Annotated in this window: 81 protein-coding genes; 21 read left to right on the top strand and 60 right to left on the bottom strand. The window is 34.8% G+C overall.

Annotated elements, in window-relative coordinates:
* Window positions 1–294 precede the first annotated feature (294 nt).
* Window positions 295–1059, top strand: coding sequence for a bis(5'-nucleosyl)-tetraphosphatase PrpE (gene prpE / locus ACWNMZ_RS22985; RefSeq protein WP_251628606.1), 765 nt, complete (start codon window positions 295–297; stop codon window positions 1057–1059).
* A 37-nt stretch (window positions 1060–1096) separates the two neighbouring features.
* Here prpE and ACWNMZ_RS22980 read toward each other — a convergent pair whose 3' ends face one another.
* From ACWNMZ_RS22980 to istA, 6 genes are all read right to left on the bottom strand, one after another.
* Entirely contained in the window at window positions 1097–1993 is an 897-nt protein-coding gene (locus ACWNMZ_RS22980) for an RluA family pseudouridine synthase (RefSeq protein WP_031540161.1), read from the bottom strand.
* Window positions 1994–2014: 21 nt separating this feature from the next.
* Window positions 2015–2809 (bottom strand): NAD kinase, encoded by a 795-nt coding sequence (locus ACWNMZ_RS22975; RefSeq protein WP_031540163.1) that lies wholly within the window; start codon window positions 2807–2809, stop codon window positions 2015–2017.
* A gap of 66 nt (window positions 2810–2875) precedes the next feature.
* Window positions 2876–3508, bottom strand: a complete 633-nt coding sequence (locus tag ACWNMZ_RS22970; protein ID WP_031540164.1) for a GTP pyrophosphokinase — start codon at window positions 3506–3508, stop codon at window positions 2876–2878.
* Window positions 3509–3662: 154 nt separating this feature from the next.
* Entirely contained in the window at window positions 3663–4031 is a 369-nt protein-coding gene (locus ACWNMZ_RS22965) for a UPF0738 family protein (RefSeq protein ID WP_031540165.1), read from the bottom strand.
* Between the two features lie 163 nt (window positions 4032–4194).
* Entirely contained in the window at window positions 4195–4959 is a 765-nt protein-coding gene (gene istB / locus ACWNMZ_RS22960) for an IS21-like element helper ATPase IstB (protein ID WP_251628605.1), read from the bottom strand.
* The gene (gene istA, locus ACWNMZ_RS22955) at window positions 4959–6242 is read right to left on the bottom strand and encodes an IS21 family transposase (RefSeq protein WP_048717507.1); all 1284 of its coding nucleotides are present in this window, start codon (window positions 6240–6242) and stop codon (window positions 4959–4961) included. Before istA ends, istB begins: the two co-directional genes overlap by 1 nt.
* Before the next feature lie 960 nt (window positions 6243–7202).
* Between istA and ACWNMZ_RS22950 the strand changes: the two genes are divergently transcribed.
* The 4 genes from ACWNMZ_RS22950 (at window position 7203) to ACWNMZ_RS22935 (ending at window position 10153) form a co-directional block, all read left to right on the top strand.
* Window positions 7203–7790 carry a CYTH domain-containing protein gene (locus ACWNMZ_RS22950; protein ID WP_031539987.1) on the top strand — a complete coding sequence of 196 codons (588 nt, stop codon included), beginning with the start codon at window positions 7203–7205 and terminating at the stop codon, window positions 7788–7790.
* Between the two features lie 348 nt (window positions 7791–8138).
* Entirely contained in the window at window positions 8139–8768 is a 630-nt protein-coding gene (locus tag ACWNMZ_RS22945) for a lytic transglycosylase domain-containing protein (RefSeq protein ID WP_031539986.1), read from the top strand.
* Window positions 8769–8873: 105 nt separating this feature from the next.
* Window positions 8874–9281: a globin domain-containing protein gene (locus ACWNMZ_RS22940; protein WP_031539984.1), complete on the top strand. Its 408-nt coding sequence runs from the start codon at window positions 8874–8876 to the stop codon at window positions 9279–9281.
* A complete protein-coding gene (locus tag ACWNMZ_RS22935; protein ID WP_031539983.1) occupies window positions 9281–10153 on the top strand; it encodes a ClpXP adapter SpxH family protein in 873 nt (290 codons plus the stop codon). The genes ACWNMZ_RS22940 and ACWNMZ_RS22935 overlap by 1 nt, the downstream gene beginning before the upstream one ends.
* A 480-nt stretch (window positions 10154–10633) precedes the next feature.
* Here the strand turns inward: ACWNMZ_RS22935 and ACWNMZ_RS22930 are convergent, their stop codons facing one another.
* The 13 genes from ACWNMZ_RS22930 to ACWNMZ_RS22870 form a co-directional block, all read right to left on the bottom strand.
* The gene (locus ACWNMZ_RS22930; protein ID WP_031539979.1) at window positions 10634–11083 is read right to left on the bottom strand and encodes a DUF305 domain-containing protein; all 450 of its coding nucleotides are present in this window, start codon (window positions 11081–11083) and stop codon (window positions 10634–10636) included.
* A gap of 429 nt (window positions 11084–11512) precedes the next feature.
* Window positions 11513–13336, bottom strand: coding sequence for an oligoendopeptidase F (gene pepF / locus ACWNMZ_RS22925; protein WP_031539978.1), 1824 nt, complete (start codon window positions 13334–13336; stop codon window positions 11513–11515).
* A 169-nt stretch (window positions 13337–13505) separates the two neighbouring features.
* Window positions 13506–14687, bottom strand: coding sequence for a competence protein CoiA (locus tag ACWNMZ_RS22920; protein WP_048716676.1), 1182 nt, complete (start codon window positions 14685–14687; stop codon window positions 13506–13508).
* A 145-nt stretch (window positions 14688–14832) separates the two neighbouring features.
* Window positions 14833–16350 (bottom strand): cardiolipin synthase, encoded by a 1518-nt coding sequence (gene cls, locus ACWNMZ_RS22915; protein WP_031539975.1) that lies wholly within the window; start codon window positions 16348–16350, stop codon window positions 14833–14835.
* A gap of 338 nt (window positions 16351–16688) precedes the next feature.
* Window positions 16689–17351: an adaptor protein MecA gene (gene mecA / locus ACWNMZ_RS22910; RefSeq protein WP_031539974.1), complete on the bottom strand. Its 663-nt coding sequence runs from the start codon at window positions 17349–17351 to the stop codon at window positions 16689–16691.
* A gap of 578 nt (window positions 17352–17929) precedes the next feature.
* Complete coding sequence (spxA, locus tag ACWNMZ_RS22905; RefSeq protein WP_031538220.1) at window positions 17930–18325, bottom strand: transcriptional regulator SpxA; 396 nt, start codon at window positions 18323–18325, stop codon at window positions 17930–17932.
* 517 nt (window positions 18326–18842) lie between these two features.
* Window positions 18843–19418, bottom strand: a complete 576-nt coding sequence (locus tag ACWNMZ_RS22900) for a GNAT family N-acetyltransferase (RefSeq protein WP_031538219.1) — start codon at window positions 19416–19418, stop codon at window positions 18843–18845.
* Window positions 19419–19421: 3 nt separating this feature from the next.
* Window positions 19422–20645 carry a putative glycoside hydrolase gene (locus ACWNMZ_RS22895; RefSeq protein WP_035416518.1) on the bottom strand — a complete coding sequence of 408 codons (1224 nt, stop codon included), beginning with the start codon at window positions 20643–20645 and terminating at the stop codon, window positions 19422–19424.
* Between the two features lie 167 nt (window positions 20646–20812).
* Entirely contained in the window at window positions 20813–21748 is a 936-nt protein-coding gene (locus ACWNMZ_RS22890; RefSeq protein ID WP_031538217.1) for an ABC transporter ATP-binding protein, read from the bottom strand.
* Window positions 21749–22816, bottom strand: coding sequence for an ABC transporter ATP-binding protein (locus ACWNMZ_RS22885; RefSeq protein ID WP_031538216.1), 1068 nt, complete (start codon window positions 22814–22816; stop codon window positions 21749–21751).
* A 12-nt stretch (window positions 22817–22828) separates the two neighbouring features.
* Window positions 22829–23746 (bottom strand): ABC transporter permease, encoded by a 918-nt coding sequence (locus ACWNMZ_RS22880; RefSeq protein WP_031538215.1) that lies wholly within the window; start codon window positions 23744–23746, stop codon window positions 22829–22831.
* A 2-nt stretch (window positions 23747–23748) separates the two neighbouring features.
* Window positions 23749–24684 carry an ABC transporter permease gene (locus ACWNMZ_RS22875; RefSeq protein ID WP_235251667.1) on the bottom strand — a complete coding sequence of 312 codons (936 nt, stop codon included), beginning with the start codon at window positions 24682–24684 and terminating at the stop codon, window positions 23749–23751.
* A gap of 248 nt (window positions 24685–24932) precedes the next feature.
* Entirely contained in the window at window positions 24933–26546 is a 1614-nt protein-coding gene (locus ACWNMZ_RS22870; RefSeq protein WP_031538213.1) for a peptide ABC transporter substrate-binding protein, read from the bottom strand.
* Between the two features lie 883 nt (window positions 26547–27429).
* Here ACWNMZ_RS22870 and trpS point away from each other — a divergent pair.
* The gene (gene trpS / locus ACWNMZ_RS22865) at window positions 27430–28419 is read left to right on the top strand and encodes a tryptophan--tRNA ligase (RefSeq protein ID WP_031538212.1); all 990 of its coding nucleotides are present in this window, start codon (window positions 27430–27432) and stop codon (window positions 28417–28419) included.
* 350 nt (window positions 28420–28769) lie between these two features.
* Here trpS and ACWNMZ_RS22860 read toward each other — a convergent pair whose 3' ends face one another.
* The 5 genes from ACWNMZ_RS22860 to ACWNMZ_RS22840 all read right to left on the bottom strand — a co-directional run bounded on the left by ACWNMZ_RS22860 (window position 28770) and on the right by ACWNMZ_RS22840 (window position 34242).
* On the bottom strand, window positions 28770–29516 hold the full coding sequence (locus tag ACWNMZ_RS22860; RefSeq protein WP_031538211.1) for a YjbA family protein: 747 nt from the start codon (window positions 29514–29516) through the stop codon (window positions 28770–28772).
* 404 nt (window positions 29517–29920) lie between these two features.
* A complete protein-coding gene (locus ACWNMZ_RS22855) occupies window positions 29921–30676 on the bottom strand; it encodes a DUF2268 domain-containing protein (protein ID WP_031538210.1) in 756 nt (251 codons plus the stop codon).
* Window positions 30677–31247: 571 nt separating this feature from the next.
* Window positions 31248–31670, bottom strand: coding sequence for a Fur family transcriptional regulator (locus ACWNMZ_RS22850; protein ID WP_031538209.1), 423 nt, complete (start codon window positions 31668–31670; stop codon window positions 31248–31250).
* A gap of 319 nt (window positions 31671–31989) precedes the next feature.
* A complete protein-coding gene (gene fabF / locus ACWNMZ_RS22845) occupies window positions 31990–33231 on the bottom strand; it encodes a beta-ketoacyl-ACP synthase II (RefSeq protein ID WP_349204103.1) in 1242 nt (413 codons plus the stop codon).
* Between the two features lie 72 nt (window positions 33232–33303).
* Window positions 33304–34242, bottom strand: a complete 939-nt coding sequence (locus ACWNMZ_RS22840) for a beta-ketoacyl-ACP synthase III (protein ID WP_235251671.1) — start codon at window positions 34240–34242, stop codon at window positions 33304–33306.
* A gap of 367 nt (window positions 34243–34609) precedes the next feature.
* On the opposite strand from ACWNMZ_RS22840, the gene ACWNMZ_RS22835 reads away from it, so the two are divergent.
* Entirely contained in the window at window positions 34610–35011 is a 402-nt protein-coding gene (locus ACWNMZ_RS22835) for a hypothetical protein (RefSeq protein ID WP_349204105.1), read from the top strand.
* Window positions 35012–35198: 187 nt separating this feature from the next.
* Here the strand turns inward: ACWNMZ_RS22835 and ACWNMZ_RS22830 are convergent, their stop codons facing one another.
* The 3 genes from ACWNMZ_RS22830 to ACWNMZ_RS22820 all read right to left on the bottom strand — a co-directional run bounded on the left by ACWNMZ_RS22830 (window position 35199) and on the right by ACWNMZ_RS22820 (window position 37941).
* Complete coding sequence (locus ACWNMZ_RS22830) at window positions 35199–36209, bottom strand: BMP family ABC transporter substrate-binding protein (RefSeq protein ID WP_235251673.1); 1011 nt, start codon at window positions 36207–36209, stop codon at window positions 35199–35201.
* Between the two features lie 22 nt (window positions 36210–36231).
* Window positions 36232–37023 (bottom strand): Rossmann-fold NAD(P)-binding domain-containing protein, encoded by a 792-nt coding sequence (locus ACWNMZ_RS22825; protein ID WP_031538204.1) that lies wholly within the window; start codon window positions 37021–37023, stop codon window positions 36232–36234.
* 180 nt (window positions 37024–37203) lie between these two features.
* A complete protein-coding gene (locus tag ACWNMZ_RS22820; protein ID WP_349204106.1) occupies window positions 37204–37941 on the bottom strand; it encodes a hydrolase in 738 nt (245 codons plus the stop codon).
* Window positions 37942–38226: 285 nt separating this feature from the next.
* Between ACWNMZ_RS22820 and ACWNMZ_RS22815 the strand changes: the two genes are divergently transcribed.
* A complete protein-coding gene (locus ACWNMZ_RS22815; protein WP_031538202.1) occupies window positions 38227–38418 on the top strand; it encodes a YjzD family protein in 192 nt (63 codons plus the stop codon).
* Window positions 38419–38636: 218 nt separating this feature from the next.
* On the opposite strand, the gene clpB is transcribed toward ACWNMZ_RS22815, so the two are convergent.
* The 17 genes from clpB to ACWNMZ_RS22730 all read right to left on the bottom strand — a co-directional run bounded on the left by clpB (window position 38637) and on the right by ACWNMZ_RS22730 (window position 59300).
* Window positions 38637–41237 (bottom strand): ATP-dependent chaperone ClpB, encoded by a 2601-nt coding sequence (gene clpB / locus ACWNMZ_RS22810; RefSeq protein ID WP_031538201.1) that lies wholly within the window; start codon window positions 41235–41237, stop codon window positions 38637–38639.
* Window positions 41238–41462: 225 nt separating this feature from the next.
* Window positions 41463–41642: a YjzC family protein gene (locus ACWNMZ_RS22805; RefSeq protein WP_251628601.1), complete on the bottom strand. Its 180-nt coding sequence runs from the start codon at window positions 41640–41642 to the stop codon at window positions 41463–41465.
* A 254-nt stretch (window positions 41643–41896) separates the two neighbouring features.
* Entirely contained in the window at window positions 41897–42844 is a 948-nt protein-coding gene (gene argF / locus ACWNMZ_RS22800; RefSeq protein ID WP_435406648.1) for an ornithine carbamoyltransferase, read from the bottom strand.
* A complete protein-coding gene (locus ACWNMZ_RS22795) occupies window positions 42841–45963 on the bottom strand; it encodes a carbamoyl phosphate synthase large subunit (RefSeq protein ID WP_349204107.1) in 3123 nt (1040 codons plus the stop codon). The genes argF and ACWNMZ_RS22795 overlap by 4 nt, the downstream gene beginning before the upstream one ends.
* A complete protein-coding gene (locus ACWNMZ_RS22790; RefSeq protein WP_031538197.1) occupies window positions 45956–47038 on the bottom strand; it encodes a carbamoyl phosphate synthase small subunit in 1083 nt (360 codons plus the stop codon). Before ACWNMZ_RS22790 ends, ACWNMZ_RS22795 begins: the two co-directional genes overlap by 8 nt.
* Window positions 47039–47117: 79 nt before the next feature.
* Entirely contained in the window at window positions 47118–48275 is a 1158-nt protein-coding gene (locus tag ACWNMZ_RS22785) for an acetylornithine transaminase (RefSeq protein ID WP_251628597.1), read from the bottom strand.
* On the bottom strand, window positions 48272–49045 hold the full coding sequence (gene argB, locus ACWNMZ_RS22780) for an acetylglutamate kinase (RefSeq protein ID WP_031538194.1): 774 nt from the start codon (window positions 49043–49045) through the stop codon (window positions 48272–48274). Before argB ends, ACWNMZ_RS22785 begins: the two co-directional genes overlap by 4 nt.
* Window positions 49046–49055: 10 nt before the next feature.
* Window positions 49056–50300: a bifunctional ornithine acetyltransferase/N-acetylglutamate synthase gene (argJ, locus tag ACWNMZ_RS22775; RefSeq protein WP_031538193.1), complete on the bottom strand. Its 1245-nt coding sequence runs from the start codon at window positions 50298–50300 to the stop codon at window positions 49056–49058.
* 12 nt (window positions 50301–50312) lie between these two features.
* On the bottom strand, window positions 50313–51347 hold the full coding sequence (argC, locus tag ACWNMZ_RS22770) for an N-acetyl-gamma-glutamyl-phosphate reductase (protein ID WP_449598908.1): 1035 nt from the start codon (window positions 51345–51347) through the stop codon (window positions 50313–50315).
* Between the two features lie 477 nt (window positions 51348–51824).
* Window positions 51825–52541 (bottom strand): LutC/YkgG family protein, encoded by a 717-nt coding sequence (locus tag ACWNMZ_RS22765; protein WP_031538188.1) that lies wholly within the window; start codon window positions 52539–52541, stop codon window positions 51825–51827.
* Complete coding sequence (locus ACWNMZ_RS22760) at window positions 52538–53968, bottom strand: LutB/LldF family L-lactate oxidation iron-sulfur protein (protein WP_251628595.1); 1431 nt, start codon at window positions 53966–53968, stop codon at window positions 52538–52540. Before ACWNMZ_RS22760 ends, ACWNMZ_RS22765 begins: the two co-directional genes overlap by 4 nt.
* Window positions 53969–53988: 20 nt before the next feature.
* Entirely contained in the window at window positions 53989–54708 is a 720-nt protein-coding gene (locus tag ACWNMZ_RS22755; protein WP_031538186.1) for a (Fe-S)-binding protein, read from the bottom strand.
* Window positions 54709–54862: 154 nt separating this feature from the next.
* Window positions 54863–55585 carry a FadR/GntR family transcriptional regulator gene (locus tag ACWNMZ_RS22750; protein ID WP_251628593.1) on the bottom strand — a complete coding sequence of 241 codons (723 nt, stop codon included), beginning with the start codon at window positions 55583–55585 and terminating at the stop codon, window positions 54863–54865.
* A 57-nt stretch (window positions 55586–55642) separates the two neighbouring features.
* Window positions 55643–56911 (bottom strand): molybdopterin molybdotransferase MoeA, encoded by a 1269-nt coding sequence (locus tag ACWNMZ_RS22745; protein WP_251628592.1) that lies wholly within the window; start codon window positions 56909–56911, stop codon window positions 55643–55645.
* A 39-nt stretch (window positions 56912–56950) separates the two neighbouring features.
* Window positions 56951–57964: a GTP 3',8-cyclase MoaA gene (moaA, locus tag ACWNMZ_RS22740; protein WP_311297990.1), complete on the bottom strand. Its 1014-nt coding sequence runs from the start codon at window positions 57962–57964 to the stop codon at window positions 56951–56953.
* A gap of 120 nt (window positions 57965–58084) precedes the next feature.
* Window positions 58085–58393 carry a metal-sulfur cluster assembly factor gene (locus tag ACWNMZ_RS22735; RefSeq protein ID WP_031538181.1) on the bottom strand — a complete coding sequence of 103 codons (309 nt, stop codon included), beginning with the start codon at window positions 58391–58393 and terminating at the stop codon, window positions 58085–58087.
* 127 nt (window positions 58394–58520) lie between these two features.
* Window positions 58521–59300 carry an alpha/beta fold hydrolase gene (locus tag ACWNMZ_RS22730; protein WP_251628590.1) on the bottom strand — a complete coding sequence of 260 codons (780 nt, stop codon included), beginning with the start codon at window positions 59298–59300 and terminating at the stop codon, window positions 58521–58523.
* Between the two features lie 688 nt (window positions 59301–59988).
* Here ACWNMZ_RS22730 and ACWNMZ_RS22725 point away from each other — a divergent pair.
* From ACWNMZ_RS22725 to ACWNMZ_RS22715, 3 genes are all read left to right on the top strand, one after another.
* On the top strand, window positions 59989–60807 hold the full coding sequence (locus ACWNMZ_RS22725) for a Cof-type HAD-IIB family hydrolase (protein ID WP_449598907.1): 819 nt from the start codon (window positions 59989–59991) through the stop codon (window positions 60805–60807).
* 137 nt (window positions 60808–60944) lie between these two features.
* On the top strand, window positions 60945–61097 hold the full coding sequence (locus tag ACWNMZ_RS22720; protein ID WP_251628588.1) for a hypothetical protein: 153 nt from the start codon (window positions 60945–60947) through the stop codon (window positions 61095–61097).
* The gene (locus ACWNMZ_RS22715) at window positions 61098–61289 is read left to right on the top strand and encodes a DUF3813 domain-containing protein (RefSeq protein WP_251628587.1); all 192 of its coding nucleotides are present in this window, start codon (window positions 61098–61100) and stop codon (window positions 61287–61289) included.
* A 128-nt stretch (window positions 61290–61417) separates the two neighbouring features.
* Here the strand turns inward: ACWNMZ_RS22715 and ACWNMZ_RS22710 are convergent, their stop codons facing one another.
* On the bottom strand, window positions 61418–61780 hold the full coding sequence (locus tag ACWNMZ_RS22710; protein WP_251628586.1) for a hypothetical protein: 363 nt from the start codon (window positions 61778–61780) through the stop codon (window positions 61418–61420).
* Between the two features lie 14 nt (window positions 61781–61794).
* Window positions 61795–62619, bottom strand: coding sequence for a YitT family protein (locus tag ACWNMZ_RS22705; protein WP_251628585.1), 825 nt, complete (start codon window positions 62617–62619; stop codon window positions 61795–61797).
* A gap of 205 nt (window positions 62620–62824) precedes the next feature.
* On the opposite strand from ACWNMZ_RS22705, the gene ACWNMZ_RS22700 reads away from it, so the two are divergent.
* Together ACWNMZ_RS22700 and ACWNMZ_RS22695 are read left to right on the top strand one after the other, a co-directional pair.
* Window positions 62825–63685, top strand: a complete 861-nt coding sequence (locus ACWNMZ_RS22700) for a DegV family protein (RefSeq protein ID WP_251628583.1) — start codon at window positions 62825–62827, stop codon at window positions 63683–63685.
* A gap of 87 nt (window positions 63686–63772) precedes the next feature.
* A complete protein-coding gene (locus ACWNMZ_RS22695; protein ID WP_081836758.1) occupies window positions 63773–63904 on the top strand; it encodes a DUF3941 domain-containing protein in 132 nt (43 codons plus the stop codon).
* A 268-nt stretch (window positions 63905–64172) separates the two neighbouring features.
* Here the strand turns inward: ACWNMZ_RS22695 and ACWNMZ_RS22690 are convergent, their stop codons facing one another.
* The gene (locus ACWNMZ_RS22690) at window positions 64173–65051 is read right to left on the bottom strand and encodes a CvfB family protein (protein ID WP_251628582.1); all 879 of its coding nucleotides are present in this window, start codon (window positions 65049–65051) and stop codon (window positions 64173–64175) included.
* 199 nt (window positions 65052–65250) lie between these two features.
* Between ACWNMZ_RS22690 and ACWNMZ_RS22685 the strand changes: the two genes are divergently transcribed.
* The 5 genes from ACWNMZ_RS22685 (at window position 65251) to ACWNMZ_RS22665 (ending at window position 71110) form a co-directional block, all read left to right on the top strand.
* Window positions 65251–65745 (top strand): YajQ family cyclic di-GMP-binding protein, encoded by a 495-nt coding sequence (locus tag ACWNMZ_RS22685; protein WP_251628580.1) that lies wholly within the window; start codon window positions 65251–65253, stop codon window positions 65743–65745.
* 143 nt (window positions 65746–65888) lie between these two features.
* Entirely contained in the window at window positions 65889–66764 is an 876-nt protein-coding gene (locus ACWNMZ_RS22680; protein WP_251628578.1) for an SDR family oxidoreductase, read from the top strand.
* Window positions 66765–66920: 156 nt separating this feature from the next.
* A complete protein-coding gene (locus tag ACWNMZ_RS22675) occupies window positions 66921–68702 on the top strand; it encodes a glycoside hydrolase family 13 protein (protein WP_251628576.1) in 1782 nt (593 codons plus the stop codon).
* 171 nt (window positions 68703–68873) lie between these two features.
* A complete protein-coding gene (locus ACWNMZ_RS22670) occupies window positions 68874–69779 on the top strand; it encodes a DMT family transporter (protein WP_251628574.1) in 906 nt (301 codons plus the stop codon).
* A 212-nt stretch (window positions 69780–69991) separates the two neighbouring features.
* Window positions 69992–71110, top strand: a complete 1119-nt coding sequence (locus ACWNMZ_RS22665) for a GerAB/ArcD/ProY family transporter (protein WP_251628572.1) — start codon at window positions 69992–69994, stop codon at window positions 71108–71110.
* 54 nt (window positions 71111–71164) lie between these two features.
* Here ACWNMZ_RS22665 and asnB read toward each other — a convergent pair whose 3' ends face one another.
* Window positions 71165–73012 carry an asparagine synthase (glutamine-hydrolyzing) gene (gene asnB / locus ACWNMZ_RS22660; RefSeq protein ID WP_251628611.1) on the bottom strand — a complete coding sequence of 616 codons (1848 nt, stop codon included), beginning with the start codon at window positions 73010–73012 and terminating at the stop codon, window positions 71165–71167.
* A gap of 64 nt (window positions 73013–73076) precedes the next feature.
* On the opposite strand from asnB, the gene ACWNMZ_RS22655 reads away from it, so the two are divergent.
* Both ACWNMZ_RS22655 and ACWNMZ_RS22650 read left to right on the top strand, forming a co-directional pair.
* Window positions 73077–73214: a hypothetical protein gene (locus ACWNMZ_RS22655; RefSeq protein WP_449598906.1), complete on the top strand. Its 138-nt coding sequence runs from the start codon at window positions 73077–73079 to the stop codon at window positions 73212–73214.
* A 38-nt stretch (window positions 73215–73252) separates the two neighbouring features.
* On the top strand, window positions 73253–73816 hold the full coding sequence (locus ACWNMZ_RS22650; protein ID WP_251628570.1) for a DUF2777 domain-containing protein: 564 nt from the start codon (window positions 73253–73255) through the stop codon (window positions 73814–73816).
* Between the two features lie 242 nt (window positions 73817–74058).
* On the opposite strand, the gene ACWNMZ_RS22645 is transcribed toward ACWNMZ_RS22650, so the two are convergent.
* Genes ACWNMZ_RS22645 through ACWNMZ_RS22635 form a run of 3 tightly spaced genes read right to left on the bottom strand, consistent with a single transcriptional unit; the run spans window position 74059 to window position 75629 of the window.
* Window positions 74059–74556 (bottom strand): GNAT family N-acetyltransferase, encoded by a 498-nt coding sequence (locus ACWNMZ_RS22645; RefSeq protein WP_251628568.1) that lies wholly within the window; start codon window positions 74554–74556, stop codon window positions 74059–74061.
* Window positions 74557–74574: 18 nt separating this feature from the next.
* On the bottom strand, window positions 74575–75075 hold the full coding sequence (locus tag ACWNMZ_RS22640) for an NUDIX hydrolase (RefSeq protein WP_396953882.1): 501 nt from the start codon (window positions 75073–75075) through the stop codon (window positions 74575–74577).
* Window positions 75072–75629 (bottom strand): histidine phosphatase family protein, encoded by a 558-nt coding sequence (locus ACWNMZ_RS22635; protein WP_251628567.1) that lies wholly within the window; start codon window positions 75627–75629, stop codon window positions 75072–75074. The genes ACWNMZ_RS22640 and ACWNMZ_RS22635 overlap by 4 nt, the downstream gene beginning before the upstream one ends.
* Window positions 75630–75970: 341 nt before the next feature.
* Here ACWNMZ_RS22635 and ACWNMZ_RS22630 point away from each other — a divergent pair, with 341 nt between their 5' ends.
* Window positions 75971–76873, top strand: a complete 903-nt coding sequence (locus tag ACWNMZ_RS22630; protein WP_031540726.1) for an ArsR/SmtB family transcription factor — start codon at window positions 75971–75973, stop codon at window positions 76871–76873.
* A 144-nt stretch (window positions 76874–77017) separates the two neighbouring features.
* On the opposite strand, the gene ACWNMZ_RS22625 is transcribed toward ACWNMZ_RS22630, so the two are convergent.
* The 9 genes from ACWNMZ_RS22625 to ACWNMZ_RS22585 form a co-directional block, all read right to left on the bottom strand.
* On the bottom strand, window positions 77018–77638 hold the full coding sequence (locus ACWNMZ_RS22625; RefSeq protein WP_251628566.1) for an NUDIX hydrolase: 621 nt from the start codon (window positions 77636–77638) through the stop codon (window positions 77018–77020).
* 85 nt (window positions 77639–77723) lie between these two features.
* Window positions 77724–79355 carry a hypothetical protein gene (locus tag ACWNMZ_RS22620; RefSeq protein WP_251628565.1) on the bottom strand — a complete coding sequence of 544 codons (1632 nt, stop codon included), beginning with the start codon at window positions 79353–79355 and terminating at the stop codon, window positions 77724–77726.
* Window positions 79352–80140, bottom strand: a complete 789-nt coding sequence (locus tag ACWNMZ_RS22615) for an ABC transporter ATP-binding protein (RefSeq protein ID WP_251628564.1) — start codon at window positions 80138–80140, stop codon at window positions 79352–79354. Before ACWNMZ_RS22615 ends, ACWNMZ_RS22620 begins: the two co-directional genes overlap by 4 nt.
* Window positions 80141–80331: 191 nt before the next feature.
* A complete protein-coding gene (locus ACWNMZ_RS22610; protein ID WP_251628563.1) occupies window positions 80332–81093 on the bottom strand; it encodes a class I SAM-dependent methyltransferase in 762 nt (253 codons plus the stop codon).
* A gap of 122 nt (window positions 81094–81215) precedes the next feature.
* Window positions 81216–81536 carry a hypothetical protein gene (locus ACWNMZ_RS22605; protein ID WP_251628562.1) on the bottom strand — a complete coding sequence of 107 codons (321 nt, stop codon included), beginning with the start codon at window positions 81534–81536 and terminating at the stop codon, window positions 81216–81218.
* Window positions 81537–81909: 373 nt separating this feature from the next.
* Window positions 81910–83796, bottom strand: coding sequence for a RiPP maturation radical SAM C-methyltransferase (locus ACWNMZ_RS22600; protein ID WP_031540732.1), 1887 nt, complete (start codon window positions 83794–83796; stop codon window positions 81910–81912).
* Window positions 83793–85484, bottom strand: a complete 1692-nt coding sequence (locus ACWNMZ_RS22595; protein ID WP_449598905.1) for a B12-binding domain-containing radical SAM protein — start codon at window positions 85482–85484, stop codon at window positions 83793–83795. The genes ACWNMZ_RS22600 and ACWNMZ_RS22595 overlap by 4 nt, the downstream gene beginning before the upstream one ends.
* Window positions 85481–86458 carry an aminotransferase class I/II-fold pyridoxal phosphate-dependent enzyme gene (locus tag ACWNMZ_RS22590; RefSeq protein WP_031540734.1) on the bottom strand — a complete coding sequence of 326 codons (978 nt, stop codon included), beginning with the start codon at window positions 86456–86458 and terminating at the stop codon, window positions 85481–85483. The genes ACWNMZ_RS22595 and ACWNMZ_RS22590 overlap by 4 nt, the downstream gene beginning before the upstream one ends.
* A gap of 62 nt (window positions 86459–86520) precedes the next feature.
* Window positions 86521–86770: SPASM domain-containing protein (locus ACWNMZ_RS22585; protein WP_449598904.1), on the bottom strand; the 250-nt coding region annotated here is incomplete at its 5' end.

The raw sequence follows: 86770 nt of genomic DNA, 5'->3' as shown, positions 1-86770 counted from the left end.
AGGGTCTCGGACTTTCTCGCATCTCCCGTAGGAGTCGAGCGGACACCTCTCCAAACCAACTTATTATTTGCTTTCAAATAAATAAAACCTCATTTAATTTGGAGAACTAGACTTTTTCAGTGCCCTCAAAATTTCAATATGATTTTTATAGTAACAAAAGATTAACGATTTGTCTTTTATTTAGACATGACACTTTTATTCTTTTATCTTTCCCCAAAAGCAGAAACAATTAACAAAATGCTCTCTAAAGCAATTGGGTATAGTAAAAAAGAGAATAAAGGAGAGAGGGATTTTATGAAGCTTGATATCATTGGAGATATTCATGGGTGCTATGAGGAGTTTAAACTTTTAACAGAGAAATTAGGTTATAGATGGGATCAGAATTATCCACAGCATCCAGCAGGGAGAAAACTAGCGTTTGTTGGAGATTTAACAGATCGCGGCCCTGCTTCCTTAGCTGTAATAGAAACTGTTTATTTATTACTCAAAAAGGATTTGGCTTATTACGTACCTGGAAACCATTGCGATAAATTGTATCGTTTTTTCTTAGGACGAAATGTGAAAATTGCCCATGGTCTAGAAACAACCGTAGAAGAATGGAAGCAATTAAATAAAAGAGAACAGGAAAGAATAAGAAAAATGTTTAATGAATTATATGAGAATGCACCATTATATCATGTGCTTGACAATCAAAAGCTTGTTATTGCTCATGCTGGCATTCGGGAGGATTACATTGGCCAATATCATAATAAAGTAAAAACATTCGTACTGTATGGGGATATCACAGGCGAGGTACATGGAGACGGTTCACCTGTAAGAAGAGATTGGGCTAAATATTATAAAGGAAAATCCATCATTGTTTATGGTCATACACCAGTAAGCAATGTAAGAGAAATCCATCGTACCTATAACATTGATACAGGCGCAGTATTTGGAGGAAAATTAACAGCACTAAAATATCCAGAACTAACTAGCGAATCTGTCCCATCGAGTATGCCTTTTTTTGCAGAGAAATTCCGTACTTTTGATGAAGAGGTAGTAGGAAACAAGGATAGGTGAGTGAATTAATAAAGAGTTAGAGATCTGTCTTCGATCCTTAACTCTTTGTCATTTTTTGCTTCAACCTTTTCATATCGTCCGGGAGATCAATTGTAAAAGTCATTGTTTGTTTTGAAACTGGATGTGTAAATTTAATAAAAAAACAATGTAATGCTTGCCGATCAATATCGATTCTTTTCCCACCATATAAGTCATCCCCATGAAGTGGGTGTCCTTTATAAGAAAGATGTACTCGTATTTGATGAGTTCTTCCTGTCTCAAGTGTTAATTCTACTATAGAATAATCTACATCCTGTGATAAGACTTGATAATGGGTAATGGCTGTTTGCCCATCTTCTCGAACTTCTCTTTTAATTATACTGTCTTGGCACCTGCCAATTGGCTCATTAATTATATCACGTAAGGGAGAAATTTCCCCTTCTGCAATAGCGATATATTTTCTTTTTACATCTCCAGTTTTTTGTTGCTCACTCAGTAAATGATGAATATGGCGATGCTTCGCAATAAGTACTAATCCTGATGTATCTCGATCTAAGCGTGTAACAATATGAGTTGTTGCTTCAATGCCCTGCTTTTTATAGTAATCAACTAAGGCATTTGCCAAACTGCCTGTAGGATGCTCTCTTGAAGGGATCGTATTCATCCTAGCATTTTTTTGCACGATAAGAATATACTCATCCTCAAAGATTATGTTTAAAGGAATGGATTCTGGTGTTAATCCACTACTAGGCAACTCAGGCGGAAAGAGAACAACTAAATGATCATCCCTTTTTAAAAAATAGCGAACGTTTTCTTCTTGATCGTTTACCAGGATTTTTCCACCTTTAAACTTTATATCTGTTAAAGCTGCCTTTGAGATACATTGTGTTTTCAAAAATTCTTTAATGGTAATGCCTGCTTCATGCTGTATAACCCACTCTAACAAAAAGCTCAAACTATCGCTCCTGTCTATTTCTTATTCAGAAATGAAAGAATCATGTACTCGTTTCCAAAATGGGAACGAACGAAATCTTGCAAACCGTACTTTTTCTTCTGCTACACGATATTGAATCGAATGTACTTTTTTATGTAATAGATTCAAATGATCAATCGAAATTTGAAAATTCGGTTCATTAACTGGCTTTAAAACACATGTATGATGTTTTGGTAAAATCAATGGGGAGCCAACCGTTCTAAAAACACGATTATTAATGGACGCCATTTCTGCCAGCTGAATGGCTTCAATGGAAGGATGTACAATTGCCCCACCTAATGCTTTGTTATAGGCAGTACTTCCAGAAGGTGTTGAGACACAAAGACCATCTCCTCTAAACCGCTCGAAATGCTTACCGCTCATTTCCACATCCATGACAAAGGTTCCTTCTATACTTTTCACCGTTGATTCATTTAATGCTAAGTATCTCGTTTCCTTCTCTTCGTTCTGATATCGTACAACCACTTCCAATATTGGATATTCAATGATGTTATAAGGCGTTTTCGCTATCGCAATCACTAGTTTTTCCAATTCAGCTGGAGTCCAATCTGCATAGAATCCTAAATGACCTGTATGCATACCAACAAATGCTGTTTTGTCTAAACGATTGCTGTAGCGATGAAATGCATATAGAAGTGTTCCATCTCCCCCTACAGAGATAACAATATCTGGCTCTTCTTCATCATATTGAAGTTCAAAATCAAGTAAGTATTGTTTGATTATTTGCACTAAGTTTTCGGATTTTGAATCACCCTTTGAGGTTACGGCAAATTTCATTGTTTAGTAGCTCCTCTTCTCAGTTTAGGAATGCAGAATATATATTTTTAACTTAGGAAAAAAATACTAACTATTCTTGTCATTTTCTTTTTTTCGATTAAAGAAAGCTTGTGCTTCTTGAATTTCTCCACGGATTAAGGACATTTCTTTATCTAAACGAAAGGCTGCTTCAGCAGCTCCCTGCAACCTCATTTTAATATCTTCGGGAAATTGGCCCTTATACTTATAATTCAGTGAATGTTCAATCGTCGCCCAAAAGTTCATCGCAAGGGTACGAATTTGGATCTCAACTAGGAGCTTCTTTTCCCCAGTAATGGTTTGTACTGGATAGACAATTACCACATGATAGGAACGATAGCCGCTTTCTTTACTATGTAATATGTAATCTCTTTCTTCTACAATTTCAAAATCATTTCTTTGTCTTAATAGTTCAACTACTCTTATAATATCGTCAACAAATGGACACATCATACGAAGTCCTGCAATATCTTGCATTTCCGTTTCTAATTTGTCTAAAGGAATTCCTTTTTCATTCGCCTTATCTAATATACTTGCAATCGGCTTTACGCGCCCTGTTACAAATTCGATTGGAGAATGCTCCTCTTCATGATCAAATTGTCGTCGCATTCCTTTTAGTTTAACCTTTAATTCATCCACTGCCTGTTTGTAGGGAGCCAAAAATTGATCCCACTGTTTCATATATAACACCTCATTTCCAAGGTTTCTTTTTGAGACGAGGTATTTCACTTATAGAAAATCTGTTAATTTATTCTTGTTCTCTATACAGGAAGACTAGCACCTAATTTATCCCATTCACTGTGCCGTTGTACCTGCCAAAACTAATCAACAAATTTTATAGAAAAACGGATGAAACCGCTTTTTCCATATCCTCTCCATAATTTCCATTTCCTCGAATATTTTCAATTAAATATTCCAATTCCTCTTTAAAATTCTCAAGCAATAATTCCCCATTTAAAGCCTTAATAAAGAATGCATTATTTGCTTCTAATGCCACTTTACAATCCTTCCACACCATTTCTGGAATTTCTAGATAAACATATTCATTTTCTTTTTCAAGTAAATATATAAACGCAAGAGAATCAGAGTCAACCAGCATTTGACCACTTGCCTTTGTGTTCTCTAAATTCGCATCCTCCTGCAATTGAAATACCAGTTCATTTTCTCTTACAATACTCTCTGTAATCTTCCATTTTTGTTTCATCATTCACCCTCCAACTATGCATTATTTTACCACAACCAAAAGAATTATCATAGAAAAGCGCAAGGTACCCGTTTAGGGGCGTGTGGGATGGAGCGACCTTTCCTGAGATATATAAATGTCAACACAAATATGTACAATTTTGCTTGCGTAAGGATGTACAAAATCACTCGTTTTCTTGCGTTAAATGAGCCTTTAATCGATAAGAATCACCTACAATGGTTACGACAGTTGCGTGATGTAAAATACGATCTAAAATCGCATTCGCTAGTTTAGTCTCTTGAAAAATTGTATCCCACTCTTTGAAATTTACATTTGTAGTGAGAATCGTACTTTTCTTTTCGTATCTCATGTCAATGAGCTGAAAAAAGAGCTTCGCATCTTCCGCATCTATTGGCAAGTAACCAATTTCATCTACGATTAAAAGCTTGTACTTGGCATAATGCTTTAAACGACTTTCTAAACGGTTTTCCAACCGTGCTTTCTTCAAATTCTGGATTAAATCATGGCACTTAATAAAATAAGTACTAGTTCGTTTCTTCGCTGCGGCAATTCCGATTGAAGTGGCCAAATGGGTCTTTCCAACACCACTTGTACCCAAGAAAACGATATTTTCATTCTCCTCTATAAAACGGAGCGTTAAAAAATCTAAGATTTGTTGTCGGTTAATGGAGGGTTGAAAATCAAAATCGAAATCAGTTATTTCTTTACGATGTGGGAATGCACCTACTTTCACCATTGCCTGTGTCATATTTTGCTCTCGGACATCAATTTCATAGTTCGTTAATTTAATCAAAGTATCATTAAAGGACAATTGATTATTTACACTAAAGTCTATGACTTCATTTAAATGTAACGCCATTTGCTTAAGCCCCAGATACTCTAGATTCTTTAATAATTGCTGATGATTTGTTGTTGTTACTTGATTCATTATTTATACACTTCTCCAATCGCTGCTAAGTTCTTTTTCGCTAACTCATCAATATTAGGATAGTTAGGCATAGAAACCCCTAGTGATTCCTGATAGTGGGTTTCTTGATAATTTAATTTCTTCCCACTTAAGGGATGTTGTGCGATGAGCTCCGTGTTATAATAAACCCATATTTGATCATCATACACTTGTAGTCCAACTCTCTTTCCTTGGTATTTTGCTGGTACCGAGTATTGATTCGATTTGTAAGAAATCATGTTGGAGGCATTCACCTTTACAAGCTTATGATTGATTCGATAGAAATCTCTTACTTGGACAGTTGGTAGCTGGTGTAAGAGGTTCTTTTCTTTTTTAAATTCTAATACTGGTATCTTGCCAGTCCCCTGATGTACCTCATGATTGACTCGATTACATAAATCCTGTACAAATCGGTGTAATTCTTCTAAGGTCAGTTGACCTTGATAAGCATGAATTTCATCTAATAGTTTCATCGTTGTTTCTACTTTTCCTTTTGTACGTGGTCTGCCTGCTACACAAGGTTTTACTTTAAAACCAAAGTCGTTAGCGAATTGTGCAAACTTATTATTCACTTTTCCGCTAGAAAATTCTGTTCTAGCTTCATCCATAACTGTTTTCATATTGTCCGTAATTATCTCTGAAGGAACACCACCAAGTGCTTCAAATGTTTCCGTTAAAAACGAAAACAATGTACTTTGTGATTTAGAGATACTTAGATGGAACGTGCGGAACCTTGAATAAGAAAGAACAAGAACGGCCACATTCACTTCTACCTGTTGACCATCCTTAGTATCAAATAGAATACTTTCTTTCCAATCTAGTTGTGCTTGTTTACCTGGTGCTGTTTCAAAACGAGCTGCCCCTTTGGGGGAGGCAATCTTTTTGTCCTCATCAAAATAAGCTTTAAATTCTGGTATTCTAGCTATATACGCCCTAAATGTAGAAGCCGAACAATCAAGACCATGATTATCTTTTAAATATTGCCAAAGCACCCTCCGATAATAAAACTTCTGTTTCGAATCCTCCGATAAAAGTGCGGCTATAATTTCATAATATTCATCAAGCATAGATGCCTTTTTCCTTGTACGTTTTGGAATAAACCCATTGAGATATTTATCGATTGTTCTACGATCTACCCCTAATTCCCTAGCTAATTCACTTTTATTAATTTTCATCTTTAACTGCTCCATTACTTGTTTGAATTTTCCTAAATCTGAAAGACTCTTAATCTCAAAATCTGTTTCAATATTTAACTTTATGTACATACTAATCACCCAATATTAGTATGTAATTCATAATCAATTTTGTACATCTTTATTCAAGCACGTTTGTACATATTTAAATTATCATTTCTACTGAGATAAAGGAAACACGGTGAGCGACAGTGAGCCGATGTTGACTTATCGTAGGGAACGGGCGCGAAGCCCATCTGCCCCTGGGTGCCTGGAGCTAGACAAATAGAAAAGCGCAAGGTTCCCGTTTAGGGGCGTGTGGGATGGAGCGACCTTTCCTGAGATAAAGGAAACACGGTGAGCGACAGTGAGCCGATGTTGACTTATCGTAGGGAACGGACGCGAAGCCCATCTGCCCCTGGGTGCCTGGAGCTAGACAAATAGAAAAGCGCAAGGTACCCGTTTAGGGGCGTGTGGGATGGAGCGACCTTTCCTGAGATAAAGGAAACACGGTGAGCGACAGTGAGCCGATGTTGACTTATCGTAGGGAACGGGCGCGAAGCCCATCTGCCCCTGGGTGCCTGGAGCTAGACAAATAGAAAAGCGCAAGGTACCCGTTTAGGGGCGTGTGGGATGGAGCGACCTTTCCTGAGATAAAGGAAACACGGTGAGCGACAGTGAGCCGATGTTGACTTATCGTAGGGAACGGGCGCGAAGCCCATCTGCCCCTGGGTGCCTGGAGCTAGACAAATAGAAAAGCGCAAGGTTCCCGTTTAGGGGCGTGTGGGATGGAGCGACCTTTCCTGAGATAAAGGAAACACGGTGAGCGACAGTGAGCCGATGTTGACTTATCGTAGGGAACGGACGCGAAGCCCATCTGCCCCTGGGTGCCTGGAGCTAGACAAATAGAAAAGCGCAGCTGCCTAGGTAGCTGTTTATTTAACACAAAAGGAATAAAAAAATGTAACGGAAACAAAATGGAAGTTGACAATAGCTTGTTTTCTAATCTCACTTTATAATAATAGACAAGATTACAATAGAAAGGATTTATTTATGTCGCAAACTCAAAACATTGAAATTGAATTTAAAAACATGTTAACAAAGAAAGAGTATGAATTGCTTCTTACTCACTTTCACATTCAAGAAGGCGATTTATTTGAGCAAGAAAATCATTATTTTGATACAAGCGATTTTGCTTTAAAGGCTAACCATTCTGCATTAAGAATTCGCAAAAAGAATGACGGGTATGAATTAACATTAAAACAGCCTCATCCAGATGGACTTCTTGAAACAAATAAAGTTCTTTCCAAAGAAGAAAGCGAAGCAATTTTTGCAACTGGGAAAATAAACGATGAGAAAATTTCTCGTCTATTGGTAGAAATGAACATCGAGCCTGCTTCCATTTTATATTTTGGAAGCCTCCGAACTATTAGAGCAGAAAAAACAATTGGAAATGGTTTACTAGTTTTAGATCATAGTTTTTATTTAAAAAAAGAAGATTATGAGTTAGAATATGAAGTAAGTAATCGGGAAGAAGGAGAACTATATTTCACAGAACTATTATCCAGCTTAAACATTCCCGTTAGAAAAACGAAAAATAAAGTACGCAGATTTTATGAAGAAAAATACAAACAAAAATAAATTTTAGTTTATTAATACACCATTTAATGGACCTTCATATATGGTTCCATTGCGTTTTTTAAGATTGTATCTTGAAAATTTTGCTTATAATTAGTTGGCAAAATGGAACAGCCTGAATACACGTAGACTCCTATGGAAGTGGCTCGGCGCCTTCCCCATGGAGAGCGAAGTGTATTCAGGCTGCGTGTAATAACAGCAGACTTCAAGAAAACATTTTTTTAGACTAAAACAAGAAAATGGTCGTGCTTATCGTTAACGGCAATACTTATGTCCCAACCATCTTCATTTTGTTAAACGAAATTTTGCATGACTGTATAAAAGTCCTTATTTTAACAACGGAGGAAAGCAATGAAAATTGATCAATTTAAAGTAATGCTTGAACTCCAAGCTTTACAAGGTTTAAATTCTATGAACACTACAAATAGTAGTGCATCCACCCTTTTCCAAGACTTTCTGAGTAGTATGTTGTCATCCGAATCAACTTTAACAAATTCTATTGAAAACAATACTCTAGGAACTTCTTCCCTTCCTGTAGGAGTGACTAGTAATGTATCCCTTCTACCAATGAACTTAACAAAGCTTTCTTCTTCATCGTCATCTGCCACCGATTACGATGAAATGATTAAAGTAGCTGCGGATAAATATAATCTACCTGAAAAATTAATAAGCTCCGTTATTAAAGTGGAATCTAACTTCAATCCAAACGCTACGAGCTATGCAGGAGCATCTGGATTAATGCAACTAATGCCTAGTACTGCAAAATCATTAGGTGTACAAAATGTATTTAACCCAATAGATAATATCATGGGCGGAAGTAAGTATTTAAAGCAAATGTTAGACAAATATAACGGAGATGTTGAACTTGCTTTAGCTGCATATAATGCAGGGCCTGCTAATGTTGATAAGTATGGTGGTATTCCACCGTTCAAAGAAACCCAGAATTACGTAAACAAAGTCACACAGCAATATATGGCATAATTTCTATCTCGATCTATTTACAAGCTATTTATTTGTACAATGAAATGTGGATTGTTACAATATAATAAAGTAATGTTATAAAAGAACGAAAAAGGAGTTTTAAATATGGTCGAGAAAATGTCGACACCTTATGATCAAATCGGTGAAGCCACATTAAATAAACTTGTAGATATATTCTACAATCATGTTGGTCAACATCCTGACCTAGCTCCTATCTTCCCAAAGGATTTAACAGAAACAGCTCGTAAACAAAAACAATTTCTTACACAATTTTTAGGTGGTCCTTCCCTTTATTCAAATGAACATGGTCATCCTATGCTTAGAGCGAGACATCTACCTTTTCCCATAACAGAAAAGAGAGCACAAGCATGGTTAGCTTGCATGGATCAGGCCATGGAAGAAGTAGAACTAGATAGCGAACTGCGTGATGGGATTTTTTCAAGACTCGTGCTGACAGCAAAACATATGATCAATTCGGAGGAAATCGAAACTAAAAAAGGTGATAACACGTGATGGAAAAAGACTTCTCTATATCCAAGCCGAAAACAGCTGATGATAATTGCCAAGAAAGTAAACCACTTGAAATCTATATGTTTATCGATCCACTCTGTCCTGAATGCTGGGCACTTGAACCTATTATGAAAAAACTACAAATTGAGTATGGACGATATTTCTCCCTTAAACATGTATTAAGTGGTAGATTATCTTCTTTAAATTGTAGTAAGAAAAGCAAGCATGCAAACATTGCTGAATTTTGGGAAAAAACAGCTAGTCGTTCTGGAATGTCATGTGATGGTTCCTTATGGTTTGATAATCCTATTATTTCGCCACATTTACCTTCCATTGCGCTAAAGGCGGCAGAATTGCAAGGCCGGAAATCGGGAATGAAATTCTTACGAAAATTACAAGAGCTTTTATTTTTGGAGAAAAAAAATATTGCCACATTTGATGTACTTAAATCTTGTGCCAAGAGCGTGGGAATAGATGTAATTGAGTTTGTAGCTGATATCCATTCACATAGTGCAGCGAAGGCATTTCAATGTGATTTAAAAATCACAAGAGAAATGGAAGTAAATGAAATTCCGACATTAGTCTTCTTTAATGAAAATATTGAAGAAGAAGGAATTAAAGTCACAGGTTATTATCCTTATGAGATATATGTTCAAATCATCGAAGAAATGCTGCAAATTCAACCAGAAAAAGCAGCGCCACCACCACTCGAAAACTTTTTAGAGTGTTTTAAACTTGTTGCGTCCAAGGAATTATCTGTTGTTTATAATAAATCGATACAAGAAGTGGAAAAAGAAATGAAGAAATTGCAATTACAACAACTAGTAGAACAAATACCTGCTAAATACGGGGTGTTTTGGAAATATATCGGTTAGTAAATAAGGGATATGGCATATCTACAACAGATGCCATGTCTATTTTTTTATTTTGCTTCAAAATAGGAAAGATAAAAAGGAATCCTAAAAAAATAAAAAAGGACTTGCTGTCTCAAGGCAAGGCCTTTTTTATTTTTTTACGAACAAAGGGGATGGGAGAAATTTTTCACGGTCAAACAAAGGGGTATAAGTTTGTATGTGATTAACTTCACAACTATATACTATCATAGGTCAATCAATTTTCGCAATACACTCGATACTTTGTTCACAAAAGCGTCAAAATTAAAGACGTTTTTGTAAAGATTATCGTCATTTCCCGTCCGCTCTTTCTGAGAATACAACTCCTCCAAATTTACTGAAAAAGTATAGAAATGCAAAATCCATTAGACAAATAGGGGCTAGATTATTTTATGCGCCAGCATCTCCTACAATATCTTAGCTTAATAACTCTATTTACAGGAATCTATACTTCTTAATTTATTATTCATCTTTTAAATCTTTTATTAATTTTTTCATTTCATTAATTTCTTCTATTTGCGTACTTATAATTTCATCAGCGAGACTTCGGACTCTTGGATCAGTTATTTGAGCACGCTCACTCGTTAAAATGGCAATGGAATGATGGGGAATCATTGCTTCCATATAATCCACATCGTCAACAAGTGTTTGGCTCCTCAACAAGTATAGGGAAAGAAAAAAGACAACTACACTTCCAATCGCAATCATTATATTTACTTTCCGATTTTTTAACATTTTAACCATAAATACTAGCATAATCAGCGCCATTGTCGCTCCCATCAACAAAGCCATATACGCTCTTGTTTCACTAAAAAAAATATGGTCCATTTTATAAGTACTCAAGTATTTAAATAGAAACATGACAATTGTTGAGGTTAAAACCATTCCAAAAAACTTTACATATGGCTTCATAAAAAAACTCCCTTTCTATTAATTTTTAGAATTAACCCCCTCCGATTCTCAAACATCCCTTCTTAGAGATTTCTCTTCCCTAACTACAATTAAACAAAACCTCATCCAAATAATATGGAGTATTTCATATCATAGAATCCCTTATAACCTAAAATCCATTTATTACCAATAGAAGTATAATCAGATTTTGCTTTAGTCAACTATTCCTTAGCTTTTTGATGACTTTATCGAATATCACGGTCTGCCAATTTTATTATATTAAACTAAACCTTTTGAAACATAGATAGTCCTAAAATTCACATGCCCTATCCCTTTGTTCGAAGTAATTTTTTATCTATTAATCAATGATTTTCTAGAAAACAAAATAAATGAACAAAAAAAACGAGTAAGAGAGCTGTCTCTCCTACCCGTTTTTCATCCTACAGACTATTATAGTTCATTCAATAAGCTTTCCATTTCATTTAATTTTTCTTCAAATACCTTACAAGCCTCTTCAATTGGTGTTTTGCTTGTCATATCTACCCCAGCTTTTTTAAGAACCTCAATTGGATAATCGGAGCTTCCAGCCTTGAGAAAATCGATATATCGCTCAACAGCAGGCTTTCCTTCCTCCAAAATTTGTTTACTTAAGGCCGTTGCAGCACTATAGCCAGTCGCATATTGATACACATAGAAATTATAATAGAAATGCGGTATTCTTGACCATTCTAATCCAATTTCCTCATCAATTACGATGTCTTCTTCACCAAAATACTTCTGATTTAATGCGTAGTACTCTTTTGTCAATAAATCAGCAGTTAATGGCTCATTATTACTTGCCTTTTCATGAATTAGTTGTTCAAATTCAGCAAACATCGTTTGACGGAATACTGTACCTCTGAATCCTTCTAGGAAATAATTAAGCAAGTATAAACGTTTTTGCTTATCCGTAATCGTTTTAAGCAAATAATCATTTAACAAGGATTCATTACAAGTAGAAGCAACTTCAGCGACAAAGATGGAATAATTCCCATATGGATATGGTTGTGATTTTCTTGTATAGTAGCTATGCACAGAATGGCCAAATTCATGAGCTAATGTAAATAAATTATTCACATTATCCTGCCAGTTCATTAAAATATATGGATTTGTTCCGTATGCGCCTGAAGAATAGGCACCACTTCTCTTCCCTTTATTCTCATGGACATCCACCCAGCGATTTTCAAAGCCTTCTTTTAAGATTGAAGCATATTCTTCTCCTAGAGGTGCCAAACCTTTCACTACTAATTCCTTCGCTTCATCATAAGGTATTTCCATCTTTACATCCTTTACTAACGGTGTATAAAGATCATACATATGAAGCTTTTCTACTCCAAGAACCTTTTTGCGAAGCTTCACATAGCGATGCAATAATGGTAAATTTTTATTTATCGTTTCCACTAAATTTTCATACACTTGTTCAGGAATATTATTCGCAGCCAGTGCAGCATGCCTTGGTGAGCTATAATTTCTTATCTTTGCATTGAATGTATGATTTTTTACTTCTCCACTTAAAGTGGAGGCAAACGTATTTTTAAATTTTCCATAGGTGTCATAAACGGCCATAAATGCATCATGACGTACTCGCTCATCTGCGCTCTCTAAAAAACGTGAATAACGGCCATGAGTAACCTCTACTTCTTCTCCATTCTCATCTTTAATGGTTGGGAATTCTAAATCAGCGTTATTAAGCATTCCAAATGTATTGCTTGAAGAATCCAATACTTCTGATGCTTGTGCTAACAATGCTTCCTGTTCTGCACTTAATACATGTGGACGTTGCAAGTTAACTTCTTCTAACGCCTTTTTATATAGCTGTAATTCTGCTTTTTCTTCTAAAAAAGCATTGATTACTTTTTCATCAATAGACAATAATTCTGGAACCATATATGCAAGAGCACTTGCAGCTTGGGCATATAAGCTTTTAATACGGCCATCTACCCCTTGATAGTAACTGTTCGTTGTATCTTGGTCATACCGCATATGTGCATATGTATATAATTTTCCGAGCCTTGATAAAAGCTCGTCTTGATACTGCAAAGCTTCATAAAGAACATCTGCGCTATCTGCCAGCTTGCCTTGATATTCTGTTGCCTTTTGTGATAAATTCTTTACTTCTTCAAATTCTTTATCCCATTCTTCATCAGTCGCAAAAATATCCTCTAATTTCCAAGTGTCCTCAACTGGAATTTCATTGCGTAATGGTAATTTCTTAACACTTGTTTCTGTTGACATACTAAATCCTCCACTCTTATCCTTCGTAATTCGAAAATAAACCATAATACATAGTTCTCTTTTTATAAACTAATTCCTTCTTTATTGTAACAAAATTCCGGTTTAATTCCGATTATAAGCATTTGACCAATACTATTATCATATGTAATTTCTCCTTTTTCATTATCATTTATTGCTTATCCATCATATTTTTTAATCGCTGATAAAACAGTACTTCTTCTTGTGTTTGTCTCTCATAATTATTTATTTTTTTCTGATGAAGAAGTCGAAAGAAATTGGGTTTTACTTCTTCCAAAACTTGGATACTCACAAGCATTTGTAAATAATGCTTAACGACGGTTTTCCATTCTATGTTTTCTAGAAAAGGAAACTCTCTTATTTTAATATGTCCTGCCTTTATTCTTTTTTGAAAAAAATCATAAACTTTTTGAAGTGGATAAATTTTCTTTTCATCATTAAGACAAAAGCTATCGAGAAAAATATATGCTTGCCAGAATAGTGGTGGTGTTTCAAAGAGGAAACCTTCTTTCACAGGGATTCCGATAAAGGGTGGTAAAAAATGAGGATGTAATTCACCGGCATAGAGTTCTTTTAAAAAATGATCATTCGTCTTAGTAGGATAATGTAAATCTTTTGTTTTTTGGCGGTTTAGTAGCTCACGCCAATAGGAATAATGGATATTCATGCTTGGAATTTTCGGGAGACTTTTCTCTAATTTCACTAAGGGATAGGAAGAAGTAGAGATAAAAGTTTGAAAGACGGAGATTGGAATGGGATTGTGAAGCAAATAAAAGACCTTATTAAATGGGCAATATATTGGTAGAAGATACTGGCTCTGATAGAAAGTGAGAAATTGAAAAATAAAAGCAGTAAGTTTCAATTTGATTGGATTCCATTTTTTTATTTGATTAAAGCCAATAATCCATATGGGCTGAATATTTATTTTTCGATAGCCATCTGTACGCTTTTTTACTAATTGAGGAGAAATGACAGCACACTGAAATTCAATTACATACTTTTTATGATGCAAGATAAAGCTGATATCTCCCCGTTGCTTTATTTCTGGATAATATGGTTCCAATTCTGGCTGAAGATTTACTTGAAGTAATTTTTGATATAATTGAAGCTTCCCTTGCAAATGGTAGGAAGACTCAGCCTCTCCGTTACCTGAACAGCAGTCTTTCCTTTCATGGGCAAAATGAGTAATCTTTTTTGTCCCCATCTTCAAAATGACACGTCCTTTACATTCTGGACAATATGTCGGAATATTTTTCCATGCTTTTAGTTCTTCCTTGTCTCTCATAGTAAATAAATTAATAATGCTTCCTTTTTCGGTCATGGCAGTAAACAAATACAAATCCCTCCCTTTGATTTCTTTCCTATACTTATTCTTTTTTGTCCTTCCGAATCCTTCAAGAATATTAATTTTCATGTAAAAAATGCAAAAAAACTATCTTTGTCCAAGAAAGATAGTTTTCCCTGTTGCAAGGCTTGCTTTATAACAATGGTGACAATAATCTAGAAGTGGATTCAAGCATCCTATACCCATAATGCCTTTTATTAAAGCTCGCCACTTCTAATTCAAGTGAGTGTTTGATGTCTTCCTTATAATCTTTTACTAGTTTTTCTATACTCCTTGTTTTATATAAAAAAGCACTTACTTCAAAATTTAAATGAAAGCTCCTCATATCCATATTACAAGTCCCAATGGAGGCTATTTCTCCATCCACAATAATAATTTTGCTATGCATAAATCCTCGATTGTATTCAAAAATCCTTACACCTGACTCTAATAATTCTGGAAAATAGGAACGAGAAGCATGGAAAACGATTCGTTTATCTGGTTTACTAGGTACAAGTATGCGAACATCCACTCCACTTAGAGATGCTATTTTAATTGCAGAAAAAATGTCCTCATCTGGAATAAAATATGGAGTGGCAATCCAAATCGATACTTTCGCAGTCGTAATCATACTGAAAAATATACTTTTAATAACACTCCATTCATTGTCAGGACCACCGGCTATTAATTGTACTCCACCATGTGAATTTTCCTCAGAAACAGGTGTTAAGTATTCCTCTGTTAAAAAACTATGACTAGTCATGTAGAACCAATCTTGGAGAAAAATTAATTGCAAAGATCTTACTGCATTACCTTTCACAAGTAAATGAGTGTCTCTCCAATATCCAATTGAAGGATTTCTCCCTAAATACTCATCCCCAATATTCAGCCCACCAACAAAGCCCACATTTCCATCCACAATAATAATTTTACGATGATTTCTAAAATTAAATTTGCTATTAAAAAAAGGCATTTTAACAGGCCCAAATGCAATTACTTCAATGCCAGCCTCTTTCATTTCTAGGCAAAACCTTTTAGAAAGCTTCCAAGATCCAACTGCATCATATAAAAATCTAACTTGTACCCCAGCCATTGCTTTTTCAACTAATATGTCCTTAATCTGAGAACCGATTGCATCATCTCTTACTATATAATATTCCATGTGAATATGGTGTTTCGCTCGCTTCAGTTCATCTAAAATAGTAGAAAATGTTTCCTCACCATCTGTTAACACCTGTGTTGAGGTACCAAAGGAGATTGGACTATTTCCAAGCTTCTCAGCTAGGTGAAATAAATTGCGTTGATGTCCGTCTAGAATCTTTCTTTTCTCTTCTGATTTAGAACCAATATCTTGCTCAATCTTAAGAAATGCTTCTTTATCCAAAAAGTATTTTTTTCGATAAACTCTTTCCTTCTGATAGTTCCTGCCAAAGAATAAATAAAAGACAAAACCAATAATCGGAAAACTTCCTAAAACAATTAACCATGTTAGTGTTTGTGTTGGGTGTCTATTTTCAAAAAATATAACAAATCCAATAAAAATCACTGATAAACTTATTACTAAACTTAACTGCCCGTAAATTCCTCCCCGAATAGAAAAAAATAAATTAAACACATAAACAAAAAGAGCTGCAACAACAAAAAATAATCCTAACCTAGCAGTATGATTCATAGCAAACACCGCCATTCTCCCATTTACTTACATTAAGCTTAGCTCTATTCATTATTATTCCCTTATATTTACCCACAATGTCAATTTAATACTCGCTTTAAAAGCTGCTAAATTGCTCTTTTGAAAAGAACATTTATGAACGCAAGACTACTTGAAAAATGAAGCTTACTTTCTAGTTTTTAAAGGTGTCTATATCTATTCAAAAGGAATGACAATTATACATGCCTTCGCCGAGTTTCTTTAGCCTAAATACAAAAAAACTCCACAATGCAAGGCACTAACCGAACATTGTGGAGTTTCTTCTTCACTTCGAAATATTATTGTTGTATCCCTATTATTTAATGAAAGTATTTTCTTAACTCCATAAATACTTCGTTCTCAATAATTATTTTTCCGTATTCTTGGAGAACATGAATTGTCATTTTGGAATCTTCTTGAGCATATTCTAATAAAATGCTTAATGCATTTTCTACTTCCTCTTCTGGTATTTCTTCGTCAAGGAACTGTACAAATAAGTAGTATTTATCATTATAGGTATAAAGTTTGGTATCAATTCCTTCTAGTCCCTGTAGTTTGGATAAGGAGATGATGTCCTCAAAATCTTTAAATGTTAGTATAAATTCAAGACTGTCATCGTATTCTTCTTCCCCATCTTTAATGGTAAAGTGTTGATCCATCAAGTCTTCAAATCTTTCATCTACTGGTAAATCCTTCAACTTATCCTCAGGGATAGAAATTTCAAACTTCTGTCCATCTTTTGAAAGCTGTGCTTTTGTAACGAGAATTTCCAACCCTTTTTCTAATGCCTGAACCTGAATCCATAATGGTCCATCAAACATGAAGTCTTCTTCTTGATGCACTTCATCCATCATTTCCCAAAATAGTTCTTCACTACGTTCCCGATTATACCAAATCTCCTCACGCTTAAAACCACGTTCTTCTATATCAATATACGAAATATAAAACTTTACTGTATGATCATTAATTCTTTCAATTTCCATACGCTAACACTCCCTTCAGACTATGATGGAAGGGACAAGAGACCCCCATACAGATTTGTTTTATTCCTTACAATAAATCGTTCTGAAATAAAAATTTATATTTTCCTTGTATTGTACCTTGTACCTTGTACCTTGTACCTTGTACCTTGTACCTTGTACCTTATATTTTATGACAAAAGCTGTATAAATGGAATTAAAATATCTTGGGATCGAAAAAAACCATTAAATACCCATTCAAAAAACATTCACAATTCTCAATTTTCTAAAATAAGCACAGCTTCATTCAGCCTCAGGTTTTATTTCTTTTTAATACCTTATTCCTGTTTCGTTATATTTAGTAGTATTACCTCATAGAAATTATTTCAAACTAAAAAGAAAAAGCAAATAACTATCCGTTTTATCCAAACATATTGATTTTCAGTTTAAGCTAATCATTTAAACTTTTACAAAGCATTCGTTCGTCGCTTCTCTTCCTATTAATAGGATTGAGCCTATTTCCCAAATAAAAAATAAAAATCTGACCAAAGGATGATAAAATCACATCCTATAAAGTCAGATCTTTTTATACTTGCTTATAATTAGTTAACTAATCGTTGAGCTTCTCTTAATTGGAAAGTACGAACTTTTCTTGGTAAGAATCGACGAATTTCATCTTCGTTATACCCAACCTGCAGCCTTTTTTCATCAATTATAATTGGGCGTCTTAATAGCCCTGGATTATTTTGAATAATGCCAAATAAATCTTGTAGCGGCATTGTTTCTAAATTCACATTTAGTTTTTGAAAAGTTTTGCTTCTTGTTGAAATAATCTCATCGGTTCCATCTTCTGTCATGCGAAGAATTTCTTTTATCTCGTCAATTGAAAGAGGCTCTGAGAAAATATTTCTTTCTTTATAAGCAATTTCATGTTCCTCTAACCATGCTTTTGCTTTTCTGCAGGATGTACAACTTGGTGAAGTGTATAATGTTACCATTTTACAAATTCACGCTCCCTTTATTTAGACATGTAATTAACTACATTCATTATAATTATAAATAACTTGAATTTTTTTTTCGAAAATTCTTAAATTATAATTAATTCAATCAAGTAATTTATATTAATTATTATACACTAATTATTTGCTTTATGGTATATGTTTTGAAAAAATTATCCACAAGTATGATTTTTTTCTGTTTATAAGCTTCTATTCTTTGCAATGTTTGTTGGTGTTCTCCTCCTTTATGTAAGAAAAACTCGTTATACTTGTACGAATTCCTCTCTTATTTTGTTGCTTATCATTATAGACGTTTGAAAACAAAAAAAGTTTCAAAAATTTACGGTATCTGTTAGGATATTTGTTTTAAAAATGACCTTATTTTTTAATACCCCTTATTTCTTTTCATTAAACCTATTTCTATTCTCAATTAAAATGTTTTAATGAAAATACGACCTTTACAGATCGTTCATCCTCAACCTATCTTCCTCAAGGGGATTTTATCTTTGCAAGCTAATTAAATTTCGTCAAAAATGTTTTTTTGTTCTTCCTCATCGTTCAATTGCACTACTTTTTCAACTGGTTCATAAGCTTCCCCGTAAAAATGGACATCCTTATATGTATGAATTTTATTATATGTCTTTACCAATGCCTGATAAACGACATCTTCTCCTTCATTATTTGGAGCCCAATAGAGAATTTCCATCGCATTTACTTCTCTAGTTGCTAATGACAACCGTCTATAACCAATCGTTTTTGCATGTTTAAATCCTTCACGCTGATAAAATTTCAATCTCTTTTTTGTATCACTATCCTTATAATTTATAGGTTCCACTTCTAATATAATTGGTTTCCCCTTCTTTTTTAGCTTCTCAACTAATTGATGTCCAAGACCTTGCCCTCTGGCTTCATTAGAAACAAATAAATAATCTATAAAAATAAAGTCCTCCGCTTCCACATACATCAACACATGATATTTGTCTTCATCCTTATGATAATACTCTGGAAAATCCTTAAGCAAAGCTTCCATATGTTCTTGCGATTTCATTTCTTCAACAGGAAAATATTCATTAAGTTTATCGTACCAATGCATTTATTAATCTCCTTTTTCTTCTTTGTTATTCGGTATATAGTTAACATTTTTTGTATAATTATTTCCAGCATTCCATAATAAAAACTCAGAAACCCCTTGATCATTTAAGGCTTGTATCTGCTTTTGAATCTCCTCTTGTCCATATACTTGATAATTATCTTTACCAAGCCATGTCGCTGTGAAGTCTTGGAGCCATGGTCTTGAAATTGGCGGTTTGTCAAGTTGATTTAACTTTTGCTTTTCGACTTTTATATACTCGCTCACAAGTTCATAAGGATGGAGGTCTGGTTTTTCAATGCCAAAATAGGAAGACCAATGGCTTGGATAAATCATCGATGAAATAACATCAACATGTTTACTTATTTTTGAAAAGTTTTGCCCAATACCTGGTGCTTGATCTAAGGTTGCTGTGTATCCAAATATATCAACAGAAACCTTTACATCATATGGTTCGAGTTTTCCTTTCGCATATTCAACAAAATCTGTAACAGCTTCTACTCTTTTTTCCCCTTCTGTTACATTTAATTTCTCATAATCACCCTTCGTATAGGTTAATTTATCTGCCTTATTTTCAAATCCTTCTGGAAAACGAACATAATCAAACTGTATCTCTTGGAAGCCCATTTTCGCCGCTTCCAATGCTAGATTGACATTATATTCCCAGACCTTTTTTTCAAAGGGGTTCACAAAAGCTTCTCCCCTTCCATTTGTCCAAACCTTTTCCCCTTGAACAAAAGACCATTCTGGTTTTTCCTTTGCCAGCACTGAATCTTTAAAAACAACAATGCGTGCAATCGGATAAATTTTCTCTTTTTCAAGCTGTTCCAATAATGCTTTCATGTTCTTTATAGAATCACTCCCAATTTTCTGATAAGGAGAGCTTTCTTCCGGCATAAAGGTCAAATTTCCATGGTCTTCTTTATAATCAATTACCATTGCATTTAAATCCGTATTTTTTACTAAATTGATTAATTGGTTCCACTTGCTCCCACCAATTGAGTGGGCATTTACATATATACCTCTTACCGCATCTGGGTATGAAAAAGTAAAGGAATTGGTTTTCAATCTTGGTAAAGTAGCTGGCAATTGTTTTATCATAACTTCCATTTGTTTTACTGGTTGTTTAGGAATGACCTTCTCCCCTTTAGCCAAAGCGACATTAGGGAATAATAAAGATATAGTTAACCCGAAGGATATTAGTTTTTTATTCACGGCGATAACTCCCATCTATGTACAGTATCCATTATCCACTATCTTGGTATAAATTATGTATTCCTTTTATTGTAACAACTCAAACAAACTTAGGCTATTACTGTTTTTTCTCTTTTGCCACCGTGCTAGTATAAAAAGGCGACACCTCATTATCTCTGAGATTGTCGCCTTTTTTAAAATCATTATTTAGCTACTTGCGTTTTATATTTCTTATATTCACTTTCAGAGCAATAAACAAAATGACCTGGCTTTACTTCTCGCATTTTAAGTTCTTCCCCATCTTGATATTGATGAATCGCAGGATCATAAACAGTTCTTTTTCTTGTGCGCTCTGTTTCTGGATCTGGAAGAGGAATTGCTGATAGTAAGGACTGTGTATATGGATGAATCGGATTATTATATAGCTCATCTGCTGAAGCAATCTCCACTAATTTTCCAAAATACATTACTCCAATACGGTCACTTATATACTTAACCATCGATAAATCATGGGCAATAAATAAATACGTTAATCCCTTTTCCTTTTGAAGTTTCTTCATCAAATTAACAACTTGGGCTTGAATGGAAACATCTAATGCAGAAATCGGTTCATCAGCTATGATAAAATCAGGATCTACAGCTAAAGCACGAGCAATTCCGATTCTTTGTCGCTGCCCACCTGAGAATTCATGGGGATAACGATTAGCATGCTCCTTATTTAATCCAACTGTATGAAGCAAATCGTATACCTTTTCCATTCTTTCACTTCTGTTCTTCGCTAATCCGTGAATATCAATGCCTTCTGCAATAATATCTGCAACAGTCATTCGTGGATTTAATGAAGCATATGGATCTTGGAAGATCATTTGCATTTTACGATTAAATTTCTTTAAATCTGCTCTTGATTTTCTTCCATGCACGTCTTCTCCATTAAATAGAACTTGACCACCGGTTGCATCGTATAGACGAATGATTGTTCTCCCAGTCGTAGATTTCCCGCAGCCTGATTCTCCTACTAGTCCAAGCGTTTCTCCTTTGAAAATATCAAAGGTTATATCATCCACTGCTTTTACTAAGTTAGGAGTGCCCACATTAAAATATTGCTTAAGATTTTTAATTTCTAATAACTTCTCAGCCACTTATTTCTCCCCCTTTACTAATACTGGTGTTTCAAAGTTAGAGGGTAGCTTTCTCATTCTCTCTTTAACAGAAGCAGGTGGTTCTACTGCTGGTGCATTTGGATGTAAGAGCCATGACTTTACAAAATGTGTTTCTGAAACTTGATATAATGGTGGTTCCTGTTCGAAATCAATAGCTAATGCATATGGATTTCTAGCTGCAAACGCATCTCCAACTGGCGGGTTTGTTAAATCCGGCGGTGTCCCTGGTATTGCTGCAAGCTCATCTTCGTTATCATTATCTAAGCTTGGCATAGACGCAAGAAGTCCCCAAGTATAGGGATGTCTTGGATCATAAAAAATTTCATCTACAGTACCCATCTCTACAATTTGACCTGCATACATAACAGCTACACGATCTGCCACATTTGCAACAACCCCTAAGTCATGGGTAATGAAAATAATGCTTGTATCCATTTTGTCTTGCAAATCGTTCATTAAGTCTAAAATTTGCGCTTGAATGGTAACATCTAATGCTGTTGTTGGTTCATCTGCAATTAGCAAATGTGGATTGGCAGCTAAAGCAATGGCAATCATCGCACGCTGTCTCATTCCGCCTGAAAATTCATGTGGATATTGATCCACTCTTTTTTCGGGTTTTGCTATTCCAACTAAGCTTAAAAGTTCTATTGCTTTTTTTTTCGCCTTTTCTTTATTCATTTGCTGATGTTTAATCAGCACTTCCATAATTTGCGTTCCAATTCTCATTGTCGGATTCAAGGATGTCATTGGATCTTGGAAAATCATACTCATTTCTTTTCCACGGATGCTTTCCATCTCTTTATCCGTTTTTTGAACAATATCTTCTCCGTTAAATAAAATTTGTCCGCCTTTAATATGACCTGGAGGCATAGGAATTAATTTCATTAATGTTTGAGAAGTAACACTCTTACCTGATCCGGATTCACCAACAATTGCCAATGTTTCTCCTTTATATAAGTCAAAGGATACTCCACGAACTGCCTGCACTTCTCCTCCATACGTATGGAATGAGACTTGTAAATCCTTTACTTCTAATAATTTTTCCATTTATCTCACTCCTTACTTACGTAGTCTTGGATCAAGAGCATCTCGGATTCCGTCACCTATAACATTAAATGCAAAGATTGTTAAACAAATAAACATTGCCGGGAAGAATAATCGCCATGGGTAATATTGCATCGCTCCGATTCCATCATTAGCCATTGTTCCCCAGCTAGCTAATGGAGGCGTTAACCCTAATCCAAGATAGCTTAAAAACGCTTCTGTAAAAATAGCGTTTGGCACAGTTAGTGTTAAAGTTACAAGAATAGGTCCCATTGCATTAGGAATTAAATGCTTGCCCATTATTCTTGATACTCCTGCTCCTAATGTTCTAGAGGCAAGTATATATTCTTGACTCTTTAAAGATAATACTTGTCCTCGGACCATACGAGCCATATTAATCCAACCTGTAATACTCATCGCTAAAATCATCGTCCAAATTCCTTGTCCAAGCACAACCATTAGAAGGATTACAAGTAATAGGTAAGGAATTCCATATAATACGTCTGCTATACGCATCATCACTTCATCAACCTTACCACCTTTATAACCTGCAATTCCGCCCCAGATTACCCCAATCACTAAGTCGATTAATGCAGCAGCAATCCCAATGAAGAGGGATATCTTTGCCCCATACCAAATACGTTCGAACATATCTCGACCCAATTCATCTGTTCCAAAATAATGCTCTGCACTTGGTGGTTGATTTGTTTTTGTTAGATCATTTTCATAGTAATTGTATGGCGTAAGGAATGGTCCAACAAATGCCATGACGATTAAAAGAATTAATAGTACAAGTCCAAATACTGCAAGTTTATTTTTCTTAAAACGAGTAAATACATCTTTCCAAAAAGACAGACTTGCTTTTGAAATCTTCTCTGATTCAACGCTGCTATTTCCTACTATTTCAAATTTATCTTTCGAAATTTCTTGCATCTTTACTCTCCTTTCTTCCCGCCCGATAATTTAATTCGAGGATCTATTAATCCGTACAATATATCGACAAGAAGAACAGATACTAACAGGATAATACTATAGAAAACAGTAACTCCCATAATAGCTGTATAATCACGATTGTTTATACTTTTTACAAACTGTGATCCTAGTCCCGGGATACCAAAGATTTTTTCAATAACAAAACTTCCTGTAACGATCCCAGCTGATAATGGTCCCATGTAGGAAACAACTGGTAGAATCGCATTACGGATTGCATGCTTTACGGTAATATTAAAGCCGCTAATTCCTTTAGCTTTTGCTGTTTTAATATAATCATTGCTTAATACTTCTAGCATGGAAGATCTAGTTAAACGGGCAATAAATGCTGTTGGACCAGCTGCTAACGCTATTGCCGGCAGGACACTTTGCATAAATGTTCCCCATCTTGCTACAGGGAAAATACCTAGCTTCATCGCAAAAATATATTGTAAAAAAGCAGCCATTATAAAGGAAGGTACGGAGATTCCTAATACAGCAACGATCATTGCCAAATAATCTTGCCATTTATTATGTCTTAATGCAGCAATTACACCCAATGTTACTCCAATTGCTAAAGCAATGAAAATGGCTTCGACTCCCAATACTAAGGAAACGGGGAAGCCCTCATTGATTAATTGATTAACAGTCTGACTCTTATATTTAAAAGATGGACCAAAATCCCATTGAACAACTCTTAGCAAATAATCTCCATATTGAGCATACCAAGGTTGATCAAGACCATAATGGGCATTTAAATTTGCTTCGATTGCAGGTGGCATTTTCTTTTCCGATGTAAATGGGTTACCCGGTGCCATCCTCATGAAGAAAAACGTTGCTGTAATGATTAACCATAAGGACAGCGCCATAAACAGCAAACGTTTTGTCAAGTACTTTATCATGGTTTTACCTCCATTTTTTTCTAAAACAACGCCAATTAGAAAGGAAGAGGATGTCTTAGGGAACGAGCTTCCTAGTGTATCACTCGTTAAATAAGACAGCCTCTTTTATCTCTTTGATCTTGTAGTTCATGAATGGTTTTCTTGTCCTAATTACACAAACAATTTAATAATATTTTTTAACAATTTCTATATGCAATTAGAATTTGAAATCCTTCTAACATGATTGCGGAACAAAGTAATTCCTTTTATTATTCAAAATGCGCCCATTTCAACTGAGCTTCCCCTAAACCTGAAATTACTACATCCTTCAGATTCTCTTTTTGTACCCAAGTGTTTGTATAAAAATATACAGGTGCAATTGGAAGTTCATTCATTAAAATAGCTTCTGCATCTTGTAATAATTGTTTACGCTTCGCTTCATCTGTTTCCTTTTGTGAAGCAATAAGAAGTTTTTTGTATTCTGGATTTTCCCAACCAGTATCATTGTTTCCGCCGTCTGCATCACGATACAATTCTAGGAAGTTAAATGCATCATTGTAGTCACCAGACCATGACATACGCCCAATCTGATAGTCACCAGAATCAATTTTTTCTAAGTAAACTTGCCATTCTTCGTTGTCTAATTCGACATTAATACCAAGGTTTTGTTTCCACATATCTTGAACTGCTTGCGCAATTTTAGCATGTGCTTCACTTGTATTATAAGATAATGTAATTTTTGGTAAGTCTTCTACACTATCATAGCCTTCCTCTTTCAAACCTTTTTCAAGAGCCGCTTTTGCTGCTTCGATATCATTATCTTTAAAGTAGCCTTTTTCGTTTTCAGAAAACATTGTTGGAGGAACAACTGCCATAGCTGGGATTTGTCCACCTTGTGTAATTTGCTCAACAATCGCTTGACGATCAATTGCATATGTTAATGCTTTACGAATATTTTCGTTATTAAATGGTTTTTCTTCCGTATTGAATTTATACCAATACGTTCCTGCTATTGCTTTAATATTTAGGTCCCCATTGTCTTTTAATGCCTTAATAGCATCTGTAGGTAATGAACCAAATGGTAAACCAGCCCAATCTAACTCATCGTTATCAAACATGCTTAATTCCGTTGTTGGATCTTCTACCATTGACATTTCCACGGTCTCTAATTTAACCGAGTCAGCATCCCAATAATCTTCATTTTTTTCTAAAAGAATAGACTCACTATGATTCCACTCTGTCATTTTGAAAGGACCGTTTGTAACATAATCATCGCCAGCATCTTTATACCAATCTGGATTTGCTTCTGCTACATTTTTATTCACTGGGAAATAAGTATAGAAAGCTAGTAATTGTAAGAAGTATGGTGTTGGATTTACTAAAGTTACTTCTAAAGTTTTTTCATCCACTGCTTTAATAGCAACATCATCAAGTTTACCTTCTCCATTATTAGCTGCTTCAGCACCTTTTATGGCATATAATTGATAGGCATATTGTGATTGGTTTTGAGGATCAATAGCCCATTTCCAAGCATATTCAAAATCTGCTGCTGTTACTGGATCACCGTTTGTCCATGTTGCATCTTCACGAATTTTGAATGTATAGTTTAATTGATCGTCTGAAACTTGAATATCTTCGGCCATTGCAGGCTGAGGCACTCCATCTTTATCAATACGAGTTAAACCTTCAAACGTTTGAATTAACACTCCACCAGACGTTGAATCTGTTGCTAGTGCTGGATGTAATGTTGGTGGCTCTGAAACGATGTTCAAGCGCAAGTTCTGTGATGATTTATCACTTCCACCATTGTCATTACCACATGCAGCAAGAAATGCACTTAGCACAAGCACTAAGCTCATTAGTACAAGCATTCTTTTTCTCATGTAATTACCCCCTAAATAATTTTCCTCAAATGGAACTTCGAAAATAGCTTTCCCATTCTAAACCTTAGAATACACAAGCAATCATTTCCTAAATAGTCTGTTAATTATAATAAACGACTATTGATGTATTAAAAACGATTAAATGCAAACCCCCATACATAGCGTTCAATATTATTATTTCGAAATAACTATTTCGCTAGTTCAACCTTTTATGTATTCTTATGTGTTTTAAAAAGTCTGAAAATACAACTACCTAATCCATTCGTAATCACAATTATATAATTGGAATATTTTTTACGCAAGAACTATGTAGAATTTTGTAGAATAAAAACAAATCAGAAATATACAAATCTACAGAATAATTATATTAATATAAATTTATCTAAATTTTTTTAATTCATAGAATTCATTTAACCGTTCTCATCTTCCTCATTTACCTTTAGACGAATCATTTATCTTTCTTTTATCTGGCTCACTCTTTCTGTTTCTTCCACATATAGACTAAGCTGTTTTAAATCTGCATCTACCATCTACTACACTAAATCCAATTTACATGCCGTATACCTTCAACACTCCTTTAGAAACAACATTACTAATAGAAATCCACCATTTTTTCTATGAAAAACGACAAACTTTGAGAAAACAGCCTTTGAATATCAACTAATCATGCTAAAATGGTTATAATAATGAATATAATGTAGTTTCTGGGTTCTCTCTTTTTTGCTCTTTTTAACGAAAAAGTTGCTTTCTGATGCGAAGTGTACTTCACTAACGAGCGCTATACCAACGAATAGAAACCTAGTAAATAATATGAACAGTTTGTTTAGAGGATGCTGTCAACTAAACATTCGTGTCTAGAATACATAATGGAGGAAGTATTATAATGAAAACTATCTTTTCTGGGATTCAACCAAGCGGCACTATAACTTTAGGAAATTATATTGGTGCTTTAAGTCAATTTGTCGAGCTACAAGATGAATATAATTGTTTCTTCTGTATCGTCGATCAACATGCGATTACAGTACCTCAAGATCGAATGGTATTAAGAAAAAATATCCGCAGTTTAGCTGCACTTTACTTAGCAGTAGGTATTGATCCTAATAAAGCAACTCTATTCATTCAATCAGAAGTACCTGCCCATGCCCAAGGAGCATGGTTAATGCAATGTATCTCTTATATTGGAGAATTAGAGCGAATGACACAATTTAAGGACAAATCGACTGGTAAAGATGCTGTTTCTGCTGCATTATTAACATACCCACCATTAATGGCGGCAGATATTCTTCTATATAGTACAGATATCGTTCCAGTTGGAGAAGACCAAAAGCAACATCTTGAATTAACGCGTGATCTCGCAGAGAGATTTAATAAAAAATACAATGATATTTTGACAATACCTGAAGTTAGAATTCCAAAAGTAGGGGCAAGAATTATGTCTCTTCAGGATCCTACGAAAAAAATGAGTAAATCGGATACTAACAACAAAGCTACTATTACGTTATTAGACGAGCCAGCACAGATTATTAAAAAAATCAAAAGTGCCGTTACAGATTCAGAAGGTGTTGTTAAATTCGATCGAGAAAATAAGCCGGGAGTTTCTAACTTGCTTTCCATTTATTCTATCCTCTCTGGAGAAAGCGTGGAGAGTCTGGAAGCCAAATATGAAGGAAAAGGATACGGGGATTTCAAGTCAGATTTAGCAAATGTTGTGGTTGATGCATTAAAACCAATCCAAGAGAAATACAATGAGCTTATGAACTCTACTGAATTAGATGATATATTAGATGATGGAGCAGCAAAAGCTAATAAAGTAGCTGGTAAAATGATTAAGAAAATGGAAAATGCGATGGGATTAGGACGTAAGCGTCGTTAATTTAAATCTCTTATGGAAACGATGGAAAAGAGGATGTTCCTTTATTCCTACTGATTGATTATTTCTTGGAAAAACAAAATTTTCGAGTAATAAATCTTTAAAATCGAAGAGGAATGAAGCGGAAGACACTCGAGGCGCCGGGGAGGAATCTTAAGACTAGCCCATGGAAAGCGACGTGTATTCAGACTGCGAGCTTCTTCCCAAAATAAAAAAAACGAACAATTATGCATATCGTGATTGTTCGTTTTTTTTTATTAGTTGAAATACTTATGTCCCAGCCTTTATACTTATGCAAACTGGAGATTTTCATAAATCCCTATTTTATATAGTAATTTCTCCACTGAAAACGCTTAGTTTACCTTCGGACCATGCTCCATTTCCCATAGCTTTTCAAAAAACGGCTGACCTTTTATAATATTCTCACAAAAATGCTCATGCTTTTTAGACCAACCATACTTTGTACATTCATATAGTTCCTTCCATGCATTCTCAAAATCTAAGTGCTGAATCTCAAAATAACGTTCTGGACTCCATTCTGTGTACCAATAACGAACCTCTGCAACATTTTCAGAAGAATACAGTTGATCTAACGCCATAAACAATAATTGCTTTAATTGTCTTTCTTTTCTTGTTAATCCATTCATCACATGAGGTTCAGGTGATAAAATATGGAATTCTTTCTTTTCTTCATTGTTTTGAAAGTTATAATGAATCGTTTCTTGATTTTCAAGCAATTCATAGGCCAATTGTTCTTGTCTAGGTATCATTCGACTTTTCCTAATCGGAACAGAATATCCAATTGTATCTACTACTAAAAGTCCAATTCCATCAGAAACTACAAAACAATAATCTAATTGAATTCGTTCATGATTTTTTCGTAGATATGCTTTTTGATAAATTTCTTCTAATAATTGTCGTGGTAGTTCCGCCAAATCGTTTTCTATGTAATTGAATAAACAAGAGTCTACTTTTACTAGCGGAACTTGATCTAATAATTCAACACCATCATCTTTTCTCCATTCATGAAAGTGACAAACATTATATCCGTTTTCTTCTCCTTCAAACCAATTTACCCAAACATCATGAAGATACTGCATATTTTATCCCTCACTTCAACAACTGTTTGTCCATAAGTATTGGCAGAGCGTAGTAAATTTATTCCTATTTTCAAAGGATTATTTTATAATCCTCTATCTGATATGAAAAATATCTATCTTTCATGTATTCAGTTTGCTACGTATTTCTCTTTTTCTATAATTACTAAGAAGAAAGATAAGCAGAAGATATTTTCTTATTGAACCTATTATCATAATATGTACAAACTTTCCTTTCATGTCTTTTTTATTTCGTTTTCAGCCCCTTTTGCTAATTATTTATCCAGTTAAATTATTCTAATAGAAAGGAAATAAGTCTAAGACATAAGTACTTAAACCTAAGAAAAAGCCAACCAATCATACGGAATTTTGATTGGTTGGCTTTTAGTTTTTCAATAGACATTTATTTATAAAAAGGCTTCACTTTTTATCGTAAACTGCATCTTTGCTGTTTGTTTTTTCTTTTGAAAATAGGAATTGACAAGATAAAATCCTGTATTGTACCCAATCATGCGTGGATAGCGTCCATGTCCATACAAGAGTTGATCATGTTTCGTCTCTGTTTTTTTTACATCTAAATGTTCCTTTAGCTCCTTCTCCCAAAATTGCTTAACCTCTTCTTCCTCATACAGGTGGCACCAGCTTGCATTATATGCCTTCCCACAGTTTTCTTTAACAGCAAACTCTGCTAATCCTTCCATGATGATAGAATCTAATAAGGTATAATCCTCTATTGGTTTTTTCAGACAATGCATGCGACATACATGATGATATTCGTGAATAAAAAGAGCCTCTAATTCTTTATCGTCCGTTACTTCCCCAACAAATAAAAATAGCTGATTAGGAAATGATACACCTGATTTGTTTTCATCCCCTCTCCATGTCATCTGAAAAGGAAAAAGATAAATAGGTACATCGGGTCCATCCCATTTTTTCTTATACTTTTTATAAAACCTCTCTACTTTATTCCAGGTTTCTAATTCTTTCATCTTCTCAAAAGTTTGTTTGGAACGCCTTGATGGTTTATACATTCCAAATCCATTTAAATAACGATAAATATTATGAGAGTCGTCTCCATCAAAGGAAGCTTTCATGTTTTCACATATAGAAGTCGGCTCATAAAAATGTTCCTCGAGCCATTTCTTTGTATTGATTATCCCCACCAATATTTCCCCTCTATTTCATTTTATTCTGTTCATTTAATCAGTATATGAATGGTGAATTGATGGCGTTCCAATGCAACTAATCTCTATTATTGAAAATAGGGGCGTGGACAAAATTAAATAACTAATCTTTAAAGACGAACACTCTCTAATTTAGCTCTTAAATAAAGCTACTTTCTCATGATGGTTATCTATGTTTTTTAAATATAGTCAAGTATAAAAACTAAGTCGTTCCATTGCGCTACAGACGCTCGCTTTCCGCGGGGAGGAAGCTCCTCGCTGCGCTGCGGGGTCTCAGCCTTTCCTCCACTTCCCGCAGGAGTCGAACGTCCTCCGCTCCATTACACTTCGTTTTTTAAACCTTTTTCTAAAAAAATAAAAGCGAACATTTACGCGAATTAATCACATTATAGTTCGTGTTTATTGTTAGTTGAGATGCTTATGTCCCATCCTCTATATAAATTATCTATGTGTTTCTTTCATGATTCTACTTCCGCATCCACAAATAATGGAGTGTTTTAATTTTTTGATTGGCTGTTTACACTCTAAACAAATGAACTCGCTTTTTCGCTTAGCCTTTTGAACATTGTTCACAGGTTCCGTAAAATTGGAGACTATGGGAGCTGATATTGAATTTAGATATGGATTTCGCAAATGATTCTACCTCCCTTAATGTAGGATACCAAATATCCACTATTTCACCGCAATCGCTACAGACAATATGATAATGTTCTTCTTTTTTCCATTCATATTTACTTAATCCTTCGCCAAATTGTATCGCTTTCAATAGCTCTAATTCTATAAATAAATGGATGTTATTATAAACAGTAGTAATACTTACCGAAGGCATATTCTCATTTAGGACATGATAAATTTCATCTACTGTCCAATGCTTATTGTCTTTAGATAGAATATTAATTAATTCAAGTCTCTGTGGTGTAAGACGAATATTTTTTTCTTTCAACAGGTTTTTAGCCTTTTCTATACTAAGCATAGAATTCTTCCTTTCTACGTAATATCTTCTTAAATAGTAAGTTCACCCTCGAAGAAAGCGTTTTCTTTTAAACATTAAAAATTTCCGAATTTATACCTTAAATAATAGAATTATAGTTTTAATTATATACACTTTATAATAATAGTCAATATTAATTTAAAATAATTATAAATAAAGATTGGATTGGTTTCATTTTTGCAATAAAAAAACTGCTAAGATTCAAGTTGTTAATGAATCCTAGCAGTTTTAATACATGACTATTTTATTAGTAGGAGCTTTTCAACAATCCTTGAATTAATTACATAAATAAGCGAAGTATTTATTGATATTTTTTAAATACAATAGTAGCGTTATGGCCGCCGAAGCCTAGGGAATTACTCATTGCTACATTTACTTCTTGCTTTCTATGGGCATTAATTACATAATCTAAATCACAATCTGGATCTGCTGTTTCAAAATTAATTGTTGGTGGAAGAATGCTGTCTCTAATTGCCAAGACGCTAAAAATAGCTTCGACTCCACCTGCTGCTCCAAGCAAATGACCAGTCATGGATTTTGTTGAGCTCATTGGGACTTTATAAGCATACTCTCCAAAGACTTCTTTAACAGCCATCGTTTCAAATTTATCATTATATGCTGTGCTTGTTCCATGTGCGTTAATATAAGAAACATCTTCTGGTGCAAGTCCGGCATCATTAATTGCCATTTTCATGGCTCTTGCTCCACCTTCTCCTCCGGGTGCAGGGGAAGTAATATGATAAGCATCTCCTGTGGAACCATATCCTACTATTTCTGCATAAATGTTAGCACCTCTTGCTAAAGCATGCTCCAATTCTTCTAGCACCACAATTCCTGCACCTTCACCAATTACAAATCCATCACGATTCGCATCGAATGGTCTACTTGCTGTTTTAGGATCTGGATTAAAGGATAAAGCGGTATTTGCGCAGAAACCAGCTACGGACATCTTTGTAATCGGCGCCTCTGCTCCACCAGTAATCATCGCATCAGCATCTCCACGCTGAATAACTTTAAATGCGTCTCCAATAGAGTTTGTTCCCGTTGCACATGCAGTAACAGTACAAGAATTCACTCCTCTTGCACCTAATGTTATCGAAACTTGTCCAGATGCCATATCTGGAATTAACATCGGTACAAAGAAAGGGCTTACTCGTTTATAGCCTCTTTTTTGGAACATTTCATATTGATTTTCGAACGTTTCCATTCCGCCAATCCCGGAACCAATCCACACGCCAATACGAGGAGCATTATCATCTGTTATTTGTAAATTAGCATCTTTTACAGCCATTAAGGATGCTGCAACCGCATATTGTGTAAAACGATCCATTTTTCTAGCATCTTTTTTTTCCATAAAATCTTCCGGATTGAAATCCTTCACTTCTGCTGCTACCTTTGCGGGATATTCATCAGCATTAATTCTTGTGAGTGGTCCAATTCCCGAAACTCCAGCTATAATATTATCCCATGTAGTTACTGCATCATTACCAAGTGGCGTTACAGCTCCAATACCAGTAACAACTACTCTTCTATTCGTACTCATGTCCTATTCTCCTTTTTGCTATATTTATCAACATAAATCTGCTAGTTTTCTTTTTACAAATCAAGGAATCTTTTATCTTCCCCAACGCATAGCAATTGCACCCCAAGTCAAGCCTCCACCGAAACCGACCATTACAAGGACATCATCCTCTTTAATTTTACCTGCTTCTAATTCTTCCACTAAGGAAATGGGAATAGATGCCGCACTTGTATTTCCATATTTATGAACTGTTTTGGATAACTTCTCTTCTGGTAAATCCAATCTTTGTCTTGACGCTTCCATGATGCGAATGTTCGCTTGATGTGGAATAAGGAAATCTACATCTTCCTTGGACAATCCTGCTTTTACCAACACATTTTCACTGCTTTCGCCCATTTGACGAACCGCAAATTTAAAGACTTCTCTACCATTCATGTAAATATAGTCTTCATCATCTAAATAAAGATGTTTCCCACCAGAACCATCTGCTCCTAATTCGAATGAAAGAATCCCTCTTCCATCTGAAACTTTACCTAGTACAGCAGCTCCAGCTCCATCCCCAAAGAGTACAGCTGTATTACGATCTTCCCAATTTGTAATTTTAGAAAGCTTCTCTACGCCAACAACCAGTACATATTTATAAACCCCTGTATCAATAAATTGCTTTGCTGTCACCATACCATACATAAATCCTGCACATGCCGCACTTAAATCCATTGCTGCAGCCTTTTTTGCACCTAGTTTTTCTTGAATCATACATGCAACAGATGGAAATGACTGATCAGGTGTAACCGTTGCGACCATTATCATATCAATATCTTCTGGATGAATGCCAGCATCAGCAATTGCTTTCTTTGCTGCTGCTAATGCAATATCCGATGTATCTGTATTGTCGTCCGCTATTCTTCGTTCTTCTATGCCAGTTCGCGTTCTTATCCATTCATCATTTGTATCAACCATTTTCTCTAAATCAAAGTTTGTTAAAATTTTTTCTGGAAGTTCACGGCCAATACCAATTATTCCTGTACCCAAAGCTTTCAGCTCCTTTATATTCACCGGTTACCCGGTATCTCTCTCTTATTTGTTTTAATGCAGTTATTCCTTATCCTCATTTAAAAAATTGTCATGTATATTCATCCCTCAGTGATCTATAAACAAAATAAGGATGTTTTTTTTAGTTTACCCTAATTTGTTCAATATGGTCTAAATAGAAAGGAGAAAATTACAGTATTACATTAATATATTATTATCAATTATTATGACTTGGTACTAATTTTATCAAATTCCTCCTCTCTTTTGCAACATATTTTGTTTTCTATTACATTGGTCTAAGCATTTACCGATGTTTTTCATAACATATTAAGAGCATAATTTAGAATGTATTAGAGGAGGAAGAAATGTGGACGATTATAAAGAGGAACTATCTGATGAGAAAGATCAAAAGGATGTTATAGCAGATGAAAAAACAGAAATGGATCACTTTTCTCTATTTATGTTTGGTACAAACAGTCGTTCCATAAGAAAAAAGGAGTCACCAGAACATTCTCAACGAACGGATGTGGAGCCTTCCATTTCAAGAGGAGTTAAAGGAGATGATTGGATTCTTGGTAGAAGTAATAGGCAATCCAATCAGGTAGAAGAAAAGGAGGAAAATGCAAATTTTGATGCTGTTGCAAACTTTATAAATCAAATAGACCTTGAACTCCTTATGAAGAATGTCGATATGTTTATGACATCAGCGAATGATTTAAAGCCTCTATTCAAAAAAATAACCCCTTTCGTAAAAAAATGGATGGATTAACTTAGTATGAATTGATTACTTGTTAGTCCATTCCCATTTTTGATTCTATTTTATCTTCTTGCAATACATTAAAAATTATTTACGTCGTGTCAGGTCATCATATACTTATTCTTTTTCTCACTAAAGGACAAGGCTTTCCTAAAATAAAAAGAAATACCATCATGACATTATTGGAAGCCTTTTCCTTTTATTCCTCATTTGGCAGCTTTCCAGTCTTCTTATACCGATTTAAATCCTTCTGTATGGATTCAACAATATCTTGATCAATACTTGGACTGAATTTCCCTAAATATATGGTACCCTCTCTAATTCCACAGATTTGAGTACCGGAGTGAAGTTCCCCTTCATCAAATTCAGTGGCAATTTGTTCATAAAGTTTAGGAATATCTTGAACCGTGCTTGTTAGCACTGTGTACTTTCCTAAATTCGCTTGATCAGAAATATAACCAACTACGTGTAGACCTTTTTCTTTAATGCTTTCTACTATTTCTACATTAAAGCCATCTCCTACTGGATAAACAATATCCACATTCTTACTGATTTGATCATTTAATATGTTCATTGCCTTTTCTCGATTATCCCAATCATTCACAAATTCTTTTATGACTTTTGCATTTTTGTTGACATATTTGACTCCATCTTTAAATCCATTAACTTCTTCTTGCCATTCATAGGCACCAATTACACCAATAGTATTTGTTTTTGTCATCTGTCCAGCTACCATTCCACCAAAGAAGCCCATTGGATAATTTTCAAACTTAATATTGGTTGTATTATCTTTTGTCGCAGGCTCTCTCCCATTTATACTGACAAAATGAATGGAAGGATACTTAGAGGAAAGGATATTAAAATATTGGACAAAATCACCACCATGTCCAAAAATCAAATTGACACCTTTCGCTTTAAATTCCTTTACTGCCCTTTCTGTTATGGTATAAGAATCAATTGACTCTTTATAAAAAACATCCACACCAAGTTTAGTATGAATATTTAACAGTCCCTTATATCCTTTTGTACCCCAAACTTGATCACTTACTGTACCACTGACTAGAAGCCCTACTTTTTCAACCTTTCCTTTTTTAGCAATCGATCCATTAAAAAAAAGGAAAAGCAAAAGAACACACATAATTAGAGGAAGGATAATGATAATCTTTCCTCTAATTATTTTATTTCGAATGTTCATTAATGCTTTTTTCATTATTATTACTCCTATAACACTATTAAATTCTATATAATAAATGGTGCTTTTTCTGTTTATCTAAGTTCTCTGAAATACTGCGTTTATTTATTACTATTATCTCTTCTAATCCTTTTAAATTTTCTATATCCTTATGAACGCTTTTAGGTACATTCCATTTTAAATGTTCTAAGCATCTTTGCCAATGGTTTATTACATTACTTTTTAATAGAATATCCTTATTTTGTCCTTTATTTGTCTGTTTTACTACTTCCGATACAGCATCTTCGATATAAATCGCATCTGTAGGATATTCTCGTAAACCTATGCGAACAGCATCCTTTTCATTTCCTTCTACTAGCTGCTGAAACAAAAAATCGCTTGGCTGCCATGGCCCATATAATGTGGGCATATGTATCATCTGAATCATATAGCCTCCAAGGTCATCTCTAATGGAAGAAAGTAATTCTCTTTCTTTTTCTATTGCCATAATATTTACTAAGAAAACAAGTTTTTTATTAAAAAGCAATTCTTTATCACTACAGTCAAAAATGTGCCTTTTCATTGTTCTATACAAGGATTGTAGGCTTTCTATTGTATATAGGTCAAAAAAAAGATGGTCAATGCTTGCATCTTGGAGTATAGATCCAAGTTGATCCCAGCTTATTTCACTAAAATTTGCATTTCTGCCTATTTCCATTCTTTTATCTTCTATATCAGCTATATTTATATGCGGGAAAGATACACCTATTATCTCCTCTCCCTCTTCTAATAGTGCTCCACATATATGAAAACCGAGGAATTGATATGCACCGAATACTACTGCCTTCTTCATTAAAAAGCCTCCCATAAATAATTACTTAATGTATTCATATGCATGTAAAAAGGTAAATATTTCGAAGTACTTTAGGAACCATACAGTCAAAAATCATACACAGGATTACTTAGTTTCATGAAAGAAAAGCGAAAGATGTTGTTCGTTTAACATATGCTCAATTGAACAACATCTTTTCTTCTAAAGTTTTTTTTCATACTTTCTAAAAAAAGAAGCAATTTGTTTCGGCATTGCACTTCGTTTTTCTGGTAGAACATAGGAGACAAAAATCGGCAAACTTTTTTCTTCCCAAATAGCAGAAGCTTTTTTTAATGCATGGGATTGATAATAGGACCTACCATTGTGGAGGATTTGAATGATTTTTGTCGGTGTATCAGTCTCCTCTAGCTGGTACTCCTTTTTATCCTTTAATAACTCCATTAATTCATGCCTATTTGTATTAAAAGCAATACTGATTTCATTGGTTAACTTCTTAATAAAAAACTTATGCTCTTTTTCCCTTTCTAAATGCTCCTTTAAAGATAGAATAGGGTTTAACAGAACAACAGATCGAATATTATCCTTCATTTCCATCATTAAGCGAATAGCTGTTAAGGCACCCATACCTTCTGCAATAATATGAATTCTTTGATTCAGTATCTCTGTACGAATAATATGTTCATATAGTCTTTTAGCCATCTGCAAAGCTTTTTCGCTACCCCAATTTTTTCCATATAAATTGGAATAAAAAATGGTATAGCCATTATCCAGCAATGATTCAATTAAGGTTCTCTTTCCCTCATTTTGGTTCCAAAAACTATTTGTATCTGTAACAAAATTCCTTTCGTCTCCAATAATTAAGATACCGAAACCATTAGGTCGATGAGGATAATGTATCATGTTCCATTCGGTATCTAACTGGAAGTTCCGGTTCTCCATCTTAAAAACTCCTTTTTAGCATTTTCCTTTTAATAATGTATGTCTCTTTTATTAAAATGTAAGGGAGTTTGCCTATATTCCAAGAAGAAATGCGGAGTTACACGACCAAATGACATTGATTTTTCTCATCTCTCCTCCCTTAAAAATAATCATTGCATATATGGGAAGACAATTTATATGATGAAAAAGTGAAGAATTTAAGAAAGCTATATCATTCACATTTATTATTTATCTACTATGTGGTAAGATGAGTATGATTAGCAAGCTATAAAGAGGTGATTTCGGTTGCGTTACATAATGACAATTTTTTGGACATTTTTACTTGCTCAAATGTTAGTTTATGTTGTTGGTTCAATGAATGGGGTTCCTTTTGACTTTTCAATGGGAATGATTCTAACAGCTGTCTTTTCCGTAGTAGTTTTCATTCTATCAGCCCTTATTCCAAATGAACCTACTCATGAAGAAGGTTCCCATTAAGAATATGTCACTGTAGTAAATGGTGTTTAAATAATATATTCAATTAGGGGGGAATTCCCTAGTTCGTATATTTATTTAAACACCTTTTTAGTATGGTAACAATAAAGGTAATGTTCTAGCGTCAAAGCAGAAAACTTATGGTTTTTATACTGTAAAAAAGCAGCCTAAAATATCGTTTTCTTTCTATATTTTAGGCTACTTAGACGAAGGTAAAATCTTTATTCCTTACGTTTTAACACAATATGTTCGTTTTCTTCATCAATCTGTACATGATCATTTTCTTTTATTTTTCCGCCAATGATGTCTTTCGCTAATAATGTTTCAATCGTCTTTTGCAAAAATCTTCTAAGCGGTCTTGCTCCAAATTTAGGGTCAAAGCCATTTTTCGCCACAAATTCTTTCGCTTTGTCTGTCATTTCAATGGTTATATGCTGATCAGTAAGCCGTCCTTGTAATTGATCAACAAGCTTTGAAACAATGTCCTTAATATTCGCTAATGTTAATGGCTTAAATAAGATAACCTCATCTATTCTGTTTAAAAACTCTGGTCTAAAATGACCATTTAATTGTGCCATTACTCCATCTCTAATTTCTTTGGGAATCTCATTTGCATCTCCAGTTTCTAATAATAAATGGGAACCAATATTAGATGTCATAATAATTACGGTATTTTTAAAATCGACCGTCCTACCCCTTGAATCTGTTATTCTTCCATCATCAAGAACTTGAAGCAAAATATTGAATACCTCTGGATGAGCTTTTTCCACCTCGTCTAAAAGAACAACAGAGTAAGGCTTTCTTCTAATTGCTTCTGTTAACTGACCGCCCTCTTCATACCCTATATATCCAGGAGGAGCTCCAATTAAACGAGATACGGCATGTTTCTCCATATACTCAGACATATCAATACGAATCATTTGTTCCTCACTATCAAATAGGGTTGCTGCTAATGTTTTAGCTAGTTCTGTTTTCCCAACCCCGGTAGGTCCTAAAAATAAGAAGGAACCAATTGGTCTATTCGGATCCTTTATTCCAGCTCTTGCTCTTAATACAGCATCACTAACTAGCTCAACTGCCTCTGATTGCCCAACCACTCTTTCTTGCAGAATTGCTTCTAAACGTAAAAGCTTTTCTCGTTCTTTCTCTACTAATTTGGAGACAGGAATACCAGTCCATCTGGCAACAATATTAGCGATTTCTTCTTCGGTAACTTCTTCTCGAAGAAGACGATTTTCCTGCTCTTGTTTCGCTTGACCTTCCATTTCTTTAATTTCTTTCTCTAATTTTGGAATACTTCCATGTCTTAACTCAGCCGCTTTATTTAAATCATAGTTATTTTCTGCATCCTCTAACTCTCTCTTTTTCCGTTCGAGCTGTTCTTTTTTCTCCTGAATGGATTGCAAAGCATCTTTTTCATGTTGCCATTTAGCCTTTAATGCATTCGAACTTTCTCTTAAATTCGCTAGTTCTTTCGCAATAATAGCCAATCTCTCTTTACTTTGGATATCTTCTTCCCCATGTAATGCGGCTTCTTCAATTTCGAGCTGCATAATTTTTCTTGTCAGCTCATCAATTTCAATCGGCATGGAGTCTATCTCGGTACGAATCATCGCACATGCTTCATCAATTAAATCAATTGCTTTGTCTGGCAAGAAACGTTCTGTTATATACCGATCAGATAAAGTAGCCGCTGCAATGATAGATCGATCTTGAATATTAACACCATGATGGATTTCAAATCTTTCTTTTAGCCCTCTTAAAATAGCAATTGTATCTTCTACTGTTGGCTCCGATACAAGAACCTGCTGAAAACGACGCTCCAGTGCAGGATCTTTTTCAATATACTGGCGATGTTCATCTAATGTTGTAGCACCAATACAATGAAGTTCCCCTCTTGCCAGCATCGGTTTAAGCATATTCCCTGCATCCATTGCTCCATCTGTTTTGCCTGCCCCAACTATCGTATGCAATTCATCAATAAATAAAACGATACGTCCATCGCTATTTTTCACTTCCTGTAAAACAGCCTTTAGACGCTCCTCAAATTCCCCTCTAAATTTTGCTCCTGCCACTAATGCTCCCATATCTAAAGAAAATATCGTTTTATCCTTTAATCCTTCAGGTACATCTTTTCGGACAATTCGTTGTGCCAGCCCTTCCACAATAGCTGTTTTACCCACACCTGGTTCACCAATTAAGACGGGATTATTTTTAGTTTTTCTTGATAAAATTCGAATGACATTCCGGATTTCATTATCTCGCCCAATTACTGGGTCAAGCTTCCCCAGCTTTACTTCATCCACGAGATCTCTGCCATATTTACTAAGTACTTCATATGTTGCTTCTGGATTCTTGCTAGTCACTTTCTGTGTCCCCCTTATCTCTTTTATTGCTTTTTTCATTTCTTCAAATGGAATACCCTCTTTTTTGAATATCGTTCCTACCGTTGATTTTTCTATTTTATATGTGGCGAGAATTAGATGCTCTACGGACAAATACTCATCTTCCCATGCAAGCATCTCTTCTTCTGCTTTCGTTAAAAGCTGTTGCAAACCAGCTGTTATATAGACTGTTCCCTGTTCGGAACCACTTAAGGATACTTGTGGCTTTTTCTGTAATTCTTTTGTTAATTTATCCAAAATCCTATTCGGTTCTATTTGTAGTTTTTGTAGTATAGAAGTCAATAAATTATCTTGCTGATGAAGAATAGCCAAAAACAAATGGATATCATCTATTTCTTGATGACTTTCCTTTATTGCAAGGGATTGTGCTTCTGTTATTGCTAACTGGACTCTTTCTGTCATCTGTTCTACATTCATTTTACAAGACTCCTTTTGACCTTTTTTGACCTTTGATTTTATTATAGTATATTTTATCCATATGTAAAGGGATCTCTCTTATACAAAGAGTAATGTTCAACATAATGATATCTCAATGGAGATATTTATCATGAAGCTGACTCTTTAAGAGAAATCCCTTTTATTAAAACTGTTTTACTGTTTTGTGATATAAATCAACCTAATCTCAACAAGAGAAATCCCATATTAAGGTTTTCTTTGGTATGTCCACAATCGATTATGGTTAGATGTTTCTGGAAAGCGATCTCCTGCTTTCATTTTTAACTTTTGAGGATTATTTATGTTGCTTCCTGTTTCACCGATCTCTATATATAAGCCATTGTTTGGTGCCTTTTGCCCTGGACGAAACTGTCTATTTTGACCCAAAATAAACTCCTCCTTTAGCTATCCTTTACCAATTCAGAAGTTAAGTAAACATGAACATAAATACGTTTTACTTAACTGGTTATTATTATTACCCTTTTTGGCATGAACATTACGGAAAATAAAAACTGGTAACCGTAAATACTTTTTCATTATTGGAGCATGCTATACATGGATAAGTAAGCAACATAAAAAAGCTGCTAACGAACACTACATTTGTTAACAGCTTTTAAATAATTTACTTTTCTTTTTACCATTTATTTTAATATTTCAACTAAAAGTGCTTTTTGAGCGTGCAATCTATTTCCTGCCTGTTGAAAGACATATGAATGATTCCCGTCAATAATTTCTGTTGTTACTTCTTCTTCTCGATGGGCTGGTAAACAGTGTAAGAAGATATAATCCGCTTTTGCATGCTTCACTAAGTCTGCATTAATTTGAAAGCCTTTGAAATCCTTTAAACGCTGTTCGTTTTCCGCTTCCTGTCCCATGCTGGTCCATACATCCGAGTATATAGCATCTGCTTGGTGGACAGCTTCCACTGGATCATTTGTAAGGACAATCTCACTGCCGCTTGCTTCAGCAAAAGAATAAGCTAATTCTGCCACTTTTGTATCTACTTCATAATTTTTCGGTGTAGCAACGGAAATATCAATCCCTACCTTTGAGCATGCTACTAGCAAGGAATGGGCAACATTATTTCCATCACCAATATAGGCAAGCTTTAAACCTTTTAAAGTCCCTTTCACTTCTAATATCGTAAGCAGGTCTGCTAATGCCTGGCAAGGATGATACAAATCCGTTAACCCATTAATCACTGGGATTGTTGCATGCTCTGCTAATTCTTCCACAATTGAGTGAGAAAATGTACGAATCATAATTCCATCCACATATTGTGATAGAACTTTTGCGGTATCAGAAATAGTTTCTCCTCTTCCGATTTGGAGGTCACGACTATTTAGATAAAGGGCATGGCCTCCTAACTGATGCATGCCTGCTTCAAAGGATACTCTTGTTCTTGTAGATGATTTCTCAAAAATCATTCCCAATGTTTTCCCTTGAAGAGGAGCAAATAATTCTCCATTCAAGTGCGCTTCCTTTATTGTCTTTGCCTTATCGAGTAATTCAAGAATCGTTTCTTTAGAATAATCAGCTAATGTTAATAAATCTTTTCCCTTTAAATTTAAATCGGATGCGATCATCATACCGTACTCACTCCTTTTTTTATCTCTTCATGCCATTCCTGAATGGAATGAACAGTTAATTCGTTCTCTTTGAAAGAGGTAATAAATGCCTCTAAGCTTTCCTTTTGTGTAAAAGTAATTATCCGATTTATTGTAGCTAATTCACGAGATAATTTATCTTCTTTTAAATTTGTTGGATTGTAAAAAGCAACTGTTCTCTTATCCTTTAATAACGATTCAACCGTATTATTATCAGCCATTTTTACAGAAAGCTGTACCTGTTCAGCCACTTTATAAATCGCCTCTAAGTCTTCTGTCGTTTTTACAACTACTTTCATTTCATGTTTCGGCATTTTCTTTAAGGTAGGATGAAAGACTTTTTTCAAAGCCTTTTCAACAGTGGAAGCAAGTGCAATCCCCTCGCCTGTTGAACGCATTTCTGGTCCTACTTTAGAATCTAAGCCCTTTAAAGCATAATTGGAATAAACAGGGTACTTGACACAAGTAAATTTAATATCATCGGTAAATGTCTTTTCTTCTTCAGTGAAAGCATATTTCCCAAGCAATATTTTTGTCGCAATTTGTACTAGTGGCACCCCAGTTACTTTACTTACAATCGGAACGGTGCGACTGGCACGAGGATTAACTTCAAGCACATAAACTTCTTCGTTATTAATAATATATTGGATATTCATTAACCCTTTATATCCTGTATGTCTTACAATTTTTTTAGCATAAGTAATCATTTTTTCTTTTATGTTTAACGATAAATTTCTAGCAGGTAATAATGATAGACTATCGCCTGAATGTACTCCTGTTTTCTCAATATGCTCCATAATAGTTGGAACACAAATATCGACTCCATCAGTGGCCAAATCCAATTCTGCTTCAGATGCCTCCATAAATTGATCAACAAGCACTGGATATGGTATATCTGTTTGCAAATATAATTGTAATGCATCTTCATCATTAATACGTTCCATTCCTTTGCCGCCAATAACGTAAGATGGACGGATTAGAACTGGAAAACCTATTTTCTGCACTGATTGTATAATCTTCGCTTCACTTTCCGCTATATCTCCTTGAATATGCGGTATATCTTCTTCTTCTAAAAGCTTATAAAATAAATCCCGATCTTCTAACACATCAATGGTACTGCTGTTTGATCCCAGAATACGAACACCGTATGCTTCTAGCTCTTTTGCAACATTAAGTGCTGTTTGACCACCTAATTGTACAATGACATCCTTGATCCCCTCTGATTCGATAACATTCATAATATCCTCTACTACTAATGGTTCAAAATACAGGCGGTCTGCAGTAGCAAAATCAGTACTGACGGTCTCAGGATTGTTATTAATAATAATCGTTTCAATTCCTTCTTCTTTTAAAGCAAATACTCCATGAACAGAGCAATAATCAAATTCTATTCCTTGCCCAATTCTTATTGGTCCACTACCAATAACAAGCACTTTTCGTTTATCACTTTTATTTTGTTCATTATCTCCATAGTAGCTGGAATAATAATAATTTGTCTTTGCTTCAAACTCAGCCGCACATGTATCCACCATTTTATAAATAGGGAGCACAGCAAATTGTTTACGTTTTGCTCGAATCTCTTTTTCAGAGCAATTCCAAGCACTGGCTAAAAAGGCATCACTAAACCCTTTTTCTTTCCACTTCCATAACTCCTTTTTTGTTACTGTTTGGAGCGAAGAATGGATTATTTCTTTTTCCATATCTATTAATCCTTTAAAATTATGCAGGAAAAACAAGTCGATTTTTGTTATATCATGGATTTTAGTAACTGACTCTGACTTTCTAATAAGTTCGAGAATGACAAAAAATCTTTCATCTGTTTGTTCGAGCATTTTTGCATATAACGCTTCAACAGACATCTCGTTTAATCCAGGTAACGTTAAATCGTTCCCTTTTATTTCAAGGGAGCGAATTGCTTTTAATAAAGCCCGCTCCATATTCCGATCTATTCCCATTACTTCTCCTGTTGCCTTCATTTGTGTTCCTAGTTTTCTTGATACAGCAGGAAATTTATCAAATGGCCATTTAGGAATCTTAACAACTACATAATCTAATGCTGGTTCAAAACTTGCAAATGTATCGCCGGTAACCGGATTTATCAGTTCATTTAGCGTGTAACCAACTGCCAATTTTGCAGCCATTCTTGCAATCGGATAGCCAGTAGCTTTAGAAGCTAAGGCAGATGATCTGCTTACTCTTGGATTTACTTCAATTAAATAATATTTCTTGCTGTTCGGGTCTAATGCAAATTGGATATTGCATCCGCCAATTATTCCTAATGCAGAAATGATTTTAATAGAAGCAGAACGAAGCATTTGATATTCTACATCTGTCAATGTTTGAGATGGAGCAATAACAATGCTGTCACCAGTGTGGATTCCAACTGGATCGATGTTTTCCATATTGCAAATGGTAATACATGTATTCATGCTATCTCGCATTACCTCATATTCTACTTCCTTAAAGCCAGCAATACTTCTTTCCACTAAGCATTGACCAATTGCGCTTTCTTTCAAGCCACCAGTTACAAGATTAGTGAAATCTTCCATATTTTCAGCAATGCCGCCACCTGTTCCGCCTAGCGTATAGGCAGGGCGTACAATGATAGGGAAACCTATTTCATTGGCAAAGTCTACAGCTTCTTCTACTTTATGAACAATTTTGCTTTCTGGTACTGGCTCATTTAAGTGATACATTAATTCTCTAAACGCTTCTCTATCTTCTCCTTTTTTAATCGATTCGATAGAGCTTCCCAGTAATTTCACTTGATACTTTTCTAAAATGCCTTGTTCACTAAGTTGAAATGCAAGATTTAATCCTGTTTGGCCCCCTAAAGTTGCAAGGATTCCATCAGGCTTTTCTTTTTGAATAATCATTTCTAATACATCTACTGTCAATGGTTCGAAATATATCGAATCTGCAAATGTTTCATCTGTCATGATTGTAGCTGGATTATTATTAACAAGTATGACTTTATATCCTTCTTCCTTTAAAGCCATGCATGCTTGTGTACCAGCATAATCAAATTCTGCTGCCTGACCAATTACAATTGGTCCTGATCCTATTACAAGTATAGTATTTATCGTCGTGTCTTTAGGCATATGCAAAAACTCTCCCATTATTTGCTTTAACGTCTTCTATAAATTCATCAAATACATAACAACCTTCAGAAGGTCCTGGATTCGCCTCTGGATGAAACTGAACAGTTTGCAATGGATACATGCTATGAGACAGTCCCTCTACCGATCCATCGTGAAGATTATAAAATCTTGCTTCACAGCCAGTAGCAGTTAAACTTTCTTCTTTCACTACATAGCTATGATTTTGTGAGGACATAATCACCCTCTTTTTCTTTCGATCCATTACAGGATGATTGGCTCCTCTATGTCCAAATGATAGTTTAGTTGTTTCTGCCCCAAGTGCTAATGCTGCAAGCTGATGCCCTAAGCATATACCAAGTGTTGGATAATGCGTAATCAACGCTTTAATGGTTGGCAAAATCCCCTCTAATTCCTTCGGGTCCCCTGGTCCATTGGAAAGAAGAATTCCATCAGGTTGTAATGATTTAATACTTGTAAATTCTGTATTATATGGTACTACCGTCACTTTACATTCACGTTCTAATAATGCCGTTAACATGCTTTCTTTTTTTCCGAAATCAACGAGGACAATATGATATTCTCCCTGTCCATATGTTTTAAAATTCTTATCTGAAACTTTTGCTACTTTTCCATCTTCCTTTAAAGAAAAGGTATTACTAGTAATCTCTTTTTCTGCAGTCATAACTGCAGGCATGGAACCCGATTGTCTTATATTTTTGACAATCGATCGAGTATCCACATGTGTAAGCATCGGTATATCCCATTTGTTCAAATAATCCTGTAGTGAATATTCAGCCTGATAATGATAAGCCTCGCTATTTGATTCATAAACAATAACACCCGCTACATGTGGCTGTTTGCTCTCAAAATCTTCCTTATTGATTCCATAATTTCCGATTAGCGGATACGTAAATACGATTATTTGATCCTTATACGAAGGGTCTGTTAATACTTCCTGATACCCAGTCATTCCAGTAAAAAATACGATTTCTCCCTTTACCTCTTTGACTTTTGCCTCTATTGCAAAATCGCCTTTATATTTCACACCATTGCTTAAGTGAAGATAACCTTCCATTGTGTTTACACCTCGATAATGAATGTATAGTTACTCTTTATTTCTTATAATTATACATTATCATGCAAAAAAATACATATTAGATTGTGATTTTCGCATGAATATTTAGATTTTTTTCTAATATCTCTAACGCTTTTTCGAAATCTTCTTGTAGAGTATTAAGACTTGGTAATAATCGTATAACCTTTTCTCCAGCATTTAAAACCATTAATCCTTCTTTTCTTAATTCTCCCAAAATCGAAGCTACTGGCATATCCAGTTCAATTCCAATCATTAATCCTAATCCACGAATATCCTTCACTAGTTGATTTCCAACTAGCTTTTCTTTTAGAACACTAATAATCCATTCACTTTTCTTTTGTACATCATCTAAAAAGGATTGCTGAAAGATGATTTCCATTGTTTTTACGGCTGCGGCCATTGCTAAAGGATTTCCTCCAAATGTTGTTCCATGACTACCTGGTCCGAAAAATTCTTTTAACTTTCCATCTGCAACAATAGCACCTGTTGGTATACCATTTGCCATCCCTTTTGCTAAACTGATAATATCTGGTTTAATTCCAAAATGCTGAAATGCAAAGGCTTTTCCTGTTCTACCAATCCCTGTTTGAATCTCATCAATGATTAGCAAAACGCCTTTTTCTTTGCAAAGTGCTTCTACTCCTTGTAAAAACTCTTTTGAAGCAACAAAAATTCCGCCTTCTCCTTGCACCACCTCAAGCATGACTGCTGCTACATCCTCTGTTAATAGCTGCTGTAAAGCTTCTAAATCATTAAAAGGAACATATTCAAATTTATCTAGCATTGGACCAAATCCCTGCTTGATTTTATCTTGACCCGTTGCGGACATTGTTGCAAATGTTCTTCCATGGAAGGATTGCATAAAAGTTAGAATTTTAGTTTTTCCCGTTGCCTTTCTTGCTAGCTTAATCGCTGCCTCATTTGCTTCTGCCCCACTATTTGCAAAGAAAACAAGATCTAATCCAGACGCATTTGTTAACAGTTCAGCTGCCTTCTCCTGCAATTCTATTGGAAAAAGATTAGAAACATGCCAAAACTTATTTAATTGTTGTTCTACAGACTGTTTTACTTCCGGATGGCAATGACCTAAATTACAAACACCTATCCCTGATGTAAAATCTAAATAAACGCCCCCATCCTTACTATATAAATAGCTTCCTTTAGCTGATTCTGGCTCAATTTCCCATTTTGAATAGGTTGGGAATAAATGACTCATTCTATAATCCCTTCTTTCACAACGATTTTTGTTCCAAGTAAGTCTTCCCCATCAAAAAATTGTTTTTTGCCTGATACAATCATTACACTATTTAAACCACTTTCTAATGCAGCTATGGCAGAAGTAACTTTTGGAATCATTCCACCACTAATCTGACCAGTTTCGATAAAATGATTAATTTCCTCCTGTGCCATTACTGATTGAAGCCTTCCATCTATTAAGATTCCCGCTACATCTGTAACAAAGAGACATTGTTCCGCATGTAAATACTTAGCTACTGCTGATGCCACATAATCTGCATTTATATTTAATTTCCTACCATCCTCTGTAATTCCTAAAGGTGTTATAACTGGGATTAAAGCTTCTTCTAATAAGGTGTAAATCAACCTTGCATTCACCTTTGAAACAGCCCCTACTAAGCCAAGCTTTTCTTCATCAATAATAGATGCATTTATACAATTATCGTCTGTCCCATTAAGACCAATACCATCTAAGCCGTTCTCCCTTAACAACTGAACCAACTTACGATTTGTTTTTCCAGACAGAACCATCTCTACAATTTCCAGTGCCTCTTCTGTTGTCTTACGAAGCCCATTATGAAATGTTGCTTTCACTTGAAAATAATCAAGCATCTCGTTAATGTCTGGACCGCCACCATGTACAAATACTAGCTGATAGCCATTAGCTTTTAGCCTTTTTAAACTAGTAAAAAATTCTGAAGTTAGTTGATCGATTACACTTCCCCCACATTTTATAACAATGGTTTTCATCGATTTCACCTCAGGTTCTGTAGCTAGCATTTATCTTGACATAATCATAAGATAAATCGCAGCCCCATGCTTTTCCTTCGCCATCTCCATTATGCAGATCTACAAATATCTGAATGAAATCCTGATTTAAGTAATTGATTGCCGCTTGCTCTGAAAAGGATTGTGGCTCACTTTCCTTGAGCATAATGATATCCCCAATCGCTATATCTACTCTTTCAGGATTTACTGAAGTTTTGGTTTGACCGATAGCAGTGATAATTCTTCCCCAGTTAGCATCTGACCCATAAATTGCGGTTTTTACTAAGTTGGATCCAACAATTTGTTTGGCAATAACACGTGCTTCATCGTCATTATTACTTCCTGAAACTTTTACCTCCACAAGCTTCGTTGCTCCTTCACCATCTTTTGCAATCTGCTTAGCAAGACTCTCACATGATGTAGCAAGCAGTTCCAAAAAGATTGGGTAATCAGGATGATCTTCTGTAAGTGATTCATTTTTCGCCATTCCATTTGCCATAATTAACACTGTATCATTTGTTGAGGTATCTCCATCCACTGTAATTTGATTAAAAGTGGTTGGAATAACTTTACTTAAAGCACCTTGTAGTACTTCAGACGAAATATTTATATCTGTCGTAATAAAGCCAAGCATTGTTGCCATATTAGGATGTATCATCCCCGATCCTTTTGCTGTTCCTCCCATTGTTACCGTAACCCCATTGATAGTAGCGGCAAAACAGCATTTCTTCATTACTGTATCAGTAGTAAGAATTGCCTCTTGAAAGGCTTCGGCATTTTTCAGCGTGGCATTAAAATCGAAGTTTTTAATGCCTTTTTCAATTTTATCCATTTGTAAATATTCACCAATTACACCTGTAGATGAAACAGCAACATATTCTTCCTTAATATGAAGATAGTCTGCCATCATTTTTCTCATTTGATAGGCATCCTTTAAGCCTTTCTCTCCTGTACATGCATTTGCACATGCACTATTAACTACCACTGCCTGTATTTGCTTTTCCTTTGCAATAGATTCTTGCGTTACTTTTAAAGGTGCAGCTTGAAAATGACTTGTTGTATATACGGCAGCACAATTTGCTGGAACTTCACTTATAATGGCGCCAATATCTTTTTTGTTATATCGAAGTCCTGCGTGCACACCAGCAGCTTTAAAGCCAATCGGAGTGACGATATTTCCATCTTTTATTACTTCAATATGTGATGAATGTTCATGAATATTGTTAATAACCTGCACGTAGGCTCCTCCTTATGGGTAAAGCGGAAGAAACTGTAATCCAGTTGTTTCTTCATAGCCATTCATCACATTTGCATTTTGAATGGCCTGACCCGCAGCCCCTTTCATTAAATTATCAATAACGGATACAATCGTTAACCTTCCTGTACGTTCATCCACATTTATTCCAATATCACAATAATTGGAACCTGTTACTTCTTTAATGGAAGGATAGGTATGAAGTGGTCTCACTCGCACAAAAGGACTATTCTTATACATTTCCATATATAAATCATGCAAATAATCATTTGTGACCATTTTATTTAATGTCGCGTATATAGTTGCCATTAGCCCCCTGCTTGTCGGCAGCAGATGAGTTGAAAAAGTAATAGCTTTCATCTCAGAATTCCATTCAGCTAATTGTTGCTCTATTTCGGGAATATGCTGATGTTGATTCACTTTATAAATTTTAAAATTTTCACTCATTTCAGCAAACATATTAGCCCTAGACGGACTCCTTCCCGCTCCCGATATACCAGATTTCGCATCAACAATGATACTATTTGGTAAAATCATATTTTCTTTCACTACTGGTGCTAATCCTAATAGAGTTGCAGTGGGATAGCATCCTGGGTTCGAAATTCTCTTACTAGAAGCTATATTTTCTTTATTCCATTCGGAAAGACCATATACAAAACTATTGACAAGTTCAGCTGAAACAGGTTCTTTTTGATACCATTTCTGATAATCATCTGTATTCCTTAATCGAAGATCCCCAGATAAATCGACCATTTGTATTTCTTTATCTACGAATTCTTGAACCAATCTTCCAGATACACCTGTAGGAGTAGCGAAAAAAACAATATCACATTCTTTTGCTATTTTTTCTGGATTAATTTGTTCTAATTTATTCTCCATAATATTAAATAAATGGGGATATTCATTCCATACTGGAACTTCATCTCTTGTTGTATGTACAGACTTAATTCTAAATAATGGATGGCTATGCAAAATTCTAATTAATTCCGCACCACCATAGCCAGTTGTACCAATTATAGCTGCCTTCATGACTTCCTCCTTCCGATTGAATAATTGTATATTTAATCATTTTTATTTATAATTATTAAATCTAAGATTCTCTTATTATAAAAACTACTGCACATAAAATCAACACTTTTTCATAAAAGTAATAGTTTTCTTATTTTTCTGATAATAATATAGGTAATAGGTTAATGAATTTAATTAGATTGTTTGTGTGGGAAATTTTTAGATGAAGATTGTTGGGATATGTGTGGATCGTATATGCTATTTTGATTATTTCTTCTTTTGTTTGGATCATATCTGCTTATTTTCAATCCTTTCTCCTTTGCTTCGAACACTATATGCATTTCTGCTGGTATCCATTCTACTCGAGAAAATCTAAGCCCTCTATCTTCATGGAAAAACTTCACTTTAATCCATAAAGATAGAGAATTTCTTGATTCAACATCAACATCATATGAGGCATTTATCTAGTGGTGTCAGAAATTTTCACAAAAAGCTCATTTATAAATCTTCTACTACTATATAAACAGCTTTTACTGGCCCATGGACCCCAACAACTAAATCCATTTCAATATCAGCTGAGTTACTTGGTCCTGTAATATAGTTAATACAAGACGGAAGCACTTCTCCGTTTTGTACTTTTTCTCTTAAGATTTTTGCTGCCTGCGTCATTCGTGGGACAATCGTGCTTTTTGGAATAATAACCACACTGTTTATAGGTAAAAAACTGACCGTTCTTCCACGATTTTTTCCACTATAAACAACAACTGTACCTGATTCTGCTAAAGTCATTTCACTTATCGTAATTCCAATATTTGCTTTCTCTGCCTTTTCAATATTCTCTTTTCCTAATATTGGGTCCCACTCAAATACCTCGATTTCTTCTTTGGGTAGCTTTTCGTTAAATAATTCCTCGAGTCCATACTGTTGATATCGAACATCCTTCCAAGTAACAATATTTCCGCCACCATACTCTTTAATGAAATGATGCAGTGTATTGGTGAGTTCCTTTTGGGAAGTAATGACTAAATCTGTATGAATAAGCGTACATTGCGATTTTAAAACCTCAACCAGTTCATCCTTCGATGCCTCTTTAAGTACCTCTTCTTGTGGCTGATAGGCCCAACGAGGTTTTTCTAACTTCGTTTTTCTTTGTCTGCCTAATTTAGAAGCAATTGTTTCAAGAAAAGCTTCCCTGTTCTCGATTGTCCCTGTCATTTTTTATCTTCTCCTTTCTCTCGATTCTTGAACCAATCACGGAATCTTTCTTTATTTGGTGCAGGAAGATCGCGAATATCTGTCCATTCTTTTAACATGCCAACACCTTTTGTAATTTTATCGCCTTTTGCTAATGGCTTTGTCACTGCAGGAGCCATTTTAGATCCAATATTATATAGTTTTGGGGAAGATGCTCCAATACCAAAAGCTTTAAAAATCATTTTTTCAGAAATTGGTGCTTTTCCTTCCTTTTCGACAATTACTTGTCTATGCTTATGCAACAATTCATGTAGAGGAATTTTAACAGGACACGCATCTGTACATGCTCCGCAAAGAGTCGAAGCATACGGCAACTCCTTATACTCTTCATAGCCACCTAACAAAGGAGAAAGAACTGCCCCAATTGGTCCAGAGTATATGGAGCCGTATGAATGTCCACCAACCTGTCTGTATACAGGACAAACATTTACACATGCTGCACAACGTATACATTGCAGAACAGATTGGAACTCTCCGCCAAGTATATCCGAGCGGCCATTATCCACAATAACTAGATGAAAGTCCTCTGGTCCGTCCACATCTCCCTTTTCTCTTGGCCCAGTTAGTGTTGTTACATAACTCGTTAGCTTTTGCCCAACAGCACTTCTCGTTAACATCCCAACCAAAACTTCCATTTCGGAAAAAGTAGGGACTATCCGTTCCATTCCCATTACAACGACTTGTGTTTTTGGGAGAGCTGCGACTAAGTCTGCATTTCCTTCATTCGTTACGAGCGTAATCGATCCTGTTTCTGCTACAGCAAAATTGCAGCCAGTAATCCCCATATCTGCTGTTAAGTACTCATTTCGAAGCACCTGTCTTGCATGCCATGCTAATTCTTCTGGCTTTTCCGTATTTGTATAGTTTAGTTTTTTTGTAAACACATCACGGATTTGTTCTTTGTTTTTATGCAAGGCTGGAACAACGATATGGGAAGGGGGATCATGATCATCCACCTGCAAAATGTATTCTCCTAAATCCGTTTCAATAACCTCGCATCCAGCCTCCTCCAACTTTTGGTTTAAGGAGATTTCTTCTGTGACCATCGACTTTGCTTTTACTACTTTTTTCACCTTTTTTTCTACAGCTACTTGTTCAATATACTTACTTGCCTCTTCACCGGTTTTCGCAAAAAAGACGTGACCTCCACGCTTTGCTACCTGTTCACTTAGTTCAAATAGATAGTAATCTAGATTTTCTAATACATGCTGACGGATTTCCTCACCATGGGACCGCCATTCCTCCCAATTCCCCATTGCCTCTGTAACTGTGTTTTTTCTTGTCTGAATGGTTTGTTGCGCCTTTGATACAGCACCACGCATAAATTCATTTTCCAATTCTGTTGAAACTCTCTCTTTAAATTTTTGTGAGCTTGTTTTCATCGACATAGCTATTAAATCCCCCCATTTTATTCTCGACTATTTAATACCTCTGCTATATGTAAAGCTTTTATTGCTTTGCCCTTTCGATCCATTCTTCCTCCAATATTCATTAGACAGCCTGCATCTGCACTAACTAAATATTCAGCATTTGTTGATTCGACACAAGCGACTTTTTCATCCACCATCTGTTCTGAAATTTGCCCCATTTTCACCGAAAAGGTCCCCCCAAATCCGCAGCAATTCTCCTTTAATGGCAATTCGGTATATTCCACTCCACGAACATTTTTTAATAGCTTAATAGGAGCTTCCTTCACCCCTAGCAATCTTGTCATATGACAGGATGTATGATAGGTAACCTTCCCGTGAAATGTTGCCCCGACATCTTCTATTTTTAAGACATCTACAATAAACTGTGTTAATTCAAATGTCTTTGTGGCAAGCTCTTTTGCGATTGGCTCCCAGACCGGATCCCCTTTAAAAATATGCTCATATTCATGAAACATATAGGCACAAGAACCAGACGGACAGACAATATATTCTGCATCCTGAAAGGTCTTCATCATTGTTTTCATCGCTTCCTTCGTTTCCTTTACATAGCCACTATTATAGGATGGCTGCCCACAGCATATTTGTGTTGTTGGAAAATCTATTTCACATCCTAATCTTTCTAATAATTCAACTGTTGCTTTCCCAACATCACTTTGAAACATATCAACAAGACAGGTAGCAAATAATGTTACTTTCATTTCAAATCCCCTCTTTCTAGATATACACCATCATTTTCTAAAAGCATATGAACACTAATGAACAGGTCATCTGATGACTTAATAAAATTTTTAAAGCGATTTCAAAACTTTAAATAGTTCTAGTAAACGATTAAAAACAAACACCTTATTTATGTCACTTCTCCTTTTTAGCAAAATATTTGATTAAAATCTCTTCCACATTTTCTAAATGCTGAGTCATGGCACTAACTGCCTTTTCTGATTCTTTATGCAAAATAGCTTGATAGATAAGCAAATGTTCCTCATAAAGCTGAGTCACCGTCGTCTGCTTTGAATATAACCAAATTTGCCTTGTTTCTTTCATCGTTTCTTGCATGAGATCTGATACATTCATCAATAGATTTACGAGCAATGCATTATTTGTCGCTTTAGCTACAGACAGATGAAATTCCAAATCGGCCGCTTCCCCTAATTCCTCTCCTCCATTCGCAGCACTCATCTTATCTAATGCAGCTTTCATTTCTATTAAGTCTTGATTCGTGCGGTTTTCCGCAGCAGATTTTGCCGCTCCACTTTCAATCATTCTTCTTACTTCCAGTAAATTCATGACATCCTTCTTGTTCATAAGAACCGCTTGGGGAAAAGAAAATACTATTTCCTCTGGATGATATGTTTTTACAAATGTTCCTTCCCCTTGCTTCAGTTCAATTAACCCCTTTGCCTTTAAGGCTGTCAGCGCTTCTCTCATTGCGGAACGACTAACTTGAAAGTTGTCAGCTAATTGCTGAACAGAGGCTAATTTTTCGCCAGACTTCAATTGTCCTTTTTTTATTGCTTCGTATAGAGCATCTGCTACTTCTTCGTATATTTTTTTCGGTTTTATTTGCTTAAATTCCATCTATTCACCTCCTTTAAATAAAAAATTTTCCTTCAGCTAATTCTTACCCTCGCACTGTTAATTCCAGGGCCATTCAGAGCCTTCTTCCTCTTCCAATAAAAGAACATTCACACGCTCTCCCTTTGGATAACCTGTAGAATTGCTAGGAAGCATCGTTAATGCATTAGCAAAGGCAAGACTTGTTACAATATTCGATTTATCTACACCACTTGGTACGGTATGTAATCCATCCTCTTTCCAACTAACTGTACTACGGAAAAAACGAGTAAAAGCATTGGCTGTCAAAAAATCCTCTCCTAATATTGCAGGTGCAGATTGTAAATGCGGTTTGGAAGAAAAGAGATATCTTCTAATGATTGGTTTTGTAAAAATTTCAAATCCAACATAGCAAGCTGATGGATTCCCTGATAATCCATATAAAAGTTTGCCATCTAGATGAGCAACCGTTGTCACACTTCCAGGTCTCATCGCGACTTTGTTAAAAAGCACTTCAGCTCCCAGTTCTTTGTAAATAGCCGGAAGCAAATCATAGTCACCAACCGAAACTCCACCGGTTGTAATGAATATGTCTACCGATTCAAGTTTTTCCTTCATCGCATCATAGCTTACTGTAAATACATCTTGTAATTTTCCAAAATAGACAGGTATTGCTCCTGCTCTTTCTATTTGCGCCATTATCATATAGGCATTACTATTTCTGATTTTTCCTTTTTCTAACGGCTCATCTACTTCTAATAATTCCGTTCCCGTAGCAAATATTCCAATAATCGGCTTTTTAGCAACTGGAACTTTCTCGTAGCCAAAAGTAGCAAGAAGCGCCATAACGCCTGGATTAATTTTTGTTCCTTTTTCCACAAGAACTTTCCCTTTTTTTACATCTTCTCCTTGAAATGAAAGATTCGTTCCTTTCTCCACTTCATGATCGATTATAATATAAGGCTGATCATTTTCTCTTCCCTCTTTAACGACCTCAAACATTACTACTGCATCACAATCACTAGGTAACATTGCACCTGTCATAATTCTGACAGCCTCATATTCTCCAATTCTTTTTTGACAAACTTGACCAGCACCTATTTCATCAATGACTGATAGTGTAATTGGCTTCTCCTTGCTTGCCCCTTTTAAATCAACAGAGCGTATGGCAAACCCATCATATGTAGACCGATCAAAGGAAGGGACATCATGATTCGCTACAATATCTTCACATAAAAACCTTCCATTGCATTCATAAATGGAGACTTCCTCTTTTTTCCCCTCTTTTGCAAATTTCATTACTCTCATTACAGCTTCCTTTACAGAAATCGGAATTCTTCTTTCTACCATTATTATCACCTTTGATACATATTTATTAAGGAATAAAAATCAGCCACCAATATAAGACATTTCGATTTTTTTTCGTAGCTTTGCCGTTTCTTCTGTTCTTTCATCTGAATACCTGTCTGTTCGCCGTTGCCAAATATTCTTGATAAAAGCAGACAAAGCTGAATCATCTGCGCCTTCTCTAATAAAGTCCCGAATACTATGCCCTTTTTCATTAAACAGGCATGTATATAAATAACCATTAGCAGATAGCCTTGCTCTTGTGCAGCTTGTGCAAAAGGATTCAGAAACGGAAGTAATAAAACCGACAAGCACATCGGAATCTTTATATTGATACTTTTTAGCAACTTCTCCAAAGTAATCGGCCACTACCGGCTCTAAGTCAAAGTGTTCTTGCAATTGCCTATAGATTTCTTTCTTTGTAATGACATCCTTCATCTTCCATCCATTTGTGCTACCAACATCCATATATTCAATAAATCGAAGCTCCAATTCATTTTCTTTGCAATAAGTGGCCATCGGAATTATTTCTGAATCATTCATCCCTTTTTTTACTACCATGTTTATTTTAATTCCTAAACCAGCTTTTTTAGCTGCTTCTATTCCTTTTTTTACAGGAGTGACGCCTACATTCCTGCCATTCATAGCCCCAAATAATTCATCATTCATACTATCCAAGCTAATATTTACTCGCTTGAGACCAGCCTTTTTTAAATCATTCGCATATTTTGGAAGAAAAATTCCATTAGTAGTTAAAGCAATATCATAAACACCCTCTAATTGAACAAGCCTTTCAATTAGCAAAGACAAATCCTTTCGTAACAATGGCTCTCCGCCAGTTAATCTAATTTTTTCGACACCTAACTGAACAAACTGTTTTGCAATTCTTTCTATCTCATCAAAAGTTAATAATTCACTTGGAGGAAGAAAGGGATAATCTGGACCAAAAATTTCTTTAGGCATGCAATATTGACACCGTAAATTACAGCGATCAATAACACTGATGCGTAAATCCCTTAGTGGTCTATCTAGCTGATCCTTCATATTCAATCTCACTCCTTCTTACTAAACGTTCACAAAAATTTCACTTTTAACTATCATACCACTTTTCATAATATACAGTATATTAAAAATAAAGAAAAAAAGAAGGTTTCCCTTCTTCTTAATACGAGCTACTTATCTCACGCCTAAGGCGATTTTTGCATATCTTGACATTCTATCTTTCGTCCAAGCTGGAGACCAGACAATATTTACTTCTGTATCACTTACTTCTGGAATGTCGGTTAAGGCTGCTTTTACTTGATCAACAATAACACCTGCAAGTGGGCATCCCATTGCTGTTAACGTCATCGTTACCACCAATAGACCATCTTCTTTAAGCTCCAAATCGTAAACTAAACCTAAGTTTACAATATCGACACCAAGTTCTGGATCGATTACAAGCTCCAGTGCACCCATTATACTATCTTTTAGTTCTTCATTCATGTGAAGGCACCCCTTATATTTATTTATGGTCAAGCATATTTCCTATCTTCTTCAAGAGAAATTTTATCTTTATAATAACACTATAACAAATAATGATGTCTAGAAAAAAGGATTTGAATCACTCTTTTTACAATCCAGCTTCTAAATGTTTTTCAAACCATTCCACTGTTTTCAGCATAGCACTTCTACTTACTTTATGACCTGTATTTTCTTCCGAAAGATATACTAATCGATCGGGTACTTCCTCATACAGTGGCTTTATATGTTCATAAAACTGATGAGAATAGGAATATGGTACAACTTCATCCTTCTTCCCATGCCAGAACATCAGAGGACGATGCTGTAATGCTTCTGGTGCCTTGCTTAGATCCAGTTCTTCTAATTGCCTAATTAGCTCCTCGATTTCCCTCTCACTAAGCGGCAGCTCATAGCCTCTTTTTTTCACTTCAGAAATGGTATAGTGAGCAAATTTCTCATAATATGGCATTCCCATCAAACTCACAGCAGTATTAATCCACGGATACTTTTTTAATGCACCTAATGTAACAATCCCGCCCATACTTGTTCCAACAATACCTATATACTTTTCATCAATAAGTTCTTTCTTGCTAAAATAATTTTTTATCTCTTCCATTTCATCAATCGTTTTCATCACAATTTGCCAGAAATTCATCGATAATTCCATAGAGGATAATCCCTGCTCTCGTTCTCCATGATATAAACAATCAGGGAGAACAACGCGAAATCCCTTCTCTGCTAAGTGATAGGCAAAATGGAGATTATGCTCCTTTGCACTGGTAAAGCCGTGTGTAAATTGAATATATGGTCGTTTTTGATCATAGTGGTCTTTTTTTACAATATGCAAAACTGGAATTTCTTCTATATGTAATTTTTCAACCAGAATCATCTCTCGCCCCTCCTTTTTGGAAAAAATAAATAATTCATGTACAATAAAGTGAAACTTTCATCAGTGGGATGCCTTCCCCCACTGATGATTAGTTGAACCAATCGGACCTTTACGGACAGTTCTTCTCCCATTAACCTCTTCGCATTCTCCTACTGCTTAAAGGGGAGAGTTACTGTCCGTTAAGAGTGGGATAAAGTGAAACTTTCTTCAGTGGGATGCCCTTTCCCCACTGATGATTAGTTGAACCAATCGGACCTTTACGGACAGTCCTTCTCCCATTAGCTTCTTCGCATTCTCCTCCAGCTTAAAGGGGAGAGTTACTGTCCGTTAAGAGTGGGATAAAGGGAAACTTTCTTCAGTGGGATGCCCTTTTCCCACTGATGATTAGTTGAACCAATCGGACCTTTACGGACAGTTCTTCTCCCATTAGCTTCTTCGCATTCTCCTCCAGCTTAAAGGGAATGTCACTCCGTTAAAAGTGGGGAAAACTGTAAAGATTATAAAGGGAGTTTATCTACTATTTCATTTATTTTACATAACTTAACAAGCTAAAAGTAGAATTAACGAATAAAGTGTAATAATATTCTATATGTATTAGTAAGTGTAACATGAAGTGGCATTTTTTTCGAAAATTACGCCCCTAAAAAGATGAATTTAAAATTACTATATTGACACTAAAGGAGACACTATGACAGAAAAACACCTAATTGCCTTAGACCTTGACGGAACTTTATTAAAAGATGATAAAACCATTTCTCCCCTTACAAAAAAAGTCATTCAAAAAGCGATGAATGATGGTCATGAAGTGATGATTGCAACTGGGAGACCTTTCCGCGCAAGCGAAGCGATTTATCATGAATTAAACTTACATACTCCTATCGTTAACTTTAATGGAGCTTTTATTCATCATCCAAAAGATTCAAATTGGGGTTTTTATCATTCCCCTCTTGATATAAAAACAGCTCGTGATATTGTAGCTGCATGCAATGATTATCCTTTTCATAACATTATCGCAGAAGTAATGGATGATGTGTACTATCATTATCATGATGAAAAACTAATCGATATTTTTTCCTTAGGAAATCCAAAAGTAACGGTTGGAAACCTACTCGAATTTTTGGAAAGTGCTCCTACTTCAATCCTAATTCATGCAGAAGAAGAGCATGTTCCTGCAATCCGCAAGCATTTATCTGAAGTCCATGCAGATTTAATTGACCATCGCCGTTGGGCAGACCCATTTCATGTCATTGAAATTGTTAAAACAGGGATAAATAAATCAATTGGATTGCAAAAGGTGTCTGATTACTATCAAATCCCACAAAAAAATATTATTGCCTTTGGAGATGAAGATAATGACTTTGAAATGATTGAATATGCTGGAAAAGGGGTAGCAATGGGGAATGGGATTGATGAGTTAAAAACCCTTGCTAATGACATTACTTTATCCAATGAAGAAGACGGAATAGCTATTTATTTAAATGAGGCTTTAAACCTTCGTGCTCTTTAAAAGTTGGGTATCTTTACCGTCTTTAAAGCTGATACTTTCGACCATACTATAATAGAAGCAGCAAATCACTGTTTCACTTGAAAATGAAATGCTTCTTTGTCTTTCCAATTATACTCTAACACTCGGAGGGATCATGAATGGGAAAACGAAATAAATCGAAACGCTTCGTACAGCAAGGAGTAGACTCCGTATCAAAGCATTCCGAACGTATCCCTTATCATATGACATATGCTGAAGCTGAGAGCTACAAAATGTCAAATGAAAGACAATTTCATGGAGGATTAGAATAAATGGGAAATAGACTTTTTCAAGAAGCCAGACAAGCAGTTGAAGTAGCTAAATATGCGAACGGCAAAGATTTAGACGGCTTAGTTGATAAAGCAAAGAATGCCATTAGCTCTGCATATTCGAACACAACTACAGCCGAACAGTCGCAATTAGCAGCTTTACAAAAAGAGCTGGATCAAATTCACACACAATAATGAATGAAGCTGTCCAAATAAAGTTACTCTTTACAAGCGTATAAAAAGAAAACGCTTGGGAGATATACTTTATTGGACAGCTTTTTTTTAGTAGTTTCGCAAGCCTGTTATGGAAATAAGCCGTAAGTTCAAGAAAATGTTTCTAACACCACTGGATATGGCTCTTTTCCCTCTTCCGAAAAGTATAAAATAACCGTTCCATTCGTAGGAAGATCTTTCTTATTCAAATGAATTTCTAGCATAAATTTGTGATTGGTTAATGGCACTTTCTTTTTGGCGATTAATTCATTGTGGCCATCCTCCACTGTATAATAGACATCATCTTCACTACCAGAAATCATCCCTTTAACGAGATAATTTCCATTTGCCCCATTTACAGAGAGATTAGAAAGATCCACTTTTTCTTTATTAGAATTTGCCGATGCTGTGGACATATACGGAGTAAATCCACTTATGATAACACATAAGACAACTGCTAGTATTTTCTGCAAACCAACAACCTCCTTTATGCTTTTCGAAAGAAACCTAGTACTGCTGTCGTCTGTACTACATTGGTAAATGCATGTGGATCAACTTCCTTAATCACTCGTTCTATATCATATAGTTCATAACGTGTCACAACAATCATTAGCATTTCCTTTGGTTCATTGGAAAATGCTCCCCGTGCTGGCAAAATTGTAATACCCCTAACTAATTTTTCATGGATGGCAATCTTTAGTTCTGTCGTTTTCTTTGTAATAATCATCACGGTTAATTTTTGATGTGCAGTATGTATCGTATCAATCACCTTTGTTGCCGCATAGAGATTCACTAGCGTATATAAAGCTTTTTCCCAACCGAACATGGCGCCTGCTGTAATGATAATTGCTCCATTTAATATAAAGAAATAAGTACCGACTGGCTTATCTTGCACCCGAGAAAGAATCATTGCGATAATATCCATTCCGCCAGTAGATGCTCCCCATTTTAATGTTAAGCCCACTCCAACCGCAGCAATTACACCACCAAAAACAGCATTCAGCAAAATATCATGTGAATAGCTTGTTACTGGAATGATTTCCATAAACAAAGACATAAAAACTACGCTTAAAAAGCTAAAACAGGTAAATGATCTCCCTACCTTTATCCAGCCAAGTATAGCAATGGGAACATTGAGAATAAATAATAATATACCCGTAGAAATTGGTGTTACTTTTGATACAAGTTGGGCTACACCTGCAAAGCCGCTTGCATACACATCAGCAGGTATCAGGAAAAAATTCATGGCAATAGCATTTAATAATGCCCCAAAAATAACAACAACTAATTTTTTTGTTAATAACCAATACATATGTATCCTCCATTACGATATATAGTAATTTTTACTATTATTGCATTTACTATTCATTGTTTTTTCTCTTAAAATTTTATAAACTACAAATAAGTATGCCTTGTTATCAAAAACAAGGCATTTTCACAGAGTTTATTGTTATTTATCATAACTGTACTCCAATTACCATATGTTTTTATAAAAAATAGAAAGAAGTGGAATGAATATGACTTTTAAAATCCTAGCAGATAGTGCGAGTGATTTACCTCTATCCTATTATGAGAAACATGAGGTTACACTATTACCGCTAAAAGTTAATTTAGACGGTAAAGAATACGAGGATTTAAAAACAATTGAACCAACCACTGTCTATAATGCTATTCGCAGCGGACAAGTTCCAAAAACATCACAAGTTTCTCCTGCATTATTTAAAGATGTTTTTACAGCATTAGCTCAGAATAACGAAAAAGCTGTATATATTGCATTTTCTTCGCAATTATCTGGAACGTACCAAACAGCAGTAATGATTTCAGAGCAAGTAAAGGAAGAATATCCTAATTTTGATTTCACAATCATTGATAGCAAATGCGCATCATTAGGTGCTGGTTTAGTTGTTCAAGAAGCGGTGAAACTCCGCGATCAAGGGAAAGACGTAAGTGAAATTATACCACGACTAAAGTTCTTATGCGAGCATATGGAACACTTATTTACAGTGGAGGATTTGGAATATTTAGCCAAAGGTGGCCGTGTTTCAAAAGCATCTGCATTTCTCGGTGGGTTACTAAATATAAAGCCTCTCCTTCATGTTGAAGACGGAAAATTGGTTCCTCTTGAAAAAATTCGTGGCAAAAAGAAGCTCTTGCGCAGAATGATGGAACTAATAGAGGAGCGGGGCGAAAAATTGGATCAACAAGTGTTTGCCATAAGCCATGCAGATGATGAAGCAACTGCTTTAGAAGTGAAAGAAATGATTGTAGAAAAATTCCATCCACAAGACGTATTCATTTCTTCTATTGGTGCATCTGTTGGTTCACATACTGGTGCTGGAACGATTGCTATTTTCTTCTTAAATAAAGTTTCAGAATAACAGCATTAAATAGAATAAAGTTTACTCCTTTCAGTCATACTATCAATGTTCTATGGAACAAAAGATGATGCTGAAAGGAGTATTTTTATGCCACATACTTCTGATAATGATAAAAAAGCAAAAGACAACAATGCATTGCGTCATGAAAAGAACATGATGCGTGAAAAAAATCGCAAAAATGGTAAACATCAATACAGCAAAAAAACAGATCATTTATAAGTTATGGAGGAGCTGTCAATGGGATTGGCAGCTCCTTTTTTAGGTTTTGTTATCTTTATTGTAGTCTAGAGATTTATAGCTACTTGTTTTTTGTTGTGAAGGGCGTTTGCGATGGCTTCTCTGTTACCTTTCCAGGTGGTATCTTCCCAAATAGAGCACTGAGCTCCCCCTTCATGCTTATCCTCCCAAAAAAAGCTTTTTAGATCTTTATATACCTACAAAAAGCGCATCCCAAATTTTGGAATGCACCTATCTCATTTATAATCAATTACTTTTCACTATTATCCTTTAAATACGTCCAGCCTTCTTCTTGATACACTTTATTTTCTTTCATTAACTTACCAAGTGCACGTTTAAACGATCCTTTACTTAGATTAAAACGTTCTTTAATGTCCTCAGGCATACTCTTATCTCCATAAGGCATTGCACCTTTTCGCATAATTAAATAATCCAAAATTAGTTGTGCGTCCTTATCAAGTGCTTCTTCTTTTCTTGGTAATAAGGATATATTTACTGTGCCATCTAACTTAACGTCGATTATACGACCACTAACTTTTTCCCCTAATCTTGGTTCTTGACCTCGCTCAGATTCGTGAATAAATCCTTTATAGCCTTCTGCTGTATAAATCCAGCTTCCAACTTTCGCTGTTCGATAAATATAGCCATGAATGTTTTTATTAAAATCTTCTCTTGTCGCCTTTGTTGACATTTCTTCAATAATTGGATCCGTAGCTGGTTTTACATACAAATAATTATTTTTATTTACCTTTAAAGTAATATAAAGCATATCTCCAACTTCTGGCCAAACCTCTTCATGAACTGGTAAATCATCTTCTCCTAATAGCATGTCCTTTTTCAAACCAATATCAAAAAAGCAGCCAATGCCCTCTTTACGATCCGTTACTTTTACCCAATCATATTTACCAACCGCAATAGACGGGATATATGTACTGGAGCATGCTCTTCCTTGTGAATCACTGTAAATAAAGACGCGTACTTCATCGCCTTCTTCAAATTTTTGATCTGTTTCACTAAAATGCAAAAGTACATCCTCGTCTTCCTCTTCAATTGTCAAAAAATAACCGAAAGATGCTATTCTTGCAACCGTTAATATTTCTACACGCCCCATATAATCTCTTAACGACATTTGTTTTCCTCCTTTATTTCTTGTCTATTCAACTTTTCATCTATATTCTTTTATCATCATTATTCCCTATTTAGTGAATACTTCATGCCTAAAGTTGTTACAACTGCTATATTTTACTATAATACAAGCATAAAAGAAATGGAATTAGCACTAGATATACTTAGAAATCGTGTATGATTCCATAAATCAGGAGGTAATTATGGCAAAAGATAGCTCATTTGATATTGTTTCAAAGGTAGATTTTTCTGAAGTTACAAATGCAGTACAGTTAGCAATGAAGGAAATTCAAAACCGCTATGATTTTAAAGGAAGCAAGAGTAATATAACATTGGACAAAGAAGAATTAGTTCTTGTTTCGGATGATGAATATAAATTAGAGCAGCTGAAAGATGTCCTTATCAGTAAAATGTTTAAACGCGGCATTCCCATTAAAAACTTAGATTATGGCAAAATAGAAGGAGCTTCAGGGGGAACAGTCCGCCAAAGAGCGAAATTAATCCAGGGCATTGATAAAGATAATGCTAAAATAATTAATGCGTTAATTAAGAACAGTGGATTAAAAGTGAAAACACAACAGCAAGACGATCAAATCCGTGTAACTGCTAAAAGCCGTGACGATTTACAAAAGATTATCGCAGCTGTAAAAGACGAATCAAAAATTACGATTGATGTGCAATTTGTCAATTATCGCTAACTAGTAGTCGGATGGCAGCCAAATTAGGCTGCCATCTTTTTTTGAATCCCTCCCTTTCCATTAACCCTATTTTTTCCATGTTTATATTAGTAGATTTGGGAAAAATAAGTAAACATGGACAAAAGATAGAAGGAGTGATTCATATGAGTAATAGCAAGAAGGAACAATTACAACAAACCTTACCCCCACAGCATCAGAATCAGCAGCCAGGCATTCAGACAGAAATGAATCCAATGCCTAAAGATGTTGATCCCGCTTACAAAGGCTCAGAAAAATTAAAAGGAAAAACTGCTATCATTACTGGTGGAGATAGTGGAATCGGCCGGTCTGTAGCCATTTATTATGCAAAAGAAGGTGCAGACATCGTAATTGTTTACTTAAATGAACATGATGACGCCCAAAAGACAAAAGAGCTAGTAGAAGCAGAAGGAGTAAAATGCTTATTGCTTGCTGGAGATGTTGGTGATGAGAGCTTCTGCAAAACAATTGTGGAAAAAACTGTATCTGAATTTGGAAAAGTTAATATTTTAGTGAATAATGCAGCTGAACAGCATCCACAACAAAGTTTGCTAGATATTAGTGCCGAACAATTAGAAAAAACATTCCGAACAAATATTTTCTCTATGTTTTACTTAACAAAAGCGACCCTTCCTCATTTAGAGTCAGGAGATACAATTATCAATACGACATCAATCACTGCCTATAAAGGGAATGAAACATTAATCGATTATTCCTCTACAAAGGGAGCGATTACAGCTTTCACTCGTTCCTTATCGCAGTCTCTTGCTGGACAAGGCATTCGTGTGAATGGAGTAGCTCCAGGACCAATTTGGACGCCACTCATTCCTTCTACGTTTGACAGTGAACAAGTGGCATCCTTTGGTGGGAATACTCCTTTAAAACGTGCAGGTCAGCCTTGTGAGCTTGCTCCAGCCTATGTATATTTGGCTAGTAATGATTCGACTTATGTTACTGGACAAGTTCTTCATGTCAATGGAGGAAGCATCGTTAACGGATAAATCATTTTAACTCTCTATCAATTCCAAACCGCTCGCACCTTTATTGCGAGTGGTTTTTTCTATGATAGCTAATTTTATTTTCCCTTTTAAAAACTTTCTATTCTGTCAACACTAGTGGCAAAAAGATATAGAAAGAATGTATAGGGAGTGTGAAAAATGATTGATTTGGCTTCAATCTATCATCGAAGTGACGGTAATTACTGCTATTTACAAAATGGAGATACCCTCCATATTCGAATTCGAACAAAAAGAGCAAATGTGAATGAAATCGAAATAATTTACGGTGATCAATACGAAATGAGTAATTATCATTGGGTATCACACCGAATGATGATGAAAAAAAGCGGAACTGATTCTCTTTTTGATTATTGGCATTGCACCATTTTAAATAAAAAAAGAATTCGTTATGGCTTTATCATAAGAGGTAATGAACAACAAATAACTTATACCGAAAAAGGCTTCTTTCCCTTTATTCCAGAAGATGCCGGCTATTATTTTTGCTTGCCCTATCTTCACGAGAAAGACGTTTTTTCTCCTCCTTCATGGGTTTCTTCAACTATTTGGTATCAAATATTCCCAGAAAGATTTCGAAATGGGGATAGTTCTTTAAATCCTATAGACACTGCACCGTGGGGACAAGAAGAACCTGGCTTATGGAATTTCTTTGGAGGCGATTTCCGGGGAATTATTGATTCTTTAGACTATCTTTCAGACCTTGGAATAACTGGGATTTATCTTACTCCTATTTTTCATGCAAAAAGCAATCATAAATACGATACCATTAACTATTTAGAAGTGGATCCACAATTTGGCGATACAGAATTACTTAAAACGCTTGTAAGAGAATGTCACAATCGTGGGATTCGAGTCATGCTTGATGCTGTATTTAATCATTGCGGCTATCACTTCCCACCATTTCAAGATGTTCTAAAAAACGAAGAGAATTCGCGCTATAAAGACTGGTTTCATATACATAAATTTCCTTTAAAAGAAGCTAACACGATAAATTATGAAACATTTGGCTTTTTTGAAGCAATGCCCAAATTTAATACAGCCAATCAAGAAGTGAAAGAATATCTTTTACATGTAGCAAAATACTGGATAACAGAATGTGATATCGACGGCTGGCGCTTGGATGTTGCCAATGAAATTGACCATGAATTTTGGAGATCTTTCCGCACAGCCGTGAAAGACTTAAAACCAGACCTTTTTATATTAGGAGAAATTTGGCATGATTCCCTACCATGGCTTCGAGGAGAGCAATTTGACTCGGTAATGAATTATCCTTTACTAACGAAAGCACTTCAATTTTTTGCCTATGACATGATTTCTGCCAAACAATTTATGGAGGATATGACGACAACCTTACATGCATACCCTAGTACGGTGAATAACGTATTATTTAATATAATCGGGAGCCATGATACACCGAGGATACTTCATGAATGTAGTTATCGAAAAGAACGTGTGAAGCTTTTATTCACCTTTCTCTTTACCTATCCTGGCACTCCTTGCATTTACTATGGAGACGAAATTGGTTTAGGAGGAGGAGCCGACCCTGGCTGTCGAAAATGTATGCTTTGGAATTCAGGAGAGCACGATGAAAAGCTAAAAGAATTTGTTAAGCAATTAATTCAAGTTCGTAAGCAAAGCTCCTTTCTCATAAATAGCAATAATTTCTACTTTTTGACAAACACAGATTCTTGTTTAGCCTATTATTCAAAGAATGAGGCAGAAATCATACTCACCGTTATTAATAAAAGTGAAACGGAAGTACAATTTCTGCTCCCCTTTCCATTGCGGGGGAAAAAAATCTCTCTTTTATTAACAGACGAAGAATATGCAGCTGAATCAGATGATTTAGCAGTAATACTCGGACCATATGAATCCAGTATCCTTCGCTTTAATATGAACTATGAATATATCCATGTAAGTTAAAGTGCGTTTTTTTATTAAAAGGTGTCCATTTGCATTGTATCCTCGTGGGCGCCTTCTCCTACCTCTTCCATAAATTTTTTCCAAGAACTGAAAATAATGATTGTTTCCTAACGTGGAACGTACTATATTTACTATTAGATCGAATTGTTTGAATTGTCAGGAGGAAATAAAGTGAATCAGCAAGCACCATCCAAATCAATTGGGCTTCCCTTACTTATCTCTATTATCGCAATCTCCTTTTCTGCGATATTCGTGAAATGGTCGGAGGCTCCTGCCACAATATTAAGCATGTATCGAATGTGGCTCGCATGTCTTTTTATGATTCCCATGGTATACATACACAGAAATGATTTTAAAAAGCTTTCCAAAAAAGATTGGTCGTTCTTATTTTTTTCCGGCTCTTTTTTAGCGTTGCATTTTGCCCTTTGGTTCAGTTCTCTAAAGTTTACTACTGTAGCTAGTTCTACGATTATCTTGGCACTTCAGCCTATTGTCTCTCTTCTTGGTGGATTTATTTTCTTTCGAGAAAGAACCAATTCCACTGCTATTCTGACTATGGGTATTGCGATTATTGGTGCTGTGATGATTGGCTGGGGAGATATTGGACTTGACAGCAATGCAATTATAGGAGATGTTCTTTCCTTCTTGAGCGTGATTGCAGTAGTTGGCTATTTATTAATTGGTCAAAATATTATTAAAAAAATGACTCATTGGATTTATACATTTACCGTTTTCTTTTTTGCTGCCTGTTTGTTAACTGTCTATAATTTAATAGCAGGTGAGTCATTAACTGGCTACTCTGGCAGAGAATGGGGTATTTTTATACTGCTTGCAATTGTTCCAACACTTGCGCATGTTATCAACAATTGGTTACTAAATTATGTTAATGCAACAACTATTTCTATGAGCATTTTAGGAGAACCCGTTGGAGCTACCCTTTTAGCTGTACTACTATTAAATGAGCGATTAATCCATTCTCAAATCATAGGTGGTATCCTTGTTTTGTTCGGCGTATTCTTTTTCTTACTGCAAAAGCAGCCTAAACATGCCATTACCCAAGAAAAGCCAATAGGATAGATTACTACCAATTTTTAAACACCTTTCAATCAGTGGACTCCCCCACTGATTTTTTCATTACGCTGATTATATTCCACTTAGAACGCAACCTAGAACGTAGGCTATCTTAAATTATCGTTACATAAAAACATCCTTTTTCTTGCATATTACTGGTAAATGAAACAAATACTACTTTAAGCATCTACATATTTCCAATTAGGAGATTCCTTTTCATGCTAAAAGAAAATCTATCGCTAAGTCAGTTATTTGCTATTATTATTGGTTTTAACCTAGGTACTACGCTAGTTGTTGTCCTTGGTATTACCGCAAAAGAGGATGCTTGGATTACGGTACTTCTCTCGACCTTTACAGGCTTAATTATTGCCTCTTTTTTTCTTAATATAAATGAATTAGTGCCTTCAAAGAATTTATTTGAGATCATTGAGTTTGGATTCAATCGATTTTTTGCTATTCCCATTACGCTTGTCTATTCTCTTTACTTTTTTTATCTTGCAGCTAGAACAATTAGGGATTTTGGCGAATTAACATCTACCTTTATCCTCCCGTTAACGCCAATTGAAATTATTATTCTTTCCTTAATGGTTATAATTGGCTATATACTATATTTAGGAATTGAAATCTTAGGAAGAACAACTGAAATATTTACACCCTATTCAGCTCTATTTCTTTTCCTACTCATTATTTTCTTATTCGCAAGTCAAAATATATCTATTACAAAAATCCAGCCAGTATTGGCAAGAGGCATCCTACCTGTAATCGAGGCAATGTTTCCGATTGAAGTAAGCCGACCTTACGGAGAATTAATTGTAATGACATGTGTTTTTCCACACATTTCCAACATAAAAATGCGTAAGAAATCTGTTATCTATTCAGTAGCAGTATCTGGGATATTGCTCACTATTGCTACATTAATTATTACTGCATCTTTAGGAGTAACAACTGCTTCAAGAGCTACCTTTCCAATTTTGAGCACAACAAGGCTTATTTCCATCGCGGATTTTTTTGAAAGAATTGATGCTCTTGCTGTTTTTATCATTATGCTAGGAATTGTTATTAAAAGTTCCATCTTTATTTATGGAGGGTTAAAGGGGTTAGAATATATTTTTAAATCCCCTTATCGCTATTTTGTCGTACCTAGCGTCTGTATTATTTCCATGTTTTCTATTTTCATTAGTTTAGAAATTAATGATCATATTAAAGAAGCTTCTCTAGTTGTTCCGTATCTACTATATTTACCTTTACAATTTGCTTTCCCTTGCTTCCTCTTATTTGTCCTATTACTAAAAAAATTCATCCATAAGGGAAATTCTCCACTTCATGATAAAACATAAAAAATCCCTAGATAGCACGATAGAATCGTCATTCTAGGGATTTTTTTCGCTTTCTTACTCCACAATATTGATATGATAATCTTTGAACCAATGATGGATTTGTACTAAGTGTGCAAGCAGCTGTGGTCCAGTCATTAGTTGGCCAAACCATGGTTCTTTGAATGCAGAACCTTCTGTTTCAATAATTTCTGATAGTCGTTCTTTATCAAAGAATTCATATAAAACTGAACTTTTATCTGTTAATGCACTCTTTAGCATATTTGTTACTGTTTTTGTGTAAATCGGATTATGCGTCTTTGGATACGGACTTTTCTTGCGATAAAGAACTTCATCTGGAAGAATTCCTTCTAATGCTTTTCGCAGCAATCCTTTTTCTCTTCCCTTGTAATTCTTCATCTCCCATGGTACATTCCACACATATTCTACTAAGCGATGGTCTGCAAACGGCACACGCACCTCAAGACTTGCTCCCATACTCATTCTGTCTTTTCGCTCTAATAATGTGGTCATGAACCATAATTGATTAAGATAGAATAATTCTCTTCTTTTTGCATCTTCTTTACTTTCGCCAGCTAATTTAGGCGTTTCCGCAATAGTTTGGTTATATTTATCCATCATATACTCTTTTAATTGCAATTTATTACTCCATGAATCTTTCAATAAATTTTGTCGTTCTTCAATCGATCTCATCCACGGGAATCCTGCTCTTTGTAAATCAGCCTCTCTTCTAAACCATGGATATCCTCCGAAGATTTCGTCTGCACATTCCCCAGATAAGCTTACGACAAAATCCTTCTTTATTTCTCGACAGAACCATAATAAGGAGGAATCAACGTCAGCCATTCCAGGTACATCTCTTACCGTTACTGCTTCATGCAAAAAGTCGGCCAATGTTTCTTGGGTGATAATACAATTATGATGGATGGTTCCAAATGTATCTGTCATTTTTTTTATATATACACCATCAGAGTTCGGCTGGAACTCATTTGCTTTAAAGAACTTATCATTTCCTTCATAATCGATTGAATAGGTGTGAAGAGGTCCTTTCCCATTTTTCTCATATTCCATAGAAGTAATTGCTGTAATGGCACTGGAATCCACTCCACCGGAAAGAAAGGTACTTAATGGCACATCTGATACTAATTGTCTAGTAACCGCATCTTTAAAAAGGAAACGAACTTTTTCAACTGTTTCATCAAACGAATCAGAATGCTCCTCACTTTGCACATTCCAATAACGCCATACTTTCAAGCCATCCTGTGTAAACTTTAATGCATGCCCTGGTCGAAGCTCTTTAATTCCTTTATAGATTCCACTTCCAGGTGTATGGGAAGGTCCAAGCGCAAAAACTTCTGCTAACCCTTCTCTATCTAACTCCGTCTTCACATTTGGATGTGCAAGCAATGCTTTCAATTCAGAGCCAAAGATTAAGCTAGTTCCAACTTCGGTATAAAATAACGGTTTAACTCCTAAGCGATCTCTTCCAATAAATAAAGAATTTCGCTTCTCATCCCAAACAGCAAATGCAAATATCCCATTTAAGTACTGCAGACATTCTTCTCCCCACTCTATATAGGAAGTAAGTAAAACTTCTGTATCAGAATGACCTTGGAATGAATATCCTTTTATTAGTAATTCTTTTCTTATGTCTTCTGTATTATACAATTCACCATTGTAGCAAATAGTGTAATGAAAGCCTTGTTTTTCTTTTGTCATTGGCTGAATACCATTTAGCGGATCTACCACCACTAAGCGTTTATGTCCGAAACCTGCATGTAACGCAGTCCAAACATTAGTATCGTCTGGCCCTCTTTTTGCCAATGTTTCTGCCATAGCGGATAAAATGACCGACTCGTTTCTTAAATCTTTTTTGTAATCAACCCAACCTGTTATTCCACACATGATTATCATCCTTTCTTCCGTGGAACTTATGATTAGATACCAATCAATCAGTATGAGGTATTCTATGCATCTAAATAAAAATGGTTATTTGTCCATACGAGGTTTATCTCATGATCCACTCAAAAAGGATAAATTAATCGTTTTCAATATTTTAATGAAGGAAAAAGAAAGATTAGTTATAAAAATTTATTTATCTGTCTAAAAAGAATTTATGGGCGTGTAATCTTTGGGAGGTTTACAATGAACAATCAGCATAGATCAAAACTTATTGAATTTCAAACACGTGCCTTTACGAAAGGTACAGTTGAATATATAAACAATCAATGGATTTTTTTTGATGAAGAAACAGAGGATGCTTCGATGCTTGACGAATATTTACATCAAGAAATCGAAATTCATTCCTTAAATCGTTGGCGAAAAGGAATTCTTCTAGAGGATGGGAAAATAAATATCTCTGGATCGATTTATTTTTTAAAGCATGAAGATCCCATTCGGATACGAAAGCATCTTGTCTTTGCATTGGAGGAATTATTAGATGATTTAAGTGATGATAGCTTTTATCAATTTATTACTACTCTAAATTCGATGAAGTTCTCCATATATGATTGTATATACTGTTATAATCATCTTACTTTCTTAAAAGACGAAAAGCGCAAGAGTGGCGTTAATATGATGATTTTTGATAATGAGGAAGATCTTTGCAGTGTGAATCACCATTTCTTCTATAATGAAAAAAATACGGACCGCTTTGAGTTTACCTTAAATACTGGAAAGCGGATGATTGTAGAGAAGCTATCTTCTTAAAAGTAATCCCTTATAGAAAAATAGTAGCACCGTGCAAAGATGCAGATAATGAGTCGATTTCCCGAGTGTCCGCTTTCCTTTTACGAGTTGACACCTCGGGAAACGAATGATTTTTTGCTTTCAAATGGCTTAATCCTTTCCTTATTTATCCGAAAGAAACATGCCTTTAGTACCAGTAGGATTTTTAATTATCTAATGAAACATATTCAGGGCACCAACTTCGCCGTAAATGTATTCTTGCACTACTCCAGATTCCATCCGAATACGACTTCGGCAAACTCTTTGCCACCAATTTCTATCTCTTCTGTTCCAATTCTTTTTCCACCAATCGCTTCATAAAACTTACAAGCTGGATTTTCCTCTAATGCAAAAATAATCATGCTATTAAACCCTATTTCTTTTAAATATTCGAAAACTTTTTTCGCGAGGGAGCTGCCAATTCCTTTTCCTTGATAGGCTTCCAAAAGATAAATGGCGTATAACTCTCCCTCATAACCTGTATACTGTCCACTTCTTTCTTTTCCACCATTTGCAAAACCAACAATCTGACCCTCTTCATTTTCAGCAACAAAGACACTACCTGTCGGGATAGCCCTTTTCCAGATTTTTTCTTTTTCCTCATAATTAAGTGCCTTCAAATAGGTATCCGGAACTATCCCCCTATAGGTTGTTCTCCAACTATCTAAATGTACTTTTGCAATTCCTTTGGCATCCTCACTTTTTGCTTTTCTTATGATCATATGTACGCTCTCCTTTCTTTATATATGGAAGGTTTTTTTCACCTCCCATTCTGGAAAACATGTGACCTCCAATCCGAGTGATCCGGTTTGTATCCATTCTACAGCCTTTAATACAAGTGGCGATGATTTATGGATAGTAATATTTTCTATAGAAACCCATTCAGCTCCTAACGAATCTTGCTTCTCAAATTGCTCTGGAACAGTAATTTCCCCACCTATTTTTCTAGCTGTGTAAAATGCAGCGATATGGTGAATATGTGTAAATTCCCTCCAGTTACAAGGGAACATAAAATCAGCCATCCCAATCTGCTTCTGTATTTCTATTTCTATCCCTGTCTCTTCTAAGAACTCTCTTCTCATTGCCATCGCTAAACTTTCTCCTTGCTCCAAACTCCCACCAGGTAAATCAAAGCGATTGGCATATGGCCCCCTCTTCTTATGTATAACGAGCAATCTATCCTTTTCTACAAGAATTCCATAGACTCCAAATGGTCGATGAAACATCCTCTCTTCCTTCAATCGTTATCCCCCCATATTCGTTTAACTGATACCCTATCTGAATGGTAATTAATTTGAATGACATCAGGATTCGAAAGCTTGCTCCATTCTATATAACCGACGGAAGGATCAACATATTTCCACATTAATGCAAGCAAATTCCCATGTGTCACTATTGCAAACCTATTCTCTGGTCTTTGAAGACACTCCTTCATTACTTCTGTTGCTCTTGTCATCGCTTGTCTACTGGATTCTCCGCCTTCGTATATAATATCTAAATCTGTAAAAGATTGTTTCAATAAAGATTGCCAATTGTTTAGATTTCGGCTACTAAGCTTTCTTTCTATCAAGCGCTCCTCATTTTGAATCGGTATTTGGAGTCTTTCTGCCAATGGCTTAGCGGATTCATATGCACGAAGATAGGGGCTAGAGAGGATTAATTGGATGCCTTCATCTTTCAAAAAATCCGCTAACTCACTCGCCTGTCTCTTTCCATTAGCAGTTAAAGGAGCTTCCGCTTTCTGGCCATACGCCTCACAATGACGAATTAGGTAAATATTTTTACTATTAATCAAATTTTCACCAGCCTTCCCACAATAGCTTATAACCAGTTTAACAAATTATTGGAAAATTCTATAGATAAATCATAAACTAAACGTTTCTAAATAAATATCTGCTGTTGATAATTTTAAAGGGAATTTATACTTTAGGAGGAAATATGAATAAATAGAGAACTAGATATTCTTTAAGATAATAACCGCATAAACCTTGGCCTATTTTCCGATAAATAATTAACTCATTTGTTAATCAATTTTTATTTTGAAAGAAATTATTTACAGAGATTAATTTACATGTTATCTTTTGTACAAGAAGAAAACTTTAATGTTAACTAGATATTCTGAAAGAAGGGGTCTACATGCAATTGGGGATCGATAATTCCTCTTTAGTAGTGTACGAAGCTTTAGCAAGTGAAGTTCGTATGACAATTATTCAGTTACTGTCTAAAAATAAAATGAATATAAAGGAACTTGCCAAAGAATTAGGCATCAGCAGTGCCATTGTAACAAAACATGTAAAAAAATTAGAAGATGCAGGACTGATAAAAACAGAGAAAGTACCAGGTAAATCAGGATTACAGAAGATTTCCATGTTAAAGGTGGATCATATCGAAATCAACTTTCCGAAGAAAATTTATCATTCTTTCGCTTCTTATGAAACCTCTGTTCCAATCGGTCATTACACAGATTATGATTTAAAGCCAACATGTGGATTAGCTTCAGAAAAGGATTTTATCGGAAGAGTAGATGAACCGAAACTATTTATGGATCCCAAAAGAGTAGAAGCAGAAATTCTGTGGTTTACGCAAGGCTTTATTCAATACACAATTCCTAACTTTTTAAAAAAGGAAGAAAACATTCAACAATTTGAAATTAGTTTAGAAGTATGCTCTGAATTTCCATTCTCTAATGACAATTGGCCTTCTGACATTACCTTTTCATTAAATGGGATAGAACTAGGAACATGGAGAAGTCCTGGAGACTTTGCTGATACAAGAGGTAAACTTACACCAGAATGGTGGCCACATAATCTTAATCAATATGGGCTTCTTAAAACACTACGAATTACTAACCATGGTACGTATATTGATGGAGACCCTATTTCATCTGTCACCATCAATGACCTAGATGACAATTGTGATCGCTGGACGTTTCGCATTGAAGTGAAAGAAGATGCGGAATGTGTAGGTGGCGCTACGATTTTCGGAAAGAAATTTGGGAATCACCCACAGGATATCATTTTCAAAGTGTATTATTTATAGAAGATTCTGCTCTATTTAATCAGCTAGGAGAAACTGCCTTTTATTTCCCCTAGCTTTTTTTAATCGATTCCTACCTTACCAATATTTGATGGAAGAGTCTAGTCACTACTCTGTTTTCGTTTATATAATTTGTTCAAACCTTCCTTACACCTTCTCTTTAAAGGCTTGAATTAATCGCTTGTAATAAGAAATAGGATGAGGGGCAAAATTTTCTCTGCCCACTTTACGATGAATCTTAATTCTCTCCCCTCTTGAGTTGAGTTCAAATCCATTTACTTCAATTAATTCTTTTCTGCCCTGCCATAGATCGTAAAAATCAGCTAGTTTAGTGGATACAATGCCCGCTACTTCCTCTTCTTGCAATTGAAATTCCTTAAAATCCATGGTCTTTTTATATAAAAAAGTATGAGCAAATTCCTTATCCAAAATATCTCCATTATTCATTTCATAATGGAAAACACCTAAGTGGATTAGCTCCTCTATTTCTACATGGATACCAATTTCTTCTTCCATCTCTCTTACACCGTCTTTCGCATCTTCATGTGCCAGCAGGTGACCTGCAGCCGTTATATCTAAAAGATTTGGATAATCCTTTTTTAATGGACTTCTAATTTGCAAATAGAGATAAGATCGTCCATCTTGCTCAGATACAATCCAACAATGAAAGGTCTCATGCCATAATCCCTTTATATGTACTTCACTACGGGCAGCGGTCCCGATTGGTGTTCTGTTTTCATCAAATATTTTTAGTTGTTCCTCTTCCATGGTGGATGCTCCTCTGCTATTTTTTCTATAAAATAGTATCTTTTTCCTTATTGCTAATGCCAGCATTTTACGAATAAACCGTCTTCTAAGTACTTCCTTGCCTTTGTATCTTCTTCCAAAGGATAAGATTAACAAAGAAAAGCACTATCCCATAAATATAAACACCAAATGGAAGAGATATACTGATATAATGAATTCCTGCTAAAATTGGCAACGGAAGCAGGAGCAGCAATAACCTCCAACTTTGCTGATTCGCTCCTGAATCAAAAGACATGGAAAAAGGCACTTCTTTATCTAACATTCCATAGCAAATCACCGAATAGAGGAAAGCAGAGATAAATACTACTAATAAATCTGGTATAATTCGCATTCCGAACAAAAACAAAAAAACAATGCTTATAAAAAAATAGATTGGTAAATATAATTTTATAATTAGCGCTTTTAATGCCCCTTTATAATACATAGAAAAATCAGAGATTGGAAGAATCGTAAAAATCCATGCACCTTTATATTTTCCTGAATACCGCATCATAAAAATTATCGTCGGAATATTGATCATCGTAAAATAAATGGTTAAATACGAGGAACTTGTTGTAAATGAAACATTTTCCAAATTTGTTCCACTATAAAGAAAGATAAAGGGAATAACAATCGAAAAACCTAATGATGGATATACCTTTAATTTAAAATCTCTTTCTTGCCTAATCATTTGCCCTGTAAATTGGTAGAATGCTTTTTCTTCCTTGTTGTTCAGTAAAAACGATAATAGCAGTTCTCCCCATTTTAAGACCTTACCTTTTCTCGCTTTACTTTGACTAGTTAACTTTTCTAAATTTTTCTCAAAGCTAGGAATTAGCTTTCCATAAATGATAATAGCTGCAATTGGTAAAATAATCGCAAGAGCTGCTAGCAAAATAATCATCGTGTTGATATTGCCATTCAATAGCCACTCATATGGTGCTGCGAACCACATTGGAACAAAGAAAACATGCCACCAATGCACTTTGTACACAATATGTAAATCAACTAATTCAAAGCTCCGAATGACAACCTGGTATCCTATCATTATGGCAATAGACAAACCAATCTGTACGTAATTAATCATATCCTTTAATTTTTCTCCATCAAAAAATCGAAGGATAGCCAAGTAAAGTAATGCCGTGATAACAACAATAAATAAATTTGCTAAAACAAGTAGTACAACTGTCATCAGAAAAAAAATAAATCCTTGTTTAACAAGACATACAACTAACGGAATAAGTGTAATAGTTATCGTCAATTGAGAAAGATAAATCATAATATGCAGCACTTTTGCTGCATTAACTGTGCGCCTATTTATTGGTTTCGTATGTAGTATATGTTTATCCCGAACATCTAACAAAACACCTGAAAAATCAGAAATCATCGAGGTCATGACCAGAAATAAAATAATTCCGAAAGAAATGCTCATTTGAAATAAGTAATTATCACCGAAGGCCATCAATGGAATAAGAATCAACCCCATAAAAGCATACAGCCACAACGATTTTATATAAGCATATTTATCTTCTTTCTTTTCTTTTTTCTGATTAGATTGGGAGAAGATGGTTGGAAGCTTACGTTGATCCATTGTCAATTTCACTTGTAAAATTGTTCTTAAAGCGGAATAATCGATACCTATTTTCAAAAATAAACCCTTAAAACGGTCAAAGAACTTTAATATAGTAAATTCCGTCATGATTGTACCTCTTGCACAATGGATACAAAGGATTCGCCTATTTCTTTATGGTTGTTAAAGCCAGTTAATTGATTGAAGATTCCTTCCAAGCTACCTTGTTCGTTTTGTGTTTGTAACTCTTTGAAGCTTCCGTCTATCACTATCTTTCCATCGTTCAAAAGAATGATTCTACTGCTTATTTTTTCTACTACATCCATTATGTGTGACGAATAAAATATCGTTTTTCCGTTTGATGCAAACTGGGCAAGAATCTCCTTAAACACCATCACACTATTCGCATCAAGTCCATTGATTGGCTCATCCAGAAAAAGAATATCTGGATTATGCAAGACACTTGATATTATTAACAGCTTTTGACGCATCCCTTTTGAATAAGAGGAGATTCGCGAATGATATACCTCTCCTATACCAAACAGTTCCATTAATCTTTTTGCCTTATGTTCAACAAACTCTGCACTCATTCCATATAATTGACCGATAAATGTTAAATACTCATATGCCGTTAGATTATCATATACTTCTGCAATTTCTGGTACATAACCGATTTTCCGCTTATATCCCATCGAATCATCCCTAATATTTTTGCCAAAAAGCATTACTTCTCCACGATAATTTCCCTCTATACCGAGAATAATTTTAACAGTAGTACTTTTTCCTGCACCATTTGGACCTATATATCCAATAATTTCTCCTCGATATACATGTAAATCCACTCCTTTTAGTACCTCTTCCGTGCCATAGTTTTTTCGTAAGTTCTTTATTGTAATAATTTCTTCACCAACCATCTCATTTGCTCCTTCCTACACACCTCTTTTCTACCATTCTAGAAAAAAAGGAAAAAACCTCCCAATAACCATGTGAATTTTCTGTCACGATTATCTAGCTTTCCACTCCTTATAAATAAGGGTGATTTTTTATAAAAAAACCTATAGTAGCCAATTTCCACGGCTCTATAGGTGATTAGTGTCACATTATCTTATTTACATTTCACTTTAAGAAAAAATCTTGATTGGGTTACATCAAAATATCCTATTTTTCCGATGTGCAGATAAAGACGATACAGGGCATCCTCATACTTCTTAATACTGAAGTCAGGAACTTGCCAAGGAATCGCTTTTAAATAATAAATTACTGCACCCAAGTCATAGAAACGCTGGATTGGAAACTCCTCCTTTTGCTCAACGATTTCCCATTCGTTCACTGGGAACATTTCGAGTGCAGATAGTAGCTTCCACTCTTTAAATTCTGGATTAACCGAAGTTCCAAACCATTCATTTATTTCCTTACAATCCCAACCTCCGACTTGCTGAGTAAGAAAGATTCCATTTGGCTTCACTATTCTCTTTAGCTCTTTTACCGAGTAAGATTCGTGCCTATTAATAATCAAATCAAAATGTTGGTCGGAAAATGGCAATTGTTCATCATCGACCACTTCATATACGCTTACACCCAATGGTTCTAACTTCTTTTTGGCAATTGGTACATTCGGTTTATATCCTTCTGTAGCATAAATTGTTGGTGGAAAATAGCCATTTAATAAAGACAGAAATTCTCCTCCACCGGTTCCCATATCTAATACTGTTGTAGCATCCTGCATGGCAGCAACCACCTTACTTCCATAAGACCAAGAAAGCAAGCTGCTTTGGATTCGTCCTGTGTCATGGATACTAGAAAAATCCCATCCTTCAAACTTCGCCTTTATCTCTTCTAAATATTTGTGAAAATTAATCTCTTTCACGCTCCATTCCGCCTCTATTTTTCTTATTCATCTAAAAAATTAGTGGAGGACCTCTGCAATAACAGTTTTATCTTTCATGCTCTAAAGATGCCATGATCTACCCTTCCTTTACTTTATATTTGCTATAAAAAATAAGAATAATAGGTTATCAACGTGACCAAAAAACTAATTATTATATAGAGAATAAGTCCAAGAATAATTGGTGACACACGAAAACGAAACGGACCAATTCCTGCTTCTTCCCATGTCCAGCCTGCTATATTTGCGTTAAATACTGTGTTTGTTTGATGAATGTATAAGCGGATGAGATAAACTATTCCAAAAAGCAATAGACTACCTAAAAAGATGGTGTCGACAAATTTCCATTGCAGTAAATAGGATGCAAACCAAATTAGCACTGTTTCAATTGTTAAGGTTGCTAAAACAATATATATTTTTTTCATGTAAACACCTATTACTCCTTTGCTTATTAGTAAATGATTTATTAGATGTCTGCCTTTTAATAGAGTGGGAAAGATTTTCCGCTCTTTAAAGAAATAAGCACCTGCCAATAGATGCAGATACTTAACAAATATCCTGTCTACATATCTCTAATTATATCATTCGTTAATCTAACGAGGTTACCACTTGGCTCAAACAATGTTCACCGACATAAATCTCTGGACAAAAACGACAAGATAGTTTGTACAATACCCTTTGAACCCTTTGAGAAAGTTTAGGACAAAAAAGCTTGTACAAAAAAAGACAAGAATCTTTGTACAAACTTTTCTCTTTATGGTTTTTTATTATTAGCCTTTTCAAGAGGATTGATTTATACTAACTAATACTTGTAGCATTTAATGCATTTTGTATTAGATTTTCACTGGGGATATATGGATTGAATTGTAAAACTATTGTCAAAAGTTTATTCCTCTCCATAATTATAAATCCAAGTTTCTCTAACTCTTGAATATTAGAAAGAATATCCTCTTCATTACAATCAACATCCTTTATGACATTTTCAATAATTTTTTTAATTGAGGTTATATTTCTTGCATATACAAGAATTTTCCCTTGTATTTCATTCAATTTATAAATACTGTTTGATTCCCCAATTCTACAGACAAATTTATCCATGTTCCTTTGATACATAAATAAGTCCGTTTGATTGAAATTATCTTTCCAATTTTCAAATTGAGACACAAATTCATTAAGAATTTTATTTTCAAATACAGCATCATTATTATAATCAAAATAATAAGCTAGTTTATTGATATTTATTCCCTTATCCCGATAAATATATTTATAGCTCTTAATCGGTCCGTTTATTCGAATATTATATTTTTTCTGTTCATTAAAGTAGGGACTGAACCTATCCAACCTAATTTTAGAGATTGCCACAGGAGGCTGTAAATGATTTATTTTTTTCATAATATCTATCTGACCCTGTATTTCTTCTGAACTTTCCCCACTAAATCCAAAAATAATGTTCCAAAAAGGTATAATACCATATTCTTTACATAACCGTAATAGTCTAAGGTTTTGTAATAGATCTACTCCTTTGTTCATTAACTTCAAACTATTAGTGGCTAAACTTTCTATTCCTGGCTGTATCTTAGTTACACCAGCTTCTTTTAAAACACAAACTTGTTGTTCATTTAAGTTACTCTTTACTTCCATAAACATATCAATTTTAATCTTGTCTTGTTTTAATTTTGGTAAGATATATTCAAAGTATTCCATGCTCATTATATTATCTGTGAAAAATAGTGTGTTTGTGTGTTCACCATAACTTTCAATTAATGTTTTCATTTCATTGTAAATTTTTTTCTGTAATTTACCTTTATATTCAATAGCATTTGCATTTAGGCCACAAAAGACACATTGATGTTTTTCTCCCCACCAGCACCCTCTTGAACCTTCATATAATATCACTGTTTCCTTTTGCTTTTCTGGGAAACTTTGAAATAATTCCTTGAAATAACTACCAAAGTTTGGAATACTATTATTATTTAAATTATAGCTATTATCAATATCAATATACTTATATCCTTTTTTGGTTGCGAATCCTACAATAATATTTTCACTTGGTGATTCACTGAAAACACTGAAATTATCTAATAAATTTATAAAAGCACCTTCACCTTCACCAATGCATACACCATCGATATCCTTAAAGGTATTTATTAGTTCCACACCCATTTCACCAAAACAATTCGCTCCACCCATTATTATCAATTGATTAGGATATATCTTTTTTATTTGCTTTATTAGGGCTATGGAAGCCATCGTTTGCTGAAAACTATTCGTAAAACCCACAATCTGATATTTAGAAAAATCAATATTCTGTATAATGTTTTTTAAAAACTCATCCGAAGTCTTTCTTCCTGCATTTATTAAACTTAATAGTTTCTCTTTTTCACGCCAAGAATGTATCATTGTTCTAGACTTAGCTGTAATATACTCAACAAACTCGTTTGTCTCATCTTCGGTACTTTTATCAAAAACATGTTGTGAAAAAATCCATTCTCCAATTAGATCAGTTGAATCGTATCCTGCCACAAGTTCGTAAAATTCTAATCCCATCATTTTTGCAAAACTAATATTCAAATTTATAACATCACAATTGTGACCTTTCTCTACGGCAATATTTTTTAATATTTCTAATCCAAGTGGTGGCCTTATAATACTTGCAAACGGCATATTAATTAATAGAATATTCACCTACTTATCATTCCCTTGCTAATTCTCTTAATTTCTTGTAATTGTTTTTTTGTAATAAAGAAGAAATGAACCCTGTTTTGAATAATTCTTTGAACATCTCTAAATATTTGAAGATTGTTTTCCTTTGTTATACTATTGATTAAGTTAAATATATTACTCTGATTATATTCAACATCTTTGAATTTAAAGTTATATTCTAAACTGAGGAAATCTTTCTTTTTCAAATGAGATAAACCCCATTTTTGGGGTAATAGATGCATAGGGGAGTTTTCCATTAAACCAAAAGCTGAAACTCCGACTAAATCAATATCTTCATTAGAAAATGCTTGATTAAGAGAATGTTCCATTTGTTTAATTGTTTCACCAGGATAACCAGTAATTAATGTTATACATGTTGTAATATTATGATTTGCCAATGTGTCCATTACCTGTGGAATACAATCTACATTAATTTCCTTGTACATAGATTTCAAAGTTGACCTATTGTATGATTCTATACCAAATGAGAGTAAGACACAGCCCGATTTTTTAATTTCGCCAACAATTTCCTTCTCTGATAATAATGGATCTATTCTAGTCTCAGTCATCCATTTAATTTTAATATCATTAAATTTAATTAAACTAGCAACTTCCATAAGTTTTTCTATGGTTAAATATGCATCTACGAAATAAATATTTTTCGTTTTATATTTTTGAGTAATACATTTAAACTCATCAATAATTGTTTGGTTTTTTTTAAAACCATTAAATTTTCCGTGGTTATAATGATGTGAACAAAAGGAACATTTACCGTGCTTACATCCTGAAGATAACATTACTGGTAATACTCTTTCAGGACTTAAATATTTATCTAGATTAATCCCGTCATATGATGGGATTATATCATTCACACAACCATGATTTTTTTTAAAAAAATTATTTTTAACCCTTCCCTTATCTCTGTAAAAAACATTTGGTATATCAGAAGTTACCTTTCCAAAATTCTTATAAGAATTAATTATCTGCTCTAAAACTAACTCTCCATTAAATAACACCGCTACATCAATTAGTTCACTGTCATCCATAATTGATTTTATATTTGCTGCTGCATGGGTAATATAACTTCCTCCAAAAATAACTTTTACATTAGGGAATTTTTCTTTTAACTTTTGACTAAATCGTAGTGCAAAGGGTAACTGTTCTGCATAGGAAACTGAGAGTCCAATTATGTCTCTTTTATCATTATTTAATAATTTTACTTCATCATCAAAAATCGTATCAAATAAACTTAGTTCGTCAACGAATTTTAATAGTTCATTCACACTGTTTGGTTTTCTTAAAAAGGAAAATTTTGTTAAGTTCCAACTACATCCAAATTTATATGATAATAATTCTAAACAATCATTAATAGTTTTTGTTGCTTTTATATAGTCAGGGAAATTAAATAAGTCTTTATTTCTTATGATATTTAAGGAATTTTCAATGTTTAGGATACTATCCAAATATTCCTTCTCTATATTGGTAATATTTTCCCTAAGGTTTGTATATTCAGCCAGTAAATTTTCATGAGTCAATAAGTTTGTTATACTTATTGATAAATCCTTCTGATCAATTTGAAATCTATCTTTTAAGTATCCTAATAAGGTTGGTACGCTTAAATTAGGGTATGCTAACGAAACTAAAGGTAACGTATATAAACGTATTTTCATATCCTACAATCCTTAATGTGTTTAAGCATATTATCAATATCATCTTTTTCCCAAATTGCATATTTTAAAATAACTTCTGGCAAATTTAATACTTTTACACCTTCTATGGTTACACCCGCTAGTCTTTCGTTATTAAATTTTTCAGGGTCGAAATGGACACACGAAAAATTAGCCTCTGAATTAACTGGTTTAACTCCATCAATTTGTAATAAGTGTAAATACGCATATTCTCTTAAATTTATCACATTCTTTCTAATTTTAATAAAATGATTCATTAAATCCCTATCGTTTAGCATTTGTTTAATAAACTCTATTGAATAACTTGTTACTGAATGTGGTACTATATTCTGTTTTCTAAAAGTAGATGGTAAATATTTACTGACAATGTAGCCTGTCCGTAGACCTGGTAAATACCAGCCTTTAGAGAAAGAACGGGCTAGGATAATTCGTTCATTATTTAAACAAAAGTCTAACGTCCAGTCTTCTGTATTGCTATAATCAATATATGCCTCATCAATAAATAAGAAGCCATGGAAATTAGTGAGTAAAGTAGTTAATTGGTCTTTAGTAATTCTAATCCCATCAAACCACCTTGGAGATGAGAAACATAAAATATCATTTTTTCGACTATCATTCTTTTTATAAAAATCAATTAAACAATCAAAAGTATCAACCTGAATGGTAATAACCTCTTTTCCAGTCTCACTAGCTACGAGCGAATATAAACCAAATTCAGGAGTAGTTATAACGATTCTTTCCCATGTTTTAAAATTTGATATAGAGTGAATAGCCTGGCTTATACCAGAACAAGTAAAAATATACTCTTGTGGTATGTCTAAATATATTGCTAGTTCTTTAATCAATGGATCTTCCATAGGATTTTCTGGCATATAGTAAAAATCGGTATGAAATAAATGTTCATGTTTTTGTTTCACCCAATCCTTTAATACACTATCTAAATCCCAAGGTCCCAAATAATTCCCCACCTAATTTCACCTCTTTAAACCTAAATTATTAGATAGTCTGTTTAGTTAAGCTAAAAATATAAACATTTTCCATTCTTCGAATTCTTTTTCAAATTCTCAATAAACTTGATTCTATTCGGATCCTGCCATAAAAAATGTAAATCATTATTAATAATGTTTCCTAGCTTGTATTCATTTTTTAAAAAAGGACAAGGATAGACATCCCCCAAATGGTCTACTGTAATCCGAGAAATACCCGCACAACATGTCCATGTATCTTCATAAGTTTCACCATCATTAGTTTCAATAGCATCTTCCTCG

This window comes from Niallia sp. Marseille-Q9988 (assembly GCF_976954375.1).
Note: the sequence above shows the minus strand (reverse complement) of the source record. Positions and strands in the feature narration are given on the sequence as shown.

What these genes read in the sequence shown, in the direction of transcription:
- ACWNMZ_RS22620 (WP_251628565.1), bottom strand. Translation starts at nt 79,355, where the DNA reads ATGACGGAATTTACTATATTAAAGTTCTTTGACCGTTTTAAGGGTTTA.
- ACWNMZ_RS22900 (WP_031538219.1), bottom strand. Translation starts at nt 19,418, where the DNA reads ATGCATTGGTACGATAAACTTAATGAATATTTTCCTGTTGAAGAAATG.
- argC (WP_449598908.1), bottom strand. Translation starts at nt 51,347, where the DNA reads ATGAAGGCAGCTATAATTGGTACAACTGGCTATGGTGGTGCGGAATTA.
- ACWNMZ_RS22690 (WP_251628582.1), bottom strand. Translation starts at nt 65,051, where the DNA reads ATGTCGTTAAGAGATTATATGGGGCGTGTAGAAATATTAACGGTTGCA.
- ACWNMZ_RS22675 (WP_251628576.1), top strand. Translation starts at nt 66,921, where the DNA reads ATGATTGATTTGGCTTCAATCTATCATCGAAGTGACGGTAATTACTGC.
- ACWNMZ_RS22755 (WP_031538186.1), bottom strand. Translation starts at nt 54,708, where the DNA reads ATGAAAGTAACATTATTTGCTACCTGTCTTGTTGATATGTTTCAAAGT.
- prpE (WP_251628606.1), top strand. Translation starts at nt 295, where the DNA reads ATGAAGCTTGATATCATTGGAGATATTCATGGGTGCTATGAGGAGTTT.
- ACWNMZ_RS22730 (WP_251628590.1), bottom strand. Translation starts at nt 59,300, where the DNA reads ATGATTCTGGTTGAAAAATTACATATAGAAGAAATTCCAGTTTTGCAT.
- ACWNMZ_RS22595 (WP_449598905.1), bottom strand. Translation starts at nt 85,484, where the DNA reads ATGAAAATACGTTTATATACGTTACCTTTAGTTTCGTTAGCATACCCT.
- spxA (WP_031538220.1), bottom strand. Translation starts at nt 18,325, where the DNA reads ATGGTAACATTATACACTTCACCAAGTTGTACATCCTGCAGAAAAGCA.
- ACWNMZ_RS22615 (WP_251628564.1), bottom strand. Translation starts at nt 80,140, where the DNA reads ATGGTTGGTGAAGAAATTATTACAATAAAGAACTTACGAAAAAACTAT.
- istA (WP_048717507.1), bottom strand. Translation starts at nt 6,242, where the DNA reads ATGTACATAAAGTTAAATATTGAAACAGATTTTGAGATTAAGAGTCTT.
- argF (WP_435406648.1), bottom strand. Translation starts at nt 42,844, where the DNA reads ATGATGATCGCATCCGATTTAAATTTAAAGGGAAAAGATTTATTAACA.
- ACWNMZ_RS22760 (WP_251628595.1), bottom strand. Translation starts at nt 53,968, where the DNA reads ATGTCGATGAAAACAAGCTCACAAAAATTTAAAGAGAGAGTTTCAACA.
- ACWNMZ_RS22645 (WP_251628568.1), bottom strand. Translation starts at nt 74,556, where the DNA reads ATGATCATAAGAAAAGCAAAAAGTGAGGATGCCAAAGGAATTGCAAAA.
- ACWNMZ_RS22630 (WP_031540726.1), top strand. Translation starts at nt 75,971, where the DNA reads ATGCAATTGGGGATCGATAATTCCTCTTTAGTAGTGTACGAAGCTTTA.
- ACWNMZ_RS22940 (WP_031539984.1), top strand. Translation starts at nt 8,874, where the DNA reads ATGGTCGAGAAAATGTCGACACCTTATGATCAAATCGGTGAAGCCACA.
- ACWNMZ_RS22655 (WP_449598906.1), top strand. Translation starts at nt 73,077, where the DNA reads ATGCATCTAAATAAAAATGGTTATTTGTCCATACGAGGTTTATCTCAT.
- ACWNMZ_RS22950 (WP_031539987.1), top strand. Translation starts at nt 7,203, where the DNA reads ATGTCGCAAACTCAAAACATTGAAATTGAATTTAAAAACATGTTAACA.
- ACWNMZ_RS22930 (WP_031539979.1), bottom strand. Translation starts at nt 11,083, where the DNA reads ATGAAGCCATATGTAAAGTTTTTTGGAATGGTTTTAACCTCAACAATT.
- ACWNMZ_RS22735 (WP_031538181.1), bottom strand. Translation starts at nt 58,393, where the DNA reads ATGAATGAAGAACTAAAAGATAGTATAATGGGTGCACTGGAGCTTGTA.
- ACWNMZ_RS22970 (WP_031540164.1), bottom strand. Translation starts at nt 3,508, where the DNA reads ATGAAACAGTGGGATCAATTTTTGGCTCCCTACAAACAGGCAGTGGAT.
- ACWNMZ_RS22895 (WP_035416518.1), bottom strand. Translation starts at nt 20,645, where the DNA reads ATGGGAGTTATCGCCGTGAATAAAAAACTAATATCCTTCGGGTTAACT.
- ACWNMZ_RS22700 (WP_251628583.1), top strand. Translation starts at nt 62,825, where the DNA reads ATGACTTTTAAAATCCTAGCAGATAGTGCGAGTGATTTACCTCTATCC.
- ACWNMZ_RS22745 (WP_251628592.1), bottom strand. Translation starts at nt 56,911, where the DNA reads ATGGTAGAAAGAAGAATTCCGATTTCTGTAAAGGAAGCTGTAATGAGA.
- ACWNMZ_RS22850 (WP_031538209.1), bottom strand. Translation starts at nt 31,670, where the DNA reads ATGCTTAGTATAGAAAAGGCTAAAAACCTGTTGAAAGAAAAAAATATT.
- ACWNMZ_RS22650 (WP_251628570.1), top strand. Translation starts at nt 73,253, where the DNA reads ATGAACAATCAGCATAGATCAAAACTTATTGAATTTCAAACACGTGCC.
- ACWNMZ_RS22860 (WP_031538211.1), bottom strand. Translation starts at nt 29,516, where the DNA reads ATGCAGTATCTTCATGATGTTTGGGTAAATTGGTTTGAAGGAGAAGAA.
- fabF (WP_349204103.1), bottom strand. Translation starts at nt 33,231, where the DNA reads ATGAGTACGAATAGAAGAGTAGTTGTTACTGGTATTGGAGCTGTAACG.
- trpS (WP_031538212.1), top strand. Translation starts at nt 27,430, where the DNA reads ATGAAAACTATCTTTTCTGGGATTCAACCAAGCGGCACTATAACTTTA.
- ACWNMZ_RS22965 (WP_031540165.1), bottom strand. Translation starts at nt 4,031, where the DNA reads ATGAAACAAAAATGGAAGATTACAGAGAGTATTGTAAGAGAAAATGAA.
- ACWNMZ_RS22830 (WP_235251673.1), bottom strand. Translation starts at nt 36,209, where the DNA reads ATGAAAAAAGCATTAATGAACATTCGAAATAAAATAATTAGAGGAAAG.
- ACWNMZ_RS22795 (WP_349204107.1), bottom strand. Translation starts at nt 45,963, where the DNA reads ATGCCTAAAGACACGACGATAAATACTATACTTGTAATAGGATCAGGA.
- ACWNMZ_RS22720 (WP_251628588.1), top strand. Translation starts at nt 60,945, where the DNA reads ATGGGAAAACGAAATAAATCGAAACGCTTCGTACAGCAAGGAGTAGAC.
- ACWNMZ_RS22705 (WP_251628585.1), bottom strand. Translation starts at nt 62,619, where the DNA reads ATGTATTGGTTATTAACAAAAAAATTAGTTGTTGTTATTTTTGGGGCA.
- ACWNMZ_RS22765 (WP_031538188.1), bottom strand. Translation starts at nt 52,541, where the DNA reads ATGACAGGGACAATCGAGAACAGGGAAGCTTTTCTTGAAACAATTGCT.
- ACWNMZ_RS22785 (WP_251628597.1), bottom strand. Translation starts at nt 48,275, where the DNA reads ATGAGTCATTTATTCCCAACCTATTCAAAATGGGAAATTGAGCCAGAA.
- ACWNMZ_RS22715 (WP_251628587.1), top strand. Translation starts at nt 61,098, where the DNA reads ATGGGAAATAGACTTTTTCAAGAAGCCAGACAAGCAGTTGAAGTAGCT.
- ACWNMZ_RS22975 (WP_031540163.1), bottom strand. Translation starts at nt 2,809, where the DNA reads ATGAAATTTGCCGTAACCTCAAAGGGTGATTCAAAATCCGAAAACTTA.
- clpB (WP_031538201.1), bottom strand. Translation starts at nt 41,237, where the DNA reads ATGAATGTAGAACAGATGACAGAAAGAGTCCAGTTAGCAATAACAGAA.
- ACWNMZ_RS22825 (WP_031538204.1), bottom strand. Translation starts at nt 37,023, where the DNA reads ATGAAGAAGGCAGTAGTATTCGGTGCATATCAATTCCTCGGTTTTCAT.
- ACWNMZ_RS22820 (WP_349204106.1), bottom strand. Translation starts at nt 37,941, where the DNA reads ATGGAGAACCGGAACTTCCAGTTAGATACCGAATGGAACATGATACAT.
- mecA (WP_031539974.1), bottom strand. Translation starts at nt 17,351, where the DNA reads ATGGAAATTGAAAGAATTAATGATCATACAGTAAAGTTTTATATTTCG.
- ACWNMZ_RS22870 (WP_031538213.1), bottom strand. Translation starts at nt 26,546, where the DNA reads ATGAGAAAAAGAATGCTTGTACTAATGAGCTTAGTGCTTGTGCTAAGT.
- ACWNMZ_RS22880 (WP_031538215.1), bottom strand. Translation starts at nt 23,746, where the DNA reads ATGCAAGAAATTTCGAAAGATAAATTTGAAATAGTAGGAAATAGCAGC.
- ACWNMZ_RS22885 (WP_031538216.1), bottom strand. Translation starts at nt 22,816, where the DNA reads ATGGAAAAATTATTAGAAGTAAAGGATTTACAAGTCTCATTCCATACG.
- ACWNMZ_RS22790 (WP_031538197.1), bottom strand. Translation starts at nt 47,038, where the DNA reads ATGGAAGGTTATCTTCACTTAAGCAATGGTGTGAAATATAAAGGCGAT.
- ACWNMZ_RS22685 (WP_251628580.1), top strand. Translation starts at nt 65,251, where the DNA reads ATGGCAAAAGATAGCTCATTTGATATTGTTTCAAAGGTAGATTTTTCT.
- istB (WP_251628605.1), bottom strand. Translation starts at nt 4,959, where the DNA reads ATGAATCAAGTAACAACAACAAATCATCAGCAATTATTAAAGAATCTA.
- argB (WP_031538194.1), bottom strand. Translation starts at nt 49,045, where the DNA reads ATGAAAACCATTGTTATAAAATGTGGGGGAAGTGTAATCGATCAACTA.
- ACWNMZ_RS22680 (WP_251628578.1), top strand. Translation starts at nt 65,889, where the DNA reads ATGAGTAATAGCAAGAAGGAACAATTACAACAAACCTTACCCCCACAG.
- ACWNMZ_RS22945 (WP_031539986.1), top strand. Translation starts at nt 8,139, where the DNA reads ATGAAAATTGATCAATTTAAAGTAATGCTTGAACTCCAAGCTTTACAA.
- asnB (WP_251628611.1), bottom strand. Translation starts at nt 73,012, where the DNA reads ATGTGTGGAATAACAGGTTGGGTTGATTACAAAAAAGATTTAAGAAAC.
- cls (WP_031539975.1), bottom strand. Translation starts at nt 16,350, where the DNA reads ATGAATCATACTGCTAGGTTAGGATTATTTTTTGTTGTTGCAGCTCTT.
- ACWNMZ_RS22695 (WP_081836758.1), top strand. Translation starts at nt 63,773, where the DNA reads ATGCCACATACTTCTGATAATGATAAAAAAGCAAAAGACAACAATGCA.
- ACWNMZ_RS22875 (WP_235251667.1), bottom strand. Translation starts at nt 24,684, where the DNA reads ATGATAAAGTACTTGACAAAACGTTTGCTGTTTATGGCGCTGTCCTTA.
- ACWNMZ_RS22935 (WP_031539983.1), top strand. Translation starts at nt 9,281, where the DNA reads ATGGAAAAAGACTTCTCTATATCCAAGCCGAAAACAGCTGATGATAAT.
- pepF (WP_031539978.1), bottom strand. Translation starts at nt 13,336, where the DNA reads ATGTCAACAGAAACAAGTGTTAAGAAATTACCATTACGCAATGAAATT.
- ACWNMZ_RS22625 (WP_251628566.1), bottom strand. Translation starts at nt 77,638, where the DNA reads ATGGAAGAGGAACAACTAAAAATATTTGATGAAAACAGAACACCAATC.
- ACWNMZ_RS22750 (WP_251628593.1), bottom strand. Translation starts at nt 55,585, where the DNA reads ATGGAATTTAAGCAAATAAAACCGAAAAAAATATACGAAGAAGTAGCA.
- ACWNMZ_RS22725 (WP_449598907.1), top strand. Translation starts at nt 59,989, where the DNA reads ATGACAGAAAAACACCTAATTGCCTTAGACCTTGACGGAACTTTATTA.
- ACWNMZ_RS22665 (WP_251628572.1), top strand. Translation starts at nt 69,992, where the DNA reads ATGCTAAAAGAAAATCTATCGCTAAGTCAGTTATTTGCTATTATTATT.
- ACWNMZ_RS22605 (WP_251628562.1), bottom strand. Translation starts at nt 81,536, where the DNA reads ATGAAAAAAATATATATTGTTTTAGCAACCTTAACAATTGAAACAGTG.